At 70.1% G+C, this 115343-nt stretch carries 89 protein-coding genes and 2 pseudogenes (2 of these 91 only partly in view); 50 read left to right on the top strand and 41 right to left on the bottom strand.

The features are described 5' to 3' along the window. The 3 genes from CFK41_RS02235 to CFK41_RS02245 all read left to right on the top strand — a co-directional run. A protein-coding gene (locus tag CFK41_RS02235) for a TetR/AcrR family transcriptional regulator (protein ID WP_096798206.1) crosses the window boundary here: on the top strand, positions 1–511 show its 3' portion. Its footprint begins 326 nt before the window's first position; only the last 511 of its 837 coding nucleotides appear in the window; the start codon falls outside the window, past its left edge; the stop codon is at positions 509–511. A 97-nt stretch (positions 512–608) separates the two neighbouring features. Beyond that, a complete protein-coding gene (locus CFK41_RS17680; RefSeq protein WP_151904639.1) occupies positions 609–1256 on the top strand; it encodes a PRC-barrel domain-containing protein in 648 nt (215 codons plus the stop codon). Next, complete coding sequence (locus tag CFK41_RS02245; protein ID WP_096798207.1) at positions 1253–2536, top strand: glycosyltransferase family 4 protein; 1284 nt, start codon at positions 1253–1255, stop codon at positions 2534–2536. Before CFK41_RS17680 ends, CFK41_RS02245 begins: the two co-directional genes overlap by 4 nt. Positions 2537–2546: 10 nt before the next feature. On the opposite strand, the gene CFK41_RS02250 is transcribed toward CFK41_RS02245, so the two are convergent. Further along, complete coding sequence (locus tag CFK41_RS02250; protein WP_227873173.1) at positions 2547–4838, bottom strand: potassium transporter Kup; 2292 nt, start codon at positions 4836–4838, stop codon at positions 2547–2549. A 175-nt stretch (positions 4839–5013) separates the two neighbouring features. Between CFK41_RS02250 and CFK41_RS02255 the strand changes: the two genes are divergently transcribed. From CFK41_RS02255 to CFK41_RS02270, 4 genes are all read left to right on the top strand, one after another. Next, positions 5014–6306, top strand: a complete 1293-nt coding sequence (locus tag CFK41_RS02255) for an ROK family transcriptional regulator (protein ID WP_096798208.1) — start codon at positions 5014–5016, stop codon at positions 6304–6306. Between the two features lie 227 nt (positions 6307–6533). Further along, positions 6534–7952 carry a phosphoglucomutase/phosphomannomutase family protein gene (locus tag CFK41_RS02260; protein ID WP_096798209.1) on the top strand — a complete coding sequence of 473 codons (1419 nt, stop codon included), beginning with the start codon at positions 6534–6536 and terminating at the stop codon, positions 7950–7952. Then, the gene (locus CFK41_RS02265) at positions 7949–8800 is read left to right on the top strand and encodes a nucleotidyltransferase family protein (protein ID WP_227873174.1); all 852 of its coding nucleotides are present in this window, start codon (positions 7949–7951) and stop codon (positions 8798–8800) included. Before CFK41_RS02260 ends, CFK41_RS02265 begins: the two co-directional genes overlap by 4 nt. Beyond that, positions 8797–10113 (top strand): GHMP family kinase ATP-binding protein, encoded by a 1317-nt coding sequence (locus CFK41_RS02270; protein WP_096798211.1) that lies wholly within the window; start codon positions 8797–8799, stop codon positions 10111–10113. The genes CFK41_RS02265 and CFK41_RS02270 overlap by 4 nt, the downstream gene beginning before the upstream one ends. Before the next feature lie 123 nt (positions 10114–10236). Here the strand turns inward: CFK41_RS02270 and CFK41_RS02275 are convergent, their stop codons facing one another. Continuing rightward, positions 10237–11538, bottom strand: coding sequence for an adenosine deaminase family protein (locus CFK41_RS02275; RefSeq protein WP_096798212.1), 1302 nt, complete (start codon positions 11536–11538; stop codon positions 10237–10239). Between the two features lie 74 nt (positions 11539–11612). Next, positions 11613–12062: a hypothetical protein gene (locus tag CFK41_RS02280; RefSeq protein WP_096798213.1), complete on the bottom strand. Its 450-nt coding sequence runs from the start codon at positions 12060–12062 to the stop codon at positions 11613–11615. 247 nt (positions 12063–12309) lie between these two features. Here CFK41_RS02280 and CFK41_RS02285 point away from each other — a divergent pair, with 247 nt between their 5' ends. Then, entirely contained in the window at positions 12310–14475 is a 2166-nt protein-coding gene (locus CFK41_RS02285) for a sigma-70 family RNA polymerase sigma factor (RefSeq protein ID WP_169928770.1), read from the top strand. A gap of 42 nt (positions 14476–14517) precedes the next feature. Here CFK41_RS02285 and CFK41_RS02290 read toward each other — a convergent pair whose 3' ends face one another. After that, a complete protein-coding gene (locus tag CFK41_RS02290) occupies positions 14518–15054 on the bottom strand; it encodes a gamma carbonic anhydrase family protein (RefSeq protein WP_096798215.1) in 537 nt (178 codons plus the stop codon). 273 nt (positions 15055–15327) lie between these two features. Between CFK41_RS02290 and CFK41_RS18110 the strand changes: the two genes are divergently transcribed. The 3 genes from CFK41_RS18110 (at position 15328) to CFK41_RS02305 (ending at position 19754) form a co-directional block, all read left to right on the top strand. Next, on the top strand, positions 15328–17742 hold the full coding sequence (locus CFK41_RS18110) for a helix-turn-helix transcriptional regulator (protein WP_169928771.1): 2415 nt from the start codon (positions 15328–15330) through the stop codon (positions 17740–17742). Between the two features lie 196 nt (positions 17743–17938). Continuing rightward, positions 17939–18235 carry a hypothetical protein gene (locus CFK41_RS02300; protein ID WP_151904640.1) on the top strand — a complete coding sequence of 99 codons (297 nt, stop codon included), beginning with the start codon at positions 17939–17941 and terminating at the stop codon, positions 18233–18235. A gap of 160 nt (positions 18236–18395) precedes the next feature. Further along, positions 18396–19754 carry a M20/M25/M40 family metallo-hydrolase gene (locus CFK41_RS02305; protein WP_096798218.1) on the top strand — a complete coding sequence of 453 codons (1359 nt, stop codon included), beginning with the start codon at positions 18396–18398 and terminating at the stop codon, positions 19752–19754. Positions 19755–19833: 79 nt separating this feature from the next. Here CFK41_RS02305 and CFK41_RS02310 read toward each other — a convergent pair whose 3' ends face one another. Then, positions 19834–20289, bottom strand: a complete 456-nt coding sequence (locus CFK41_RS02310; RefSeq protein ID WP_096800896.1) for an Ltp family lipoprotein — start codon at positions 20287–20289, stop codon at positions 19834–19836. A gap of 27 nt (positions 20290–20316) precedes the next feature. On the opposite strand from CFK41_RS02310, the gene CFK41_RS17895 reads away from it, so the two are divergent. Beyond that, positions 20317–21111, top strand: coding sequence for a hypothetical protein (locus CFK41_RS17895; RefSeq protein WP_169928752.1), 795 nt, complete (start codon positions 20317–20319; stop codon positions 21109–21111). Positions 21112–21162: 51 nt separating this feature from the next. Here the strand turns inward: CFK41_RS17895 and CFK41_RS02320 are convergent, their stop codons facing one another. From CFK41_RS02320 to CFK41_RS02330, 3 genes are read right to left on the bottom strand one after another with little or no spacing between them, the layout of a single operon-like run. Then, positions 21163–21576: a ribonuclease HepT family protein gene (locus tag CFK41_RS02320; RefSeq protein WP_096798220.1), complete on the bottom strand. Its 414-nt coding sequence runs from the start codon at positions 21574–21576 to the stop codon at positions 21163–21165. Continuing rightward, positions 21573–22034 (bottom strand): XRE family transcriptional regulator, encoded by a 462-nt coding sequence (locus CFK41_RS02325; RefSeq protein ID WP_096798221.1) that lies wholly within the window; start codon positions 22032–22034, stop codon positions 21573–21575. Before CFK41_RS02325 ends, CFK41_RS02320 begins: the two co-directional genes overlap by 4 nt. Before the next feature lie 47 nt (positions 22035–22081). Further along, the gene (locus CFK41_RS02330; protein WP_096798222.1) at positions 22082–23512 is read right to left on the bottom strand and encodes an MBL fold metallo-hydrolase; all 1431 of its coding nucleotides are present in this window, start codon (positions 23510–23512) and stop codon (positions 22082–22084) included. 228 nt (positions 23513–23740) lie between these two features. Between CFK41_RS02330 and CFK41_RS02335 the strand changes: the two genes are divergently transcribed. The 3 genes from CFK41_RS02335 to CFK41_RS02345 all read left to right on the top strand — a co-directional run bounded on the left by CFK41_RS02335 (position 23741) and on the right by CFK41_RS02345 (position 25411). Then, a complete protein-coding gene (locus CFK41_RS02335) occupies positions 23741–23998 on the top strand; it encodes a metal-sensitive transcriptional regulator (protein WP_096798223.1) in 258 nt (85 codons plus the stop codon). Between the two features lie 121 nt (positions 23999–24119). Beyond that, complete coding sequence (locus tag CFK41_RS02340; protein ID WP_265415456.1) at positions 24120–24872, top strand: glycosyltransferase family 2 protein; 753 nt, start codon at positions 24120–24122, stop codon at positions 24870–24872. Next, positions 24869–25411 (top strand): hypothetical protein, encoded by a 543-nt coding sequence (locus CFK41_RS02345; protein ID WP_151904643.1) that lies wholly within the window; start codon positions 24869–24871, stop codon positions 25409–25411. The genes CFK41_RS02340 and CFK41_RS02345 overlap by 4 nt, the downstream gene beginning before the upstream one ends. Positions 25412–25586: 175 nt before the next feature. Here the strand turns inward: CFK41_RS02345 and CFK41_RS02350 are convergent, their stop codons facing one another. From CFK41_RS02350 to CFK41_RS02365, 4 genes are all read right to left on the bottom strand, one after another. Then, positions 25587–27218 (bottom strand): OmpA family protein, encoded by a 1632-nt coding sequence (locus CFK41_RS02350; RefSeq protein ID WP_096798224.1) that lies wholly within the window; start codon positions 27216–27218, stop codon positions 25587–25589. Positions 27219–27492: 274 nt separating this feature from the next. Beyond that, positions 27493–28206, bottom strand: a complete 714-nt coding sequence (locus CFK41_RS02355; RefSeq protein ID WP_169928772.1) for a GNAT family N-acetyltransferase — start codon at positions 28204–28206, stop codon at positions 27493–27495. Positions 28207–28290: 84 nt separating this feature from the next. Then, on the bottom strand, positions 28291–28722 hold the full coding sequence (locus CFK41_RS02360; protein WP_096798226.1) for an Hsp20/alpha crystallin family protein: 432 nt from the start codon (positions 28720–28722) through the stop codon (positions 28291–28293). 135 nt (positions 28723–28857) lie between these two features. Continuing rightward, entirely contained in the window at positions 28858–29871 is a 1014-nt protein-coding gene (locus CFK41_RS02365) for a LacI family DNA-binding transcriptional regulator (RefSeq protein WP_151904644.1), read from the bottom strand. 188 nt (positions 29872–30059) lie between these two features. On the opposite strand from CFK41_RS02365, the gene CFK41_RS02370 reads away from it, so the two are divergent. The 4 genes from CFK41_RS02370 (at position 30060) to CFK41_RS02385 (ending at position 34929) form a co-directional block, all read left to right on the top strand. Next, positions 30060–31706 (top strand): extracellular solute-binding protein, encoded by a 1647-nt coding sequence (locus tag CFK41_RS02370; RefSeq protein WP_096798228.1) that lies wholly within the window; start codon positions 30060–30062, stop codon positions 31704–31706. A 5-nt stretch (positions 31707–31711) separates the two neighbouring features. Then, a complete protein-coding gene (locus CFK41_RS02375) occupies positions 31712–32692 on the top strand; it encodes an ABC transporter permease (RefSeq protein WP_096800898.1) in 981 nt (326 codons plus the stop codon). Continuing rightward, complete coding sequence (locus CFK41_RS02380) at positions 32692–33729, top strand: carbohydrate ABC transporter permease (RefSeq protein ID WP_096798229.1); 1038 nt, start codon at positions 32692–32694, stop codon at positions 33727–33729. Before CFK41_RS02375 ends, CFK41_RS02380 begins: the two co-directional genes overlap by 1 nt. Before the next feature lie 228 nt (positions 33730–33957). Next, positions 33958–34929, top strand: a complete 972-nt coding sequence (locus tag CFK41_RS02385; RefSeq protein WP_227873176.1) for a hypothetical protein — start codon at positions 33958–33960, stop codon at positions 34927–34929. A 117-nt stretch (positions 34930–35046) separates the two neighbouring features. On the opposite strand, the gene CFK41_RS02390 is transcribed toward CFK41_RS02385, so the two are convergent. The 3 genes from CFK41_RS02390 to CFK41_RS02400 form a co-directional block, all read right to left on the bottom strand. Next, positions 35047–35766 carry a hypothetical protein gene (locus CFK41_RS02390; RefSeq protein ID WP_096798231.1) on the bottom strand — a complete coding sequence of 240 codons (720 nt, stop codon included), beginning with the start codon at positions 35764–35766 and terminating at the stop codon, positions 35047–35049. A 101-nt stretch (positions 35767–35867) separates the two neighbouring features. Further along, on the bottom strand, positions 35868–37496 hold the full coding sequence (locus tag CFK41_RS02395) for an amidohydrolase (protein WP_096798232.1): 1629 nt from the start codon (positions 37494–37496) through the stop codon (positions 35868–35870). Between the two features lie 76 nt (positions 37497–37572). Further along, positions 37573–38991, bottom strand: a complete 1419-nt coding sequence (locus tag CFK41_RS02400) for a sodium/glutamate symporter family protein (RefSeq protein WP_169928773.1) — start codon at positions 38989–38991, stop codon at positions 37573–37575. A 316-nt stretch (positions 38992–39307) separates the two neighbouring features. Between CFK41_RS02400 and CFK41_RS02405 the strand changes: the two genes are divergently transcribed. From CFK41_RS02405 to CFK41_RS02455, 11 genes are all read left to right on the top strand, one after another. Continuing rightward, complete coding sequence (locus CFK41_RS02405) at positions 39308–40222, top strand: ABC transporter permease (protein ID WP_227873177.1); 915 nt, start codon at positions 39308–39310, stop codon at positions 40220–40222. 4 nt (positions 40223–40226) lie between these two features. Next, positions 40227–41315 (top strand): taurine ABC transporter substrate-binding protein, encoded by a 1089-nt coding sequence (locus tag CFK41_RS02410; protein ID WP_227873178.1) that lies wholly within the window; start codon positions 40227–40229, stop codon positions 41313–41315. Then, positions 41312–42100: an ABC transporter ATP-binding protein gene (locus tag CFK41_RS02415; RefSeq protein WP_096798234.1), complete on the top strand. Its 789-nt coding sequence runs from the start codon at positions 41312–41314 to the stop codon at positions 42098–42100. The genes CFK41_RS02410 and CFK41_RS02415 overlap by 4 nt, the downstream gene beginning before the upstream one ends. Before the next feature lie 171 nt (positions 42101–42271). Further along, positions 42272–44074 carry a glycosyltransferase gene (locus CFK41_RS02420; protein WP_096798235.1) on the top strand — a complete coding sequence of 601 codons (1803 nt, stop codon included), beginning with the start codon at positions 42272–42274 and terminating at the stop codon, positions 44072–44074. Next, complete coding sequence (locus tag CFK41_RS02425) at positions 44064–44960, top strand: ABC transporter permease (RefSeq protein WP_096798236.1); 897 nt, start codon at positions 44064–44066, stop codon at positions 44958–44960. Before CFK41_RS02420 ends, CFK41_RS02425 begins: the two co-directional genes overlap by 11 nt. Beyond that, on the top strand, positions 44941–46044 hold the full coding sequence (locus CFK41_RS02430) for an ABC transporter ATP-binding protein (RefSeq protein ID WP_096798237.1): 1104 nt from the start codon (positions 44941–44943) through the stop codon (positions 46042–46044). Before CFK41_RS02425 ends, CFK41_RS02430 begins: the two co-directional genes overlap by 20 nt. Next, a complete protein-coding gene (gene wecB, locus CFK41_RS02435) occupies positions 46041–47213 on the top strand; it encodes a non-hydrolyzing UDP-N-acetylglucosamine 2-epimerase (RefSeq protein WP_096798238.1) in 1173 nt (390 codons plus the stop codon). Before CFK41_RS02430 ends, wecB begins: the two co-directional genes overlap by 4 nt. Before the next feature lie 87 nt (positions 47214–47300). Beyond that, complete coding sequence (locus tag CFK41_RS02440) at positions 47301–49133, top strand: tetratricopeptide repeat-containing glycosyltransferase family protein (protein ID WP_096798239.1); 1833 nt, start codon at positions 47301–47303, stop codon at positions 49131–49133. After that, complete coding sequence (locus CFK41_RS02445; protein ID WP_096798240.1) at positions 49134–49766, top strand: hypothetical protein; 633 nt, start codon at positions 49134–49136, stop codon at positions 49764–49766. It abuts the gene before it with no gap. Further along, on the top strand, positions 49763–51964 hold the full coding sequence (locus tag CFK41_RS02450; protein ID WP_096798241.1) for a CgeB family protein: 2202 nt from the start codon (positions 49763–49765) through the stop codon (positions 51962–51964). Before CFK41_RS02445 ends, CFK41_RS02450 begins: the two co-directional genes overlap by 4 nt. Then, positions 51961–54816 carry a polysaccharide pyruvyl transferase family protein gene (locus tag CFK41_RS02455; protein WP_096798242.1) on the top strand — a complete coding sequence of 952 codons (2856 nt, stop codon included), beginning with the start codon at positions 51961–51963 and terminating at the stop codon, positions 54814–54816. The genes CFK41_RS02450 and CFK41_RS02455 overlap by 4 nt, the downstream gene beginning before the upstream one ends. A gap of 308 nt (positions 54817–55124) precedes the next feature. On the opposite strand, the pseudogene CFK41_RS18115 reads toward CFK41_RS02455, so the two are convergent. From CFK41_RS18115 to CFK41_RS02505, 10 genes and pseudogenes are all read right to left on the bottom strand, one after another. Beyond that, positions 55125–55592, bottom strand: a pseudogene (locus tag CFK41_RS18115) (FAD-dependent oxidoreductase); the annotation flags it as partial. Positions 55593–55646: 54 nt separating this feature from the next. Next, entirely contained in the window at positions 55647–56771 is a 1125-nt protein-coding gene (locus CFK41_RS02465; RefSeq protein ID WP_096798244.1) for an FAD-dependent oxidoreductase, read from the bottom strand. Between the two features lie 124 nt (positions 56772–56895). Then, entirely contained in the window at positions 56896–59079 is a 2184-nt protein-coding gene (locus CFK41_RS02470) for a PQQ-binding-like beta-propeller repeat protein (RefSeq protein ID WP_096798245.1), read from the bottom strand. Positions 59080–59098: 19 nt separating this feature from the next. Next, positions 59099–60769, bottom strand: a complete 1671-nt coding sequence (locus CFK41_RS02475) for a DUF6270 domain-containing protein (protein WP_096798246.1) — start codon at positions 60767–60769, stop codon at positions 59099–59101. After that, positions 60766–62601 (bottom strand): asparagine synthetase B family protein, encoded by a 1836-nt coding sequence (locus CFK41_RS02480; protein WP_096798247.1) that lies wholly within the window; start codon positions 62599–62601, stop codon positions 60766–60768. The genes CFK41_RS02475 and CFK41_RS02480 overlap by 4 nt, the downstream gene beginning before the upstream one ends. A 44-nt stretch (positions 62602–62645) precedes the next feature. Continuing rightward, the gene (locus tag CFK41_RS02485) at positions 62646–64448 is read right to left on the bottom strand and encodes a heparinase II/III domain-containing protein (RefSeq protein ID WP_169928775.1); all 1803 of its coding nucleotides are present in this window, start codon (positions 64446–64448) and stop codon (positions 62646–62648) included. A gap of 12 nt (positions 64449–64460) precedes the next feature. After that, a complete protein-coding gene (locus tag CFK41_RS02490) occupies positions 64461–69101 on the bottom strand; it encodes a glycosyltransferase (protein ID WP_096798249.1) in 4641 nt (1546 codons plus the stop codon). A 98-nt stretch (positions 69102–69199) separates the two neighbouring features. Next, complete coding sequence (gene wecC, locus CFK41_RS02495) at positions 69200–70453, bottom strand: UDP-N-acetyl-D-mannosamine dehydrogenase (protein ID WP_096798250.1); 1254 nt, start codon at positions 70451–70453, stop codon at positions 69200–69202. 213 nt (positions 70454–70666) lie between these two features. Next, positions 70667–72361, bottom strand: a complete 1695-nt coding sequence (locus CFK41_RS02500) for a heparinase II/III domain-containing protein (RefSeq protein WP_096798251.1) — start codon at positions 72359–72361, stop codon at positions 70667–70669. After that, complete coding sequence (locus CFK41_RS02505; protein WP_169928776.1) at positions 72358–73950, bottom strand: glycosyltransferase; 1593 nt, start codon at positions 73948–73950, stop codon at positions 72358–72360. The genes CFK41_RS02500 and CFK41_RS02505 overlap by 4 nt, the downstream gene beginning before the upstream one ends. 115 nt (positions 73951–74065) lie before the next feature. Here CFK41_RS02505 and CFK41_RS02510 point away from each other — a divergent pair, with 115 nt between their 5' ends. Beyond that, entirely contained in the window at positions 74066–75115 is a 1050-nt protein-coding gene (locus CFK41_RS02510) for a hypothetical protein (RefSeq protein WP_151904646.1), read from the top strand. 320 nt (positions 75116–75435) lie between these two features. Then, complete coding sequence (locus CFK41_RS02515; RefSeq protein ID WP_096798254.1) at positions 75436–75813, top strand: response regulator transcription factor; 378 nt, start codon at positions 75436–75438, stop codon at positions 75811–75813. On the opposite strand, the gene CFK41_RS02520 is transcribed toward CFK41_RS02515, so the two are convergent. From CFK41_RS02520 to CFK41_RS02530, 3 genes are all read right to left on the bottom strand, one after another. Next, the gene (locus CFK41_RS02520) at positions 75794–77683 is read right to left on the bottom strand and encodes a glycosyltransferase (RefSeq protein WP_096798255.1); all 1890 of its coding nucleotides are present in this window, start codon (positions 77681–77683) and stop codon (positions 75794–75796) included. The genes CFK41_RS02515 and CFK41_RS02520 overlap by 20 nt on opposite strands. A 136-nt stretch (positions 77684–77819) precedes the next feature. Beyond that, positions 77820–79517 (bottom strand): PAS domain-containing sensor histidine kinase, encoded by a 1698-nt coding sequence (locus CFK41_RS02525; protein ID WP_151904647.1) that lies wholly within the window; start codon positions 79515–79517, stop codon positions 77820–77822. Between the two features lie 78 nt (positions 79518–79595). Next, positions 79596–80048: a hypothetical protein gene (locus CFK41_RS02530; protein ID WP_096798257.1), complete on the bottom strand. Its 453-nt coding sequence runs from the start codon at positions 80046–80048 to the stop codon at positions 79596–79598. A 122-nt stretch (positions 80049–80170) separates the two neighbouring features. Here CFK41_RS02530 and CFK41_RS02535 point away from each other — a divergent pair, with 122 nt between their 5' ends. The 5 genes from CFK41_RS02535 (at position 80171) to CFK41_RS02555 (ending at position 88170) form a co-directional block, all read left to right on the top strand. Next, positions 80171–80707 carry a SipW-dependent-type signal peptide-containing protein gene (locus CFK41_RS02535; protein ID WP_151904648.1) on the top strand — a complete coding sequence of 179 codons (537 nt, stop codon included), beginning with the start codon at positions 80171–80173 and terminating at the stop codon, positions 80705–80707. A gap of 146 nt (positions 80708–80853) precedes the next feature. Then, positions 80854–81039 carry a hypothetical protein gene (locus CFK41_RS02540; RefSeq protein WP_096798259.1) on the top strand — a complete coding sequence of 62 codons (186 nt, stop codon included), beginning with the start codon at positions 80854–80856 and terminating at the stop codon, positions 81037–81039. Positions 81040–81759: 720 nt separating this feature from the next. Continuing rightward, positions 81760–86202 carry a choice-of-anchor G family protein gene (locus CFK41_RS17690; protein WP_169928777.1) on the top strand — a complete coding sequence of 1481 codons (4443 nt, stop codon included), beginning with the start codon at positions 81760–81762 and terminating at the stop codon, positions 86200–86202. A 127-nt stretch (positions 86203–86329) separates the two neighbouring features. After that, positions 86330–87082, top strand: a complete 753-nt coding sequence (locus CFK41_RS02550) for a DUF5819 family protein (protein WP_096798260.1) — start codon at positions 86330–86332, stop codon at positions 87080–87082. After that, complete coding sequence (locus CFK41_RS02555) at positions 87079–88170, top strand: HTTM domain-containing protein (protein ID WP_096798261.1); 1092 nt, start codon at positions 87079–87081, stop codon at positions 88168–88170. Before CFK41_RS02550 ends, CFK41_RS02555 begins: the two co-directional genes overlap by 4 nt. Before the next feature lie 70 nt (positions 88171–88240). On the opposite strand, the gene CFK41_RS02560 is transcribed toward CFK41_RS02555, so the two are convergent. The 3 genes from CFK41_RS02560 to CFK41_RS02570 are packed head-to-tail and all read right to left on the bottom strand — an operon-like array spanning position 88241 to position 91248. Next, positions 88241–89668, bottom strand: coding sequence for a PepSY-associated TM helix domain-containing protein (locus CFK41_RS02560; protein WP_096798262.1), 1428 nt, complete (start codon positions 89666–89668; stop codon positions 88241–88243). A 7-nt stretch (positions 89669–89675) separates the two neighbouring features. Then, positions 89676–90473: a class F sortase gene (locus tag CFK41_RS02565; protein WP_096798263.1), complete on the bottom strand. Its 798-nt coding sequence runs from the start codon at positions 90471–90473 to the stop codon at positions 89676–89678. A 1-nt stretch (position 90474) separates the two neighbouring features. Beyond that, on the bottom strand, positions 90475–91248 hold the full coding sequence (locus CFK41_RS02570; protein ID WP_096798264.1) for a CHRD domain-containing protein: 774 nt from the start codon (positions 91246–91248) through the stop codon (positions 90475–90477). 403 nt (positions 91249–91651) lie between these two features. Here CFK41_RS02570 and CFK41_RS02575 point away from each other — a divergent pair, with 403 nt between their 5' ends. The 6 genes from CFK41_RS02575 (at position 91652) to CFK41_RS02600 (ending at position 98647) form a co-directional block, all read left to right on the top strand. Further along, positions 91652–92263 (top strand): SipW-dependent-type signal peptide-containing protein, encoded by a 612-nt coding sequence (locus tag CFK41_RS02575; protein WP_096798265.1) that lies wholly within the window; start codon positions 91652–91654, stop codon positions 92261–92263. 50 nt (positions 92264–92313) lie between these two features. Beyond that, a complete protein-coding gene (locus CFK41_RS02580) occupies positions 92314–92931 on the top strand; it encodes a SipW-dependent-type signal peptide-containing protein (RefSeq protein WP_096798266.1) in 618 nt (205 codons plus the stop codon). A gap of 5 nt (positions 92932–92936) precedes the next feature. Then, the gene (locus tag CFK41_RS18120) at positions 92937–94289 is read left to right on the top strand and encodes a signal peptidase I (RefSeq protein ID WP_227873179.1); all 1353 of its coding nucleotides are present in this window, start codon (positions 92937–92939) and stop codon (positions 94287–94289) included. Continuing rightward, the gene (locus tag CFK41_RS02590) at positions 94289–94816 is read left to right on the top strand and encodes a hypothetical protein (protein WP_096798267.1); all 528 of its coding nucleotides are present in this window, start codon (positions 94289–94291) and stop codon (positions 94814–94816) included. The genes CFK41_RS18120 and CFK41_RS02590 overlap by 1 nt, the downstream gene beginning before the upstream one ends. Before the next feature lie 148 nt (positions 94817–94964). Then, complete coding sequence (locus CFK41_RS02595; RefSeq protein ID WP_096798268.1) at positions 94965–96764, top strand: glycoside hydrolase family 2 protein; 1800 nt, start codon at positions 94965–94967, stop codon at positions 96762–96764. Next, a complete protein-coding gene (locus tag CFK41_RS02600; protein ID WP_096798269.1) occupies positions 96761–98647 on the top strand; it encodes a glycoside hydrolase family protein in 1887 nt (628 codons plus the stop codon). The genes CFK41_RS02595 and CFK41_RS02600 overlap by 4 nt, the downstream gene beginning before the upstream one ends. Before the next feature lie 211 nt (positions 98648–98858). Here CFK41_RS02600 and CFK41_RS02605 read toward each other — a convergent pair whose 3' ends face one another. Further along, complete coding sequence (locus CFK41_RS02605) at positions 98859–99473, bottom strand: TetR/AcrR family transcriptional regulator (protein WP_096798270.1); 615 nt, start codon at positions 99471–99473, stop codon at positions 98859–98861. Positions 99474–99532: 59 nt separating this feature from the next. Here CFK41_RS02605 and CFK41_RS02610 point away from each other — a divergent pair, with 59 nt between their 5' ends. After that, positions 99533–100441 carry an oxidoreductase gene (locus CFK41_RS02610; protein ID WP_096798271.1) on the top strand — a complete coding sequence of 303 codons (909 nt, stop codon included), beginning with the start codon at positions 99533–99535 and terminating at the stop codon, positions 100439–100441. Positions 100442–100576: 135 nt separating this feature from the next. Here the strand turns inward: CFK41_RS02610 and CFK41_RS02615 are convergent, their stop codons facing one another. The 4 genes from CFK41_RS02615 to CFK41_RS02635 all read right to left on the bottom strand — a co-directional run bounded on the left by CFK41_RS02615 (position 100577) and on the right by CFK41_RS02635 (position 104348). Beyond that, positions 100577–101596, bottom strand: coding sequence for a patatin-like phospholipase family protein (locus tag CFK41_RS02615; RefSeq protein WP_227873180.1), 1020 nt, complete (start codon positions 101594–101596; stop codon positions 100577–100579). A 204-nt stretch (positions 101597–101800) separates the two neighbouring features. Then, positions 101801–102400 (bottom strand): TetR/AcrR family transcriptional regulator, encoded by a 600-nt coding sequence (locus tag CFK41_RS02620; RefSeq protein WP_096798273.1) that lies wholly within the window; start codon positions 102398–102400, stop codon positions 101801–101803. Between the two features lie 1019 nt (positions 102401–103419). Further along, complete coding sequence (locus tag CFK41_RS02630; protein ID WP_096798275.1) at positions 103420–103800, bottom strand: nuclear transport factor 2 family protein; 381 nt, start codon at positions 103798–103800, stop codon at positions 103420–103422. Continuing rightward, positions 103797–104348, bottom strand: a complete 552-nt coding sequence (locus CFK41_RS02635) for a MarR family winged helix-turn-helix transcriptional regulator (RefSeq protein WP_096798276.1) — start codon at positions 104346–104348, stop codon at positions 103797–103799. Before CFK41_RS02635 ends, CFK41_RS02630 begins: the two co-directional genes overlap by 4 nt. A 116-nt stretch (positions 104349–104464) precedes the next feature. Here CFK41_RS02635 and CFK41_RS02640 point away from each other — a divergent pair, with 116 nt between their 5' ends. After that, positions 104465–104899: a hypothetical protein gene (locus tag CFK41_RS02640; protein ID WP_096798277.1), complete on the top strand. Its 435-nt coding sequence runs from the start codon at positions 104465–104467 to the stop codon at positions 104897–104899. A 187-nt stretch (positions 104900–105086) separates the two neighbouring features. On the opposite strand, the gene CFK41_RS02645 is transcribed toward CFK41_RS02640, so the two are convergent. The 3 genes from CFK41_RS02645 to CFK41_RS02655 form a co-directional block, all read right to left on the bottom strand. Beyond that, the gene (locus tag CFK41_RS02645; protein ID WP_096800901.1) at positions 105087–105293 is read right to left on the bottom strand and encodes a hypothetical protein; all 207 of its coding nucleotides are present in this window, start codon (positions 105291–105293) and stop codon (positions 105087–105089) included. A gap of 118 nt (positions 105294–105411) precedes the next feature. Continuing rightward, positions 105412–106335, bottom strand: coding sequence for an SDR family oxidoreductase (locus CFK41_RS02650; RefSeq protein ID WP_151904651.1), 924 nt, complete (start codon positions 106333–106335; stop codon positions 105412–105414). 19 nt (positions 106336–106354) lie between these two features. After that, positions 106355–107539 (bottom strand): alcohol dehydrogenase catalytic domain-containing protein, encoded by a 1185-nt coding sequence (locus CFK41_RS02655; RefSeq protein WP_096798279.1) that lies wholly within the window; start codon positions 107537–107539, stop codon positions 106355–106357. Positions 107540–108111: 572 nt separating this feature from the next. On the opposite strand from CFK41_RS02655, the pseudogene CFK41_RS18280 reads away from it, so the two are divergent. Next, positions 108112–108615, top strand: a pseudogene (locus tag CFK41_RS18280) (ATP-binding protein); the annotation flags it as partial. Continuing rightward, on the top strand, positions 108612–110612 hold the full coding sequence (locus tag CFK41_RS02665; protein WP_096798281.1) for a hypothetical protein: 2001 nt from the start codon (positions 108612–108614) through the stop codon (positions 110610–110612). The pseudogene CFK41_RS18280 and the gene CFK41_RS02665, both read left to right, overlap by 4 nt. A gap of 441 nt (positions 110613–111053) precedes the next feature. Here the strand turns inward: CFK41_RS02665 and CFK41_RS02670 are convergent, their stop codons facing one another. Beyond that, a complete protein-coding gene (locus tag CFK41_RS02670) occupies positions 111054–112199 on the bottom strand; it encodes a Gfo/Idh/MocA family protein (RefSeq protein WP_096798282.1) in 1146 nt (381 codons plus the stop codon). Beyond that, complete coding sequence (locus CFK41_RS02675) at positions 112196–113020, bottom strand: sugar phosphate isomerase/epimerase family protein (RefSeq protein ID WP_096798283.1); 825 nt, start codon at positions 113018–113020, stop codon at positions 112196–112198. Before CFK41_RS02675 ends, CFK41_RS02670 begins: the two co-directional genes overlap by 4 nt. A 129-nt stretch (positions 113021–113149) precedes the next feature. Between CFK41_RS02675 and CFK41_RS02680 the strand changes: the two genes are divergently transcribed. From CFK41_RS02680 to CFK41_RS02690, 3 genes are all read left to right on the top strand, one after another. Continuing rightward, complete coding sequence (locus tag CFK41_RS02680; protein WP_096798284.1) at positions 113150–113821, top strand: TetR/AcrR family transcriptional regulator; 672 nt, start codon at positions 113150–113152, stop codon at positions 113819–113821. A gap of 77 nt (positions 113822–113898) precedes the next feature. After that, positions 113899–114918, top strand: coding sequence for a formylglycine-generating enzyme family protein (locus CFK41_RS02685; protein WP_227873181.1), 1020 nt, complete (start codon positions 113899–113901; stop codon positions 114916–114918). 271 nt (positions 114919–115189) lie between these two features. After that, positions 115190–115343: the beginning of an MFS transporter gene (locus CFK41_RS02690; protein WP_227873274.1), read on the top strand. 1088 nt of this gene lie beyond the right edge of the window; the window shows 154 of its 1242 coding nt (coding positions 1–154); it begins with the start codon at positions 115190–115192; its stop codon lies off the right edge, out of view.

A 115343-nucleotide genomic window follows, 5' to 3' on the forward strand; every position in this document is an offset into this window, starting at 1 on the left:
CGGCTCCAGCCTGCGGGACATCTCCCGGCGGGTGGGCATCTCGCATCCGGGGATGCTGCATCACTTCTCCTCCAAGGGGGCGCTGCTGAACGCGGTCATCGACCGCCTCGAGGCGCATGCGCAGGGCCTGCTGGACTCCGTCGAGGTGCTGCAGACCTCGCCGCAGTCGCTGATCGCCGCGCTCACGGGGCCCTGGGACCCGCGCCAGCACTCCATGGCGCTGCTGGCCACGCTCTCCGCCGAGGTGGTGAACCCGGATCATCCGGGGCGGTTCCGCATCGCGCGGCTCCGGCTCGTGCACGAGTACGTGCTCGAGCAGGTGCTGACGGGACTGGCGGAGAACGATTGCCTGGTCCCGAAGGCGGATCCGAAGTTCCTGGCCAGGACCCTGTTCTCGCTGCTGATGAGCCTGACGGTGCGCGAGCGCACGGTGCGTGAGCTGCAGAAGACGGCCGACGGCGACCCTGCGGCCGACGTGCGGGCGTTCGTGGAGCAGCTCATCTCGGAGTGAGCCCGAAGTGAGCCCGGCGGGGGCCCTGGACTTCTTGTCCCCCGGGCGCGAACCGGTCGGTAGACTCGGGCGTTGTGATCGCCTGCGGAGAGCCCCGATGAGCCCCGGCGCGATGCCCGAGGTCGAGGGCGGCGCCGAGGGGTCTTCGCGATCCGTCGGCACCTCCGGGGCAGGTCCCCGCGATGCCGCGTTCGTGGAGCGCCGACGGCGCCTGCTGGCCCTGGCCGGGCTGACGGTCCACGGCAGCGACGGTCGGACCGTGGGCCGGGTGCGGGACATCTATCTCGAGGACGCCACCGGCGAGCTGGCGGCGATCACCGTGATGCCCCGGCAGCTCAGCGCCCGCAGCGTGCTGATCCCCGCCGCGGCGATCGCCTCGCTTCCCGAGGTGCCTCCCGTCGAACCGGCCGACGACTCCTCGGCGAGCGTGATCCCCTCGAGCGAAGCCCCCGTCGCCCCGGCCGAGGCCTCCGTCGTCCCGTCCGGCACCGAGGACTCCGGCCGCCCGGCGGCCCCCGCCGTCGTGCCCACCGGGCGGACGGCACCGGCTCCCACGGATGCCGCTCCGCGCTCCGCCGACGACCACGACGCCGACCACGACGACGACCACGCGGTCCACCTCCTCGTCGACACCCGCACGGCGAAGGCCGGCACCAGCCCGCCGCAGACCCTGCACGTCACGCCCCAGGACCTGCACGAGGCGTCGGCCGCACTCCACCTCACCGAGCGGTCCGATCGCGGATGAGACTGCTCCTCCTGACCCACTACTACGGCCCGGAGTTCGGGGCTCCCCAGCGGCGTTGGTCGGCGCTCATCGAGCGGTTCATCGCCGCCGGGCACCGGGTCACGGTCGCCGCACCGGTGCCGCACTATCCGGCCGGTCGCCCCACCGCCGAGCAGCGGCGGCATCACCGCATGGGAGCGGTCGAGAAGGGGCTCCACGGCGAGACCGTGCTGCGCACCGCCTATCTCCCGCATCAGGCGGACATCGCCTCCCGCACCGCGGACCATCTCGTCGCGGCGCTCGACGCGATGCGCCGCCTGCGCCGTCGCTTCGCCCGTCCGGGGACCCGTCCCGACGTCATCGTGGCCACCGCCCCGGCGATCCCCACCCTGATGGTGGGGCGCGCGCTGTCCGTGCTGTGGGGCGTCCCGCTGGTGGTGGAGATGCGCGATGCCTGGCCGGATCTGGTCACCCATGTCGGCCCGGCCGGCGCGCTGACGCCCGAGGCCGTGCTCGCGCGCCGCAGCGCACCGCGACGGGCCCTGTCCTGGGCGGTGGCGGTCGCGAAGGAGCGGGTGCACCAGCAGGTCACGACCTGGCAGAGCGGTGCCCGTGCCGTGGTCACCACCACCGGTCGCTTCGCGGACGTGCTGAGCGAGCGCGGGGTGCTGGACGTGCAGGTGGTGCGCAACGGCACCGACCTCGCGATGGTGACCCGTCAGCGCGATCACGCGTCGGGCGACCATCGCGAGCTGCGCTGCCTGTATCTGGGCAACATGGGGCGCTCCCAGGGCCTGGGCACCGTGGTCCGCGCCGCCGCCGCTCTGCGGCGCGAGGGCGTGAACGTGCACGTGAGGATGGTGGGGCACGGGATCGCGGCGTCCGCCCTGGCGGCGCTGGCCCAGGAGCTGGACGCCCCGGTGGAGGTGATCCCGCGGATCCCGCACCGCGAGGTCGGAGCCCAGTACGCCTGGGCGGACACGGTCATCGTCTCGCTGCGCGACTGGGAGCCGTTCTCCTGGACCGTGCCCTCGAAGCTCTACGAGATCCTCGCGACCGGCCGGCACATCACCGCGCTCCTCGCGGGGGAGGCGGCCGACGTGGTCCGGGACGCGCAGGCCGGGGACGTGCTCCCGCCCGAGGACGAGGAGGCGCTCATCGCGCTGTGGCGCGAGCTCGCCGCGGACCGCTCCCGGGCGGCGGTGCGCGCGAGCGGCCGCGACTGGGTGGCCGAGCACGCCGATGACGACGTCCTCGCCCGCCGCTACCTGGAGATCCTCCGCAGCGTCACGCAGGGCTGACGCCCCGCCCTCACAGCTCCGTCTCGGCTCCCATCACCAGGGTGCGGCTGGAGGGGAGGTTCAGCACCAGCGTGCGCTGGGCCGAGGCACGGCTCAGCTGACGGAACAGCGCCCGCTGCCAGCGCGGCATCCCGCCGGCCTGGGCGGCCGAGCCGCCGCCCGGCGCCGGCTCGAGACGCAGCGTGGAGAGCACGTAGATCGCGTCCTCGAGGTCCAGGTCGAGCTCGGGGATGTAGGACGGGCAGTCGGCGGAGCAGTCGCCCTCGTGCCGGCCGTGCCGCTCCACGGCGTCGCGCAGCGCGGCGGGGACGTCCTGCGAGTCGTGGAAGCCCACCTCGTAGGTGATCTGCACGAGGGAGCCCGGCCCGCTGCTCAGCACGTTCACGTGCACCCGGTCGTCGCGGTGCACATGCGGGACACCGCGGTGCTGGAGGGTCAGGATCACCACGTGCTCGTGGAGGACGTGGTGCATCTCCACCCCGGTGCGCAGGGCGATCGGCACGGTGTCCGGCTCGGGATGGGGATAGACGGCCAGGCCCGGCACGCGCGGGACGCTGCGCGCGGGGCCGGCCACGAAGTCGGCGAGCGGGCCCTCCATCGACCGACGTCGGTCGGCCATCAGCCGGGCTCCGCGCCGCCAGGTGAGCATGATGGTGGTCAGGACCGCGGCGATCAGCAGCGGCAGCCAGCCGCCGTCGGGGATCTTCACCAGGTTCGCGGCCAGCAGCAGCAGCTCGAGCCCGCCCACTATCACCGCGAGCGTCACCACCTGCCAGGTGGGCCGGCGCAGGATCCGGTGGGCGTAGAGCAGGAACAGCGCCAGGACCAGGATGATCGTCGCCGTGACCGCGAGGCCGTAGGCGGCGGCGAGGGCCGAGGAGCGCTGGAAGACCAGCACCAGGGTGACCACGCCCAGGAACAGCAGCAGGTTCACGCTGCCCACGTAGATCTGCCCGCCGTGCTCGGAGGAGGTCTGGGTGACCTTCAGCTTGGGCAGCAGGGTGAGGCGCGTGGCCTGGCGCGACACGGAGAACGCCCCGGAGATCACGGCCTGGGAGGCGATGACGGTGGCCATCGCCGCGAGCACCACCAGCGGGATCCGCAGCCCCTCGGGGACCATCGAGAAGAAGGGGTTCGCGACCGCGCGCGGGTCGGCGAGGATCAGCGCGCCCTGGCCGAAGTAGTTCAGCAGCAGCGAGGGCAGCACCAGGCAGACCCAGGCCAGGGCGATGGGGCGGTGTCCGAAGTGGCCCATGTCCGCATACAGCGCCTCGGCGCCGGTGATGGTCAGCACCACCGCGCCCATCGCGATGAAGGCGATCAGCGGCCGGTCGATCATGAAGGCGACGGCGTAGTGCGGGGACAGGGCGCGCAGGATCGTGGGATGCGCCAGCACGTGCGGCAGCCCCATCGCGGCGAGCGTCAGGAACCACACCGCCATCACCACGCCGAAGGAGCCGCCGATCCGGCCGGTGCCCCAGCGCTGCACCGCGAACAGAACGGTGAGCACCACCAGGGCGCCGGGCACGATCACGGCGTTGGGGACCGCGCCGGTGACCTCGATGCCCTCGAAGGCGGAGAGCACGGAGATCGCAGGGGTGATCAGCGAGTCGCCGAAGAACAGGGAGGCGCCGACCACGCCGAGCACGAGCGCGACCGCCGCCTCCCGCGGGCCCACCGCGGGGCCGAGCTTGCGCAGGACCAGGGCGGTGAGGGCGAGGATCCCGCCCTCGCCCTGGTTGTGGGCGCGCATGATCAGGCCGATGTAGCTGACGGTGACGATGGTGATCAGGCACCAGGTGACCATCGAGATCACGCCGAGCACATCGGACTCGGTGGGGGCGACGGCGTTGTGGTGGGAGCTGAAGACCGTCTGCAGCGAGTACAGGGGGCTGGTGCCGATGTCGCCGAACACCACGCCGAGCGCGCCGAGCATCAGCAGCGGCAGCGGCTTGCGGGCGCGCGGCACGCCATGGAGGTCCAGGTGGCGGTGCGGATGGGCGTGGTCGTGCGGCGGGTGCACGGTGCGGGCCGACGGAGCGGGCGCCGGTGACGCCGCAGAGGGCGCGACGGCGGCGGGGTCGGCCGACGAGGACGCGTCCAGCGGTGCCGCGTCGGCGGGGCCGTCGGCCGACGGGGGTGCGTCGGCCGGGCCCGTGGTCGGCGGGGGAGCCGACGTCGCGGACGGGGGGACCGCGGGGGAGGGGGTCGACGGCGAGGGGTCGTCGGCCGGGAGGGGCTGCTCGGAAAGGGGGATGTGAGGCTCGTCGGAGCGGGGCGAGCGCGAGATGTCCTCGGGCACGACCCAGATACTGCCACCGTTCCGCGCGGATGCAACGTCCGGCGAGGTGCTGGATTCGTGGCGTGCGCGACATCGGCGGGACGGCGGACCGTCGCCGTCGGCCGGAGCGGACCAGCGGCGGCGGCCGGAGCGGACCAGCGGCGGCGGCCGGAACGCCCCCGTCTACGATGTGCCCATGACGCAGTCGGGCAGTCCCTCGCGCGGGGCGGGGCGAGGGAGTCGCCGAGCGGTGCCGGTGGGGCACGCCGTGATGCGCTCGGCGAACCTCAGCCTGCTGCTGCGCCACCTGCACACCCGCGGCGGGCGCTCCCGCGCGACCCTGGCCCAGGAGACCGGGCTGTCCAAGGCGGCGGTCACCTCCCTCGTCGGCGACCTGGCCGAACGAGGGCTGGTGCAGGAGGGCGAGCTCGAACGGCGCGGCACCGTGGGTCGCCCCGGCACCGAGGTGCGCATCGCCCCGCACCACGTGGCCGGCATCGGGGTGGAGCTGAACGTCGACTACCTCGCCGTCTGCCTGCTGGATCTCTCCGGCGAGGTGCGGTTCTCCACCCAGGTCCCGACGCCCTACGAGCTCGACGACGGCGCGCCCGAGGGGCGTGCGTATCCGCCCGCCCTGCTGCTGGACGGCGTCGCGGAGCAGCTGCGGGTGAGCCTCGCGGCCGCGGAGCGCGAGGGGCTCTGGGTCTCCGGAATCACCGTCGCGCCACCGGGGCCGATCGATTACGAGGGCTCCAGCGTGCGCCTGGCCTCGAACCTCGGCTGGGCGGATGTGCCCCTCGGCGAGGAGCTCGCCGCCCGCCTCGGCCCCGACCATCCGGAGCTCGCCCTGGAGAACGACGCGAAGCTCTCGGCCCTGGCGGAGGCGCCGCGGCTCGCCCGGCGGGGCATCACCGATCTCGTCTATCTCACCGGCGACATCGGGGTGGGCGCGGGCATCATCGCCGGCGGCCGGCTGGTCCGCGGCTGGTCCGGCTTCTCCGGCGAGGTGGGGCACATCGGCCTGGATCCAGCAGGGGAGCGGTGCCGGTGCGGGCGCCGTGGCTGCTGGGAGACGATGGTCGGCTTCGGCACCGTGCTCGCCGTGCTGGACGAGGACGATCCCGCCCGGTCCGGGCGCCTGCCCATGGCCGAGCGCCTCGCGCGGATCCGCACGCTGCTGGACGCGGAGGACCCCCGGCTGCAGCAGCGGTTCACGAGCCTCGTGGACGATCTGGTGCGCGGCGTCGGCGTGCTGGTTGACGTGCTGAACCCCCAGGCCATCGTGCTGGGCGGCTACTTCGGTCACTTCGCGGATCTGCTGGTGGGGCCGGTGCAGTCCGCGCTGGATGCCAGGCTGCTCGCGGCCGACGGGCGGGTCGAGGTGAGCGGCTCCGTGCTCGGTCTCGACGCGGCGGCCGCGGGCGGTGCGGCCGTGGCGCTCGAGCGGGTGCTCGAGGACCCGCTGCTCGCCCCCGTGCTCCCCGCCTGAGCGCGACCGACCTTCTTTGTCGCCGCTCCGGACCCGTCGGCATCTCGCTCGGTCGGGCGCTTGCGGCGCCTCGCGCCGCCCGTCGGCCCCTTCTCCTCTTGACACCTCGCCGCCGTCGGCCCTAGTTTGTTCTGAACCTGAACGTTTTAGTCGACGGACCGCGCGAGAACCCTGCCCGATGCGGCAGGCCCTCCGACGGATCCGTCGCCCTCGGCGAAGGAGCGAGCATGATCCGGTTCGGCACGGGTGGCTGGAGAGCCATCATCGGGGACGAGTTCACCAGGGAGAACGTGCGCCTGCTCGCCCAGGCCCTCGCCGACCGCATGCACGCCGAGGGGGTGGTGGAGCGCGGCCTGGTGATCAGCTACGACCGCCGGTTCCTCTCCGACGTCTCGGCGTGGTGGGCGATCGAGGTGCTCGCCGGCAACGGCATCCCGGTGCGGGTGATCACCCGCCCCGTGCCCACGCCGATGTGCATGTGGACGGTACAGCAGACCGAAGCCGCCTACGGCATCGCCGTCACCGCCTCCCACAACCCGGCCCTGTACAACGGGCTGAAGATCTTCACCGAGGGCGGGCGCGACGCGGACCTCGGCGTCACCAACGAGCTCACCGCGCACGTCGCGACGCTCTCCGCCGAGGACGTCCGCTCCCTGGCCCCGCACGAGGTGCGCGACAGCGAGCTGGTCACCGAGCAGAGCTCGATCAACTGGTACCTCGATGCGATCATCGAGCAGCTCGACCTCGAGGCCATCCGCCATGCGCACCTGAACATCGTGCTGGACCCCATGTTCGGCGTGGCCCAGACCAGCCTGCAGACCATCCTGGTCAGCGCCCGCTGCCAGGTCGAGGTGATCAACGCCCGGCACGACCCGCTGTTCGGCGGGCGCATGCCATCGCCCGCCGAGGGCAGCATGACGCCGCTGCGCCAGGCCGTGCTCGAGCACGGCGCCGATCTCGGCATCGCCACCGACGGCGACGCGGACCGGCTCGGCATCATCGATGACCTGGGGAACTATCTCAGCCCCAACCAGGTGCTGGTGCTGCTGTACGAGTACCTGCTCACCGGGAAGGGCTGGCGCGGCCCGGTGGTGCGCAACATGTCCACCACCCACCTGCTGGACCGGGTCGCCGCGGCGCACGGAGAGACCTGCCATGAGGTGCCGGTCGGCTTCAAGTGGATCAGCGCGAAGATGGCCGAGACCGACGCCGTGATCGGCGGGGAGTCCTCCGGCGGCCTCACCGTGCGCGGCCACATCCCCGGCAAGGACGGCATCCAGGCCGCCGGGCTCCTGGTGGAGATGGTGGCCCGCTCCGGCAAGAAGCTCTCTCAGCTCTACGCCGAGCTCGTGGAGCGCCACGGCTCGCTGGTGATGGAGGAGGCGGCCTACGAGTACACCCCCGAGCGCCGCGGGGAGCTGCAGCGGCGCATCTTCGAGGAGCACGAGCTGCCCGGATTCGACCGCGAGATCACCAGGATCTCCTGGGAGGACGGCTGCAAGATCTGCTTCGCCGACGACTCCTGGCTGACCATCCGCTTCTCCGGCACCGAGCCGGTGATCCGCGTCTTCTCCGAGGCGGAGACCGCCGACGAGGCGCAGCTGCTCTCGCACACCGTCGCCACCCACTACCGTCTGGGAGCATGATGAGCACTCCGCCCTCCACCCCGCCCTCCGACTCGAGCGCGCCGTCGGCCGCGCCCACCATCACCACGGCCGTGGTGCTGGCCCGCGGGCTCGGGACCCGCATGCGCGCCGAGGGCGGGGCCGCGCTGACCGCCGAGCAGGCCGCCGCGGCGTCCTCGGGCCACAAGGCGCTGATGCCGATCGGCGGCCACCGCCTGATCGACTTCTCGCTCAGCGCCCTGGCCGACGCCGGGATCCGCCGCGCGGTGCTGGTCGTCGCCCCCGAGCACGAGGAGTTCACCCGGCACCTCGCCGATCTCGCCCCCTCCCGCCTCGAGGTGCTGCTCGCCGTGCAGGAGGAGCCCCGCGGCACGGCCGACGCCGTCGCCAGCGCGCGCGAGGCCGTGGGGGAGGTGCCCTTCGTCATGGTCAACGGCGACAACCTCTACCCCGGCGACGGGGTGCGGCGCCTGCTACAGGAGCCCGGCAGCGCCCTGCTCGGCTTCGAGCGCTCCGCGCTGCTGCGCGAGAGCAATATCCCCGCCGACCGCATCGCCGCCTTCGCGCTCATCGAGCAGGAGGACGGGCGGCTCGAGCGGATCGTGGAGAAGCCCGACGCCGAGACCCTCGAGGCCGCCGGTCCGGACGCCCTGGTGAGCATGAACTGCTTCGCCTTCACCCCGGAGATCTTCGAGGCCTGCGCCCGGATCCAGCCCTCGCCCCGCGGTGAGCTCGAGATCGTGGACGCCGTGCGCGAGCTGGGCGAGATGCGCGTGATCCCCTTCGCGGGCGGGGTCCTGGACCTCTCGCGCCGCGAGGACATCGACGAGGTCGAGCGCCGCCTCGCGGGCGTCGAGGTCGCCCTGTGACGGCGACCGAGGTCACCTGGGCGATGCCCGGGCGGATCGAGGTGCTGGGCAAGCACACCGACTACGGCGGCGGCCGGGTGCTGGTGTGCGCGGTGGACCGCGGGATCACCGTCCGCACGGAGGAGATCGCCGGCGCGCCCGGCACCCTCGAGGCGGGCAGCGACGCCTTCCCCGGCGCCCTCCACCTCGAGGCCGGCACGGCCCCCGACCTCCCGGCAGGGCACTGGGGTCGCTACGTCCACACCGTCCTCGCCCGGCTCACCGACAACTTCGGCCCGCTGCGCCCGGCCCGGCTCACCGTCACCTCGGACCTCCCGCCGGCCTCCGGCATGTCCAGCTCCTCGGCCATGATCACCGGCGTCGCGATGGCGCTCGCGGACCTGAACGACCTGCCCTCCACCGCGGCCTGGACCGAGCAGCTGGCGGACCGGGTGGCGCTGGCCGGCTATGCGGCCTCGATCGAGAACGGGAAGAGCTTCGGGAGCCTCGCCGGACGGCCCGGCGTGGGCACCAGCGGCGGCTCCCTGGACCACACCGGCATGCTCACCAGCGAGGAGGGGCAGATCTCCTACGCGGAGTTCGATCCGATGCGTCTGCTCGACCGGGTCGCGCTACCGCCGGAATGGTCTTTCGTGGTCGCCGTCAGCGGGGTGCTCGCCGAGAAGACCGGCGCCGCCCAGGTGCTCTACAACCGGGGGCCGGAGCTGCTGGGGGACCTCGTGGCGCGCTGGAACCGGGAGACCGGGCGAGCCGACGCCACCGTGCAGGCAGCGCTGCGCTCCTTGGTGGGGGAGGACCTGGAGGCCCCGCTGCTGGAGGGTGTCGACCTCACGCACGCGCCCGGCCCCGGCGGAGCGCCGACCGACTCGCCCCTGGCCCACGACGAGCGCCTCGCGCCGCTGCGACGGCTCGCCGCCGACGGGGCGGAGCGGGACCGGCTGGATCAGTTCCTGCTCGAATCCGCCGTGCTCGTGCCGCGCGCCCACACGGCGCTCCGCGACGGTGACCTCGACGCCTTCGCCGCGGCGACGGCCACCTCGCAGCGCCTCGCGGAGACGCACCTGCGCAACCAGGTCCCGCAGACCATCACGCTGGCGGACTCCGCCGTCCAGCTCGGCGCCCGCGCGGCCTCCGCGTTCGGGGCGGGCTTCGGCGGCAGCGTCTGGGCGCTGGTCCCCACGGCCGACGCCGACGGTTTCGCGGAGCAGTGGCGCGAGTGCTACCGGCGCACCGAGGGTGCGCCGGAGACGGCCAGCACCCTGGTCACGAGGCCGGGAGCTCCGGGCCGACGGGTGGGCGCGGCCCGGGTCTGAGCGTCGACCCGCGCCGGGCGCCGGACGGAGGACGCCGCGCGACGTGCGCCGGGCGACGTGCGCCGGGCGACGTGCGTCGAGCGCTGAACGCCGGGCGACACGTCGAGCCCGAGCCCAGCCCGGTCAGCCCTCCAGGGTCTCCTCGGCGTCGGAGGCGGGCGCCGGGTGCTCGGCCTGGGCCTGATCCGCGACACGGATGGCGTGGAACGCGGGCACCACCACCTCGTCCCGCAGCGCCTCGCGCTGGGCGGCCGGGGCGAAGCCCGCCTCGAGCCCGGTGAGCACCATCCGCTCGAGGTCCTCGAGGGTCCAGTCGAAGGCCTGCGCCGCCAGCAGCATCTCGCGGGTGGTGCCGGTGCGGCTCATCAGACGGTTGTCGCTGCTGATCGCGAGGGCGAAGCCGAGGCGGTGCAGCGGGCCCACGGGATGCGCGGCCACGACGTCGGCCACGCCGGTCTGCAGGTTCGAGCTGGGGCACACCTCGAGGCAGATCTGATCGCGGAGCACGCGGGCGGCGACCCGGCCGAGGCCCGCGGCGCCGTCGGACTCCGCTGCACCGACAGTCGTGCCCTCCGCAGTGCCCTCCGCCGTGCCCCCCACTGAAGAGCCCGCCGTCCTCGAGCCCTCCGCCGGCTCCGCGAGGGCGAGGTCGATGTCCTCCACCAGGCGGACGCCGTGCCCGATCCGCTCGGCGCCGCAGTCCAGGGCGTCGGCGATCGAGGCGGGACCGTCGGCCTCCCCGGCGTGGATCGTGACCCGCAGTCCGAGCTCACGAGCGCGCTCGAACTGGGCGCGGAACCAGGAGGCGGGGAAGCCGGCCTCAGGGCCGGCGAGATCCAGGCCGAGAACGCCGGAGTCCCGGCGTGCCAGTGCGATCTCCACCAGGTCGTCGGTGGGATCGAGGTGGCGCAGGTAGCACAGCAGCTGGCCGACCACGATCCGTCGGCCGGACTCCGCCGCCGCGGCGACGCCCTCGTCCATCCCGTCCTGGACGGCCTGGACGGCCTCGTCGAGGGTGAGCCCGCCGTCGGTGTGCTGGTGGGGTGCCCAGCGGGTCTCGGCGTAGACCACGCCGTCGGCCACCATGTCCTCCACGAACTCGCGGGCGATGCGGCGCAGGTGGGGGGCCGACTGCATCAGGGCGACCGTGTGCTCGAAGGTCGAGAGGTAGGCGGGCAGGGAGCCGGAGTCGGCGGTGGAGCGGAACCAGTCGGCGACCGCACGCGTCTCGTCGGCTCCGGCGGGGGCGGTCGAGGACTCGGCCGCGGCGTGGGTGGCGCCCTCGGCATCGGGCCCGAGGCCGGGGACATCGAGTCCCTGCTCGCGGCTGAGCTCGATGACGGTCGCGGCGCGCAGGCCGCCGTCGAGATGATCATGGAGCGCCACCTTGGGGAGGGCACCGAGGAGAGGAGGGGAGGGATCCATCGCGGCAGGATACGCCGTGGCCCGCCGCGAGCCGCGGACGCAGGGGCCGGAGGGGCGGCCCCGATCCCTGACGGCTACGCCTTCCGGTAGCCGAGGGACAGCAGGTGATCGGCCACGGCCCCGGCATCCTCGAGGGAGATCTGGCCGAGCGCACGGGCAAGCTCGCCGCGTTCGGTCGTGCCGGAGTGGTCGGCTGCGACGGCCTCCGCCGCAGCCTCCAGCGCGAGGTCCACCGCCTCGCGCAGGGGGACGGACTCCGCATGCCGGGCGAAGGCGGCCCAGGCCCGCTCGCGCGCGCCCAGGGGAACCTCCGCGACGGGCTGCTGCTCGGGGCGTCCGATCATCACGGCGGACCCGCCGTCAGCGTCCGACCCTGACAGGACCGTCCTGCGGAGCAGGTGGGCGGGGAAGGGGCCCACGGTGACCTCGTCCCGGCCGCTGGTGCACGTGATCCAGGCGCGGTTCCCGTTCCTGATGATCGTGAGGGCGTCCCCGTCGACGTCCGACATCTCGATGCTGTTCATGGTTCTCCGTACTGAGCTTCGGACCGCAGCCCCTGTGGCGCCGTCCACACAGTTCCACGCACCGGTTCCGCTTCTATGACGCGGCGAGCATGATGTGGTGACAACAGTCCGGAAAGTACGAGATCTGCCTCACTGTCGAGTCATGGTCCGACCGGTCGCACGTTGTTCTGAGTGGGGGGACGGGGACTGCCGCGCCCCTCGCGCAGCCCCGAGGGCCCGCAGCGCATCGAGGAGACAGGTGAGGTGCATGACCGATCGACGTGACCGCGAGGTCGGCGCGCGCCTCGACTCCCTGTCGGACGTGGAGCTGCTCTCGGCGGTGCGTTCGGGGGACACGGGCGCCTACTCCGGGCTCTACCACCGACACCTCGGGGCCGCGCTCGCCCAGGCACGGCGCCTCGGTGGCGGGCACGACCCGCAGGACGTGGCGCACGAGGCCTTCCTGAAGATCCTGAGGTCGATCCTCGACGGCGGCGGGCCGAAGGACGGCTTCGCCGGATACCTGATGCGGGCCGTTCGCAACGAGGCCATCGACCGCTCCCGGAAGACGCGGGAGATCGCCGTCGAGGACGTCGAAGCAGCGGATCCGATCGGGCTGCTGATCTCCGACGGTGTCAACGAGCGGATCGAGAAGACGATGATGCAGAGAGCCCTCAACAGCCTGCCGCCGGCCTGGCAGCAGATCCTCTGGCTGACCGAGGTGGAGGGGCTGCGCCCCCGTGAGGTCGCCCCTCGGCTCCAGCTCAGCCCGAATGCGGTGGCGCAGCTCTCGCGCAGGGCCCGGAACGGGCTCCGCACGGCGTGGCTGCAGGCGCATGTGGACGTCGCCTCCGCCGAGGGAGGATGCCGGGCGACAGCCGCGCTGCTCGGCGCGTACGAGAGCGATCAGCTCGGCGCCGCGCGGGCGGCCCAGGTCGAAGAGCATCTGGAGGGATGCCTTCGCTGCGCCGCCGCGCTGGAGGAGCTGCGTCAGCTCTCCACGGGAATGCGCGCCCTGCTGCTCCCGGCGGTCCTCGGCTCACCTCTGCTGCTGGGCAGGCTGTCCGACACGCTGGCAGGTGCAGGAGCGAGTCTCGCGCTCGCCACCGCTCAGGGCGTCACCGGGGGCGGTGGCACCGGGGGAGTCGTGGCCGGCGGCGGCGCCGCGGGGAAGGCGCTCTGGTGGAAGATGGCGACCTCGCTGTCGAGCTGGCCGGTGGTGATGGCGGGATCCGCCGTGGCGGTCGCGGGCATCGTGCTCCTGGCCCAGCTCCCGAGCACGCCGGGTGGCTCGGGCCGGAGTCCTGAGGCGTCCGCCGTCCGCGCGCCGGTGGAAGCGCCGTCCTCGTCGCGCCCTCTTCCCGAGGCCACGGCCCCGGGTGGCTCGGAGGCGGAGGACCCGTCGCAGCTCGACCGGTCGTCAGGTGCCGCGGACGGCGCTTCGACCGTCGCGCCGGGTGGGGCGACGCCGGCCGTCGGCACCGAGCCGCTCGAGGCCGAGGGTGAGCTGGAGGCCCTGGCAGACGGCTCGGCTCCGGTGCCTGCACCGACTCCGGAGGAGGGGCAGCCTGCCTCGGAACCGGCGGCGTCGCCGGCTCCGGTCGCCCCACCTGCGCTGTGGCCGCTTCCGCCGTCGATGCCCGACCCGTCGCCGGGGCAGATCGTCGAGCCTCCGCAGGAGCCGCTGGAGCCGGAGCCGACGGAGGACCCGGTGGAGCCGACGGAGGACCCGGTCGAGCCGGAGCCGACGGCTGAGACGATGGAGGAGCCGGAGCCGACGGACGAGCCGACCGTGCCGGAGCCGACGGACGAGCCGGTGCCGACGGACGAGCCGACGGCGCCGGTGCCGACGGAGGAGCCCTCGGAACCGGAACCCGCCCTCGGGGCGCCCACGATCGCCTTCCCTGCAGGGGGAGCCTATGCCGTCCCGCTCACGCTGTCGGGGGAGGGGACGCCCGGCGGCGTCGTACGCATCCGGGACGCGGAGGGTCGCGAGGTGGGGTCGAGCGCTGTCGGCGAGGACGGCACCTGGAGCATCTCGCCGACGCCCGGCGCCCCGGATGTCCCCACCCGGTACCGCGCCACGCAGGAGGCGGACGGCGCGTCCTCGCCGAGCAGCGCCTGGACCGAGGAGTACCTCTACCTCGCTCCCGAGCTCCTCGACCCGGCGGCCGGTTCCGCGATCCCGGCGAACACCTCGCACGGCGTCTGGTCCGGGGCCTGGATGGTGATGACCTTCGGGGTCGTGGAGGAGCAGGGGTACGCCGTGATCATCGACGGTCAGCGATGGGACCTTCCGGCGCAGGACTCGGCGGAGCCTGCGCGGTACCTCGCCCTGCTCGGGCGCGGGACGCACACGATCGAGCTCGTCTACGTCGATCCCGCCGACGGTCGGCTCGGAGCGAGCCGGACGGTGTCCCTGACGGTCACCTGACCGCGGTCACACGATGTGCGGTCGGTGACCCCGTGCGGCGGCTCAGCGCGGTTCGACGGCGGCAGCGGCGTTCGCCGCGCGGTGCTTCGCGGCCAGTCCGAGATACACCCGGGCGTTCTCCCGCAGTGCCGTCGAACCCTCCTCGTCCAGCGCCTTGCGCACCCTGGCCGGCACCCCGGCCACCAGCGAGCCGGGCGGGATCTGCATGCCCTCGGTGACGACGGCGCCGGCGGCGACCAGGCTGCCGGCCCCGACCACCGCGCCGTTGAGCACCACCGCTCCCATGCCGATCAGGGAGTCGTCCTCGATGGTGCAGCCGTGCAGCACTGCACGGTGGCCCACCGAGACACCGGAGCCCACCACGGTGGGGAAGCCGGCGTCGGTGTGGACCACGCAGCCGTCCTGGATGTTGCTGCGCGGGCCGATGGAGATCGAGTCCATGTCCCCGCGCAGCACGGCGCCGTAGAACACGCTGGCCTCCTCGGCCAGGGTCACGGCACCGATGAGGGTGGCGTTCGGCGCCACCCAGGCGGTCTCGGGCACCTCGGGCGCACTGCCCTCGAAGTCGATCGTGGTCACGGCAGGTTCTCCTTCGTCGCTGAGCGGTTCCTCCTGGGGACGACGGTACGTGCTCGGCGCTGCGATGGTGGACCGGGCACCGGGGTGCTGCAGTGGGACGAGCTCGGCGGTGAGCGGAACATGGATATCTGCCACCTCTCGGCTGGTGGATGTGATGAAGTGTGAACCCAAGGGGAGAGCATCTCGTGGCAGCGCCGGATTCGGTCGGAGGGACCTCGGCGCCGCGCACGGCCGGATGCGGACGAAAGGACCGGGATGCTGCACCGTCGGGCAGTGGACGCTCTGGATGCATCGGCACCGCTGCTGTTCTTCGAGGCGGTCCATGGCAGCGGGAAATGGACCGTGCTGCGGCAGTGGGAGAGCGGCGCCGGGAGCCGTCGCAGCGAGCTCCGCCTCCTGTACCGCTCGGAGGGTCTTCCTGCGACCTCGGCAGGCCTGACACGGCTGCTCTGGTCCTCGCTGCAGCATCAGCTGGGCCATGACCTGACGGACCTGCCCGAGGACGACGCCCTGCTCGATGATGCCGTGGCACGTGGTCTGCGCCAGATCCGGCGGCCGGTCGCGGTGGCGGTCCATGGCGTCGAGCGTCTCGACGACGGGGCGTTCGACGCGCTCATGCACCTGCTCGGGTCCGGGATCCGTCTGATCCTCGCCGGGATCGACGTCTCGCCCCTGGCCCTGCGCGCGCAGCGGCGCGGGGTGTACTACTCCATGCTGAGGGATCGCGAGACGCTGCTGACGCTCTCGGAGACCCGTGCTCTGGTCGAGGAGCGGGGTGCGGCGCTCACCGAGATGGCCTCGAAGGTCCTCCACGAGGCCACCACGGGACATCCCGGCCTGATCGTGACCTGTCTGGAGTCCCTGCCGGTGGAGACCACCGCCGGCCTGGTCACCCGTGACCGCGCCCTCATGGAGTTCCTCCTGGGGGAGCCGCTGGACGAGGAGGGCTCCGACTTCGTGGACTTCTTGCGGACGGCGGCGCGCGTGCCGCGCCTGACCACCGCCGAGGCGGCGGTCCTGACCGAGCAGGAGCTCGCCCCTCGCTACCTGAGCAGGCTGCTGGAGCTGTCCCTGGGGCGGATGGTCTGGCATCCCCTGCTCCAGGAGCGGGTCTTCCGCTGGGATGAGAGCCTGCGCCTGGTCCTCATGCAGTCGGCGCCGCCGCCGCGCGAGCGCAAGGACGATCTCGTCGATCGCTTCGTCGCCGCGGCCCGGGTCGCGGGCGATGACGAGCTCCTGATCTCCTCGCTGGTGCACACCGGGCGTCTGGACGAGGCGGAGGCCCTGCTGCGAGAGCAGATCTGGGACCTGCTGCCCAATGCGATGGATCCGCTGTGGTCATCTCTCGCGCGGCTCAGCCCCCTGCAGCTGGTGGACCGGCCCGCGCTGCTCAGCGCGCGTCTGCGGCTCAGCCAGTCGGGCCCGCCGTCGCCGGCCTCGCTGCGCGCGGTGTCCGGCGCCGCGAAGGTCCTCGTCGACTGCGTGGATGCCGGTGCGCCGTGGAAGCGGATGGGCAGTCTGATCTACTCGATCGAGTTCGCGCTCCATGCCAGGGAGCGGGAACGGGTGATCGAACTGTTCCGGCGGGCGCGGGGCCTGCTGGGCGACCTCGTGGACGCCGACGCCGCGGAGGCGGCGGGCGGCCGGGAGATGTCCGAGCTGCTGCTCCTGGCCGAGACCGTCTTCCGCAGCGGGAACACGATTCCGGCGGCGGAGATCGCGCAGCTCGCCGCGCAGCTCATCGAGGCGGATCCCGTGGGCCGCGACCCTCGCGGCGAGCGCCTGGCCTTCGCGCGCCGGCTGATGCTCCACGACCACCGGGCGCGGGGTCTCGAGGACGGCTTCTCCCCGGAGGAGCTGCTGAGCGGCCCCGAGCTCCTGTGGCGCGACGCGGATCTCGTGGTGACGGCGATGACGCTCATGTGGAACGACCTCGACGACGGGGACTTCGCCGCGGCGGACGCACAGCTGCACGCCGCCGCGGTCCGGGTCCATGATCCCGAGGCGTGGCCGATCCTCATGCTCATGCGGGCGCACATCGCCGTGTACCGGCAGTCGCCCGGTGAGCTCGAGGCCTTCATCGCCGCCTTCGAGCGGGGAACGCTCTCCGTCCCGGGCCCGTTCGCCCAGCAGTCCCTGAGCCAGATGCAGCGCGTGACCGACCATCTGAGCCGCAAGGTGGGGCGGGCCGTCCCCAGTCCCGGATACCTCCCCGCATTCCCGGACGGAGGGCGCCCGTTCTACCCGCGCACCCAGTTCACCGTGCATCTCATGGAGGCGCTGTACGCCCTGCGCGCCGGTCGACGGGAAGCCCTCGCGACCGCGCTCTCCCAGGCGGTCGCGCTCACCCCGCGCCGTGAGCTGGGCCTGTACACGCTCTCGAGCGCGAGCGGTGAGGAGGTGCAGAGCCTGCGCGAGATCGCCGAGGACGTCCCGGGAGGGACGCGGCTGGGCCTCGAGAGGGCTCTGCGCTTCGCCGGCAACACGCTGAACCCGGGCGTCGACCTCTCCGAACGGGAGCAGGAGGTGCTGCGGCATCTGCGGGCAGGGGCCACGAATCCGGAGATGGCGCGGGCGCTGTTCGTCTCGGTCAACACCGTGAAGTTCCATCGGGCGAATCTCATGCGCAAGCTCGACGTCACCAGCCGTGATCGGCTCCTCCAGAAGGCCGACCAGTTCGGCCTGTGACCTGCATCGCCTACCCCTCTGGGTAGGTGCTGCGAGCCGTTCCCTGCACAGGCGTGCAGTCTTCCCTCGGCGGTCGACCACGGAGGCCGGACGTCCGGCACAGTGGGGAGAGGGCATCGACGACTGGATGGTCTGTCGATGCGTCGGCCGCACTCATCCCTGCCATGCCGCGCATGCAGACCTGGAGGGGACAACGATGAGTACACGACACGAGGGCAGCGGGAGCAGCGCCGCAGGGCTGCCCGGAGCGTCCGAGGAGAGCAGCCGCAGCTCGGCGAGATTCGCGCTGATGGCGATGGCCGGGCAGGAGATGCCGGTCCATGCCGTCGAGGCGACCGATCCCGACGGCGATGCGCTCACCGTCACGATGGACGCCCAGGGTCTGTGGGTGACGTGCACGTCCGGAGCGGACGAGGTGACGCTTGGCCCGTTCCCGGCCGAGGCGATGGCCGAGGCGCTGAGCGACCTGATGGCGGCTTCTCGCACGGTGTGAGGCGGGCGGCCCCCGGAGATGCGGCGGCAGGTCCCACATGCTCCGTCACACTGGGAGCTCCAGCTCCGGCCATGATCTACGGTGAGGAGCGCCCTCGTCGCCGGGACGGTTCCATGCCCCGTCGGCCGGGGACCCGGAACCCCCTGGAAGGACCTGCCCGGTGACCATCGCCGACCCCACCCCCGAACAGCTCGCCCTCGTGCAGGACGAGGCCGTGCGCATCACCCGCGACCTGATCCGCATCGACTCCTCGAACTACGGCGGCCATGACCCGGCGACCTGGGGTCCGGGCGAACGCGAGGCCGCGGAATACGTCGTCGCGCAGCTCGAGGAGGTGGGGCTCGAGCCGGAGATCCTCGAGTCCGCGCCGGGTCGATCGAGCGTGGTGGTGCGCCTGCCGGGGGAGGACCGCGAGCGCGGCGGGCTGGTGATCCACGGCCATCTCGACGTGGTGCCGGCGAACGCCGAGGACTGGACGGTGGACCCCTTCGCCGCCGAGGTCATCGACGGCGTGCTCTACGGCCGCGGCGCGGTGGACATGAAGGACATGGACGGCATGATCCTCGCGATCGTGCGCCACCTCGCCCGCACGGGCCAGAAGCCTCCCCGCGACCTGGTGATCGTCCTGTTCGCGGACGAGGAGGCCGGAGGCACCTACGGATCCCGCTGGATGATCGAGCACCGCCCGGACGTCTTCGAGGGCTGCACCGAGGCCATCAGCGAGGTGGGCGGCTACTCCATCACCCTGCCCCGCCAGGGCGGCGGAGAGGACGTCCGCGCCTACCTGCTGCAGACCGCGGAGAAGGGCTACGCCTGGCTGCGGCTGAAGGCGACCGGCCGGGCAGGACACGGCTCGGTGCCCAATGACGAGAACGCCATCGTGCGTCTCTCCCAGGCGATCGCGGCGATCGACGCCCACGACTTCCCCCGCGAGTACGTGGCCAGCGTGCGCACCCTGCTGGACTCGGTCTCCGAGATCACGGGCACCCGGTGGCAGGAGGACCAGGTCGAGGAGTTCCTGCCCCTGCTGGGCGGGGCGAAGCAGTTCGTCGCCGGCACCCTCGCCGACTCCGCGAACGTCACCACCTTCCACGCCGGGTACAAGGGCAACGTCATCCCCCAGACCGCCGAGGCGGAGCTCGACTGCCGCTTCCTGCCGTGCCATCAGGATGATCTGCTCGCCCTGGTCGACGAGCTCTCCGGCCCCCACGTGGAGGTGGTCGTGGACAAGATCGGCATCTCCCTGGATGCCCCGCACGACACCGACTTCGTGCGCTCCATGCACCGCGCGATCCTCGCCGAGGACCCGGGTGCCGAGCTGATCCCGTACTGCCTCAGCGCCGGGACGGACAACAAACAGCTCGCCCAGATAGGCATCGACGGCTACGGCTTCGCACCGCTCCAGCTCCCCGCCGATCTCGACTTCGCCCCGCTGTTCCACGGCATCGACGAGCGCGTCCCGGTGGACGCGATCCGCTTCGGCGCCCGCGTGCTGCTGCGGCTGGTGCAGGACTGCTGAGGGTCGTGATGCGTGAAGGGCCCGCCGGGACAGTTCCCGGCGGGCCCTTCTGCGGTCCGATCGGCCGCCGACGAGGAACTCAGCCCTCGAGGTTCGCGATCGCGTAGTCGGCCTGCTCCGCGGTGAACTGGTCTCCGTAGTCGGAGGTCAGCTGGTCATGGATGGCGTCGGGGGACATGGCCAGCTCGTCCTGGTAGACCTTCGCCGACTCCAGCGCGTTCTCGTTCCAGTCCGCCTCCATGGTGTCGATCGCGTACTGGGCCTCCTCCGGCGTGAACTGGTCGGCATGCTCGGAGATGAGCTGGTCGTAGATGCCCTGCTTCGACATGTGCAGGGTGTCGGAGTAGGACTCGGCCTGGGTCAGCGCGGACCTGTGGTCGGCCGGGACGTCGGCGTCCTCCGCCGGTGCCTCGGCAGCTGCTTCCTCGCCGTCGACGGCCTCATCGCCCTCTGCCGGAGCGTCCTCCGGGGCTGCGGCCCTCCGGGTGAACGCTCCGGGGCAACTCGACGACGATCCGGGGTCGGCCCGCCGGATCGGGGGAGAGCCGCCGACACTGGAGGCGTGAGCAGACTGATCGTCGCGATCCTCGTCGGGGCCGGGGCGTCGGCCGTCCTCTTCGCCGTCGCGACCAGCGACGCCTCCCGGATCTGGGGCGTGCTCGGCATCGCCGTGGCCGTCGGGATCCTGGCCGCCCTGCTGCGCCGGGTGCGGGGGTCGGCGGCTCGAGCATCGTCCTCGCCGGGTGCGGGAGGCGCCGTTGCTCCGCGGCCGACGGGCGGTGGGCGCCGGATCGCGCGCCGTGCGCTCCTCCTCACCGCCGGTCTCGGTGGCGCGGCCGTGGTGGCCTGGCCGATCCGCGACGAGGTCGCGGCGCAGGCCCGTGTGCTCCCGTTCCGCCACGACCTGAGCGACTACGTGCGCGGCCCCGGCCGGGCGGAGACGGCGATCGAGGCCTTCATCGTGGCGCGCGGCGACCCGACCGTCACCGACGTCGTGGTCTATCCGCGATATGTGCTGTTCACGGCGCCGACCTCACCTGGAGCCAGCACCTACGACAGCTTCCAGGTGCGCGGCGGCCGGCTCACCCGCACCGGGCCGTCGTCGATCCAGCCCGACGCTGTCGCGGAGTTCTCCGTGGAGGACATCGCCTGGGGCGCGATTCCTGCTCTGCACGAGCAGCTCGGCGAGGCGATGCAGGCCGACGGCGGGGAGCTGGGCGGAGCTCGCCGCCAGGCCGGCGTGCAGCGATCCTCGAGAGACGGCGGCCCGACCCGGATCTCGGTGCTCCTGTATGACGCGTACCGCGACGGGACGCTGATCGCCGATCAGGACGGGACGGTCCTCGAGATCAGCTGAGGCGGTTCGGAGGCAGGACCGGTCCGCTGCGCCGGAAGCAGCGGCGGGCCCTCAGAGGTTCGCTGCGCGGATCCGCTCGATGACCCCGGGCAGCCGCTCGGTCACCGTCCGCCAGAAGATGTCGATGTCCATCGAGCTGTACCCGCTATGGGCGGCGATGTTCCGGGTGGTGATGATCCCGCGGCGCTCCGCGGTGGTGACGACGCCGAGCACTGCGCGGAAGCGGTCCTCCTCGAACAACGACGCGAGGCGGAGAACCGCGACCGTCGCGCGATCGTAGGAGTCCGACCCCTCGGAGAACTCGTGTCTGCCCTGTGCGATGACCGCTTCGAGGCGGCGTTCGATGCGTGAGAGCTCTTCGTGGAGGACCGCTGAGGGCGCCGGCGCTCCATCGCTCGGGGCATCGGTGCGACGGCGCGGCGTCCAACGATCGCTGCTGTCGGGGAGGTGATCGGAGGTGGTCACAGGCGCACCGCTGTGCTCGCGATATGCGGGTGGACGTTCTCGCTGTCGACGACCACGTCCACCGGGAAGCCGAGGAGATCGGTCGCCTCGGCGACGAAGAGGGGGAAGGCCAGGGGGTCGGCAGCTCGATCGAAGCGGACGAGCAGATCGATGTCCGAGGAATGGTGGTCGGCACCCCGGGCGACCGAACCGAACACGCGGATCTCGCTCACGCCGTGACGGAGACCGAGGTCGATCAGAGCATCCCGCTGTTCGGCGAGCGCGAGCGACGGGCGGTAGTCGGTCGCGGTGAGCAGACGATCCAGCAGATCGGCGGAGACGGGACGGCGACCGGATTCGATCCCGGCGATGTGCGGCTGCCGGGCACCGACGGCGTCAGCCAGGGCGCGCTGGGTCATTCCGGCGTCCTCGCGCGCGGCGCGCAGGAGCCGGGGCGCGTCGACCTCCGGTGCTGCCATGCCCTGATGATACCGGCGCTGATATGTCTGCCGCCAGGTCGGCGATCTCAGGACGCCGTGACCACCGCGGGGCTCTCCGCCTGCTCGGCCTTCCACCGCGCCCAGGCGGCGTAGCTGCCCTCGAGCTCGATGACGTCGTGGCCGGCGCGACGCAGGGCGGAGGCGGCCACGGTGTTGCGCAGTCCCGACTGGCAGAAGGCCACGAGGGGCCCGGCCTCCTGCGAGGGCAGCTGGTCCTGGTGGAACAGCACCTTCCCGGCGGAGAGCTGCCGGGCGCCGGGGATGGTGCCCGCGGCGTGCTCGGTGCGGGTGCGCACATCCAGCAGCGTCACCGCCTCGCCGAGGTCGTCGAGCTCGGCGGCGGTGATGACGGACGGCACGGTGGTGGGCAGGCCCTCGAGCGAGGGGACGAAGCCCACGAGCGCGTCGATGCCCACGCGCACGAAGTGATCGGCGTACTCCGCGGCGCGGGCGGCGTCCGGGGCGAGGACCACGAGCTGGGCGTCGTCGGTGTCCGGGTCGAAGGCCCAGGCGATGTGCCCGGCGGCCTTGGACAGCATCGGGATGTTCAGGGCGCCGGGCACGGTGCCGGCGTGGACCTCGGCCGCGGGGCGGGTGTCCACCAGGGCGAGGGTGCGACCCTCGAGGCCGCGCGCCAGCTCCTCGGCGGAGACCTCGCGCGGGGCGGTGCGCTCGCCGAGCAGGGCAGGCCCCTCCTGGTTCTGGCGCTTCATCCGCGCGAAGTAGGCGTGGGCGTCGGGCTGGCCGTTCAGCAGCTCGTCGATGAAGCCCTGCTCGTCGTCGTTCTGCAGGAACGGGCCCCACCAGGCGAAGTGCCGCTCATAGCCCACGGAGGTGGAGGGCAGGGAGCCGATCGCCTTCCCGCAGGCGGAGCCGGAGCCGTGGCCGGGGAACACCTGCACGTGGTCGGGCAGTGCCAGGAACACCGACTTCAGGGACGCGAACAGCTGCTTGGCGCCGGTGAAGCGGGTGTCCTGCAGGCCCACGGCCTCGTCGAGCAGGTCCGGCCGGCCCAGGTCCCCGGAGAACACGAAGTCGCCGGAGAGCAGGTAGCCGGGCTCGTCCGCGAAGGCGCCGTCGGCGAGGAGGTAGCTGAGGTGCTCGGGGGTGTGGCCCGGGGTGTGACGGGCGGTCACCGTGATCCGGCCCAGCTGGATCGTGTCGTGGTCCATCAGGCGCTCGGCCTCGAAGCCGTACTGCCAGTCCTCACCGCCGGTGCCGGGCACGTACGGGGTCGCCCCGGTGACCGCGGCGATCTCGCGCACGCCGGAGAGGAAGTCCGCGTGGAGATGGGTCTCGGTGACCGCGGTGATGGTGAGCCCGTGCTGCGCGGCCAGGTCGAGATACACCTGGATGTCGCGCCGCGGATCCACCACCAGCGCCTCGCCGCTCTCCTGACAGGCGATCAGGTAGCTGGTCTGGGACAGGTCCTCGTCGTAGATGCGTTCGAGAAGCACGATTCCTCCTGGTCGGGGCGTCGAGGGGGCACCGACGCCCGATGGCATCATATACCCCATGGGGTATGACGGGGATGTTCTGTGTGACTGGACCCCGTGTCCTGCAAGTCATTGTCGCGTTCGATCGAGCGCTCTCGCCAGTCCTGGCGGCGCGCGCACAGAACACCCCCGGGGGTATAGGCTCCATGACTTGTGCACCGCGCATTCCGAAGCCACCAGGAGAGCACCATGGAACTCGACGCCGCGAGCATGACCCCGGTCGTCAACCGGCTCAAGCGTGCCCAGGGGCAGCTTGCCGCCGTCACCCGGATGCTCGAGGAGGGTAGGGAGTGCAAGGACGTTGTCACGCAGCTCTCCGCTGTCTCCAAGGCCCTGGACCGAGCCGGCTTCGCGATCATCGCCAGCGGGATGGAGCAGTGCATGAGCAGCCCCGATCAGGACCTGGACCGCAAGGAGCTGGAGAAGCTCTTCCTGAGCCTCGCCTGACCTGTTGCCCAGCGGATGCCGTTCAGGAAGGCACGTCGCCTCCCAGTCAGGACACGTACCGTAGCGCTCCATGCGAGAGTCCTCCCCGGCAGATCGGTTGAGCTGCTCCGTCGTCGTCCCTGTGAGGGACGATGCAGAGCACCTGCGCCGCCTTCTCGCGGATCTCTCCGAGCAGACGACAGCTCCTGATGAGGTGATCGTGGTGGACAACGGGTCGAGGGACGAGAGCGCGCTGCTCGCGCGCCGTGCCGGCTGCGTCGTCGTCCACGAGACCGCTCCGGGCATCCCGGCGGCGGCTGCGGCAGGCTACGACGCCGCACGTGGCGACCTCATCCTGCGCTGCGATGCCGACAGCAGACTCCCCGCGAGGTGGATCTCCGCGCATCTCCGCTCCCACAGCCTCGCCCCGGACTCCGTCGTGCTGGTGACAGGGCCGGCCAGCTTCGTCATGCCGCGCCCCTGGGGGGCGCTCGCCGCGATCGTCTATCTCGGCGCCTACATGGCGTGCGCAGGAGCTGCCCTGGGCCATCTCCCCGCCTTCGGCACCACCATGTCGATGCGGAGGGTCTGGTGGGAACGAGTGCGGGGGGAGGTGTCCCTCAGCGCGGAGGTCCACGACGACATGGATCTGTCGTTCCGAGTGGCCCCCGATGAGCGTGTGCGCTGGGCCTGGGGGGTCAGAGTGGGGATGTCCCCGAGAGCGCTGCGTCCGGGACGTCTCGCCACGCTGCGCGGGAGGCGCGCGGTGAGCACCCTGCGACGCAACTGGGTGATGCAGCGACCGTGGGAGCGATGGGGGGCGAGGCTGGGCCTCTGCCGGGCGGATCGCTGCGTCGACGACCGGTCGGCGGCACCGCGAGGAAGACGGAGGTGAGCTCCGAGGGGCGCACGGAGGCGTGGCCGCGGTTCCGGGCCCTGGCCCTGGTCCCCGTGCGCTGGTCCGGCCTCGCCCTCGCCGTCGCGTTCGCAGCCTGCGGAATGTGGACGGAGTTCGCGGTGGCGATGCTCGTCGCACTCGCCCAGGTCATCGCCTGGCGTTCTGCTCTGCCTCGGGAATGGGAGTGCGCCGTCTCCGCCGCCAGTCTGTTCGCCGCAGTGAGCTCCTACCTCCTGCTCTTCGAGCGCTTTCCCTGGTGGGACATTCCCACGCACTTCGTGCTGAACGGGCTGGTCGCCGTGCTGGTCGCACGTGTCCTGCGCTCCGGGGATCCGACGCCCGCTGTGATCGTGGCGAGCGGCGCCGCGGTAGCCGTGGTGTGGGAGCTGCTGGAGGTGGCCGGTGCGAGGTGGGTGGACTCCTCGATACACACCGCCCCGGCGGACACCGTCGGCGACATCATCGCGGGCATCCTGGGTGCCGTCGTGGCCGCGCTGCTGTGGCGGCGCGGTCGCGGACAGGAAGCGGAAGAATAGCTCTGGCCGAGCGCCGCCTTCTCCTCGTTTCCGCCGCGGCGTCTCGGGATCCGCGCGCGCTGAGCGAGGTCATGGCCCTGTCGGCACTCTCGTCGACCCGGGCGGTCGGGGGCCGGCTGGCGTAGAGCCCCCGCTGATCTCTCCGAGGCGGACCCCGTTCTGCGCAGCGCCGAGATCAGGCGTCCTCGACCACCACGTCGTTCAGCCTGAACGGCACGGTGCCGAGCACCGAGGGCTGTTCGACGATGAGTGAGGCCACCCCGGGCTGGTCCCGGTAGAGGGCTGTGAACTGCAAGATATCGCCGTCGGCGGCGCGGTCCGAGGTGGCGGTGTCGGTGGCGTTGCGCCATTCCGTGGACCCTTCGATCGCCGAATCGCCCAGCAGGTAGTCCAGGGGATAGATGGCGGTCGACCCCAGCAGCAGCCGAGGGGCGAAGCCGGCGAAGGTCGAGGAGTACCCCGTGTTCTCCCCGCGGTAGCTGTACACGCCCGCCCCCAGGTCGACGGGCTGGGTCTGCGCGGCGTCGGCGGGTCCGCCGCTCCGCTGCGCTGTGACGGTCAGGACCAGCAACCCGTCGACCCGCAGCATCGACGGGGCGGTGATCCGGTACGAGACGCCTCCGTCCTCTCGCTCGAAGCCCTCGCGGGCGTCGGCCTCGGTGCCATCGCCCAAGATCCCGTCGTCGAAGGGAGGCACATCTCCGGAAGCGTCGACCTCGGTCTGCTGGATCTTCTGCGAGGTCAGCGTGAGGGTCACACGACGGTTCAGCTGTCGGTTCGCGTCCGAGGTGTTGGGTGCCACGGGGCTGCTCTCACCGAGACCGTGCTTCTTCAACGCGTAAAGGGACGGATCGATACGGGTCGAGAGTGCTCGCGCGACAGACTCGGCCCGGGCTTGCGACAGGGAGAGGTTCTCCGCGGAGGGCCCGACATCGTCAGTGTGCCCCACGATATCCACGGCGCCCTCCTCATATCCCGCGATGTTCGCGGCAGCTGCGTCCAGGATCTCTCCCGCTTCCGGTCTGAGCTCCGCGGAGCTGCTGTCGAAGAGCACGTCGCCGGCGAGCTGGATCTCCACCTTCTCGACGGACTCGATCACGCCCACCCCGCCGTCGAGCTGCCGCGTATATCCCTCCAGCGGCAGGACCGGGATCACCTCGGCCATCCCGAGCATCTCCGCCGCCTCGAGGGGCTCTGCATCCGGGGGCGGTGGCACCTGGGGGACCTCACCGTCGATGACAGGGATGCCGGGCACGTACCACCCCGGGAGGAGGAGCCCCAGCTGCTCGATACCCGTCTCGGGGGCGGCGTAGACGAGCTGCAGTCTCGCCCCCGTCTCAGGGACCTCCTGGAACGCCACGGAGGCCCGGGAAGCGAGGGAGCCGTTCTGTGCGGACGCGGGAAGCCGTATGCGTGCCCCCTCCGGGTCCACGAGACGCACCGCAGCCCAGTCCTCCATGACCACGGGCCGACCCGCCAGCGTCGCATCGCCCGAGAACCGCCGTGCCGGCACCGCGTCCCCTCCCTCCGGCAGCGACGTCGCGACGAGGTCGAGTGTCAGGACGCACCGGTTGTCCGCCCGGACGACGGGAAGGATGGCGACCTCGATGCTGCCGCCTTCGGTGACCACGGTGCGTGAGGCCACGACCCCCTCGGGGTCCCCCGGCGATGACGCGTCCTCGCTCTCCTCGGGCGTGGAGGACTGCCCGGGACCGGAATCGCCGTCAGGCTGACATGCGGCGAGCATCGGAAGCGCGGCCCCGAGCCCCAGCATGGCGAGGGTCTGTCGGCGTGACACGGCATCCATGGAGCTCCTCGGAGGTGCGGCGGAATGTCCGAAAGCGATGATCGGGTGCTTCACCTGCAGGAATGCACTCTTTCGAGTCGATCGCCCAGGGTGTCACAGTACACCGCGGGCAGGGTCGGAACGGGGCCCGGGTGCCCATCCTGGCCGGGCTCCCGGACGCCGCCGGCGTTGGCGGCGTGGGAGCAGATGGGCGGCTTCATCACTTCCCGTCGTACCGGTCGGGACTCGTTGCTTCGCCCGTGCTCCGCAATCGCACCGCTATGCCCTGCAACAGCTAGCCGAGCTCCTCGTCGATCTGTGCGTGCGAGGGTCGACGCCGGTTGCGAGCCCCCGCGGCACCGAGGACGCGCACGTCCGCAAGGGGCGTCCACCCCAGGTTTTCGTAGAGGTCGACCCCCCGTCCTGTCGCCATCAGCAGCCCCGTTTCGACGTCCTGCTCATGGGCGATGGCCAGGAGAGCACGGGTGACATAGGTGCCCAGGCCCTGTCGGCGGTGGGAGCTGGCGGTGTAGATGCGGTCCAGTACGGCGCAGCTGTCGACGATCGCCATGCGTCCCCGAGCGACGACTCGACCTTCCTGGATGACGGACAGGAGCGTCCAGCGGTCGAAGCTCTCTCGGGCGACCGTGCAGGAGTCCGGCGTGATCGGGTTCTCCACATCTTGCAGTGCCATGTCCGTGACCATGAGTCTCTCCTGGTCGCTGATCAGGTCGAGATCGCCACAGGATTCGAGGTCCGGAGGCGTCTCGTCGACAGCGGAGATGAGAGTCAGCAGGTGGTGCGGTGCGTCGGTGACGGAGGCTGATGCCCGGCGGAGCTCGTCCTCGCTCCAGCGGTACAGGATCGTCTCCGAGCCTGCGTCCCCGTCGCGCGGGCCGACGGTGTGCATGCCGCCCTCGTGGACGGCTTCATGGCCTCGGGTGCGGGCCCAGCCGTCCACCCAGAGTCGTACCAGGGTCTCGCTCAGCTGGTCATGCACTGCGATCACGTCCTCTCTGACGGTGCGACGGGTCGACCTCCCCCGGGCCCTCGGCGTCATGGGGTGCCGAGGGCCCGGGCGGCAGGCAGCGGATCAGGTTGCGGCGGACTCGATCTGCGCCGGCGCGTTGTCCACGGTGACGTCGATCCTGCGGGGCTTGGCCCTCTCACTGAGCGGGATCGTGACGCTGAGCACGCCGTTGCTGTAGCTCGCGGAGATCCGCTCGGTGTCCAGTCCCTGACCGAGGCTGAGCTGGCGCAGGAATGTCCCGCCGGTGCGCTCGCGGGTGATCCACTGTGCACCCTCGTCGGCCGGAAGGGTGCGCTCCGCGCGGATCGTCAGGAGCTGACCGTCGACGTCGACGTCGACCGATCCGGGATCGATGCCCGGAAGGTCGGCCGACAGGACGTAGTGGTCGCCGGCACGGTAGAGGTCCATCGGCATCTGCCGTGGTCCTCGACGTCCAGCATCGAGAAAAGTATGTGCGAAGCGTTCCATCTCCCGGAACGGATCGGTGGTGGCCATGGCGTCTCCTCTCTGATGTGACCCCGGGATTCCGGTGGTCGCCGACCTTGAGCCCCCTCGACTCAAGTGGCGGCAGATTAGCACTCTGCACGAGAGAGTGCCAGAGTCTGGCGCGGTGGTGCCGACTGCTGCGCGTCATCGGAGCGGGGCGGTGCTCCGTCGAGGTACCAGCGTCATGGGCAGGCGTGCCGGCGAGTCGACTCCCGCGCCCGTCTCGTCATCGATCAGGCTGATCAGCAGCTCGACCGCGGTGGCGGCCTTCAGGCGAACGTCCTGGGCGACAGTGGTCAGCTGCGGGCGCACCCAGCGGCTGACGGCCATGTCGTCGAATCCCACGAGGGATATCTGGCCGGGCACGTCGATGCCACGGTCCAGGAGCTCCCCCAGCAGCTCTGCCGCCAAGGTGTCACTCGCGGCGACCACTGCCGTAGGGCGGTCAGGTCCCAGCATGATCTGCTCGACGACGCGAGCCGCAGCTCGGGGTGCGTGATCCGCGTGTAGGGCGCGCACGGTGTCGATGCCCGCTCCTGCGGCAGCCGCGCGGAGCCCTGTGAGTCGTCGGGCCACGACGCCGTCGCCGGGAGTCATGGGGCCGACGAAGGCCAGGCGGCGATGCCCGAGCGCGATGAGGTGCTCTCCGGCTTCCACCCCACCCTGGTGATCGGCGACTCCGACCGTCCTCACGTGCTCGTCGCGAGAGTAGTTGTCGAGGAACACCAGGGGGCGCGCCTGAGTGCGCTCGAGCTCGTTGATCTCATCGGACACCGATCCGTAGACGATCAGGCCGTCTGCGCGCCAGGATCCGAGCGTCCGGGCCGTAGAGACCACGTCCGCGCTGGATGCGGTGATGAACGCGAAGCCGGCAGCGGAGACGGCCTGCTCGACGGCTCCGACCAGGATCGCGTCGTGGGGGTTCTCGAGGAGTTCGCGGCGTTCGTCCGGGTGGTGCACGACCAGGCCCAGCATTCGGGATCTGTTCGCGGCGAGGGAGCGGGCCTGAGCATCCGGGACGTACTCGAGCTCGGCGATGACCTTCCGGACGCGGGCGATGGTCGCCGACGACACCTTGTGCTCGCGGCCGTTGATGACGTTCGAGACCGTCATGCGGCTCACGCCGGCGGCTGCAGCGACGTCCCGAAGACTGCTCACTACGGCTCCTCAGCTGCTTGTCGACCGACCTACCGGTCGATGCTTGACCACCTGTACGGCGAAGCCTACTGTGACCGAGGTGGACCGGTAAACCATCACAGACCGGACCACATGAGGATGTCCCGCTCGGACGCCTCCCACGGGGGCGGGCAACGCCGCCTGCCTCCGCTGCTGATGAAGGAGCCCCGATGACCGATCGAACCGCACCCTCCCGCAGCTATGCCTCTCGCCGTGCACTGCTCGGCGGTGTCGGTCTAGCGGCGTTGTTCCCGACTCTCGCGGCGTGCGGGGGAGAAGCCCCGAGCGAGAAGGCCGCGGGCGACGTCGCCGCGAATTCCGAGGTGGACCTGCCGACGTATGTCGAGGAGACGGCGGTGACCCCGGACATCCCCGGGAGGAACGGATCCACCCCCGGATACACGACGTACCCCGAGGAGCTCCCTCGGACCGTGGACGCGCCCCCCGGTGCGGGTAGCACCTTCGAGCTGATGGTCCCCACCTGGAGCGCGGTCGCCTCGAATCTCGACAACGAGTACACGCGAGCACTCGACGAGGCGCTGGGCGCGACCCTGAGCTACCAGATGACGACCGGCAATGACTACGGCGACAAGCAGGCGGCAGTCTTCGCCTCGCCCGATGACGTGGCCGATTGGGTCTCGGTCTTCGGATGGAACCCGCCTCCGCGCTTCTCGCAGGCCGTCGAGTCCGTGTTCCAGGACCTGACTCCCTACCTCGCGGGCGACGGCATCTCGAAGTGGCCGAATCTGGCGAACCTTCCCACCGCGGCATGGAAGTTCGGTGTGTTCGGCGGCAAGATCTACGGCATCCCCGTCCAAGGTGAGATCGTCACGGATGCGATCTTCTATCGGGCAGATCTCTTCGACTCCCTGGGGCTCCAGCCGCCGGCGTCCGCCGACGAGTTCCTGGCGGTGTGCGAGGAGCTGACCGACCCCGGCGCCAACCGGTGGGCGACCAACGATCTGAACGTCGGCGCGCCGAACCTTTTGTTCGGGGCACCTCCGAGCTGGCGGATCGATGGTGATGCGCTGGTCTACCGCTGGGAGACGAAGGAGTACCGCGACGCGCTCGGCTTCCAGGTCACGCTGTTCGAGAAGGGTCTGGTGCATCCGGACGTGGTGGCCGACTCCGGGGATGCCAAGCAGCGCTTCGAATCCGGCCAGGTGGCGATCCATTACGACGGGATCGGCGCCTGGGGGGAAGCGATGACGCGAGTTCAGGCCTCGAACCCTGACTATCGTCAAGTGCCGATGAGCGGCCTCTCGGCCGACGGATCGACCCCGCTCCGGTATGCCGGCAATGCCGCCAACTTCTTCAGCTTCCTCAAGAAGTCCGATGACTCGGCCCGTATCGAGGAGCTGCTCGGCATCGCGAACTATCTTGCGGCGCCCTTCGGGACCAAGGAGTGGGAGTTGGTGAACTTCGGGGTCGAGGGCGCTCATTTCCAGCGCGGCCAGGGGGGCGTTCCGGAGGCGACGGAGAAGCTCGCGGAGCAGCACCCCGGAGTGCTCTCCACGCTCGTGACGGGGCCGGTCGCGAAGTTCGACTTCGAGAACCCGGAGCACGTCCGTGAGTACTGCGAGTGGATGGCCGGCGAGACCGAGCACATGGTCGAGGACCCGTTCTACGGTCATCAGATCCCGCGACCGCCGGAGTACGCCTCCCTCGACCAGCCGATGTACGACCTGGAGAAGGATGTCGTGCGCGGTCGCAAGACGATGGACGACTTCGATGCGGCAGTGGAGACCTGGCGTTCATCGGGCGGTGACCGGATGCGCGAGTACTACCAGGGCGTGCTCGACGAGATCGGACAGTGAACGTTCTGCGTCGGGGCCGTGACAGATCCCTCGGCTCCGCGGACCGGGCCCTCCCCTCCGCCCCTCGGCGGCGCGTCCCACTTTCCAAGCGCCTGCGCCGGGATTGGCCGTTCCTGGCCATGGTGGTGCCGGCAGTCGGGCTGATGATCCTGTTCATGTACGTCCCGATGTTCGGCAACGTCATCGCATGGCAGCACTATTCGCCGTACGTAGCCCTCTTCGAGAACCCGTGGGCCGGCTGGGAGAACTTCGTGCGGGTGTTCCGCACGCCCTCGTTCTGGGACGCGGTGGTCAATACGCTGGCGATCACCACGTTCCAGCTGATCTTCTACTTCCCGGTGCCGATCGCGCTCGCACTCCTGCTGAACTCGATCCTCACGCCCTGGTTGCGCACCACCATCCAATCGATCATCTACCTCCCCCATTTCTTCTCCTGGGTGCTGGTGGTGACGATCTTCCAGCAGATCCTCGGCGGTGCCGGGCTGCTGAATCGCGTGCTCCGCGACGCCGGCATGCAGCCGGTGGAGATCATGACCAACCCGGACACCTTCCTGCTCCTGGTCACCGCACAGGCGGTATGGAAGGACGCCGGGTGGGGCATGATCATCTTCCTCGCGGCGCTCAGCACGATCGATCCCGCACAGTACGAAGCGGCCGCGGTGGACGGTGCGGGGAAGTGGCGGCGGATGTGGTCGATCACGCTCCCGGCGATCCGACCCACGATCATCCTGCTGCTCATCCTGCGCCTCGGGGACGCCCTCACCGTCGGTTTCGAGCAGTTGATCCTGCAGCGGGGAGCGGTGGGACAGGGTGCTGCGGAGGTGCTCGACACCTACGTCTACTACCAGGGTGTGATCGGCGGGGACTGGTCGTTCGCCGCCGCCGCCGGACTGATCAAGGGGATCGTCTCGCTGCTGCTGGTGCTGGGCGCGAACAAGCTCGCGCACGTCTTCGGTGAAGCCGGTGTGTACAGGAAGGAGTCGTGATGGGCCTGGAGTCACCTGGGTCGGGCGTTACGGAGCGGTCCGTGCCCCTCGCCCGAAGAGCGCGCGGAACCAGGCGCCCGCCGGGTGCGGGGGGATGGCTGGGACGCTTCGGCCGGATCGGTGCCGGCTCCTCGACATCGACTCGACGTCCCGCCTGGGCGGAACCGCCCAGCGCGGGAGAGCGGATCGGCAAGGCCCTCGCTCTGGCCGGGATCGTGCTGGTGGTGCTGCTGCCGCTGTATACCGTGGTGCTGACGTCGCTCTCGACCGACGCCACCATCACGGCGGCCGGCGGGATGGTGCTGATCCCGGGCGAGATCACCAGCTCGGCCTACTCCGCGATCCTCAGCGGAGGAGTGGTGACTCGTTCGATCCTGGTCAGCATCGGTGTAACAGCCGTGGGAACAGCGTTGTCGACGGTCGTCTCGGTGCTGGCCGCCTACGGCTTGAGTCGCACCAGCACGGTGTTGCACCGGCCCATCCTGTTCCTGTTCATCATCACGATGTTCTTCTCCGCCGGGATGATCCCGACCTACCTGGTGGTCTCCGGGCTGGGCCTGATCGACTCCTACCTCGCTCTGATCCTTCCCGGCGCCGTCTCGGCGTTCAACATCCTGATCCTGCGCGCCTTCTTCATGGGGGTGGACACCAGCATCCTCGAAGCGGCACGGATCGACGGGGCGGGAGAGTTCCGGATCCTGGCGAGGATCATCCTGCCGATGTCGACCGCCGTGATCGCGGTCATCGCCCTCTTCTACGGCGTCGGGTACTGGAACGCCTTCTTCAACGCCATGCTCTACCTGCAGGACAGCGCGAAGTGGCCGCTTCAGATGGTGCTGCGCTCCTACGTGCTCGAAGGCGTGGAGCTGCCCGGCTCCGCGCTCACCCCGGCGGGCGTGGGGTCCTCGCAGCCCCCTGCGAGCCTGGCCGTGAAGATGGCGATCGTCGTGTTCGCGCTGGTGCCGATCCTCCTCGTCTACCCCTTCGTGCAGCGACATTTCACCAAGGGAGTGATCTTCGGCGCGATCAAGGGGTGATCCGCTCCGTGAGCCGGGGCGCTGTTCCCGGCCACGTGGGAACTCCTGGTCGCGACCGCATGGTCGGTCAGCGTCCGTGGCCTGTCCTCAGATCGGAACGGCTGGCAGGGTGTCTCTATGAGTGAAGGACAACCCCCCGGCGCTTCGCGCCCGTCCGTCGGAGTGCGGGTGCTGCTGGTCGCGGATCCGGGCCTGCCCAGCACCAGGGCTGCCACGGTCAAGGACGCGATGGAGCGGGAGCTGAACAGCATGTACGGTCCACCCATCGAGCTCGAGATGAAGACGGCGACGCTCCGGCTGCAGCCGGACGACACCCTGGACCTCACCCAGGCACTGGAACAGTCACGAGCCTTCGGCGACCCCGATGCGGTGCTGCTGCTCACCGAGATCCCACGAGTGCACGAGGGCAGGCCGCTGATCGCCGAGATCTTCCCCGAGCACAACATCGCCGTCATCTCCTGTCCCACCCTGGGAGTGTTCACCACGCGGCGACGAATCCTGGATACGCTGCTGGCCTGCACCGTACGGATGCGACCCACCCAGGAGCGGCGCGACAGCTCGCGCTATGAGCGCGGCTGGGCGCGGTGGAACGAAGCGCTCGACACCGAGGACCATCAACTGCTGACCGGGACCCGGGTCGTCGGGGGAATGCGCACCGTGGCGGGCATGGTGCGCGGCAATGAGCCTCTGCGCACCGTGCCGAAGCTCTCGGGCGCTTTGGCGGCGGCCTCCGCGACCGGAGCATTCGGTGTGTTCTACAACTCGATCTGGTCGATGTCGATGTATCTCACCCCCCAGCGACTGGTGAGCATCGGTGTCCTCGCCGTTCTCGCGATCACCGCCTGGCTGATCATCGGCAACCGCCTGTGGGACGTGCCCAAGAGCCAGAGCCTGGCGCGGGTGGTGCTGCTCTACAACCTCTCCACGGTGCTGACGCTGCTCATGGTGGGCGGCCTTCTGTATCTCGCCCTGGTGATGGGCATCTTCCTCACAGCGGTCATCGTCATCGATCCGGACTATCTGGCGGCGACCATCGAGCGGGAGGCGAGCGTTGCGCGTTACGTGGACATCGCGTGGTTGAGCGCGGCGATGGGAGTGGTTGCCGGCGCCCTCGGTTCGAGCTTCGACAAGGACGCAGACCTGCGCACCCTTACGCACGGCCAGCGCGAGAGGCAGCGTCGGTACGCCGAGGGGGAGTAGTGCAGACTCCCGACCTTTCTGCCCGCCGCACGGGACCGATCGGCCACGCCTGCGGGGCGGTGTGGACCCGTTCCCCCTCGCAGAGTTCCCGAGAGCCAGGTTGCGCTGTCTGAGGTCTCACCGCAGCAGGAGCAGCTGGCGCAGCCAGGGCACGTGCCCGCCCATCAGGGCGTAGACCCCGTCGCCGAGCACGGCGACGCCGCCGAGCGCGAGCAGCACGGCCAGCGCCGTCTGCAGCGCGCTGCGGCGCGGGCCCACGACCTCCATCACCCGCGCCGCCAGCTGTTCGTGCTTGCCGAACAGCGCCGCGGTGATCACCGCGACCAGCGGCGCCTGGTAGAGGAGGTTCCACCCCACCAGCAGCGCCACGTGCAGTGCGAGGTTCTTCTCCTGGGACGCCATGCCCACGGCGAGCGGGAACGCCGGATCGGCCAGCGCGGTCCCGGCGAACCCCATCCCGGCCAGCACGAGCGGGGCGATGGCCAGCCGTTTCGGGGTGGCGCGCTGCTCGAGCCGCCCGTGCGGTGTGGGCGGCCGGGACGCGGCCCGGAACTGGTGCAGGCTCACGGCGAGCAGGGCGAGGCCCACCACGATCTCCACCACCCCGATCGCATCGTTCGAATCGAGCACGGGCCGCAGCCAGCGGTGCAGCAGCGCCATCAGCGGATGCAGGATCAGCGTGGCCGCCACGATCACCACGGAGTAGCCGCCGGCGAAGGCCAGCAGATGGCGCACCGTGCCCCCGCGCAGCATCACCCCGATGGCGATGACGCCGCCGAGCACGTCCACTGCCACCACGGCGAGCCCGAAGAAGGCGAGGATCCCGGCGAACGTCATGGTGAGAAGCGTAGAAGACGCCGCCGAGGGCGCACGACGGGGTAGGCGCCCGGACGGGGTGGGGGTTTTCCGCAGGGTGGGGCGGGGCTGCCCGGCGCGGCTCAGGCTCGGAACACGGTCTCGCCGTCCTTGATCGTCTCGAGCACGGCGAGTTCCCGCAGGTCGCGCGGCGGGGTGGCCAGCGGATCGCCGGAGAGGATCACCAGGTCCGCCCGCATGCCCTCGCGGAGCTGTCCCTTGGAGTCCTCCTCGCCGTACTGGTAGGCGGCCTCGCAGGTGACGGCGCGCAGCGCCTCCCAGGTCGTGATCCGCTGCTCGGGCCCCACCTCCTGCCCGGTGCGGCTGATGCGGTTCACGGCCGCCCAGATCGTCAGCAGCATGTCCGGGGGAGTGACCGGGGTGTCCTGGTGCAGGGTGACCCGTACACCGCGGTCCAGGGCGGAGCGGGCGGGGGAGATGCGTCGGCCCCGCTCGGGGCCGAAGTTCCGCAGATGCACGTCGCCCCAGAACCAGGTGTGGCAGGAGAAGATCGAGGCGATCATCCCCAGCGGCGCCATCCGCTCCAGCTGGTCGTCCCGCACGGTCTGCGCGTGGATCATCACCGGGCGCGCCTCGAGCAGGGCCGGGAGCTCGGCACCGATGCGCTCGGCGGTGTCCACCCAGAGCTGCGCGGCGGCGTCGCCGTTGCAGTGCACGATGAGCTGCCTGCCCTGCTCGGCGACGGCGCGGACGAACGCCTCCACCTCGGCCGGGGTGTGGATCGGGTAGGCGCAGCCGGGATGCTCGTCCCCCTCGATCGGGGCGTAGGGCTCGCTCATCCAGGCCGAGCGGGCCTGCGGGGAGCCGTCGAGGATCATCTTGTACCCGCCGAGGCGCAGGCCGTCCGCATAGTCGCCGGCGAACTCGGGGTGCGCATCGAACGCGGAGGTGCCGGACTGCACCACGGGGTACACCACGACGTCGAGCCCGAGCGTCCCGGCCCGGGCCGCGCCGACCAGGCCTTCGATGGTCGCCGGATCCGCGGCGCCCTCCTGCGCGGTGGTGATGCCGTGGCGCAGGTAGTCGGCCACGGCCAGCTCGGCGGCGAGCAGCGGGTCCGCGACCCCGGCGGGCAGCAGGCCGCCGCTGTCGCCGGGGGAGAGGACCTCGGCGAAGGCGGCCATCGCCGGATGCTCCTCGACGTAGCCGTCGGGCGTGCCGTCGGCGAAGCGGCCGAAGCGCCCGCCGTCGGGGTCCGGGGTATGGGCGGTGAGGCCGGCCCCGTCGACGAGGACCGAGTTGCCCACGGCGACGTGCATGCTGCGGTGCAGGGCGAAGACGGGCAGGTCCGTGCTGACGGCGTCGAGGTCGGTGCACGTGGGGTGGCGGCCCTCCTCCAGCATCTGGGGGTCGTACTTCGCGCCGACCAGCGGGCTGCGGTCGCCCTCCTCCCGCTGCGCGAGCCGGTCGCGGAAGGCGGTGACGATGTCGGCGATGCTGCGGGCGTGCTCGAGGTCCACGAGCGAGGCGAGCATGCCGTGCTGGAGCAGGTGGCCGTGCGGGTCGATGAACGAGGGCATCAGGGTGCGCCCGTCGAGATCCACCTCCGTCGCGGCGTCGGCGGCGCGGACGCGCAGCTGGTCCAGGGGGCCGACGGCGGCGATGCGGCCGTCGCGCACCAACACCGCCTCCGGGGCGTCCTCCTCCTCGACCATCGTGAGGATGCGGCCGGAGTGGTAGAGGGTCTCCACGGTGAGAGGTCCTTCCGTCGGTGCGGGTGGTGCGGGTGTTCCGGGTGGTGCGGGCGATGCAGGTGGTGCGGGCGGGTCAGGCGGGGACCGAGGGCTCGGGGTCGGCGGCGGCGCTCTCCCCGTCGGTCGCCCCGCGGAGCGTCCAGGTGCGCTTTCCGAAGCTTTGCGTGATCAGCATGATCACGAAGTACCCCGCGGTGAGGGCGGCCATCACGCCGACGGCGGCCCAGAGGCCGAGCTCTCCGGCGAAGGCCGCGGAGATGGTGAGCATCGCCGGGATGTAGAGCATCTCGGGCAGGTTCATCAGCCCCATCTCGGCCATCGTGGTGGTGCGCATGCGGGGATCCAGGATCCGCACCAGCGCCAGGCCGGTCGGGGTGGTGCCGGTGAGCGTGCCGTACATGCCCATGGTGCGCTCGAAGTCGTGGTCGCTGCCGTAGCGCTGACCGATCGCGACGCAGAGCAGCACCGTGATCGCGGTGATGATCACGCAGGTGATCAGGATCGGCACGAGCCAGGCGACCACCACGGCGGCCTGGACGGCCATGAAGGAGGCGACCACGACGTAGTCGGTGGTGAAGCCGGTGAGCTTGGCCTGCATCTGCCGGTTCAGCAGGTGCTCCACCTGGAGACGGCGCAGCACCCAGCGCACGAAGTACGCGGCCAGGAGGCCGTTCATGAACATCATGCCGCTGATGGTCTGGCCCACGAATCCGGGGATGTGCCCGAAGATCCAGGCCAGGCCGTGCGCGAGGAGGTAGGCGATGCCCATCATCGTCATGTGGAAGCCGAGGGTGTCGACGCTGCCCGAGAACGTGGTCTCGGTGCCCATCGACTCCGTCTCCTCGTCCTTGCGGAAGTAGCCCTTGGCCACGGAGTCGGAGATGCCCATCGAGTGGGTGGCGAGGCCCTTGCTCATGCCCCACTTCGCCAGCGGCACGCCCACCAGGAACGCGGCGGCGAAGCCGGCGGAGGCGAAGGCGAGGCCCACGTTCACGGCGTCGTCCCAGCCCTGCTGCTCGAAGATCCCGGCGAAGGTGACGGCCTGGCCGGGTCCCTGGGCGAAGGCGAAGGGCACCATGAAGCCGTACATGGCGTCCATCCCGCCGAAGCGGCCGGTGGCGGCGACCACGCCCACGCCGATCAGCGCCTGGACCGCGAAGACGAAGGTCCAGGTGAGCCCCATGGCCCAGGCGCCGCGCAGCAGGACCTTCTGGGTCCGGCCGCCGTCGCCGGCCGCGCTCGGAGGCGGCGGGGTGAGGCCGATCGAGATGAAGGAGAGCGTGAACAGCTGCGCCGTGAGCATGGTGAACAGCTCGTGGTCCACGCCGTCGAGCACCCCGGAGAGGCCGATGTTCATCGCGATCGCGCCGAGGAACCCCGCGATCACGAAGGCGGGGACGAGATTGGTGCGGAAGCTCGGGATCCAGCGGCGCAGCACCATGCCGATCGCGCAGAAGATCCCGATCAGGGAGAGGCCGAACAGTGCGGACACGGGAATGCTCCTCGTGGCACCCGGGGAGTGCTCGCCGTGCGGTGGCGGGCGGGTGCGCGATGGTCGTCGTGGGAGAGGACGGTACCGGGTGGGACGGTCCGGGTGACGGGACCGTTCACTGCGCTGAGGTGAACAGCGGGCGAGGACGTCGTGCACCGATGCCCGTTCTCTGGCGGTTCGACCGGTTCGAGGAGATCGATCTCCCGTACGGGGCAGGCGCTTGCTCGCCGGGAGCGGTACCGTCCTCCCAGCAACTGGGCGAGACCGGACGGAGCTGACGCGACCCATGGACGACGGCGCGAGAACGACGGGAGCTGTGCCCTCCCGTGCCCCGGACCTGGACCCGACGGCACCACCGGAGGCCCCGGAGAAGGTACCGGAGGCGTCCGAGCACGTGGCCCGAGCCGCCCGCCGCGGTCGGTCCCGGCGCCTGCGACGGAACCGCCTGCTGCAGGGCGGGGTGCTCCTGGCGATCCTGCTGCTGTGGTGGCTCATCACCCTGCTGAAGCTGGTCGATCCGCTGTACCTCCCCAGCCCGCTGGCCGTGCTGCGGGCCTTCATCGACGCGAACCGCTGCCTGGTCATCGACGAAGCCACCGGGCGGACCGTCTGCGGCGTCCAGAACTACTACCTCTGGGAGCACCTGATCGCCTCGCTCCAGCGGATCGGCGTGGGTGTCGCGCTCGCCGCCGTGCTGGGCGTCGCCCTCGGCGCGCTCATGAGCATGTGGGAGCCGGCGAACACCGCCTTCGCGCCCCTGCTGAACTTCCTGCGCGCGCTGCCGCCGCTGGGCTACATCGGCCTGATCATCGTGTGGGTGGGCATCGGCGACACCTCGAAGTACCTGCTCCTGTTCCTCGCCGCCTTCCCGCCGATCGTCATCGCGACCATCGACGGCGTGCGCGGCGTGAAGGAGGACTACCTCTCCGCCGCCCGCAGCATGGGCGCCGACTCCTCGCAGATGGCGCGCTTCGTGGTCCTGCCCGCGGCGACCGCCTCGATCTTCTCCGGGGTGCGCCTCGCCGTCGGCTTCGCCTGGACCACGGTGGTCGCGGCCGAGCTCAACAACGGCATCCCCGGCATCGGCGGGCTCGCCTACATCTCCGGCACCCAGCTCAACACCGCGCTCACCATCGCCTGCATCATCGTGATCGGCCTCGTCGCGCTCGCGCTCGACGGAGTGATCCGGTGGGTGGGCGACCGGCTGGTGCCCTGGCACGGAAAGGTCTGACCCCGTGAACCCGAGAACCGTCCCCTCCCGCCGCGGCGCCGCGCTGCGCCTCGCCGCCGCCTCCCTGGGCGTGGTGCTGGCGCTCAGCGGCTGCGTGCAGTCCGGCCGCACCAGCCATCCCGACAACTACGCGGGCGAGGTCGCCTGCCCCGTCGACCCCGACCCGTCGATCACCACCTCGGCGCGGATCGCCTGGCAGGCGATCCCCAACGGCGACCTCGTGGTCAAGGACCTCCAGCTGCTCGAGGCCTGCATGCCGGAGGCGGACATCTCCTGGCTGAAGATGAACTCCGGCGGCGACGTCATCCAGGCCTTCGGCTCGGACTCGCTGGACATCTCCCAGGTGGGCTCGAGCCCCGTGGTCAAGGCCGCCTCCCCGCCGCTGTCCAAGGACCTGAAGGTGGTCTGGATCAGCGACGTGATCGGCGATGCCGAGTCGCTCGTGGTCAAGGACCCCGACATCGAGTCGCTGAAGGACATGTCCGGCAAGACCATCGGCGTGCCCTTCGGCTCCACCGCGCACTACTCGCTGCTCACGGCGCTCGGTGAGGAGGGCATGATCGACGACGTGCGGGTCATCAACCTCGCGACCGACGCGATCCTCGCCGCCTGGCAGCGGGACGAGATCGACGCCGCCTGGGTCTGGGAGCCCACGCTCAGCGAGCTCCTCGCCGCCGAGGGGCACACCATCCTCTCCAGCGAGGACAGCGCGGGCCTCGGCTCGCCCACCTTCGACCTGGTGGCCGCGACCGACAAGTTCGTCACCGAGAATCCCGAGTTCATGCGGATGTGGACGATCGTGCAGGCCGAGGGGACCCGCCTGCTGAACGAGGAGCCGGAGCTCGCCGCGACCTCCCTCGCCGTCCAGCTCGGCGTGGAGCCCGCGGAGGCGAAGAAGCTCATGCCCGGCTACATCTACCCGAGCCTCGAGGAGCAGGCCGGCCCCGACTACTTCGGCGGGGACGGGCTCGGGAAGGCACTCACCGGCACCGGCGAGTTCCTCGACAAGCAGGGGGAGATCGACTCCCCGGCGAAGGACGGCGTGTACTCGGACATGCCCTACGGCGACGCGATCGAGGAGGTCTCGAAGTGAGCGATGCACCGGCCACGTCCCCCGTGGTGACCCTCGACCAGGTGTCCCAGCGCTTCGTCACCGACTCCGGCGACGTGGTCCACGCCCTGGCGGAGACGGACCTGACCATCCCTCAGGGGCAGTTCGTCTGCGTGGTGGGACCCTCCGGCTGCGGCAAGACGACGCTGCTGAAGATCATCGCCGGCTTCCTCGCCCCGACCGGCGGCTCCGCGCACTACCGGGAGCAGCGGATCACCAAGCCCGGCGCCGAGCGCGGCGTGGTCTTCCAGCAGCCGAACCTCTACCCCTGGTTCTCCGTGCGGGACAACGTGGCCCTCGGCATGCGGATGCGAAAGGTGGGCAAGAAGGAGCGCACCGAGAAGGCCCAGGAGCACCTCGAGCTGGTGGGCCTCGGCGACTTCGGCGACGCGAAGCCCTACGAGCTCTCCGGCGGCATGCAGCAGCGCGCCCAGATCGCCCGTGTGCTCGCCAACGAGACCGACGTGATCCTCATGGACGAGCCCTTCGGTGCGCTGGACGCGATCACGCGCGCCCAGGTCCAGGTGGACCTGCTGAGGATCCAGCGGGCCGAGCAGCGCACCGTCTTCTTCATCACCCACGACGTGGACGAGGCCGTGTTCCTCGGCGACCGGGTGCTCGTGATGAGCGCACGGCCCGGCCGCGTGGTGCTGGACCAGGAGGTGACGCTCTCCGCCCAGGCCGGTCGCGTGCTGGGGGAGGACATGCGGCGCCTGCCGGAGTTCGTGGAGCTGAGGGAGAAGATCGCCGGGGCGATCGAGCACTGATCCCGCCGCCGGGTGAACGGAGGGCCACGGGCGGAGGACGGGCGTATGACGGGATGACTCGTCCGGGTGGTGATGCTCTCTCGGGAGCTGGCCCCAGGGGTGCTCTGACGGGGTGATCGGTAAGCTACGCACCGTCTTGGACCTCGCGCCCCGGCGCTCGAAAGGAGGATCGTGCCTGAAGCCCACCGCGTGCTGCGGAACGCACGGCTCCTCACGCAGGCGGTCGTCCAGCATCTGCTCGATGACCCCGCTCTGCTCCCGATCCAGGTCAGCCGACGCCTGCCCCTGCGTGCGCGCCGACGCATCGGGAACGGCCTGAGGGCTGCGTTCGGCTCGCTGCCCGGAGGGCAGGGCCTGGCGGCGCTCGGCGCCTCCATGGCGGGGGATGAGGACAGGGCGCTCCACCTGCTCCGCGCGGAGGGCGTGCAGCGGTCACGCGCCGCCGGCGAGGTGGCCGTGCTCCTGGACCGGGCGGATCTCCTGCCCGCCGACGCCGCTCCCGCGGTCCGTGCGCGGGGGCAGTGGCAGCTCGGCGAGCTCGGCGGGGCCGTGCGCACCCTCGAGGCCGCAGGCCGTGGTGAGCGGTCCCAGGCCCGGCAGTACCGCAGCGAGCTCCGACTCCTGGGCGAGGACCACAGGCTGCGGGTCCGCAGCGAACGGTCGCAGAGCGGACCGTCGGCCGACGGCCCCCTGCGGGTCCTCCACCTGCTCACCAACTCCCTGCCGCACACGCAGTCCGGGTACGCGCTGCGCACGCACAACATCCTCACGTCACTCGCAGCGCAGGGGATCGAGTCCCTGGCACTAACGCGCACCGGATATCCCGTGATGCTCGGCAAGCCGTTCTGCGAGGACGAGGACGTCATCGACGGGATCCGATACCGGCGGACGCTCCCGTCACGGCTCGGGGCGAGTCCGGAGGAACGCCTGGAGCAGGAGGTGGACGAGGCGCTCCGCCTGGTGGGGGAGTTCCGCCCGCATGTCCTGCACACGACCAGCGACTACCGCAATGCTCTCGTCGCGCAGGCGGTGAGCGCCGCGACCGGCCTGCCCTGGGCCTACGAGGTGCGCGGCCTGATGGAGCAGACCTGGATCGCCTCGCACCGCAGTGCGACCACCCGTGCCGCCGCGGCACAGTCCGAGAAGGTCGAGAGGATCATCGCGGCGGAGGCATCGCTGGCCCGGGAGGCGAGCGCCGTGGTCACGCTCAGCCGCACCATGGCCGAGGTGCTCGAAGCACGAGGCGTGCCCGGGGAGCGCATCTCGCTCGTCCCCAACGGGGTCGACGAGACCCTGCTCGCCGAGACCCTCGACCCGGCCCTCGCAAGGGACCAGATCGGGTTGGACCTCCCCGCAGGGGCGTTCGTCGTCGGCGCGGTCAGCGCCCTCGTCGACTACGAAGGGTTCGACGTGCTGCTCCGCGCCGTCGCCCTGCTCCTGGAGGATCCGGGCGTGTCCCAGGAGGACCGCGACCGGCTCCACGTCCTGCTGGTCGGGGACGGGGTCGCCGCCCCGGCGCTCCAGGAGCTCGCCGGCGCCCTCGGGATCCGCGAGCGGCTGCACATGCCGGGCAGGGTGCCGGCGCCCTCGGCTCGCACCTGGGTCCAGGCGCTCGACGTCGTCGTGGTGCCCCGCAAGGATCTCGAGGTCACCCGCACGGTCACCCCGCAGAAGCCGGCGGAGGCCCTCGCCCTGGGACGCCCGGTGGTGGTCAGCGATCTTCCCGCGCTGCGGGAGACGGTCCTCGACCAGGCCGGGCACCTCGTGGGGGAGCCCGTGCGGGCCGACGATCCGTCCGCTCTGGCGGGCGCTCTGAGCCGGCTGATGTCCGACCGGACCTGTCGTGAAGATCTCGCGCGACGGGGCAGGCGGGCCGCTGCGGCGAGGAGCTGGGCGGCGTCGATGAGAACATACGAGCACATGTACAGATCGGTCATGGCGTCTGGAGTCGAGGAGCGGGTCAGTGGCGAGTGAGGTGAAGAGCACCACCGATGTGAAGCGCGCCCTCGAGGCCAAGGGCCTCGATCCGAGCGCGCTCACGCGGATCGGGGTGCGCCCGCCGCTGGGCGAGTACATCCAGCAGCTGTGGCAGCGGCGGCATTTCATCTGGTACGACTCCAGGCATCGCGCATCGACCCAGAACTCAGGGATGCTCCTGGGCAACGTGTGGCTCTTCCTCCGCCCCCTGGTCGACGTGGCGTTCTACTTCGTCATCTTCGGCCTGGTGCTGGACTCCGGACGCGGCATGGAGAACTTCGCAGCTTTCCTCACCATCGGGATCCTGCTCTACCGCTCGACCGCGACCTCGATCTCCTCCGGCACGGGTCTGCTCCGGAGCAACAAGGCGATGATCAAGGCCTTCACCTTCCCCAGGGCGTCGATCCCGATCTCGGCGGTGCTCCAGGCCACGATGACGGCGGTCTTCACGACTTTCGTCATGTGCATCGCCATCATGGTGATCCCGCCGTTCGTCGTCCCGAAGGCCACGTGGGTGCTGGTGGTCCCGATCTTCCTGATCCAGGCGGTGCTGAACCTGGGCGTCATGCTCATCACGGCGCGGATCGGGTTCCATCTTCCCGACCTGGCGAATGTGCTGGGCGTGGTGAGCAGGTTCCTGATGTACGCCTCGGGTGTCATGTTCCCCATCGAGAGGTTCGTCCACAACGAGACCGCTCTGAGCATCGTGACCCTCAACCCGCTGTATCAGATCATCGACATGATGCGCACTGCTCTGATGGACGGGCAGGTCCCCGATCTGCGGGCATGGACGATCTCCATGCTGTGGGCCGTGGGCATCCTGGTCGTGGGGTTCATCTACTTCTGGCGGGCGGAGGAGAGCTATGGCCGAGAGCTCGGATGACCTCGCCCTGCCGGAGGACGATGACCAGCAGGAGACCCTGTGGGTCGCGCCCGAGGAGTCGCCCCTCACGGTCGTGGCCCATCGCGTGCGGATGCGCTACAAGGTGCCGCGCACCGATCGGGCGCCCCGGACCGGCCTCCTCGGAAAGCTCGCGCCGCGTCGCTCCATGGTCTCCGTCTCCGCCGTGCGCGGCGTGGACCTGCTGGTGCGCGAAGGCGAGTTCGTGGGCATCATCGGCCGGAACGGGTCGGGCAAGTCCACTCTGCTGAGGATGCTCGCGGGCGTGGAGCCGCCGACGTCCGGATCGGTGTACACCAGTGCGAGGCCTCAGCTCCTGGGAGTGAGCGCGGCGCTGATGAGCGAGCTCACCGGGGCCGAGAACATCAAGCTCGGGTTCCTGGCTCTGGGGATGACCCCGGAGAAGGCCGAGGAGCTGATGCCGCAGGCCGCCGAGCTCTCCGCTCTCGGAGGAGCGGTCGATCTGCCCATGCGGACGTACTCCTCCGGAATGTCCTCCCGCCTCAAGTTCGCGATCTCGGTGATGGCCCAGCCCAAGATCCTGATGGTCGATGAAGCGCTCTCGACGGGCGACGCGACCTTCTCCAAGAGGTCCAAGGCGAAGATGGACGAGCTGCTGGAGAACGCAGGGACGGTCTTCATGGTGAACCACGCGCCGCGCGCGATCGAGAACGTGTGCTCACGCGTCATCTGGATGGAGAAGGGCCGCATCGTGATGGACGGCGACACCAAAGAGGTCTCCGCCATGTACCGCTCCTTCACGTACCGCATGGCGCGCGATCGTCAGGATGAGGCCGACGCGATCCTGCGCGAGGCGGTCGCCCACGGGGAGGCTCAACGATCAGCGTCCGCGCTCACCCTCCCGGACGACTCCGCGACGTCACCGGTCGATGCGGCTGACGATGTCCCGGAGCTCGAGCCCGATCCGTTCGTGTCCATCTTCGAGCGCCAGATGAGACCTCAGAGCTTCCCCGGGGCGAGTCTGCCCAGAGACCACGACACCGACAGCAGCAGTGCTGCTGTCTCCGAGAACAATTCCCCCGAACGACGAGGACGGCACGCATGACTCTCCGCATCATGACCATCTACGGCACCCGACCCGAGGCGATCAAGGTCGCCCCGATCATCAAGGCGATCGAGGCGGAGGACGGGCTCGACAGCATCACCGTGGTGACGGGTCAGCACCGCGAGATGCTCGACCAGGTGAACACCATGTTCGGCATCGTCCCCGACCACGACATGAACATCATGAGCGCCGGTCAGTCGCTCAACACCATCGTCGCCAAGGTGATCTCCGGCGTGGATGAGATCCTCGAGCAGGAGACTCCTGACGCGGTGATCGTCCAGGGCGACACCTCGACGGTGATGGGCGCGGCCGTCGCCTCGTTCAACCGTCAGATCCCGGTCATCCACCTCGAGGCGGGACTCCGCTCGGGTGACATCAACTCGCCCTTCCCGGAGGAGGCGAACCGGAAGCTGACGAGCCAGATCGCGGCTCTCCACCTGGCCCCCACCTCGACCAGCCGTGACAACCTCACCCGAGAGGACGTCAGCGAGAACGACATCGTCGTCACCGGCAACAGCGTGATCGACACGCTCATGTTCGCCACCGAGAACCTGCGCGTGCCCTTCGAGGACCCGCGCCTCGAGGACCTCCGCGCCGCGAAGGAGGCCGGCACCGCCGGCCGCGTTCTGCTGGTCACCGCGCATCGTCGCGAGAACCTGGGCACGGCGATGGAGGACATCGGCCAGGCTGTGGCCGAGCTCGCCCGCAAGTACCCGGACCTCGCCGTGGTCTTCCCGATCCACAAGAACCCGAAGGTCCGCTCCGCGATCCGTCCGGCCGTCGAGGGGCTCGAGAACGTCTACCTCATCGAGCCGCTCGCCTATGCCGAGTTCACCCAGGTGCTCAGCCTCGCCGATGTGGTGCTCACCGATTCCGGCGGCGTCCAGGAGGAGGCCCCGAGCCTCGGGAAGCCTGTCCTGGTCATGCGGGAGAACACCGAGCGCCCCGAGGCCGTGGTCGCAGGTACCGTGAAGCTCATCGGAACCCACAAGCAGCGACTGGTCGACGAGGTCTCGCTCCTTCTGGACTCCGGTGAGGCGTACGCGGGTATGGCGAACGCCGTGAACCCCTACGGTGATGGCAAGGCCGCCGTGCGGACCATCGAGGCCATTCGATGGAAGTTCAACGGGGCCGAGCGCCCCCGGGACTTCGGCAGCGCCCCCCGCTGATCCGTCGGGCCCGGGTCGCGAGGCGACGCGGGTCGATCGGGTGGCGTTCGACGTTTCGGTATCACTGGGAGGAGGCTCGCTCTGGAGATGAACGACCACGACACCTCGTCGCGGGAGGGCCTGCGCGGCGACCTCCCGGTGCTCGTGAGCTTCTACGGCGGGGACGAGTACTACCACCGCAGTGCGGAGCGGCTCCGGGCGGACTGCGATGCTCTCGGCATGCGCCACCACATCGAGGAGCGCGACGTCACCGGTCTGGCATGGCCGGAGATCTGCCGGGAGAAGATCAGCTTCTACGGCCGGATGCGTGAGCAGTACGGCGCCTTCCTCTGGACGGACGTCGACAACCGGCTGCTCGCGGTTCCGGAGGTCCTGTCCGGGAGCAGAGCGGACTTCGGCGGCTTCATCGGGCGGCGGAAGTACCTGCGGGACTACGACCCCTACGAGGTGGCGCGCTTCTGGATCCCCGCGGTGCTGTACTTCGGCTCGTCCGAGATCACGGGGCGGTTCATCGACGCGCTCGGGGAGCGGGAAGCCTCCACCGAGGAGGACGTGACCGATGACTGGGTGCTCCAGGAGACGTGGAGGACGTTCCCCGAGGAGATGAGCCTCCTCGTCCTGCCCCCGAGCCTGCTCGAACGCGAGGGTGACGAGGAGGTCGGCGCTGCGGTCTTCCACATCGGGGACAGCGGTCATGTGCGGGACTTCCGCGGGAAGGTCGCACAGCACGCCTCGAAGGGTGCGGATCTCCAGCTCCGCGGCAAGATGCTCGCAGCGGAGAGCCGAGACGCGATGAAGGAGGGGGCCCGGGAGGACGCCCTGGTCCTCGCCGAGCATGCGCACCGCCGGCTGCCCGACGACAGCGAGGCCGTGCTGCGCCTGTCCAACTACCTCCTCTCCTCCGGTGACCTCGATCGTTCGGATGCGGTGCTGAAGGAGTTCGTGGCCGGTCATCCCGGGAATCTCGCCGTGCGCGATGCCCTGGTGCGGCGCCTCTCCCGCCGAGGTGAGCACGACGCGGTCGGCGACCAGCTGACGGAGATGCTCGGCGCCGAGGAGCCACGAGTGATCGCCCGCGCCCAGGCGCTCGCCTACGAGACCGAGCTCGACCGGCGCGCTCAGGAGAGCGGGGAGAGCGACCGGTCGCGTCCGTCGGTGTGGTGGGCGCGCATCCCGGCTCCGGGCCACTTCGCCGAGGTCCTCAAGCCGTGGGTCGTCGATCAGGTCGTGCAGGGAACCCCACGGTTCGGCCGACGCCAGCGTGCACTCCTGACGGGTGAGGGCTCGCTGGCGACCGCCACCGAGTCGAGCGTCGTCTGGGGCAGCGGGCTGCGCGACGCCGAGGAGGTCCCGCAGAGCGGGGCGACCTACCTCGCGGTACGAGGCCCTCGAACGCGCCGAGCGCTGCTCGCGGCGGGTGGCTCCTGCCCCGAGACGTTCGGCGACCCCGCGCAGCTGCTCCCGGAGCTCCTGCCCATGGCGAAGCCCGCCAGGCGCCGCCACTATCTCGGGTTCTTCCGCGGAGCAGGGGACCTCTCGACATCGGTCGTCCTGGACGGTGTGCACGAGATCGACCCCGTGGGCACGCCCCCGGGAGTCATCGAGCGGGTCGTCGAGGAGTTCTTGCACTGCCGAGGCATCCTCACGACGAGCCTGGCCGGACTGGTGGCGGCGCACGCCTACGGCATCCCCGCGAGGTGGTGCACCCTGGGCAGCGGACCGGCGGAGACGGACGGAGAGGATTTCCGCGACTACTTCGATGCCGTCGGGCTCGCTCCGCAGGAGCCACTCGACCTCTCCACCCTTCCGGCCATCACCAGGGATCTGCTGCGCGAAGTTCCGTCGCTGAAGGCGGCCCCTCCCGTCGATCCGACCTTCTCCCGCGCGTTGAGCCAGCACTACGTCATGGAGGTGGGGTGAATGTCGTCCGCACCGCTCGAGCCCTCACGCGGCACCACCGATCAGCTGCGGGAGCTCGTCGCCGACCTCCCGGCGGCGTTCCGCTACGGACGCCGACTGGACGAGAGGAAGGCCCGCGTCCTCTCGATCCTCGACATCTACCAGCACCGGGCGCTCAGCGCTCGAGCGGAGCTCGTCGAGGTGGGGATCCTGGACGGGGCGATGGCCGTGCGTCGCCTCCGCCCGGACGTCGTCCTCGTGCAGACCACCGGGGCGACCGAGCACACCGCATGGGCTGGGAAGATCGCCACCGGGAGCAGGGTCAACGACCACCTGGCGCAGCTCGTCGACGCCGCGAAGGAGTCGGGCGTGCGCGTCGTCGTGCTCTGCACCGCCGTCCCGGACGCCCTCGCTGACCACTCCGGCCTGCTGGCCCTCGCCGACCTGGTCATCTCGCCGCGGAGCGACACCTCCGCGGTGCTGCGCTCTCGGGAGGATCTCGGAGGCCGACTGCTGACGGGGTCGGATGCCGTGGAACGGTTCGGCCCCCGCTCGACCACCCGCGATGACGATCCGGTGCTGCGGGTCCTCGTGGAGACCTTTTGCGCAGCGGCGCTGAACGGTGCCGCCGCACCGGCGGGAGGACCTCGATGAGGATCGTGCTCTTCGACGCCATCATGGAGACCCACGTCGTCTCCTCGCTCGCACGCGCCCTGGGGGAGCGTGGGCATGCGGTCGCCACCACCGGGCAGCTGTCGTGGGGGCACGTCCCCATCTCCGATCCCGTCGACCTCCGGCGCGTGGATGCGGCGATCGACGATGCGCTGGCCTTCGGCCCCGATGTCGTCCTGGTGTTCCGCCCGACCAGCCTCCCGCACGCCCAGCTGCGCCGACTGCGGCGTTCAGGGGCACAGCTCATGGCGTGGTTCTCAGACGACCCCGTGCTCTGGGGGCTCTCCTACGGTGCGGCGGTCGACCTCTACGATGTGATCCTCCACTGCGGGAACGCCGATGTCCTGGCCTTCTACGAGACGACCCACGGCCGCGCCACCGGGGTGAACATCCCGTTCTGGACGGACGAGGTCGAGTTCCCGCGCGTGGGAGCCACGCTTCCCGCGGAGACGGAGGTCCTCTTCCTCGGCAACGTCGGGGATCGCATCCGCCGCGGGCGGTACTTCGACCTCGGGCTCCTCGATCTCGACCTCCGGGTCCATGGCAGGACGGGCGACGACTACTTCGACCTGTCGGGCGGTTACCTCGATACCCGGGAGGAGGTGCTCGATGCTGCCGCACGATCGCGACTGGCCGTGAACATCCCCCAGCTCTTCACCGATCACCACGGGGCCCCGACATGGTTCGACGGACTCGGCGATCTCGGCGTCTTCGACACTCCGAGCAGGATCGTGCAGTACGCCGCGATGGGGCTTCCCGTCGTCTCCCTGCAGCCTGCAGGTGCCGGTCCCCTCGGATTCGCGGACATCCCGATCGCGCGGGACCCGGCGGAGCTGAGGGGAATCGTCCACGAGCTCCTCACCTCCGAGGAGCTCCCCGCGCTCGCCGAGTCCCTCCACGGGACCTTCCAGCAGCACTTCAGCGCCGCCTCCAGGGCGCTCGCCCTCGAGAGCCTGGCGACCGACGATTCGTGGCGCCGACTGGATCCGGTCGGGCGCGCGGAGTGGTTCCTCGGATTCCCCGCCCAGCGCGAGGCACGAAGCGGGCATGCCCCGGAGAGGGCGACCGCGACCATCGGCCCGCACGCGGGTCGCGAGGTCGAGGCGCTGCCGTCGACCTCCCGGCAACGAGTGGCCGTGATCGGCATCGGACATGGCGAGTACTTCTCGCCGTACCGCACAGCCACCCGAGCTCTCGCCAGCGCCGGCCACGACGTCGTCGAGGTGTCCGCAGCATTGCTCGGGGAGCATTCGACCACGGACCCGACCGGCAGGTTCTCCCGCGTCGTGGACCTCGAGTCCCTCGACGGAGCAGTGGGCGGAGCGGACACCTTCCTGTTCGTCGGAGATCGGTACCTGCCCTCGCCGACGTCACGCCGGAAGATGCTCGAACACGGAACGGCTCGCGTCGCCGTCCATGCGCTCGGTGCGACCGGCCACTCGGAGCGGCTCGCCGCACTCGTCACGACGGCGGACGCCGCATCGTTCCTCCACCAGTCCGCGCTCGAGGCCTTCCGCGGCCGAGAGATCAGCGCCGCGATCCACCTCCCGCATCTAGTCGATGCCGTCTACCGCGAGACCACCGAGAGGCTCGCCGCACAGGGTGAGCGCCATGCTCGTGCGGCAGTCGTCGCGGAGTCGGCGAGCGACCTCCTGGCGCACGAGGACCTCCTCGGCGCGCTGGGGCCGTTGTCGAAGCAGATCTACATCCTCGAGGAGGAGAAGGGGCGTCCTCACGGTCTCGCGAATCTCGCACGCATCGCGCGCAGCGAGATCGTCGTCGCCGTCGGCGCCGCCTCCCGCGGCGCCGGGCACCAGCTCCTGCCCCACCTGCTCACCGGCGCGGGCGTCGTGGTGCTGCCGCGATCGGAGCAGCCGAAAGGCGTCGCAGAGGGAGAGCAGGCGTGGGTCCTCGCCGCCTCGGGGCGCGAGCTCAACCAGAAGCTCCACCGTCTCGCATCCCACCCGGCGGCGGTCACCTCCCTGCGCCGCGCTGCATCGGCACGCACACAGGGGGAGTTCTGCGCTGAGACGGGTCTCGATCGGCTCCTCTCGCTCGCGCACTCGCCCGTCTCCGCGAAGCCTCCTCCCCTCTCAGACGGAGACCGGCCTCCGCTTCCACCCGGCATCTCCCCGCAGAACCCCATCCCCACCCCCACGAACACGGCAGGACAGGAATGAACCAGAACATCGAGCGGCTCCGGCGAGAGCTCCAGGACAAGATCTTCGATCAGGGCTTCCACTGGAAGATCCTCTTCATCGGCACATCGGTCAACGGCACCACCGATATCGTCTCGTCCCTCTCCCGCTCCCTGCGCAACCTCGGCCACCACGTGCTGGACCTCGACACGTCGCGCCATCGCGTGCTCGAGAACCCGCTGCGCCGCCAGGGCGGGATGGGACCGGTGTACGTCAGCTACGACAAGATCAAGCAGACGGTCGACGCCTTCGAGCCCCAGGTGATCGTGTGCTGCGCCGGCGGCCTGACCTTCACGGAGGAGGACGCGCAGAAGCTCAAGGACCGGGGGATCGTCCTGGTGGGCATCACGCTCTCGGACCCGGACGTCTTCCCCTCGATCCGGGACCACCAGCACGTCTTCGACGTCCACACGACCAACGCGACCGCCGCGATGCCCATGTACCGCGAGGCGGGCATGCACAACACGGTCTACTTCCCCTTCGGCATCGACCGCGGGTTCGTCACGCAGGAGATCCCGGAGGATCCCGCCTTCGAGGCCGATGTCATCTGCCTCGGGCACGCGACCAATCGTCCGGATCGCAACGAGATGATGGTGGCCCTCGACAGGAAGTTCGACGTCAAGACCTACGGTCGTGGCTGGGAGATCCCGGATTCGATCACCGTGGGCGGCCAGGAGATGGTCCAGGCGCTCAAGGGTGGGAAGATCCACGTGAACTTCCCCCTGACGCGTGCGGGGTTCATCAACATCAAGTGCGGCGTCTTCGAGTCCGCCGGCCAGGGCCGGATGGTGGCCACCGGGCGCTTCGAGGAGATGGAGCAGTTCTTCACCTACGGTGAGGAGATCATCGGCTACGAGGACGAAGAGGATCTCTCGCGCCAGATCGAGTACTACCTCGCCAACCCCGAGGAGTACGAGCGCGTCGCCGAGAACGGCTTCCGGAGGATCATCAACGATCATCTCTACGAGCACCGGTGGATGTACCTGCTCGACATCCTGCGAGACCTCGGGGACGGCCCGGATGTCGAGGTCGGCCCCGAGCGCCTCGCCCAGATCAAGGAGACCCTGTCCGTCTCGTACCCGCGAGCGAAGAAGGTCATTCTCTCGGGCTTCTACGGCGCGAGGAACCTCGGCGACGAGATGATCCTCCGCAGCATCAGCTCCCGGCTCCGCGAGGCCGACCCCGCGATCCAGGTCAGCGTCGCGGCGGAGAGCCCCACCAGGGTGGAGGCGGCGCACGGTCTGCAGGCGTTCGACCGCAAGTCCCACACGATCGCCGGTTACCAGGTGAAGTCGGCGTCCGCCGTGCTCCTCGGCGGTGGCGGGCTCTGGCACGACTACACCTTCGAGCGCGGCGGCGGCCTCCCCGCACTGTTCACCGGAGGAACCATCTCCATGGCAGGGTTCGGCATCCTCCCGATGATGGGGAAGGTGCTGGACATCCCCTTCCACGTCGTCGGACTGGGTGTGGGCCCGCTGACGGATCCCTACGCGCGCAGGACCGTGAAGTTCCTCGCCTCGCAGGCGGACTCGATCTACGTGCGCGACCCCGAGTCCGCGGACCTGCTCCGGTCGCTGCCCGTCGACGAGGAACGGCTCACGGTGGGCCCTGACTCGGTGTACGCCATCGATCTGGACGAGGTCGAGCCCCAGGTGCCGGACGAGGTGCGACGTCTGCGCGAGGAGGGGTACACGGTCGTCGGCCTGAACCTTCGCCCGTGGGCGCAGGAGGACATGCTGGCGGTCGCGCTCCGTGTGCGGGACGCGCTCGTCGACCTGGCCGCACAGCTCGCCGAGCGGGGCGAGAAGCTCGCCGTGGTGGCGCTGCCGATGCAGGCCGGCGACCGGATGGACCGCGGGGCGATCGGACAGGTCACCCGGCGCCTGCCGAAGTCGATCCCTTCGGTCTTCGTGGATCGACAGGGCGAGCTCTCCCTCGCCGAGTACCTGGGTGCCCTCGAGGGCTGCCATGCAGTGCTGGCGATGCGGCTCCACGCGGGGCTCATCGCCCATCGGGTCGGGGTGCCGGTGGTCGGTCTGTGCTACGACCCGAAGGTGTACCGCCACTTCGCCGAGGTGGACCGCGTGGACGACGGGCTGGATCTCACGGCGGCCTCGTCGCAGATCTCCGAGCGCCTCCGGCTGGCGGTCACCGACGGCCTGAGCGAGCGGTCGCAGGAGCTCGTCCGTGACCACGCTCGGGACGCGCGGGCGGCCCTGGACATCTCCGTGCAGGCAGTCGCCGCGACTCCGGCGGTCCCCGCGGTCTATGAGGTCCCGGCCGAGAACGAGGCCCCTGTCCGCCGTCGTGCGGTTCCGCGGACGGATGTGGGCGCCTACTTCCAGGGGTTCACCGCGTCGCAGCAGGGTCTCGACGACATGAAGCTGCCCGGGAACCCGCATCTCCGGGCAGGTCTCCAGCGGATCGACCTCGCGCTCGAGTCCGAGATGCCCAAGGCCGGGATGACGATCTCGCAGTCCGGTCGGATGGAGCTCGTCGACCGCCGTGCGACCTCCGTGGATCTCGTGATCCACTCGAGGTGGCACAACCCGCGCGCGATCGGGCGGGTCTACCTCGAGGTGAGGATCGGATCCAAGATCCTCCGTCAGGATCTCGCGGTGTCCGGCGAGCCCATCGAGCTCAACTTCAGGACGTCCGGTGACGGGTCGATCCCCGTCGAGGTCAAGGTCTCCGTCGAGGCCGACACGTTCAAGGCGCGTTCCTGGACGCCGGCGACGACCGTCGGGCTCGAGATCACCGGATCCAGGAGGCTCGCCTCGGCGAAGGAGGAGCTGCTCATCGCCAGCCGGGGCGACGTCCGCTCCGCGGGCTGAGGGTCCTCCAGCACGTCCGGGCCGGCGGGGACGCCATCGATGATCGAGGGCGACCCCGCCGGCAGCCGGACGGGAGCGGGAGCCTGCGAGAGGGGGGCCAGCGTCTCCAGCAGGGCGGCAGCGGCGACGACGGCTGCTCCGCGGTCGACGGCGACGTACTGCTCCAGCGTCGGCTCGAGGACGACCTCGGTGGGGACGAGACGTCGCGCCACCGCGAGCGCGACCAGTGGGTAGTCCTCGTGGTCGCGCGGGATGCCCTCGATACGCACCGGAGAGATCAGGGCCCCACCGGTGGCGAGCTCGTGCTGAACGGAGGCGACGGGGACGTCGCGGGGTGACATGCCCCCGCGCACAGCGAGGGCGGCGAGCACCCCTGCTGCTTCGCCGATCGAGGTGACGGTCGGATGCACCCGGGTCGCGCTCGATGCGAGCCGCGAGGCCGAAATGTTCTTCTCCGCTGCGAGCAGACCCTCCATCGAGGCGGGGATGAGGCATCCCAACGGAATCGGGAACGGGCCGAACGTGAGGCGATTCGGCTTGTCCTCCAGGGTCTCGCCGAGATCTGTTTCGAAGTCCTCGACGTCGCGGGCGCCGTGGAGATCCGGGTGGTAGGTGCCGGTCGCGACGGAGTCCTCGTTCCACGGGGCGCAGTCGCGCATCCGCCCACGGGTGATCATCGCCCCGGTCAGGGTCTGCGTCCCGATGAGCCGTCGGCTCTCCCGGATGTACGGGATCAGGGGGAAGTGGCGTTCGAGTGCGCGGTACTCGGCGGGCAGATACGGGTTGCCTCGCTCGTCGGGCCCGTCGGCGAAGCCCTCATCCGTGGTGACCTACCAGTCCAGTCCCAGCACGTTCTGCAGGTGGTGGAGGACGCAGAGGGTCCGCAGCATCGCTCGCGCCTCATCGCGGAGCCTGGTGTCGGGATCGGTCAGATACCGCGAGGTGACGACCGTGTCGTTGAAGTGGTTGAGGCTCGTCCGGGTGACCAGCTGCCACTGCGCACCGTTGTGGGCGGTGCGCTTGGACAGATCCGGCGCTGCGCGATACCCGGCGAATCCCAGAGGTCCGTTCTTGGAGGACGGCTGGGCGTCCTTCGCCCCGGCGGGCGGGAAGGCTCGGAGAAGCTTCGCGGCGCTCTCGGACCATCCCTCGGGAGGGGTGCGGATCATGAGGTCGTCCGGGACGCCGTCGGGGTAGTGACGGATCACCGCGGCGCAGGTGATGCTCTGGATCTTCGACTCCACGGCGTCAGCGGCGCCGGGTGTGGAGGTGTCGACCCGGAGGCTCCCGATCCGGTGCGGCGCGGCGGCGAGCGCGAGGACCTGCCCGTCCTCAGTCGCGTCGATGACGATCGACCCGCGCACCTCTCCCGCCGAGGTGCGCAGACCGGTCAGACGGTCCGAGCTGCCGAGGGTGCTCTCGATCCGTGTGCTCCGGAGGACCGTGACCGCGGCCTCCTCCAGCATCTCCGATAGGACGCGCTCGACGATCACGACGTTCGGCGTGAGGGAGGCGTTGCGATAGTGGCCGACGTTGACCGGCCTCTCGAGCTCGTCGTGGTAGATGGCGAGGGTCCGTTCGACGATCTCTCCCCAGATCCCGTGGTCGTTGAGCGTCTCGTCGTAGAGGAAGGTGATGTCGAAGGCGGAGACTCCGGCCGCGGTCGCCTGGCCCCCGATCATGTGGGTCGGCTCGACGACCGCCACGCTCAAGCCCCGGCGGGCGGCTGCGACGGCAGCGGCAACTCCGGAGAGCCCTCCGCCGGCGATGATCACGTCGACCGAGCGCGCCTCGACGGGAGGGACGATGGACCAGCGAGCACGCTGGTCAGGAGGAACAGGAGTACGGCGAGGGGGTACGTGCCCGTCGGGGAACTCGCGGAATCTCGGAGGCGTCCATGCAGCATCGCTACGCAAGTCAGAAATATAAGGGCGAAGTCGGCAGGAAATGGACATAGTTAGTCAAACGTGACCATTCCCGAAATGCCGGCGCGCGCGGCGACTTCGGCGGGATCCGGCAGCGTGCCGGGTTGCCACGGCTCGGGCGTCGCGAGGCCCCGGGAGGGGCCCGGCGCACGTCCTAGAGTCCGACCTCAGCGATGTTCGTGCCCCGTGCCGGGACGAACAGCCGTCCGGCCGGGGAGGCGGTCACACGTGACCCGAAGACGTCGGCGCTCGACCCGTCCTGCACCTCGGAGAGCTCGCCGGTGAGGAAGTCCGCGACGGTCACGAACCCGCCGGCGGCATGGGCGATGAAGCGACCGCCGTCGACGACGGCGAGGTCCGCGGAAGCCCATCCCGGTCGCTGCGAGGAGTTGGCGACAGGGCCGAGCTCGTGCCGCGCCACCAGCTCCCCGTTGCGGGGATCGACGATCGCGAGTCCTTCGAGATCCGCGATCACCAGCCAGCCGGCCACCAGATGCGGTGAGTACAGCGCTCCGGTGTCCGGAACGGGTGACGTGCGCCAGAGGACCCGTCGAGTCGCGATGTCCAGCTTGAAGACGCAGGCAGGTCCCTCGGTGTCTCGTGCACCGGACCCGTTTCTCACCGAGGTCGTCCCGTAGACGAACTTCTCGCTGGCGACCAGTCCGATGATCGAATGCCCGGCGATGAACCCGTCGCCCTCGCCGTGCATCACCCAGGAGGTGGCGTTCGAGGCCCGGTCGATCCTGGCCAGCACTCCACCGGACCTCCCGTAGTCCGGCACCGTGCCGACGAAGAGGCTCGTGGAGTTCGACGCGAGCCCGTAGGGACGGGATTGGTCGTACTCATCGCTGTATCTCGCGATGCGCGTATAGCTGGAGCCGCTGTCGCGATCGCTCAGATCGCAGGAGATGATGTCGGCCCAGCTGTACGTCCCCAGGTAGAGGCGATCCGGCTCGATTCCGATCATGCTCTCGACCTGGTCGATGACGTCGACGGTGCCGGGGGACTGCCAGCGATCTCCGGTGTCGGGGTCGATGCCGACGATCCCGGACCCCATGAAGCCGCCGGCATACAGAGTCCCGTCGGCGGGGGCGAGGATGCTCTGCACCCTGAAACGTCCGGGTTCGAGGTGCACCGTGCGAGTCCGCCGGGAGTCGGAGGGGGAGCGAGGGATCAGTGCCAGAGCGGCGCCGTCGTCGGCTCCCTGGGAGATCAGGCGCTCGGAGCCTCGGAGGTGGACGGCGCGGGGCGTGGAGTCGGAGATGCTCGTGACGTGCTGGCGACCGGAAGCCCCGTGCGCGAACAGCTCTCCGTCCTGTGCCATGTAGTAGGTGTCGTCCTCGAGCAGCTCCGACGGCGGAGTCCTCACCCAGCCATGTTCGCGGAAGCTCCGGTCCCAGGTGCGGGCCTGCGAATCGAGCTCGAACACGTCCGGATGCCCATCGGTCGTCACGCGGACCTTCGTCGTGCCGGCGCGGATCGCCGTGATGAATCCGCTGTCGAGTGGTTCCGGGATCGGGATCTCGACCCGGGACTCCGGAGTGGTCCGGTGGAAGGTGAAGATCCTCGGGTTGAGAGCTCCGGTGCCGATCCACATCCGACCGCGGGCATCCATGGAGAGGCGGCGTACGTAGTCGGAGTCCGAGGCGAACTGCGTGAAAGCACGAGCTTCACGGGATGCCGGCGAGTATCGGAAGACCGTCCCCGTGGGGAAGGTACCACCCCAGACGGCGCCGTCCGGGTCGACCAGGAGCTCGTACAGGCTCGTCGCCCCGGGCACGTCCGCGACGTGCTCGATGTTGTTCGGGGCCGCCAGCCTCCAGTGGAAGAGCTTCCCGCCTGCGGAGAGATACAGGACCTCGCGGTCCTGGTCCCACGCCATGCTGAGGATCTCTGCCGGGGGATCGAGAGGGACGTCCAGGACGATCCGCGGCGACGACTCGTCGGCCGCCACGATCTGGAGCTGGTGGGACGTTCCGATGATGGTGGCCGCCACCCAGGAGCTCACCCCGTCACCCGTCCCGGCCAGCGGCAGGATCTCGCGCACCTTGAGGGAGGGGAACACGTCGTGGTGGGTGCGCGTCACCTGACGGACGGCGCCGGAGGGTTTCAAGGACTCCAGGAGCCGAGGGTCCCGTTCCGTCCAGGTGACCGAGGGACGCGCAGGCCGAGTCGCCGGCGGGGCGGTCGCCTCGACCGGCTCGTCGTCGTGGTCAGCGCTTCTCCGGGTGCCGACGACCACTGCGCCGGCGACGGACGCTCCTCCCAGGACGGCTCCGGCGATCAGCAGATTGCGTCGTGACGGGGTGGGCGTCGGATTCTGGTCCTGACGGTTCACCGATGGTCCTTGCGTGCGCTCATCGGCTGGTCCGCTGAGCGACCAGTTCTCTTGTGGCGGGAGCCGCCTGCCAGGACTCGGCGAGCTGTGCCCAGTCGCCGTCGACCGCGGCGACCGCTTCGAGCATCGTGCGGAGCACCGGGGCGGGGGGCGGCACATGTCCCGATCCCCAGTCGCCGAAATGGATCATGGCACCCTCGGGCCAGCCCACCTCCTCGAACCAGGGGATCAGCTGTGTCGAGACATGGGCATCCGCGGAGTTCTGCACATAGATCACCGTGTTCGAGAACCCCTCCGCGTAGAGCCGCCGTTGGTCTGCCCGGGGGTGCGACTCGAGCACCGCACGAGCCTGCTCCGCGCTGTCCGCACCGAAGCAGGCTCGTGCCATAGCGTCCCAGTGCACCTCGGCGTAGTCGAGGATCCGCGTCTGCGGGTTCACGGGCACCGCCAGGGACCCGGGGAACTCGTGGGAGAGGTTCAGGGCGGCGAACCCGCCCCCGGACATCCCGAAGAAGACCAGATGCTGGCCGCCCATCCGCTCCTGCAGGCCGCTGATCGCGTCGGTGAGCAGGGAGGTGGCGTTCAGAGTGTTCGTGCCGAGGTACCAGGCGAGTCCGAGGTCGGCGCTCGCGAGCAGCCCGGGATCGGACACGAAGATGCGGTTCATCCCGCTGCTCTGGCTGATCGCCCGTCCGGTGAAGATCGGGGGCTGCAGACCGGATCCGCCGAGGGCGGCGTGGAAGCTGACCAGCGTCGTCGCGGCGCCCAGGTTCTCCACGTACAGATCGAGCGGGTATCCGTGGCGCCGGATCGTCAGATAGGTCGATTCCCCGAGCGTCTCGGGAAGCGCGGCGACCGAATCCATCTCGAGGAAGTTCCCGTCTCCCCAGGGAGTGGTGTCGCGGCGCTCCAGCGCCGCCGGCCGAGGTTCCTCTGCGACCTCCGCGGCCAGATCGACGATCGCCTGTGCGAAGTACTCGTAGGCGGCGGCCTGGTAATGGAAGGGACTCGCTCCCCATTGATGGTTCCGTGAGGACTTCGCCAGCTCGGAGGGGAGCTCCGTGACACGGAGGCCGCAGTCCCGGAGAAAGCTCACGTAGCGCCCGTAGGCGGCGTTCGCGGCCTCGGGCCGCATCATCCAGTCGGGGATCTCGAGGTCCTCGCCCGTGTCGTAGGCAGACGCCCAAGGGGCATGGAGGACGAGGGTCCGGGGGAGCAGCTCCGCCTCTCGCAGCGCTCCGACGAATCGCCGGGCCCCCTCGGACCAGAGCGAGAAGTGCTCGTCGGTGCCGAACGGCACATGCTCTCCGTCACGCGAGGCCTCGCGGCCACCGGCGCCCCAGAACTCGCTGAGCTTGGTGGCGTAGTCCTGATCGAAGCGGATCACGCCGCCGCGCTCGTCGACGAGGTCGATGAGCACCACGTCGGTCGTCGTCGCCTGGGCGGCCAGCGCGGTGAGGAGGTCGCCGGCGAGGTCGCCGCGGACCATCCGCTGCTGGAAGGTGGAGGCGAGCTCGGTGAGCTGGGGCCGGATCGCGGTGGCATCCGTTCCCGCGCTGATCAGGGACTGCCGGGCGACGTACCGGGACAGCGTGAACTGCTCGGGCAGGTAGCCGAAGGTGTCGCGGCTGACGCAGCTGCCCCAGATGAAGGTGCTGATCGGGCCCTCGGCCGCTGGGCCTCCGCTCATGCCGGGATCTCGATCTCGATCGTCGCCGCGCTCGGGGCGGAGGCCTCGAGCCAGCGCCCGTCGGCCATGAACTGGGAGGAGAACAGAGCCCACGCGGCAGGCGCACGGTATCTCTTGCCGTCGAACATCTCGGCTACGGCGGTGCGGTCGATGAGGTCGAACAGGAGGGACTTCTCCTGGGAGAGCACGAACTCCTTGAAGTAGGAGGCCAGGGGCTTGTTGTAGGCGGATCGCCAGTTGTAGCCGGCGCGCGGCTGGTCGTGCGCCGAGTACGGGGCACGATCGTCCCAGCTCTCCGGCTTGTACATCGGATCGGGCCCCTTCTTCTCGAACGCCCATCTGTCGCGGAAGAAGGGAAGGTCCACCACCTCTGGAGCGAGCGTCGCCATCACCTCGTGGGCGATCCGCTCGCCCAGCAGCATCCGGGAGGGAAGGGTGCGCAGCAGACGCACCATCTGGTTGTTAATAAGCAGCGTGGTGTGGGAGCTGGTGACGGACTCCCCATGCCGCATCGTGGCCAGCCAGCGGCCCGTGCGGTTGGTGACGTAGGCCAGGAACGTGGCGCGTACGGGGTCCCGGTCGGCGAAGTCCAGGTATCCCTGGATGTCTGCGCGGACGGCCTCGGCCGCGAGCGGGGTGAGCAGGTCCTTGTTGTTGAACCATCGGGAGGTCAGCGCGGAGACGGCGTCCGACGAGCTCGGGGTCTCGCCGAGCTCCCTGGCGAAGCCGCCGCGGATGATCTCTCCGCCCTGCCCGCCGAAGTTCGTCTTCCTGGTGGTCGAGAGGTGCGGCCGCGACGGGTCCGGGAGCATGGTGAAGGCATTGCCCATCCCGCCGGTCGAGCGCAGTGTCGTCCATGCCTGGAGCTCGGGCTTCGCCTCGATGATGGCGGCGCCGCCGGCGGAGCGTCGCACGGGTGGGGTGACGAGCTTGTGCTCCACTCCGAGCGCACCGGTCACCGTGGTGCCCACGGCGGCCTCGCCGCTCTCGGGCAGGCCGTTGGTGTAGGTGGAGAAGTCGATCCCGGCGGCGTGCAGCGTGGAGACCACCAGGCGGCTGTCCTTGCCGCCGGTGATCGCGGCGGCCACCTCTCCGGAGCCGGAGGCGAGCACCTTCGCGTAGTCGACGAGGCCCTGCGCGATGGTCTCCGCGGTCGCCGAGACATCCGCGGCGGAGTCGTCCTGTTCCACCTCGTCGTACGTGATGCGCAGGTCCGTGCGCTCGTCGGAGCTGAGCTTCGCGGCGGCGTCCAGGGTGCGCACGCCCTCGAAGGGAGTCGCGTCGGCGAAGGGCAGCCCGTGCATGAGGAACGCGGCCGTCCCGACGCGGCTGTATTCGGGGGTGCCGTTGCCGCGCATCGTCGCGAGCAGGGCGGCAGAGTTGCTCACCACCACCGCGGTCGGCGTGGAGATCCAGTACACCGATTCGGAGCGGTGCTGGTTCGTATAGGCCACGAGGGCGTCCGGAGTCGCGCCGAGCAGGGCGAAGCTGCCGATGCCGGACCAGATCGCCTCGTCGTCCGCGGTGGCTGCGGTGGACGATCGGAGACGAGCGTGCAGGTCCCCGCCCATGATGCCGGTCCACGACCAGCATCGTGCCTTGTTCCCGATCCAGCCGTCGCGCTCGCGGATGGGCGGCTCCTCATTGGAGCGGAAGATGGTGGCGACCCGGCCCTCGGAGGGGACCCAGCGGAGGTCCTGGGTGGTGTTCTCCTCCGGCCACGGCTGGACGGCGCCCAGCGCCGCGTAGGCGGCGCGCACAGCATCGCGGAGCGGGCCGCGCTCGGACCGCGGGACGTCGTTCTTGACGCGGATTCCGACGAAGAGCCTCATCGGTGTACCTCAGTTCTCCCCACTTCGCCGCGGGGTGACGGTGATTATCGCAGGACGTGGGAGAGGTCCGCGGCGGTCTGCTCGCCGCGGACCAGCACGGCGTCGGTGTCGGTCACGAGCGCGCTGAAGGCGTCGGTGTCGGCGCGAGCGATCTGCAGGTGCAGTCCCTGGTCCGTCTCCTCCATGGAGACGGAGACGGGGCGTGGCTCCTTCGCCGCGGTGAAGCTCAGCGCGGTGACCACCCGCCCCTGGATGCCGATGCTGCTGGTCTCGACCACCCGGGTCGGCTCGATCACCCGCCAGGTCGGGGAGAACCAGCCCTGGAACGGGGCGCGGGAGCCGCGGACGATTTTCGGCGTGACGGTTCCCTCCGGCCAGCTGAGCCGGAGCTCATTGGCTGCGGTGCGCACCACCACGGTGTCCGTCTCCTTGCGGTGGCTCGCCGTCGGGGCCAGGTGCCACGACTGGTTCACGGTGATCTCCTGGTCCGCGACGAACTCGTCGATCACCAGTGCGACCCCCCACTGCAGGGAGATGAGGAGGTGCCGGGTCAGGACGGTCCCGGCGTACCCGCGGTCCTCGAAGCGGTAGTGCTCGAAGTCGTCGTGCTGCCCGGAGGCGGTGAGCTCGACGGAGATGGTCCTGTCGTGCTCGACTCCGGCCACCGAGAGGGAGTTGTGCGATGCGCGCGAGAGGAGGTGCGCCCTGTACGGGTCCTTCGCGTCGTACGCGAACTTCCCCGAGTCGACGAGAAGCGACTCCCGTCCGGCCCAGAGGGTCAGCGACATCCCGTCGGCGTGCCCGTGGATCCGATTCTGCGGACCGAACCGGAGGCTGTAGAAGCTCGCATCGGCGAACTTCTGCCGCCGGTCGCCCCAGGTGGAGCGTCCGTAGATGTAGCCGGCATCGAACACGGCGATGCGATCGCGCGGGGCGATCCCCTTCGTCCCGCTGCTGCTGACGTAGTCGATCGCGGCATGTCCCAGGCCGCGCGGCGTGAACTCCTCGGTGTCACCGATCAGCTCGTACCGTCCGTCCGGCCGCGTGGAGTGCGCCATGGCCAGAGGGGCCTTCTCGATCCGGTCGAAGGCGTCCGGAGCGCTTCCTGTGGCGAGGAGGATCCTGCGGCGCAGCGTCCTCCACCAGAGGAAGTTGATCTGGTGGTACTGCACCGCGCCCTCTTCGTTGACCCCCTGGTCGTCGTAGGACTCCCGGAGCATCGTCTCCGAGCGGGAGACGGCGAGCTCGATCCACTCGGGACGGCGGAGGACGGCCCCGATCACGAGCAGCCCCTGATGCTGCTGCAGGGCGTGGTTCCCGGTGCGGATATGGCTCGGTTCAGCGAGCCACTCCCCGTGCTGTTCGATCGAGTGCAGCAGCGGAGGCAGCTTCTCGGGCCGGAGATCCTCGATCACAGGAAGCGCGAAGGTGAAGGTCATCGCGCGAGCGGCCTCGATCATGTCCGCCCAGGAGTAGTTCGCCCGGCCCTTCCCCGGAGGGTTCTTCTCGATCCAGCTCTCGGCGATGGAGAGCCAGAGGTCGATGAGCTCGTGGCGACCCTTCTGCGCCTGGCGGCGCAGCGGGTCCAGCCATCGGAGCATGTGGAACTGCGCGACCCAGTTCGGCTCCTTGAACGGGTTCTCGTACCAGGTGATCTCCGCCGGCATGGACCAGGTCGGATTGGGGGGCAGCGCCAACGAGCCCGTCAGGAGCTCCTGGACCTTCTTGGAGTCCTGGGGTGTGGGGTCGAAGGGAGTGCCGAAGGCGAGCCGCTCCGCCATGTCGCGCGAGTAGGCCGAGCTCGTCGACGTCGGGGTGGGCGGAGTCCGAGGATCGGGGGAAGTCATCATTGCAGCGGGTCAGGCGCCGGTCGGCGCGATGATCTCGAGCAGGGCGGGCATCGAGGTGGAGAGGGCGAACTGCTCCAGCACGACGGACCGCTCGTCCCGCTCCAGGCCCTCTCTCGCCCCGACGGATTCCACGATCCCGTCGACGGTGGCGGCGAGCCACTCGCGGGGGTAGATGAGATCGCTGCCGGGCCAGGCCAGCGACACGGGGAGAGCTCGGGACGCAGCACCGTCGGCGATCGTGAGGTGGAAGGATTCGAAGTCCGAGGTGGAGAGCGCGATCCCGATCTTCCGGTACCACTCCGGCATGTCGTCGCCCTGAGGGTCGAAGACGACCGCCCCGGGGTGGGCGGCGTTGATCGCCTCGATGCGTGCGTACTGCGCGTCGTACCACTCCATCTCGTCCGGCCGCTGCGCCATCCACGGGTAGTCCTCGGGCCGCTTGCCCTTGATGAAGAGCCGATAGTCGGGATCCCGCTCGAGCAGACGGGCAAGGACGTCCACGGCCAGATCGAGACGCTTGGCACGGGGGACGATCCCGACGAAGCCGAGGTGCTTCTCCGAGCCCTCGAGCTTCTCCAGGTCGAGATGCTCGGCGTCGACGAAGTTGGGGATCAGATGGGTCTTCTCCGCCGGGACGCCGTGGCTCTCCACAGCAGCTCGGCGGATCAGCTCGCCGACGAACACGTAGCCGTCGACCGATTCGTGGTTCACCCGGCTCAGATACGGCCGGAAGAGCTCCTGCGAGTGGCAGCGGATCACAAGACGCTGGTTCCGGCGCACGTGCTGGGAGTACCAGACGGCGTTGCCGAGTCCCCACTCGCACAGGACGATGTCCGCCTGCGCGAGCAGCTCGAGAGACCGCTCCTCGTCGTGCTGGGTGTGGTTGTCCCACTGGTCGATCAGCACGGTGTGCCCGGCCTCCTCGAGGGAGGCGAGGATCGAGCCGGCGAACTTCAGATCGTGGCCGGCCACGAGCACGGTCCGCGGACCCAGGGGCGGTGCCGCGGTCCTCCCGAGGGGCCGGGATCCGATGGCTTCGGTGCTCGGGGGCGAGGCGACCAGGAGCGTGACCCCGGCCTCGGACGGGGAGCGCAGCGCCTCCTCGACGGTGCTCGCCGCGCGGGCGATCCGGGTCGAGACCAGGCCGGAGGCCGAACCTGGTTCGACGCCCGGCGCCGCCAGCGTGCGGCCGATGGACGTCCCATCGGCGTACTCTGCCGCGATCCGGTCCCAGTCCCCGAAGCGAGGGGCGAGGAGGAGGTCCTCGAACCAGGTGCGCGGCAGGGGATCGGCCACCAGTCCGATCCACTCCTCGGCGACCTCGTGGACCGACTGGGAGTCGCGCACGTCGATTCCCGACCCGGTGAGCGCCGCGGTCGCCTCCGACGGCCCGGCGGGGACGAAGACGGTGCGCGGACGGAGGGACTGCGCCAGGACGGCATCGACGAGAGCGCTCGAGGCCTCGGTGAGGACCACGGCGTACGACGGCGAACCCGTCGCGCGCACCGGGATTCCGGCAGTGCGCAACAGCAGGGTCATGGCGCTCAGCACGGTGTGGGACCGGTGCACCGCTCGCATCTGGCGCCAGGCCTCTCGGACCCGTGCCTCGGGATCGGTGGACCAGGAGTGGAGCAGAGCCCTCCAGTAGGCCGAGTCCTTCGAGGCGGGGATCATCCCGCCGAAGGTCTCCTCGACACCACGGCCGGGTCCCGACAGAGCGATCCCGCCGCATGCCGCGATCTCCACCACGCGCCGGGAGAACATCGTCGGCGAGTCCATGACCGAGTTGCCGTTGAGATGAGCGAGGTGGGACTTGTAGGAGTCGATCACCTCGTCATACGGGAGGGCGCCCTCGCTGTACCGCTGGAACTCCGGCGGGAAGCGGTAGGGAGAATCCGGGAAGGCGGCCTGGCGGTCGTAGATGGTCAGCCCGTAGCTGGCGGCGGCGTCGAGCATCCGGTACAGCTCCCGCGAGCGCTCCTCGTACCTCTTGCCGTAATAGGTGCCGGCGTACGCGATCGTGTGCTGGTACGGGCGCCGGGAGGGCAGAGGATTGTGGATCGCGGGCTGGGCATAGAAGGGCATCGAGGAGACGGTGCGGGCGGAGGAGCCCGGGGTCTCCAGGTACTTCCCGATGATCCCGCCGTCGGTCGTGAAGACGTGGTCCACCAGCGCTGCGGTCGACCGGAACCGCTGGAAGTGGATCGGGTCCTCCTTGTTCCAGAAGGCAGTGGGGATCCCGTTCTGCCGGCAGTAGGCCAGGAGGCTCACGATGTCCTGATGGTCGTCGGGCCCGTAATCGCCGACGCCCCGGTGCCACTGCCCGCCGTTGCCCTCCCACGCGGACTCGACGAGGAGAAGGTCCATGGGATCCTGCTCGAGCTGGGCCAGCCACCGGGAGCGGTCGATCGGCACGGTACGGATCGAGGACGAGATGGACTTGGTGGTGAACTCGTCCGCGATGAGGCCGATCGTGACGTCCGCGAGGGAGATCTCAGCGGGCGCGACGCTCGCGTCGTGCGCAGCGACTGCGGCGCCGTGGGCGGACCTCATCGTCTCGGCGATGTGGGTCCAGGTGCGCTCGTCGAGCGTCCACAGTCGCGCGGTACGTCCCAGATCCCGGCGCAGATCCGCATCCGCGAGCAGCCTGGCGAGGGAATCGGCGAGCGAGGAGGCAGATCCGGCGTCGAACAGGCGGGCGCGCTCCTGTTGATGGCCGGCGAGATCTCGATGGGGCGCCACATCGGAGAGCAGCACGGCCTTCATCGAGGAGAAGGCCTCGAGCGGCTTGAGCGGCGAGACCATCTCGGTGACAGGTTGCGAGAGGCGAGGGATCGGCACGATGTCGAAGGTGCTCAGGAGCTGAGGCATCTCCTGGATCGGACGGCGACCGAGGAGCACCACGCTGTGGGCCCCGAGGTCGCTGCGGAGCGAACGGAGTTCGTCGTCCGCCGTGCCGGATCCGGCGATGACCACCTGGTGCTCGATCCCGTGCTCGTCCAGCAGCACCGAGGCTTCGATGAGCGTGCTCAGTCCCTCGTAGTCGACCATGCTCCCGGCAAAGCCGATGACGGGCACATCCGTGCGGATCTTGCGAGCCTTCGCGTAGGCGGTGTCCTTGGGGAGGGGCGCGAACTCGTCGGTGTCCACGGCGTTCGCGGCGATCGAGATCTTCTCGGACGGGATGCCGCGGGAGAGCAGCTCGTCCTTCACCTGGCGGGTGATCGCCAGGACGTGGTCCGCCTCGCGGGCGAGCAGGGTCTCGAGGCCCGAAATGGTCTCGTACTGCTCGCTGCCATCCCAGCTCGGCTTCGCGGCAGCCTGGGACATCTCCCAGAAGCCGCGGATCTCGTAGATGAAGGGCACGCCGAGCCGGCGCGCGGCGACGAGAGCGGGGAGGGCGGTGCGGTAGTTCGAGGCGGACTGTATGACGGAGGGCCGCTGCAGCAGGGCCTCGCGCGTGAAGGCGTCCGCCGACTCGATGAGGTAGCGGTCCATCGGCACGGTGCCGAGGCCGGAACCGGGCAGATGAACGTACTGGACCCCGTCCAGCTCCCGCATCGTGCGCTCGACAGAAGGCTTGGCGGCGTCGGCGCGGGAGTCCCACGGGTATCCGGCTCGGCCCACCACGCGCACGTCCGTGCCCGATCGGTGGAGCCCTTTGGCGACACCGCGGGTACGTGTCGAGTATCCGTTGGAATTGAAGACCGGCGTCGAGTGCACGCAGTACATGAGCCGACCCGGCTCGGGGAGATAGGCGACCCCTTCCGCACGCGGCGGGATCGTCGGGCCCTCGTGGCGCAGCCGGTGGTCTCCGAGGATGCGCTCGACCATCGACCTCCTGCGCTCCTCGAACTGCTCGACCAGATCTGGGTTCTCCCCGATCAGCCGTGCGGGCTCGTCGATGAGTCCGAGCCCGTACCATGCGCGATTCAGCACATGGGCAAAGGTCTCCGGGTCGGGGTGGGCTTCGAACTCATGGCGCAGGGTTGCGTAGCTGCGCTCTCCGACGGGGAGCGATGACTCCCCGGGGGTCTCGTCGACAGGGGCGGAGTTCGCAGTCTGCGGCTCAGGGGCAGCGCTCTGCGGAGGGGGCGCGGGCGTGGCGCCCGAGCCGTTCGGTGCGGAGCTCTCGTCGGACTGGACGTCTGCCGGCGTCGCCTTCTCGACAGGAGCTGCCTCCAGCTCGGCGGGCTTCCCGGGCTGGACGGGCCGCGTGCCGCCACGGAAGATCTTGGTGGGTCCGAGAACCGCCTTGCCGACCTTGAACGTCCTCGAGCCGCGTACACGCTCCAGGTCCTCACGGAGCCGTCGGGCCTCGCGCACGCTCTTGACGTGCTTGCCCTGCACGTCGGCGAGCTTGCCCTGCGCCGTGGAGAGCTTCGATTGCAGGGCCTCGGACTTCTTGCGCAGGGCCTTCTCGGCCTTCTTCCCCCGAGCCCTCTCCTGCTTCAGGGACTCCTCGAGCGAGGACTTCTCCTTCTCGGCGGCCTTCGCTCTCCGCTTGAGCTCCTGGATCCGCACCTTCTGCGTTCGATCGCGCGCCGCGAGTCCCTCGTACCGCTGGAGGAAGCTGTCGGGATCGGACATCGCCTCCCGCGCGTGCAGCAGGCGGATCTCTTCGTCGGAGCGTGTCTCGTCGTAGTGCATGTCTCGTTCCGTGGGGTGCGAAGGATGGACGGAGCGGTGAGGAGGTGAGCTGTGCGGGTCGAGGCACCGACACAGGTCAGAGGGTCACATGGTGGGCGTCAGCGCCACAAGCCCTTGGTATCGATGAGGACCTTCTCCCGGAGCTTCTCCCGATCGAACTCCTTGAAGGGGTCGTGGTCCACCATGAGCAGCACGATGTCGGCGCGCTCCACGGCGTCGTCGAGCTCGGCGAGCTGGACGTTGTCCTTGCCTGCGAACTCCTTGGGGAGCTCCTCGATGTTCGGCTCCACCACGAGCACCGTGCCATGGTCCAGACGGTCGGTGAGAGCGAGGGCGATGTCCTTGGAGGGGGACTCGCGCAGGTCGTCGATGTTGGCCTTGAAGGCGATGCCGAGAGCGGCCACCAAGGGGTTCTTCAGCTTGTCGGCCTTCTTCATCACCTTGTCGAGCACCAGCTCGGGCTTGGAGTCGTTGACCTCGCGAGCGGTGCGGATCAGGTTCGAGTACTCACGATCCGCAGAGACGATGAACCACGGGTCCACGGCGATGCAGTGCCCGCCCACACCGGGGCCCGGCTGGAGGATGTTGACGCGCGGGTGATGGTTGGCGAGCGCGATCAGCTCCCACACGTCGATGCCCTGGCGCTCGGAGATGATCGAGAGCTCGTTGGCGAAGGCGATGTTCACATCACGGAACGCGTTCTCGGTGAGCTTGGCCATCTCGGCCGTGCGTGCGTCGGTGACCAGGAGCTCGCCGTGGCAGAAGCTCGCGTAGAGCTCACGGTTGAGCTCGCCGGCCTCTTTGCCGAGTCCACCGATGATCCGGTCGTTCTCGACCATCTCGATCATGATGCGTCCCGGCAGCACTCGCTCCGGGGCGTGGGAGAAGTAGAGGGAGTTCGGGAGGTTCGGCTCGGTGGTGAACTCGGGCCGGGCTTCGAGGATGACCTGTGCCATGTGCTCGGTGGCGCCGGGGGGAGAGGTGGACTCGAGGACGACGAGCTCGCCGCCCGAGAGCTTCGGGGCGATACCGGCCGCGGCGGCCTCGATGTAGGAGAGATCTGCGTCGTGATCGCCCTTGAACGGCGTGGGGACCGAGACGATGTAGGCGTCCGCCACGGGAGTCTCGGTCTGGGCGGAGAGCTTGCCCTGGGCGACGGTGCCCGCGACGACGGTCTCGAGCCCCTCCTCGACGAACGGCACCTTGCCGGCGTTGATCGCGTCGACGTTCGACTGCTTGATGTCGACGCCGATCACGGTCTTGCCCGCCTGCGCGAGAACAGCGGCCGTGGGAAGGCCGATGTAGCCGAGACCGATCACTGCCACGGTATCGAGAGGGACGTTCGGGCTCATCGAGGAATCTCCTTGGGTGGGGAGGGGAGGGGAGGGAGAGGGGCGGTCGAGGGTTACCGTAGCCCCTCAGGACCGATACCAGGACAGGGTGCAGGTCACGCAGCGGCGAAGTTACCCATCGTTCTTGTCACATGTACGGAATCCGATGCGGCGCGGGCTGGTCGAGCACGGTCCGCCGAATGCCGCTGATGCTGCCGGATCCTCGGTATGCGGTCAGATCGCAGGGAACGAGACGGCGGTCGGCGACAAGAGGATCCGCTCGGTGGTGCCGTTGATCGTCACATCCAGCACGATCCGGCCCGGCACCGCTACCGGCACCTGCTGGACGGTCGGTGGCGTCATCGACCCCGCGCTGAGCACGGTGACGAAGGTCAGCGCCGTGCCCCGCCGTTCGGCGAGGACGGCGGTGGCTGGAGCCATCTGCTTCCAGCCCGTCGAGATGTATCCGTCGAACGGGTCATCCTGTGCGGTGATCGTCGAGATCTCCGTGGGCCCGTCATCGAACCACAGCACGCCCGAACGATCACCTGAGGTGAGGGCGACCGTGTTCCCCTGGATCTCAGCGTCGACCGAGGTCCCCAGCTGCCATCGCTGCACGCCGGTGATCTGGCGCTTCGAGGCGGCGTGGTCGAGGACGACCAGGTACTCGCCGCGTGTCGAGAAGATGACTCGGCGAGTGATCTCGATGCCGTCGTAGCTCAGATCCTCGACCACGAACTCGTGGGCCCGCGAGGTGATCGAGCGGTGGGTCAGCTCCGTGTAGGGCTCTTTGAACGCTGTCCTGCCATCGATCGACAGCAGCGAGTGCGCGGCGCGGGAGACGAAATGGTCTCGAGCAGTGCCGCGCCCGTACTGGTATTTGCCGGGATCGACCACCCAGTGGACTCCGCCTGCGGAGTACGTGAGTGAGGAGCCGTCAGGGTGTCCATGCACTCGCCGCGAGGGGCCGAATCGGAGAGAGTAGAAGGTCTGCTCGGCGAACGGCCGCTGACGCGTACCCCAGCCGGAGCGCCCGAAGACGTAGCCCGCGTCGTAGACCTTCACCAGGTCCTTGGGGGCTGTGCCCTCGCGTCCGTTCGTCGTCACGTAGGCGACGAACGGACTCTGGACCTGCTTCGGGTTCTGCACATCGGTGTCCCCGATGGGGACGAGCGTCCCATCGGGCCGGGTGGCATGCGCGATCTCCTCCGGCGCCTGGAGGTGCCGGTCGGTGCCGTCAGGGCGGGGCAAGTTCTCCAGATCGAAGCGGCGCAGGGCCCGTTCCCACCACAGGAAGTTGTTGTAATGGTAGGCCGTGGCGCCCTCGGCGTTCACCCCCTGCTCGTCGTACTGCTCCATGAGCAGCGTGCTCATCCGGCGAGAAGCGAGCTGCCAGAGCCGCTCGTCCTTGAGCACACGACCGCACATGAAGAGGGACTCCTGCTGGTGGAGCGCGTGGTTGGCGTTGCCCATGTTCGCGGGATCCGCCAGGTGCTCTGCATGGACGCGGATCGTCCGCTCGAGCCACTCGAGCTGCTCGGGGTCGCGCTCGGCGAGCAGTGTCGATGCGGAGCACAGCTGCTGGGCACGGATGCCGTCCGACATGTCGGTCCATGCCCAGGAGGTCGTGGGCGCGCTGGGAGGGTTCTTCTCCACCCAGTCATGGATCCACCGCGACCACATCGCGTAGGCCCGATCGTCGCCGTGCGCCGCCGCTCGGCGCAGCGGATCGAGCCAGCGCAGCATGTGGTACTGGAACCGCCAGTTGCGATCCTCGAAAGGGTCCTCCAGCCAGGTGGGTTCCTCCGGCAGAGTCCACCGGGGGTGGGGAGACATGTGTAGCACGCCGGAGAGCAGCTTCTTGATCTCGTCCGGGTTCACGGACGTGACGAGCGTCTGCCGCCGAGCGGCCTCGAGGTCGAGCGTCACTCCACGATCTCCGCATACACCTCGGCGACGGTCGCCGCGAGCTGACGCCAGTCCCGTTCGGCCACCACCCAGTCGCGTGCCTGGCCGCCCAGCCGGGCAGCGAGTTCGTGGTCATCCAGCAGCAGCTCCAGCTGCCCGGTGAGCGAGTCGGCGCTGCCCTTGGCGTGCAGCAGGCCGTTCCTGCCCGGGGTCACGATCTCCGCGAGCGCGGCGACGTCCGAGGCGATGACCGCCTTGCCCATCGCCATCGCCTCGAAGGGCTTCAGCGGGGAGACCATCTCGCACACCGGCAGCGGCAGGCGCGGGAACGGCGTCACGTCGATGATCGAGTAGTACCGTTCCACCTCCTCGTGCGGGACGCGGCCGGTGAAGGTGACCACGTCATCCAGACCCTGAGAGGTCGCGCTCGACTGCAGCTCCTCGAGCTTGGCGCCGTCGCCGATGATCAGCACGTGGAAGTCCTCGCGACTGCGCTTCAGCGTGGCCGCGGATTCGAGCAGCAGGTCCAGCCCCTCGTAGTCCACGATCGTTCCCACGTACCCGATGACGGTCTTCCCGGCCACGCCCAGCTGTGCGGCGAGCTCCTCGTCACGGGGGAGCGGCGTGAAGCGCTCGGTGTCCACGCCGTTGGGAACGAGCACGATCTTGGCCTCGTCCACGCCGCGCTCCACCAACTCGGTCTTCAGCGCCTGCGTGATGGCGAGGACCTTCGTGGCGCCGCGGGCGGCGTCGGCCTCCATGCGGGCGATGTACCGGTACTGGTCGCTGCGGCCCCACTCGGGGTCGCGAGACCCGCGGGTGACCTCCCAGAGACCGCGCACCTCGTACACCGACGGGATGCCGAGCAGGCGGCCGGTCTGCACGGCGGCCAGGCCGTTCCAGTGGTTCGAGGCGCCGTGCAGGATCGCAGGACGCTCCGCGCGGGCCAGCGGCAGCAGCGCGTCGGTGTACCGCGCCACGTAGTCGTGCATCGGGTTCTTCTTCTCGATCTGCCGCCCGGTGAGCAGGTGGTGGTAGTCCACCTCGCCCACCACCTCGCTGGCCGGGAGCTCGGGGACGTCCGCCATCTTCGGCATGTCATAGGGATAGCCCAGCCGGGTCACGCCGTCCACGTCCCAGCCGATGCGACCCAGCTCCGTGAGCAGGCCGTGGGTGCGGGTGGCGTAGCCGCCCGAGTGGTTGGGGAGGGCGTTGTGCAGCAGGTAGAGAACGTGGTCCGGGCGAGGTTCGTACTCGGGCTCGCTGCGCATCTCAGGAAGGGGGAAGCCGTTCCGTGCCAGATCGGAGTTGCGCACTGCAACGGACCCCGTGGCCGATGCGCCAGGAGTGTTCGAGAGCGCGGACGGCTTCGCCCGTCGCGATTCCTGGCGACTCCACCACAGGCGGAATTCGGCGATGCCGCCGTGGCGGAGGTGCCACAGCCCCTTCCTCAGGGTCGCGAAGTCTCCGGCGTTCGCGAGCGCCGACGGCTTCGCGCGGCGGGACTCCTGGCGGCTCCACCACTGCCGGAATTCGGCGATGCCGCCGTGGCGGAGGTGCCACAGCCCCTTCCTCAGGGTGTCGAGGCGGGACGTCTGCGGGTCGGGCACGGGGAACCTCCGGGCTGGGGGCGAGATCGCGCTCAGTCTAGAGCGGCGACCGACCGGTACGGTGGTGGACGGCGTGTGGTGATGACCCTGCGCACAGGACTTTCGAAGGACTGCGATGACCGACGTCGACACCCCGGCTCCGCACCGCCGCCCCTGGCTCCTCACCGGCGCGATCCTGCTCCTGGTGCTCGTCGTCCTTCTGGGCATCCTTGCCCTCCGTGGACAGGGCGGCGCCGACCGCCATGCCGCTCCCGCCTCGTCGGCCGCAGCGACCACCACGGCGCCGCCGTACCCCTCGGCCCCCTACTCCCGCGTGGATGACACCACCCTCACCGTCCCCGAGAAGACCCGCTTCGCCCCCGGCACCTTCTGGGCGACGGCGGGCACCGAGTACCTGGTCTCCATGGATCTCCAGAGCGTGAAGCCCGAGGGCAGCGGCGGTCGCTCCATGTACCTGGGCGTGACGCTGAGCTGCTCCCCGCAGGCCGGCGGCCCCGGCATCTCCGTCGGCGGAACCCAGAACATGCTCACCGGTGAGACGACGACCTACAGCAATCAGGGCCTCATCTCGGTGCCCGAGGACGGCGCGATCGACTGCAGCATCAAGGCGTCGGCCCCGTATGACGACGTCGCCTCGAACGGCACCTCGTTCGACATCGACGCCACCTGGAACGCGACGCCCGTCGACGGCGAGGCGCAGGCCTCCGACGAGAAGGGACTGCCCCGCACGATCGCCGCCGGCGCCGAGGAGACGGTCATGAGCACCGACCTCCCGCCGGACCAGGGCGGCGGGGACGACCTGCACGCGCTGACCAGCCTCCACCTGACCACCTGCACCATCGTGAACGGCTCCCGCGAGGACGGCCGCGCCTGGTGCTCACCGAACGCCCTCGACAAGAACGGCAGCACCGTGACCACCACGCTGAGAGCCGACCTCGTGGACGACAGCGGCACCGTCTGCCAGAACCTCGGGACGCTGTCCGGAGAAGCGGACCACATCGACCTCTACCGTCACCATCGGGTGCTGTCGCTCGAGCTTGACGAGACCGTGCCGAGGCAGCCATGCGGCGAGACAGTGCGTGTCTCGACGAGCGTGCACAACGAAGGTCCTGCGCCGTTGGTGGTGCATCGTTCGAACTCATCGCTCGTGGTGGTGGGGGAGTAGCGCGAGGTCGCACCGATCTCTCAGCTGGACAGCCGTAACCTCTTCTCGCTGTCGCCGACTCTGGAGGTCGCTTGGTCGGGCGCGTCGTCCCGGCCTGCCTCGTGCGCCATATCGGGGATGCCGAGCTGGAGGTCGGTCACCGGGGAGTTCCACTGGGGCGTGGTGTAGTCCACGGCGCCCCGCCCGGGAGGTGCGGCGGGCCGAGTTCGCAGGAGATCGGTGCGGAACAGAGGTCTGCGCGGGGATCGCGCGTCGTACCCGACTCGATACGCTGACACCTGACAGGAACCACCGCGTACACGGGAAGAAGGGGAACCGGGATGGCCACGGCACTGGTGATCGAGGACGACGACGACATCCGTCGGCTGCTGGAGGTGGTGCTCGGCCAGGCCGGGTACCGCGTCTCCGCCGCGGCCAACGGTGCCGACGGGCTGGAGGCGCTCGAGGCGCAGTCCCCGGACCTCCTGCTGGTGGACGTGGGCCTGTCCGACATCGAGGGCTACGAGGTGGTGCGCCGTGCGCGCCCCCAGGTGGGCGGGCACATCGTGATGCTCAGCGCCCGGCCCGAGGAGTCCGATGCCCGGCTCGGTCTCGAGGCGGGTGCCGACGAATACCTGACCAAGCCGTTCCGCCCCCGCCGGTTGCGCGAGCAGCTCGCCGAGATCATCGAGCGACCCGTCACGAGCGGGGAACGGTGACCATCCGGGACTCGGTCACGGCCGGCTCCGCCTGACGCGGGGTGTCCAGCAGGGCGCGGCGCACCGACACCTCCTTGCGCAGCATGTCCACCGTCTCCCGACCGATCGCGAGGACCACCGGCAGCCGGTCGCGGCACTCCTCCAGAGCATCCCGCGCCACGGCCTGTTCCAGACCGATGGAGGCCTGCTCGAGGCGCGCCGCTCCCACCATCGCCGAGGACACCCGGAGGCTGCCGATCGCGTCGCGGATCGCCGACGGATCCTCAGCGGCGACCGCCCGCTCGAGCCGTGAGGCCCGGGTGGGCCACATGATGGCCCAGCCGGCCACGAAGTCGATCCCCAGATCGGAACGTCCCTCGAGCTCGGCGGAGAGCTCCTCGAGCTCCTCCAGGCGCATCAGCGGCAGCGCCTCCAGCGCCGCGTCGAGAATGACCGGAGCCGACGAGCGGCCGTCGGCGTTGCGTCGCGTCTTCGCCCAGCCGGTGCTGCCTGACAGCGCCCGCCAGGCGGCTCGCAGGTAGTACACGTAGGTCAGGTACACGTACACGAGGTTGCACAGCCCCAGCCCCACCGCGAGCGGCCAGGACACCTCCCCATCGGTCACCCGGTGATATACCAGCCCCCACACGGCGTAGGGCAGCACCAGGAAGAACAGTCCGGTGGCGACGATCGTCGCCAGGGAGCTCGCGGACCAGAACCCGCCGGGATCCTCCGTCAGGCCCAGGATCAGCAGCAGCGGTATCAGCACGAGGTTCAGCATCATGATCAGCGGCTGCAGCATGAAGTAGTGGATCTCCAGCAGCCCGGCCGCGCTCAGATGACCGCTGCGTCGCAGCCCGGGCAGGGCGGAGGCGCACTCCATGTTCCCCTGCGCCCAGCGGGTCCGCTGGGTGATCAACCGACGAGTGAAGGGCAGCGCCTCCTGGGACACATGGGCCTCGCGCACGTAGTGGTTGCGCATCCCCTGGTGCAGGATGTTCAGCCCCAGCTCGTAGTCCTCGGAGAGCTTCTTCCCCCACGGCTTGCCGTGCTCCTCGGTGAGGGTGTCCAGCACCGAGAGCCGGGTGAACTGACCGTTCCCGCCCATGCCCACGGTGCCTGTACGCACACGCAGCACCTGCATCGCCGAGTTGGTGGTGCGGAACTCCAGATCCTGCATCCGCACCAGCGCTCGACCGACCGCATTGCGAAGCCGTCCGTCGTCCGGACGCGGCCGGCGGTCCCCGCGATTCTTCATCCACACCTCGAGCTGCACCGCACCGATCGACTCGTCCCCGAAGGACTCGGGCCCGGCCAGCATCGGCAGCGCATTGTCGGAGAGGAAGCCGTCCGCGTCCAGCACCCCGACAATCGCGCGATGACGCGTGGCCTCATCCCCGTCCACATGCTCCGAGACGATCCGGTAGGCGGCGTTGAGAGCATCGCCCTTCCCGGTCCGGGCCTCCGGCGCGATGCGCGAGATCAGGTGCACGCGGTCGTCGAACACCATCAGGTCCCGCACGACCGCCGCAGTCGCGTCCTCGCTCGCGTCGTCGATCACCCAGACGTGCATCGCGGGGAACGAGGAGCGGGCTGCGGAGACGGTCTCGGCGATCACGTTCTCCTCGTCGCGGCAGGGCACCAGCACGTGCCACTCGAGCTCAGCAGGATCACCGGGGGAATTGCGCGGGCGGCGCACCTCGCGCAGGAAGGTCAGCAGCAGCAGCGACACGTAGGTGAGCGCGCAGGCGGCGACCGCGGTCAGCAGCGCCACCGCGACATCGCGCCACAGGGACTCGCCGAGGGTGCCGAACACCCCGGAGACCCCGAAGGCCACCACGGCCAGGAGGGCGTAGAACACGGCCAGGACGACCGTCACTGCAGTTCTCATGGTCGTGCTCACTTCCTCATGGTCGTCTCCGGACGATCGTAGCGATCCGAGAATGCTGCACATACGGCCCGGAGGCACGTGGATCCGCGGTGTGCGGCACAGTTCCCGCGCCTGCGGCCTTCGTGCCCCGTGGTGTCTATGTCGTCGGGGAGTCCCTCTGCCCGGGATCGTCGGCCCCCTCCGCATGGGATTCCAGCGGGAAGCGGATGGTGAAGGTGGAGCCCTCGCCGAGGATCGAGCGCACCGAGATCTGCCCGTTGTGCGCCACCACGATCCTGCGGGTGAGGGACAGCCCGATGCCGTGGCCGGCGATCGCGCTCTCCCGTGCGGTCGGAGTGCGGTAGTACTCGGTGAACAGCTCGGTCTGCTCCTTGGCGGACATCCCGACTCCGGAGTCGACGACGGTGAGCTCGACATGGTTGCTGCGCACTCCGGTGTGCACCGAGACACGGCCCTCGCGCGGGGTGTACTTCAGGGCGTTGGAGAGCAGGTTGGCGACCGCCTGGCGCATCCGGTGCGCGTCCAGCGGAAGCTCCGGCGTCTCCCGAAGGTCCTGCTCGATCTCGATCCCTGCGTCCTGAGCCTGCGGGGCGACGCTCTCCGCACAATCTCGCGCGATCTCGGAGAGCCGGTCGGGGCGCAGCGTCAGCTGCTGGGTACCCGAGCGCGAAACCTGGTCGGAGAGCAGGTCCTGCACGATCAGCAGCAGCTGCTCCGCATTGCGGCTCGCCACCTCCAGATGCGAGGTTGCTTCCACCGAGAGGTCACGATCGTCCCGGGCCAGCTCGAGATACCCGATCACCGAGGTCAGCGGGGTCCGCAGCTCATGGGACACCGCAGCGACGAACCGCTCCTGCGAACGGACGGTCTCGATGTAGGAGCTGACGTCCGAGAACACCACCACCGCTCCCGAGCGGACTCCGCGATGGTCGAGGATCTGACGCGCCGAGGCGGAGAAAGAGGCTCCGCGCCCGGGGGGTCCGGCGGTGACGATGTAGTTGGAGAAGGTCTCCCCCAGCACCGCCCGTCGCACGGGCCGCTGCTCCGTCGGGATCGCGGTTGAGGTTCCGGGATACCGCAGCAGCAGGAGACCCTCGTCCGGATCCGCGACGCCCTCCGGGGTGCAGAGCTCGTGGATCCGACGCTGGGTCCGGTTCATCAGCACGTCGTGACCATCACGGTCCACCACCACGATCCCGACGTCCACACTGTCGATGATGCTGGTCAGCAGCTGCTCCGAGGTGTCGGCGGCTTCGAGCAGCGCGGCCTTCTCCCTGAGCCCCTGAGCCAGTTGGTCGTTCCGGCCGTCCAGCAGCGCCAGCCCGCCCGTGATCAGCAGTCCGATCTGCAGCACGGTGAACGGCAGCAGCAGCGAGTTCGCGATCGTCAGCGAATCGATGAGCTCCGTGCGAACCAGCGCCGGGACGGTGACCAGCAGGGTGACGCTGGCGGTGCCGATGAGCACACCGGCGGAGCGCAACCGGGCCGCCAGCCAGACGACCGGGATAAGAGTCAACAAGGAGACTGCGACGGCGTAGTCGCGCATGAGGTCCCGGGTGACGGCAACGGCCACGATGTCCATCACCGGGACCACCGCTCCCCAGGAGGCGGGGAGCGCCTCCCAGCGGATCGTCATCGCAAGTACGGTCGCGAGCACCAGGATGCCCAGGGCGAACAGGTACGGCGCCGCGATCACCAGCTCGATGTGGGAGAGCGCGATCAGCGCCGTGAAGGAGAGCATGAACCCCGCGAAGTACAGCTGCTTCGACGCAGTCCCGCCGACAGGGGAGCGGACGCGGTCGAGTCGTGCGGACAGTGAGCCGGGGACCTGCACGGGGGAGCTCCTCAGGATCGGGTAGGACGTGACTCCGTGATCTGAACACTACGAGAACATCGTCGATCGAAAAACCGATCACCTCCGGCGCGCGTCCCCCTCCACCGCATCCTCGCCCTGCTCCGCGATGAACGCGGCGACGATCTCCGAGCGCAGCGCGCCGATCCTCTTCTTCAGCGCCCTGCGCTCCTTGCCGGGGGCGCCGGGTGCCTTCAGCAGCAGCGCGGCCTGCTCGCAGCGGGCGAGCTGGCGCTCCCAGTCCCGCGCCTGCTTCACCTCTGCCTCATCGTCCGCGGAGGCGGTCAGGTAGTCGACGTTGCCTCGCAGCACCGTGATCGTCTCGAGCACGCCCTCCGGGGTGCCGGTGCGGGCCTTCGTCAGCTGGGTGATCTGCTGCTTGGCCTTCTCGAGGATCTCGGGGTTCGCCGAGACCCATCGGCCCGCCGCGACCAGCAGCGGCAGCGCCCACTTCGCGGTGTCCAGTGCGCCCTTGCCCTTCGGGCCGAGCGTGGTGAGCTTCTTGGCGGCCATCGTTCGCCTCCTCGTCGGCGTGCGGGGTGCACGGCGAGCATAGCGATCGCCCTTGCGCCGGCTCGCGGTTCGTGGTGATCTGAGCCCGTTCGCAACGGGCCGTCGACGAGGGGGTGCTGCCGATGCGTGACACCCTTCGTCGTCGAGCTCCGCAGCGGCGGTGGTCCGTGCGGCTGCGCGTGCTGCTCGCCGCCGGGCTCGTGCTCGGGGCAGGAGCCACCTCGAGCCTCGCGGACTGGTGGGACACCGAGCAGGCCTCGGCGACCTTCCGGGCCGGAGAGGTCCCCGCTCCCGCCCTCACCCGAGCGTGCGAGTACAGCCCCGGGGTGATCGGCCTCGGGGCGCGGGTGCGCATCTTCTGGGCCCTGCCCCCGGGGTACTCCCTCGCGGACGTCCGGGTGCTGGCCTCGACCAGCGGGCTCGGTTCCGTGCTCGCCCCGCTGACGGGATTCTCCGTGCAGGGGAACACCCAGCAGCTGGCCGACGGCACCTACCGCACCGAAGTCCCCACCAACCTCCTGGGCGGTCTGCTCGGGCTGGGCTCGGAGCTCGAGATCGCGATCACCGTCGTGAACGGCCAGTGGGTGTCGAGGTCGGCCTCCGTCGCCAGCAACGCGGGCCTGCTCGCCGGCATCGGAGGCACCTGCCGCAACCTCTAGGACCCTCCGGGGCGGCGGCCGTCTCCATCGGCCGTCGGAGGCCGAATGCGGACAAAGCGGACCGTTTTCCGAAGAACGTCAGTACCTGCTACGGAACGCTATAACCTGCGAGGGAACAGTCTCATAGGTGTCGATACGGAGTGGTCATGTCAGGGTCCGGCGCAGTGTCCTCCCGCGGCCGACGGATCAGCGCGCTCCTCGCCGGCGGGCTTGCTCCCGGAGCCGGCGCCGCGGTCACCCTTGCCGCCTTCGCCGATCCCGCGGTCGAGGCCGGCGCCGCGAACCCGACCCACGTCGTCTCCCGGGCCACGGCCGTCGAGGACTGCTTCTAGGCGCTCTCCGGGACGGAGCTGGCCCCGGCCGGTCCGGGAGGAGGCGCTCCGGCGGCGGGCCGGTGGCCACCGGCGCCATGGCGGCCCTCCCTCCAGCGGCCGCGGCCATCGTGCTGACCGCGCTCGGGGGAGCGCTGCGCCGTTCGAATCGGCGACGGTCGTCGGGACCGGTCGCCCCGAGCGTCGAATGACGTATTCGTCGTCGAGCGAAGACCTCTGGTGGCGCACAAATCCGAAGTGCCGCGGTGTTTCCGCGCCGTCCCGCGCGACACAATGTCCGATTAGCCCTTTTTGGTCCATGAGGGTGCATTGTCCAGATTTAGGTGCTTTAGTCACCAGGGCGTCGAGGTGGGCTGGTCCGACGCCCGATGATCCTGGTGCAACCTGCACCGATGCATGCGGCGCACCGTCGTGCAAGATCAGAGGGTTCGCGATTCTGCAAGTTACCCCCGAGTATTCCCACGAAGGCGCGAGAACGGGTCGGGCGGGGGTTTTCGGGCGTAACTTTCTTGCAACGAACTGCTTGTTCCGGCGGAGTAACTGCCCCTTATTGTTCATCTCCTGAAAAACTGGTGGAGGTCACCTCTGTGACTCCCGTCCACTGCGCCGCCCTTCCCCTCGGGCGTTCGTGAGCGGGGCCCCTCCCCCCCACTTGACGAAGGAGCGAATGTGGTACACCAGCAGAACCCACCGCCCGCGACGAGACGGCGGCGATCACCCTTGCTCAAGGGTGTCGTCGCGTCGTTCGCCACGGCGAGCCTCACCCTTCTCGGCCTGCCTGCAGTGCACGCCGCGGAGAGCGACCAGTCCGAAGGCCTCGGGCGCGTCATCAACGCCGATGTGCTCAGCCTCGATCTCGCGGACGCCGGCACCAGCCAGTCGGGCTTCCCGAGCGATGCGGGGCCGAACGCCAACCCGCTGAACGTCGGCGTCATCAACGATTCCGTGGCGCTGGATCTCGGCACGACCACGCTGCCGCTGATCGGCGACGAGAACAACGTCGGCCTGCTGCATCTCGGTCAGGTCGGCGCAGTCTCGAGCTTCGCCTCCTCGCCGGATGCCCTGAACTCCACCGCGAGCGCCGGAGCAGTGGGCGAGGGCGGGGCCCTCGACCTCGACGGCATCGCCAACGGAACCTACGGCAGCGCCCGCGTCGACCTCACCACGCTGCTCGAGCAGGCCGGCGTGGACGGGCTCACGGACCAGATCGTCGATGAGCTCTCGCTCGAGCTCGGCGCCCTCGGCTCCACGGCCACGGAAGAGGCCGGCACGGTCTCCTCCGAGTACGTGGTCGCCGACGGCAAGCTCGTGATCAGCTCGCCGCTGGTCGCCGAACTCTCCACCGAGCTGGATTCCGCGGTGACGGGAGTGGGCACCACCCTGAACTCGGCGGTGGGGGCGGATGGGGTCCTCGGAACCGTCGCACAGAACGCCTCGCTCGATCTGAACGTCGGCCTCGTCCGGGTGCAGGGCGGTGGCGGAACCATCGGCGTCACCGGTCTCGATGCCGCGCTCGCCGAGGCGAGCGACTCTCTCCTCGTGGAGCCGCTGACCGATGCCAACGGCCTGGTGTCCATCAACCTGGCGGATGGCACCATCGAGGTCGACCTGCAGCAGCTGGGAGGAGCGGATGGTCTGAACGGGCTGCCCGCCAACACCGAGCTGCTGGACGCGACCACGATCGGACTCATCACCGGCGCGGTGACCGAGGCGCTCGGCACCGTGTCCGACCGCGCCGGTCAGGTGCTGATCGACGACGTCTTCAACAACGTCGGCCTCACCATCGAGCTGCCTGCGCGGGTGTCGACCCTCGGTCTCCCCGCGGCCACTGTGGACATCGTCGTCGAGACGACCATCGGTCAGCTCGCCGGCACCGCCGACGGCCAGCCGACCGTCAGCATCGACGGCAACCTGCTCGGGATCATCCCGATCGGCACCCTGCTCAGCGCTGTCGAGCCGGTCATCCAGACCGTGCTGATCGCGCCGCTCCAGGGCGTCGTGGGCGGGCTCGTGGACACCACGACCACCGGCCTGACCGAGACCCTCGACGGTCTCATCAACCCGGTGCTCACCACCCTCGACCCGGTTCTGGATGGCGTGCTCTCCGAGGTCGTCTCCGTGACGATCAACGAGCAGCCGTCGCCCGGCTACCTCGGCGCGGAGTCGTTCACCGTGAACGCGCTCAGCCTCGAGCTGCTGCCGAACCTCGCGGCCGTGAACGTCGACCTCGCCTCCTCCACGGTGCGCGCGGCCGACGAGGTCGTCGATCCGACGATCGCCGTGGATCCCGGCACCGTCACCGATGGTGACACCACCACCGTCACCGGTGAGGCCTACCCGGCGAACACCGAGGTCTCGGTGCAGCTGACCGACGCTGACGGCAACCCCGTCGGCGATCCCGTCTCCGTCACCACGGACGACACCGGCGCGTTCACCACCGACCTCACGGTGCCCGAGGGCACCGAGGCCGGCGAGTTCTCGGTCGTCGGCGCCGCGACCGGCGGTGAGACCGCTTCGGCCCCGCTGCAGGTGGTCAATGCACCGGCCATCACCGCGGATCCCGATCGCGTGCCCGCTGGCGACAGCACCACGGTGACCGGCACCGACTTCCCGGCCGACTCCGAGGTGACCGTGCAGCTCCAGGATGCCGATGGCAACCCCATCGGTGACCCGGTCACGGTCACGACCGACTCTGATGGCAACTTCACCACGGAGCTCCCCGTGCCCGCCGGTACCCCGGAGGGCGAGGACTACGTGATCGAGGCTGTGGCCGAGAGCGGTGAGTCGGCGACCACGCCTCTCGCCGTCATCGGTGACAACCAGGCCGACAATACGGCTGACAACACGGACGTGAACACCGAGGTCAACACCGCTGAGAACACGGACGTCAACACGGATGTGAACACGGCGGACAACGCTGCTGAGAACACCGACGTCAACACCGATGTGAACACGGCAGATAACGCTGCTGAGAACACGGATGTCAACACGGATGTCAACACGGCGGACAACGCTGCCGAGAACACTGACGTGAACACCGAGGTGAACACTGCTGACAACACTGAGGTGAACGCGGCGGACAACACCGAGGTCAACACGGACGTGAACACGGCAGATAACGCTGCCGAGAACACTGACGTGAACACCGAGGTGAACACTGCTGACAACACTGAGGTGAACGCGGCGGACAACACCGAGGTCAACACGGACGTGAACACGGCGGACAATGCTGCCGAGAACACCGACGTGAACACCGAGGTGAACACTGCTGACAACACTGAGGTGAACGCGGCGGACAACACCGAGGTCAACACGGACGTGAACACGGCGGACAACGCTGCCGAGAACACGGATGTCAACACCGAGGTGAACACTGCTGACAACACTGAGGTGAACGCGGCGGACAACACCGAGGTCAACACCGACGTGAACACGGCAGACAACGCTGCCGAGAACACCGACGTGAACACCGAGGTGAACACTGCTGACAACACTGAGGTGAACGCGGCGGACAACACCGAGGTCAACACCGACGTGAACACGGCAGACAATGCTGCCGAGAACACCGACGTGAACACCGAGGTGAACACTGCTGACAACACTGAGGTGAACGCGGCGGACAACACCGAGGTCAACACCGACGTGAACACGGCAGACAATGCTGCCGAGAACACCGACGTGAACACCGAGGTGAACACTGCTGACAACACTGAGGTGAACGCGGCGGACAACACCGAGGTCAACACCGACGTGAACACGGCAGACAATGCTGCCGAGAACACCGACGTGAACACCGAGGTGAACACTGCTGACAACACTGAGGTGAACGCGGCGGACAACACCGAGGTCAACACCGACGTGAACACGGCAGACAATGCTGCCGAGAACACCGACGTCAACACCGAGGTCAACACCGCTGAGAACACAGGTGACAACACCGCGGACAACACGGCGGTCGCAGAGATCACCGTGACGCCCAAGCGTGCTGTTCAGGGCGAGGACACCGTCCTCGTCTCCGGCACCGGCTACACCCCGAGCGGGACGGCCGAGGCGTACCTCCGACCGATCGATGGCCCGGTTCTCGCGAACGTCGAGCCGCTCGCCACTCTCCTCCGGGCGATCACCGTGCCGGGTGAGCCGATCGGAACCGTCGACGTCGATGAGAACGGCGAGGCGACCTTCCGGATCGACACTGCTGATCTCGAGATCGGCGACTATGTGGTCACCTTGATCGACAACGAGGACCCGAAGCTCGCCGACTCGGAGACGTTCACCGTGGTCGTCGCGGGTTCTTCGGACAACACCGCAGAGAACACGGCGGACAACACCGGCGCGAACACCGAGGTGAACACGGCGGAGAACACCGACGCGAACACCGAGGTCAACACTGACGTGAACACGGCGGAGAACACCGACGTGAACACCGAGGTCAACACTGACGTGAACACGGCGGAGAACACCGACGTGAACACTGAGGCCAATGCTGAGGTGAACACCGCGGAGAACACCGACGTGAACACCTCGGAGAACACCGCTGACAACGCCGGCGACAACGCCACCGCTGAGGACCCGGCTGTCTCGGTCGACCCGTCGACCGTCGAGCCCGGTGACTCCACCACGGTGACCGGCGAGGGCTTCCCGCCGAACACCGAGGTCGAGGTTCAGCTGATCGATCCGTCGGGCAACCCCGTCGGCGATCCGGTGAGCGTCACCACCGATGAGGACGGCGCATTCACCGTCGACCTCGTCGTGCCCGAGGGTTCCGTCGTGGGCGATTACACGGTCGAGGCCACCGCTGAGACCGGGGAGTCCGCCACCGCGGATCTCACCGTGATCGCCGGTTCCGATGACAACACGGCAGATAACACCGGTGACAACACCGGCGCGAACACCGGTGCCAACGCCGGCGACAACACCTCGGACAACTCGTCCGACAACGTCTCGGCCAACCCCGGGGGCAACGGCTCCGGCTCGACCGGTAACGGTTCCGCCGGTACCGGCTCCGGCTCCGGTTCGTCCGGCTCCGGTTCGGGCAGCTCCTCCGGTTCGGGCTTCCTCGCCCAGACCGGTGCTGCCGGCACCGCTGCGATGGTGGGGCTCGCCGCCCTGCTGCTCGTCGGCGGCGCCGCAGGGATCTTCCTGTCCCGCCGTTCCGCGTCCTGAGTGACCCGGAACAACAGATGATGGCCGTCGGGCCGGCACCTCGGTGCCGTGCCCGGCGGCCATCGCCCCTCTCTCCTCCGCCCCTCTCCTCCGCACCCACTCGAAGCCCCCAGAACGGATCTGCACCATGGCCTCGACCCGAATTCGCCGACTGCCCGCCGTGGTCCTGGCGACCGTCGGCCTCCTCGCTGCCGGCCACATCGGCGCCACCCTCGCCTACACGGGCCCCGACACCCCTCTTCGCGCCGCACTGCAGCCGGCGCTGAACCGCTACTTCCTCGGGCCGCTCGACCAGGGCTGGAACCTCTTCGCCCCGGGGCCCTACTCGCAGGACGAATACATGCTCGTGCGTGCCTGCATCAGCGAGTTCGACGTCTGCGCGGGCGGCGCCGATGCCGGCGCCGAGTTCACGCCGTGGCGCAACATCACCGCGGACGAGGCGGAAGCGGTGCAGTACAACATCTTCGCGAACCGTGAATCGCGCCAGTCGAAGGTCGTCCACGGGAGGCTCTGGCCCGCCGCGAACAAGCTCACCGACGAGCAGCGGAAACAGGCCGCCGCGAACCACATCGACGGCGATCCCGTCTTCGGCGTGGACCTCTACTCCCCGGAAGCAGGGGAGGGCATCGCCTCCGATCAGCTCAACAACCTGCGCACCTACCAGCGGCTCGAGGACGCGGCCGTGGGCCTCGCGACCCTGACCCTGCAGGAGGAGTACGGCGACAGCGTCACCCTGGTCGAGGTGCGGATGCTGCGCGAGGCCGTGCCCGCCTTCGACGAACGGCACGATCCGCCGGAGGAGCCGGCGCAGCAGTGGACCACGATCGGCTGGCGCCCGGCCATGGAGTTCGACGACGACGTGAAGGCGGCCTGGTCATGAGCGCCTCCACCCCGATCCGCAGCTGGGTCACGGCCCAGCGCCACCTGCCCTCGCAGCTGCTGGGCCGCATCGTCACCTGGTTCATCGCGGACCGCCACGCCGACTACGGTCTGGCCGTCATGCGCATCGCCTCCGGCAGCTTCCTGCTGGGCTGGCTGCTGCTGAACCTCCCGATCGCCTCCCGCATCTGGGGTCCGGGTTCCGCCTACTGGCAGCCGTACCGCGAGATCCTCGGCTACAACGCCCCGTTCAACGCCCTGCAGAACGCCGGCCCCGGCCTGTTCTGGCTCTGGTACCTGGTCACGATCGCACTGGTCGTCGCGTTCCTGCTCGGATGGCGCACCCGGTTCGTCACCCCGCTGCTGTTCATCGCCTACACGACGCTGAACGGGCAGAACACGCCGGTCTCCGACGGCGGCAACTACTTCATCCGGATCATGCTCCTGTACCTGATCCTGATCGACGTCTCGCGGCGCTGGTCCCTGGACTCCCGCCGCCGCGCCCGCTCCGGTCGCGAGGAGACCCAGACCGGCTCCGTGCTGCACAACATCGGGCTGTGCCTGGTGGTCGCGCAGATCTGCACGGTGTACCTGGAGGCCGGGCTCTACAAGGTCCAGGGGACCCTGTGGCAGAACGGCACGGCCGTGTACTACCCGCTGCAGTCCGTGGCCTACGGGGCCTTCCCCCCGCTGGCAGATCTGCTGACCCACTGGGCGTTCCCCGTGGTCATCGCGACCTACGTGACCGTGCTCGCGCAGATCGCCTTCCCGTTCCTGCTGTTCCACAAGGTCACCCGTCGCATCGCGCTGGTGGTCCTGCTCGGAATGCACCTCAGCATCGCCGTGATCATGGGTCTGCCGTTCTTCTCGGGCATCATGGCCTCGGCCGACGCCGTGCTGGTCTCCGGCGCGACCTGGATCGCGATCGTGGCCTGGCTGCGCACCGCCCTCACCGAGAACCGGCTCTCGCGCACCCTCGTCGAGAAGCTGCCCCGTCGGGCGGGCCGCGGCCGCCGCGCCTCCACCTCTCCGAAGCCGGCTCCGGCACCGGATCCGCAGGGCGCCGAGGAGGAGCCCAGCAGGGTCTGATCAGGAGTCACCACCGGGAGATGGGCGGTCCCGTCGGGCAGGGAGCCCGCCGGGACCGCCACGGAGGGTCTCAGCGTCCCGCCCGCACTCTCCCCACCACGGCATCGAGCACCACGAACACCACCAGGCTGGCCCCCACCAGGGGCAGCAGCAGGCCCGCTGCCCCCGCGGTCAGCAGCACCAGCGCCACGCCCCACCAGGGCGCTCGGCGCAGCGCTCCGCGGTGGGGTGGGCGACCCACCCCCGCCCCACCTCGCGTGGGGCGGCGCTGCCACCACATCATGTAGCCCCACACGATCATCGCCACCAGGGCCGAGGCGATCGCGAACAGCACCAGCTGGTTCACCACCCCGAAGAGGACCCCCATGTGCAGGTCGATGCCCCAGCGGGTCAGCTTCGAGGCGATGTCGGCCTCGGCGAAGACGTAGCGGTCCACCACCTCGAGGCTCTCCCCGTCCACCGCCACCGCGTCCACCTTCGTGGGGTAGGAGCGCTGGATCTCCTCGATGACCCAGGCGGAGCCGGCATCGGCCGGGGGTCGGATCTCGATCCGGCCGGTGTCGATGACATCGGCGCGGCCGGCGGCCAGCACGTCGTCGATCGCCTCGATCCCTCCGGACGGTCCCTTCTGCTCCGCTGCGGGAGCGGCAGCTCCATGGCCGCCGTGCTCGCCGTGCTCGCCGTGCCCCGCCTCCTCGCTGGCGGGCTCCTCGCCCTCGACAGCCTGCTCGCTCTCGGGAAGCTCGGTGCTCACCGAGGCGGTGGTGAACCCCAGCGCCTCCCGCACCACGCCCACGTTCCCGCCTCCGTACCTGGACCAGGTGATGCCCGTCGCGCCCAGGAACAGCGCCCCGAGCAGAACCCACACGCCCACGGAACTGTGCAGCGACAGGGTGCGGCGGTAGCCGCGGGCGTGCAGATCCGGTCGCAACAGGTCGCGCTTCCGCCGGGACCGGCGCGCCCGGCGCACCCACAGGCCCAGCCCGGCCACCGCGATCACCCCGAGCCAGGAGGCGGAGAGCTCGCTGTACAGCCGTCCCGCCTCGCCCAGATGCAGGTTCCGGTGCAGCTGATCGATCCACGAACGCAGCGGCAGAGACCCGCTGGTGCCGTACACGGTGAGATCGCCCTGGATCTCCGCGGTCGCCGGATCCACCATGATCGCCCGCGACTCGCTCTCCCCGAGAGACGGGTCCGCGTACATCACCCGCGTGGTGTCCCCGGGCTCGGGAGCGGGACGGACCGCGGAGACCTGCGCACCCTCGCCCACAAGCTCCTGTGCGGCGGCGACCTGCTGCGCGAGCGGCAGCGCGGGCCCCTCCGTGCGGGCCTCGAGCTCGTCGGCGTAGACGAGCTGCTCCACCTGCGGGCTCACCGCGTACAGCGCCCCGCTCGCCGCGGAGACCAGCAGGAACGGACCCACCAGGAGCGCCGCATAGAAGTGCAGGCGCAGCAGCAGCGGGCCCAGCCAGTGCCGCGGGGCGGGGGACTCGGGCATCGGATCCTCAGTTCTCGATCAGGCGCAGGAAGACGACGGTGTTGTCGAGGTGATGGCCCTGGTCATCGAGCTCGCCGCCACAGGTGATCAGCCGCAGCTCCGGACCGTCGGTGCGACCGTAGACGGCGACGGTGGGGAAGGCGTCCTTCGCGAAGCGGGCCGTGTCGTAGACCTCGAAGGTCGCCGTGGTGCCGTCCTCACGATCCACCTCGACGCGGTCCCCGCTGCGCAGGGCGCCGAGTTCGAAGAAGATCGACGGGTCGCCGCCCCAGGTGACGTGCCCCTCGATCACCGACGGGCCGACCTCGCCGGGCGTCGGGGAACCGTCGAACCAGGCTGGATCGTGAGCCCGTTCGCCGCTCGGGGCCAGCAGCGCGCCGTCCGGGCCGAGGCCCAGGGGGAACACCTCGGCCTCGAGGGACAGCGAGTCGATCCGCAGGGTGGTCGGCTCGGAGCGGGTCAGTGCCGGTGCGAGGGGCTCCTCGGGCTCGGCAGGCTCAGCTGGCTCAGCTGGCTCAGCTGGCTCAGCAGGCTCCGTGGGCTCCGCCGGTTCGTCGGCCGCCGTGGGGGTGGCGGCGCCCTCGGCGGACGGGCCGGGGACGGTGCCGCCGTCGTCGGAAGCCTGCGCGTCGCCACCGCCGTCGGAAGCCTGCGCGGCGGTGCGGAGCTCCGGCTGGGGAGGCTCCCCGACCTGCGAGGTCAGCGTGTAGCCCACCAGCAGGGCCCCGAGGACGGCCAGGGCGCCGAGGGCGGCGATCGTCAGCCGACGACCGCCGCCCCGGCGGTTCTCTCCCGGAGAGGTCATCTCACCGCTGGGTACGGCGACGGAGCGCGAAGGCTCCGGCGGCCGCGGCGGTCAGCAGGCCTCCGCCGGCGGCCAGGGCTCCGACGTTCTCGATGCCTGCGGTCGAGCCGCCACCGGTGGCGGCGCCACCGTCAGGCCACTCCTGCATCTGAGCGACCTCGAGCTCGCCGCAGGCGGCGGGATCGGTGGCCTCGGAGGGCAGGCTCGGATCGAGATCCGACTTCACGTCGCCGTCGTAGGCGCCGCTGCCGTTGTGGTCCACACCGTGCACCACGATCACGCCCTTGCCGGCGGCGATGTCGGCGGCGACCTGGTCGCTGACCTCGAAGGTGCGCTCGTAGGGCGCGTCACCGACGGGGAAGCGTTCCACGGCCAGTCCGCTGTCCGGGCTGGTGTCGCCCTCGGTGGTCAGCGAGGCGACGATGTCGCCGTAGGCGTGGTGGGCGTCGGAGACCTGCAGGGCACCGTTCTCGCCGTTGCCCTTGGCATCCGGGTCAGGGCAGGAGTTCGTGCCGCCCACGTGGATGTGCTGGGCATGGGGGGAATCGGCCAGCAGGCCCGTGTTCTCCATCTTCACCGTCACCTCGTTGCCCTCGAGCGTGACCCAGGCGGTGCCGGAGGCGCCGGACTGGTTCAGCTCGGTGAGGTGGGCTTCGAGCGTGGTCGATCCGTGGTCTCCGCCATGGCCCTCGGCGAGGGCGGCGGGGGCGCTGAGCATGCCCACTGCGGCGGTCGCCGCGAGCAGAGGGAGCAGTCGCTTCGTCATCGTGCGCATCGTGACTCCTTCGACGAGGTGACGGGCGGCGGTGAGCCGTCGAGGACGACACCTCTCGATCACTGTTCGGAGCCCGCGGGCGAACGGATGGGGACGAATGTTCGCACTCTTCCGTCGGGCGGGATCGGCGGTCATCGCCAGGCAGGGAGCAGAGCCGGGCGGCCCCGTGGTGCGGGGGAGGAATCCTCGTCACGAGGTCACGATGACCAGGGGGTCTCGCCGGTCCGCTCCTGCAGTGCTTCGCTCGTCGGTTTTCTGCACTTTTCTGATCTGCATCGCCCGACACGGACAATGCGGACGGAAGTTCATGACGACCGTGTAGTTTCCGGGAATCCTCGATAGCCTCGTCGAAGTCACTGAATATCGAGCTCTGACAGCTCGCGACATCGATCGGGGGATCATCATGTCCACGTCCACCACCTCTCCTCAGCGCGGCCGGAAGATTCGCGCCCTCCTCGCCGGCGGTCTCGTGCTCGGCGTCGGCGCCGCCGTCACCCTTGCCGCGTGGACCGATGAGGAATGGGCGATCGGCAACTTCGGCGCCGGCTCCTTCAACATCGAGGGAAGCACCGACGGCACCGACTTCGCCGACCACAACTCCGAAGCCGGCGCGGCGGTCCTCCCCTTCGAGATCGACGCCGAGAACCTCAGCCCCGGCGACTCGGTCGCCGCGCCCTTCGTGGTGCGCACCGATGCGGCCACCACCTATGGCGCGACCGTCGAGCTGACCTCAGCTGCGGGGGAGGGCACCATCGCCCCGGACCTCACCTACGGGATCTCCCAGGTGGGCGCGACGGGCGAGTGCACCGAGGGCGCCACCGGCACCCCGATCGTCCCCGCCGGCACCAGCGTCGATGCGATCACCGGCGCGGCCCCCTTCACCCTCGAGGCCGGGGCGGCGGGCGCCGCCGGAGCCCCGGTCGTCCTCTGCTTCGAGGTCACCGCCGGAGAGACCCTCCAGCAGGGTGACACAGGCTCCGCGACCTGGGAGTTCACGGCCACCTCCGTCGAGTGACCCGCCGATCGCGCACGAGCGCGCCGCCGACGACCCCTCCGCATGATCCGATGCGGCGGCGCCGTCGGTGGCGCCAGTTCCGGGCCCTGCTCGCCGGAGGCGTCGCCTTCGGCCTCGGGGCCTCGGTCACCATGGCCGCCTGGAACGACACCGAGACCGGTACCGCCGAGTTCCGCGCCGGCGAGTTCCAGCTCGAGGCCAACATCGACGGCACCTGGAACGCCACCCGGCAGATGACCTTCACCTCCGGGGCCATGTTCCCCGGTGCGGTCACCTACGCCCCGGTGCGGCTTCGCACCACCCCGACCACCACCGTGCCCGGGGACATGACCGTCACCGGCACCGGCCGCACCAGCGGCAGCGGCGCCATCGCGGACTCCCTCGAGTACCGGGCGGTGATCCAGCCGGTCACCGGCACCACCCCGCCCGCCTGCGGTGCGGGCGCGTTCACCTCCTCGGCGACCTACGCCTTCGGCAGCGCCACCAGCTGGCAGGCGATGAGCTCCGGCGTCACCTCGCCGACCGTCCGCCGGCTGGAAGCGGCCCAGCGCAGCACTCTGCAGTACTGCTTCGAGGTGCGCCTGCGCGCCAACACCCCCAACTCCGCCCAGGGCACCCGGGCCGGCTACACCTGGACCTGGGACGCCACGTCCGTCGCCCCGGGATGAGGACCATGGAGACCGCCACGCGCACCGCCCACCGTCGACGCCCTCTGGCCGTCGTGGGGGATCACCTGCTCACGGTGCTCGCCGTCGCGGGGGCGCTGTGCATCGCGCTGGTGATCCTCAGCTGGGTCTTCAACATCTCGATCATGATGTTCCGCACCGGTTCCATGAGCCCCACGATCACGGCCGGCTCCATCGCCTTCGTGCGCGAGATCCCGGCGACCGAGATGGAGGAGGGGGACGTCGTCACCGTCTCCCGTGGCGCGAACGTGCTGCCGGTGACCCACCGGGTCGTGGACATCGACGAGGTGGACCACACCACGGGCGAGGTCACCTTCGCGATGCGCGGAGACGCCAACGACGTCGACGATCCCGAGCCCTACACCGCCACCGAGGTGCGAGAGGTGATCGTCTCCGTCCCCGGTGCCGCGCGCGTGGTCCAGTGGTTCGGAGACCCGTACGTCCTCGGCGGGCTCACCCTCGGTGCCACGGTGCTCGTGATCTGGGCCTTCTGGCCGCGTGAGCAGGAGGAGTCCGACGAACCGGAGGGCACCTCCGTGGCCCACGCCGCAGGGGTGCCCCTGCTCGCGGCCCTGGTCCTCGCCGCCCCCGGCATGGAGCATCCCGAGTCCACGCTGATCGCCGGTGAGCACCTGCGCATGCAGACCACCGGCGATCCCGTGCAGATGCAGAACCTCCACCCCGGACAGGCGGTGACCTGGGAGGTAGGCGTCTGGGCCGAGGCGCCCGAGCCCGGGGAGATCCGCCTGGGGATCACCGGGCGGGGGGAGCTGGCCCGGATCGACGACGCCCTGCGCGTTTCGGTGACCAGCTGCTCCGAGCCGTGGATCGCGGAGAACTGCTCGAGCGGGGCCGTCGAGCTGCTGCCCGCGACGAGCCTGGACCGCATCGCCGAGGTCGAACCCACCCGGCTGCTCACCACCATGGACACCGACGAGCAGCGGTGGCTCCGCATCGAGGTGGTCCTCGACGACTCCGGAGGGGCGGTGCCCGCCGACGCCGAAGGGGACGTGCTCGTGCACGCCTCCGGCGCCGGCGAGGAGATCTCCACGGGCCCCGACGCGCCGGGCGGCGATGCACCCGGCGGCGATGCGCCGGGCGGCGATGCACCCGGCGGCGATGCGCCGGGCGGCGATGCGCCGGGCCCCGACGCGCCGGGCGGCGACGGCGAGGGAAACGGCGGAGGGCATCAGGGCGATGATCGGCACAACGGCGACCTGTGGGGCGAAGGCCTCGCCCGCACCGGTGCCTCCGGGGTGGTGACCCTGCTCAGCGCGGGGCTGCTGGCCGTCGTGCTCGGCCTCGCGCTGCGGCGCGCCCGGGGTCGGGGGGAGCGGTGATGACCACATCGCAGGTGCGGCGGCTCCGCCACCACCCGTCGGCCGACGACGACCGCCCCGCCACCCGCTGGAGGCACGGGGCGCGGCCCGTGGCCGGGGTGCTCGCGCTCCTGCTGCTCGCCGCGACGCTCCTGGGTGGCACCGGAGCCCTGGGCCGCGCCACCGAGGGGATGTGGACCGACGCGATGTGGACGGCCCCCAAGCCGGCGGACGGCAGCTTCACCGGACTGCAGGTCGGGCCCGTGCAGGCGTACAGCTGCACGGCCGCGCTGTGGACCTCGGCGACGGTGACCTGGCAGCGCCCGGCCGGGACCCCGAGCGGGGTGGTCAGCTATCGGGTCACGCTGCAGCGCGGGTCCACCACCCAGACCACCACCCAGACGGCGACGACCTTCGAGTACAGCCGCCCGGCCGGCAACTTCGACGCTGTCACGCTCACGGTCCAGCCGTTCATCGGGGAGTGGAACGGCACCTCGCAGTCGATGCGCCTGGAGGCGGTGCCGCTCGTCGGCATGCGATGCCCGTGAACGCGGGGCGGCGGGGCCGGCGCGGTCATCGCGCAACCCTCGCGAGGACCTACCGCCGCGGCGCCTGACGTGGCAGGCTTGACCCGAGCATTCCCACGTTGAAATTCCGGGCCCGAGGGCCCGCACCACACCATCGGAGCTGTAAGAGATGACCCTGAGCGCCACCCGGCACGGCGGCACCCACCCCCGCCCCACCCTCCAGCGCGAGGACTGGGAGAGCCTCGACGGACCCTGGTCCTTCGCGCACGACGACGCGGACCGCGGCCTCGCCGAGCGCTGGTACGCGCCGGGTGCCGCGGCGGGCGAGGTCTTCGACCGCACGATCTCCGTGCCCTTCGTGCCCGAGTCCGAGGCCTCCGGCATCCATGAGACGGGCTTCCATCCCGTGGTCTGGTACCGCCGTGAGATCACCGCGACCGTCCGGCCTGGCCGACGCGTGCTGCTGCACCTCGGCGCCGTGGACCACGAGGCCCACGTGTGGGTCGACGGCCGCCTCGCCGGCCACCACGTGGGCGGGCAGACGGCCTTCACCTGCGATCTCACCGACCTGCTGGAGCCGGGGGAGGAGCACGTCGTGGTGGTGCGTGCCTTCGATGACCCGCACGACCCCGAGCTGCCCCGCGGCAAGCAGGACTGGCGCGAGGAGCCCCACGGCATCTGGTACCACCGCTCCACCGGGATCTGGCGCAGCGTCTGGCTCGAGCAGGTCCCCGACCAGCACTTCACCGGCTTCCACTGGGAGTTCGACATGCCGCGCGCACGGGTCGAGGTGTCCCTGCGACTGGCCCGTCGGCCTCTGCCCGGGACCACCGTGCGCGCCACCCTCACCGCCGGCGAGGAGCGCCTGGGCGCGGTGGAGATCGCCGCGCACGACACCCGCGTGCAGGGCGTCGTGGACGTCCCCGCGGTGCGCAACACCCAGGACCGCGACCGCCTCCTGTGGAGCCCCGAGCACCCCCACCTGATCGACGTCGCCCTCGAGGTGCTCGTGGACGGCGAGGTGGTCGATGAGGCCGCGAGCTACCTGGGCCTGCGCACCACCGGCATCGACCGCGGCCACTTCCTGCTCAACGGCGAGCCGTACTTCGTGCGCTCCGTGCTCGAGCAGGGCTACTGGCCCTCCTCCCACCTCACCGCCCCCACCCTCGAGGCGTACCGGCAGGAGGTCGAGCTGATCAAGGAGCTCGGCTTCACCGCCGCCCGCATACACCAGAAGGTCGAGGATCCCCGCTTCCTGTTCTGGGCGGACTCCCTGGGCCTGCTGATCTGGGGCGAGACCGCGAACGCCTACGCCTACAGCCCGCGCGCCGCCGCCGCCCTCACCTCGGAGTGGACCGAGATCGTCGAGCAGTGCCGGCCCCACCCCAGCGTGGTCACCTGGGTGCCGGTCAACGAGTCCTGGGGCGTGCGCGACCTCGCCGACTCCGCCCCGCAGAAGGACCTCACCATCGCCCTCACCGCCCTGACCCGGGCGCTGGACCCCACCCGCCCCGTCATCTCCAACGACGGCTACGAGCTCACCGGCGGGGACGTCATCGCCCTGCACGACTACACCACCGACGCCGCCGCGCTCGCGGCGAACTACGCGAGCGAGGACGCCGCCGAGGCCACCATCGCCGGGCGCGGCCCGCAGCGCCGGCGCCCCGTCGACGATGCGGCCCAGCACCTGAACCCGGACGCCCCCGTCATGATCACCGAGTTCGGCGGCATCGCCTACGCCGCCGAGGGCACCTGGGGCTACGCCACCGTCTCCTCCCCGGAGGAGTTCGAGCAGAAGGTGGGCGGACTGTTCGCGGCCCTGAACGACTCGCCGGTGCTGGCCGGCCACTGCTACACCCAGCTCACCGACACCCTCCAGGAGGCCAACGGCCTGGCCACCGCGGATCGTCGGCCGAAGCTCGACGCCGCGGTGATCCGCGCCCTGGTCACCGGGCGGGACCAGGCATGACCGGCAGGCTGCGCCGCCCCGCCGCGCAGCTGCCGCTCGGGCAGATCCGCCCGCGCGGCTGGCTCGAGCGCCAGCTGCGCCTCCAGGCTGCGGGGATCACCGGTCGCCTCCCCGAGGTGTGGGCCGACGTGGGCCCGGACAGCGGCTGGCTGGGCGGGAGCGGCGAGAGCTGGGAGCGCGGACCCTACTACCTCGACGGCCTGGTGCCGCTCGCCCACGTGCTCGGCGATGAGGCGCTGATCGCCCAGGCCGAGCCCTGGATCGAAGGGATGCTCGCCTCGCAGCGCGAGGACGGCTCCTTCGGTCCCGCGGCCGACGAGGACTGGTGGCCGCGCATGGTCGCCGCGAAGGTGCTCATCCAGCACGCCGAGGCGACCGAGGACTCCCGCGTGGCCCCTTTCCTGCTGCGCTGGTGCGAGCACTTGCGCGAGGAGCTGCCGGGCCGGCCGCTGTCCGGCTGGGGCGAGGTGCGCGGCGCCGATCTCGCGCTCGCCGTCGCCTGGGTGCACGAACGCATCGACCAGGCATGGCTCGTGGACCTCCTGGACCTCGTGCTCGAGCAGACCTTCGACTGGAACGCCTACCTCACCGGCGATCTGGTCACCGGACCGGCCCGCGTCTTCGAGCACCGCACCCACGGCGTGAACGTCGCGATGGGCCTGAAGACGGCCGCCGCCGCGTCCCTGCGCGGCGACCTGGACGGTCACCGCGAGCGCACCGAGGCCGCCTTCGCCGCCCTCGAGCGCTGGCACGGGCAGGCCCACGGATGGTTCGCGGCCGACGAGTGGCTGGGCGGCCGTGAGGCCGTCGCCGGGATCGAGACCTGTCTGGTGGTCGAGATGATGCACACCCAGGAGGTGCTCTCGCGGCTGTTCGGCGACGGGGTGCAGGGCGACCGCCTGGAGTCCCTCGCGATGAACCTGCTGCCCGCCTCCTCGGACCCGCGGATGCTCGCCCACCAGTACCACCAGCAGGGCACGCAGCTCGAGGCGTCGGTCGCCCGGCGGGACTGGTCCTGCTCCAGCGACGGCGCGAACGTGTTCGGCCTCGAACCCCACTTCGGATGCTGCACCGCGAACCTCCACCAGGGCTGGCCCAAGTTTGCCGCCTCGCTGTGGGCGCGCGACGAGGACGGCGGGCTGCGCGCCGTCGCGTACGCCCCCGCCGTGGTCGAGACCGCCCTCGTGCCGGGCGGCGGTGCGGCGGACCCGTCGGCCGATGGGGCCGTGCCGGTGCGGATCGAGGTCGAGACCGACTACCCCTTCGAGGAGTCCGTGCGCCTCACCGTCAGCCTCGACGGGCCCGCCCTCTTCCCGTTGCGGCTGCGCCTGCCGCAGTGGTGCGACGAGCCCGCCCTCACCCTCGACGGCGAGAGGGTCGAGATCCTCGACCGCGGGGACGGGCACGTCGAGATCGAGCGCGACTGGTCCGGCACCACCGCGCTCCTCCTCACCCTGCCGATGCGCCCGCGGATCGTGCGCCGCGAGCGCCAGGCCGCAGCCGTGCACCTGGGGCCGCTGGTCATGGTCGCGAGTCCGGGGGAGACCTGGCGGAGTGTGCCGGACGCCCCGGGCCTCGGCGAATGGGAGATCCACCCCCGCACCAGCTGGAACTGGGCGCTCGCGGAGCTTGAGAACGCCGGGACCTGGCCCGTGGAGCGCGGCCCCGTGCCCGAGGCGCCGTTCGCGCTGTCGCGGGCCACGGTGCTGCGGGCCACCGGCTGCGACGTCCCGCATTGGCTCCGCGACGGCGCCTCGGCCGCGCCCCCGCCGCCGAGCCCGGTCATGGACCACGGGCCGGTGCACGACCTCGAGCTCGTCCCCTACGGCACGGCGCGGCTGCGGGTCATGGAGTTCCCGGTCGCCATCGGCCGCCGGGACTGAGGGGCGCGGCGAGGCGACGGGTCGGGGTCTCGGGCGCGAGGGTCGCGAACATGGGGGATCAGGCCGCCCATTCGCCCGTCTTCGTGACTCCGGCGGAGGCGGGGCCGGGCTCGTGGGGGAGTGCCCGCGTGCCGGGGTGCGAGCGCCACAAAAGTGGTGGAACAGGTCGCCTATTCGCCCCTGTTCGTGACTCCGGCCGGACGGGCCGGACTCAGCCGAGCGGGCGCTGGCCCCGCAGGAACTGCTCGGTGGCCTGGTCCGTCAGGTCCTCGAGCCGGGACAGATCGACCATGTCGCCGTTGATCAGGGTGGCGATGCCCTGGAGCGTCGCGAACAGCACGATGCTCACCTGCTCGGTGTCGCCCGCGGCCACCTCCCCGGAGCGCTGCCCCTGGACGATCAGGGCATCGAGCCGGACGAACGCGGGAGCGGCCGCCTCGCGCACCGCCTCCGCCCCATCGCGATGCTTGGTGGTGAACATCAGCTCCAGCAGCGCCGCGCTGTCGGTCGCGAAGCGCACGTACGCGCCCGCCGTGGCGCGCAGCCGGGACGGGAAGTCCTCGCCCGTCTCCTCGAGAGCGGCGCGGAGGGCGTCGTCCAGACGGCCGAATCCCGTGATCGCCAGGGCGTCCAGCAGGGCCTGGCGGTCGGCGAAGTGTCGGCGCGGCGCTCCGTGGCTCACGCCGATCTGCCGTGCGAGCTCGCGGAGGGAGAGCTGCTCCTGGCCCCGCTCACGCAGCGTCGCCTCCGCAGCGGCGAGCAGCTCATCACGGAGGTTCCCGTGGTGGTAGGGTCGCTCGGGCGTCGCGGTGCGGGTCTCGGTCATGACCTCAGACTACTCATGTAGTCGTTGACAACACAGTAGGCACTGCCTACATTGGGTGCATGAGCACCTTCACCCTGCAGAGCATCCCCGATCTCTCCGGCACCACGGCGATCGTCACCGGAGCCAACACCGGCCTCGGCCGAGTCACCGCCAGTGCTCTGGCCGAGCGCGGCGCACGTGTCCTGCTCGCCGTGCGCAGCACCGACAAGGGTCGCCAGGCCGCCCTCACCATGCCCGGGGATGTGGAGGTGCGGCGGCTCGACCTCGCCGACCTCTCCTCGGTGCGGGCCTTCGCCGACGAGGTCCAGGAGCCCATCGACCTGCTGATCAACAACGCCGGGCTGATGACCCCGCCGCGGGGACGCACCGCCGACGGCTTCGAGCTGCAGTTCGGCACCAACCACCTCGGCCACTTCGCCCTGACCAACCTGCTGCTCCCGAGGGTGCGGGGGAGGGTCGTGACCGTCTCGTCGATGGGGCACCGCGTCGGCCGCATCGACCTCGAGGACCCGAACTGGGAGCGTCGGGCCTACCGTCCCATGCTCGCCTACGGGCAGTCCAAGCTCGCCAACCTGCTCTTCGCCGCCGAGCTCCAGCGGAGGCTGGCGGCGGCCGGCTCCGCGGTGCTCGCGATGTCCTCGCACCCCGGGGTGGCCATGACCGACCTGATGCGTCCCCAGGAGGTGCGCGGTCGCGAGATGCTCCGGGAGAGGGCCCTGCGCCCGTTCCTCCAGGACACCGTGGGCGGCGCGCTGCCCACCGTGCAGGCGGCCGTGGGCGACCTGCCCGGTGACAGCTTCGTCGGCCCGCGCGGGGCCCTGCGCACGCGCCGCGACTCCGGGCCGGTGGGGCGCTCCCGCCGTGCCCGGGACGCCCAGATGGCGCGCCGGCTCTGGACGCTCTCCGAGGAGCTGACCGGGGTCACCTTCCCGCTCACGGCGGAGGCGCCCGCCCCGTCGGGCTCCTGACCGCGCCGCCCGGCCCGTCGGGCGATCCACCGCCCCCTCACCGCCCCTCGCCGGGGCACGGAAGTCACGAACAGGGGTGAATGGAGGTCTCATTCACCCCTGTTCGTGACTCTGCCGGGCCGAGGTCGGGCGAGATCAGCGCTGCGGGAGCGTTTCCGTCCCCGAGCCGGTGCGGAACCGCCGCGTGTACGCCTCGAAGTCCCAGGGCTCCTGCTCGTGGTCGCCGTCGAGGAAGTCCGTCGCGGCCTTGCGGCCCTTGCGGTAGAGCAGCTCCCGCTCCTCCTCCGAGAGGTCGAACTGGGTGGGACGCACCGCCTCGGTGTCGATGAAGATCGTGCGCGCCACCGAGTGCGCGGCGTCGATGTGCATCCGGTCGTAGAACCCGGTGACGGTGTCCGCCACGGCCTTGCCGAAGCTCAGCGGCCCGCGGATCCGGTTCCGCACCCCGAAATCCGCCTCCGGCTTGGCGGAGAGCTTCAGGCCGAAGGTGGGCCAGCGCGGCGGCTCGCCGTCCGGGCGGTCGAACACCGAGACCGGGAAGTTGGAGAGCAGGCCCCCGTCCACCAGCACCGACGGCAGGCCGTGCGCGTTCTTCCAGCGCACCGGGCGGAAGAACAGCGGGATCGAGGTCGAGGCCCGCACTGCGTCCGCCACCCGCAGCGCATCCGGGGAGGTGCCCAGCGCGTCGGCATCCAGCGGCAGATAGCGCAGCAGCCCGGCGGAGAGGTCCGAGACCGTCACCACCAGACGGTGGGCGTGCGCACCGGTGAGCTCGATCCCGGGATCCGGGTCCTCGTATCGCAGATCGGCAAAGGTGCCCGTGCCGCCCGGCGCCCCGTGCTCCGCCAGCTGCTCCGCGACCCAGTCGCGCAGGTGACGGCCGCGATGGATGCCGTTGTGCAGGAGGATGCTGAGCCCCTTGCCGGGCAGGGTGCGGGTCCACCAGGGGCCGTCCTCGAAGAGCCGGTAGTCCGTCTCCCGCAGGATCTGCACCATCTGCGAGGCCGGGATCCCGGCGGTGAGCAGCGCCCCCGCGATCGCCCCGGCCGACGACCCCGCCACCCGGTTGACCGTGTACCCCCGCTCCTCGAGCACCTCGAGCGCGCCGGCCAGGGCGATGCCCTTGACTCCACCGCCTTCGAGGACCAGGTCCACGCGGTGGGGTCTGATGGTCGCCGGGCGGGCGTCGCCACTGGTCCTGCCGGGGCCCGAACTGCGGAGCCCGTCACTGGCGGGCTCCCTGCCGGCGTCGAGGGTGGTCCGAGACCGATCGAAGGGCGCCATGGGTTCAGCGTAGGGGAGCAGGTGACGGTGCGCGTCCCGGCGCCCGTCACAGATCATCACTGCCGATCCGGCGGTTCACGGCCCCGAGCGGGCGCCGCCGGAAGGGTGGACGTACATGTCGATGAGCAGTCGGAGATCATCGAGCGGGTCATGATCATGATCGCGTTGCTGCTCCCCGACGGTGTGCTCGCGAATGGACGATGCGAGGAGGAATCCGCACAGGGTGCGGCCCGCGAGGTCGACGTCTGTCCCCTCCCGGAGGTGGCCGTGATGAGCGAGATTCACGAAGGCGGTGGTCCAGACATGCTCGTGAACGAGGCGCAGACGGGCGAGTGAGAGTCGATGGGGGACCTGGTGGTCCACAGCCTCGGCGTCGAGGCGGGCAAGCAGCTCGAGGTCGAAGCGGTGGGAGATCCAGTAGTTCCGGAGGTCCTGGACGAACCCCTCCGGGTGGGTTCCGACGTGCTCCACGTTCTGCAGCAGGCAACGGGTCTGGCGCTCGAGGTGCTCCACGATCCCGTCGATCAGGGACTGCTTGGTGGGGAAGTGGTGCAGCATTCCCGGATGCGACATGCCGACGTGGCGGGCGATGGCACGCAGGCTAGCCCCGTGATACCCGTGCCGGGAGACGACCTCCGCGGCACCGTGAAGGATCCTCTCTCGCCGCGTCAGCATCGACCATGTCGAGGGCGGCTCGGCGGCGGCAGTGGTGGTCGAGGGGGAGGGGCGCGAGCAGACCCCCTGCTGCTCGTGCTCCCGCCGACCCGTGGACGGTGTCTGGGCACCGGTCGAGAGAGGCCGGGGATCTTCCGGAAGGAGAGTGGTCACGCTTCAGAATCACGCACCGGAGGGACGGCCGTGCGTGCATCCCGTTCCGGTCCGAGCCAGTGGGACAATGACGGCCTGCCGTCGGGATCGTGAGCCCTCACCAGGTCTCCCGGGTGGGCGACTCCCTGATCCATGCGACGTGACGGAAGTGAGGCGTGCGCGTGGTTCGAGGATCTCGTCAAGGTGACCGACCGGTTGCTCGATCGCTGCAGTGCGCGGAGTGCGTCTAGTCTCGAGAGCACCCGATGGACCCGAGGTACTCCAGAGGTCAGGAGGCAGTTCATGCTGAACGGGAGTCGACTCGAATCCGATCCTTTCCCTGCGCAGTGCGAGGTCAGGGGGTGTACGCGGCCGCCAGGGGAGTGGTTCTCCATCGACAGTCTCTCGTTCGACGTATGCCGCGACCACGATCTCGAGCTTCGAGCAGGCGAGCCGTACGCCACGGAGGGCGAGGAGATACTCGTGGGGCGCGATTGCACCGGGGATGTCCTCGGTGTGCGTCTGACGGGATCGAGCACGTCCGAGACCGCTGTCATTCGGCTCGGTCGCCGAGGTGTGACCCATCAGGAGGTGCGCCTGGACTCGTGCACCGACCTCCCAGCAGCGTTGAGCGCACTCCGTGCGCTGGACGCGACGTGGGGAGGAGAGGTGGAACCGGACGGCGCGTGACCGGTGGGTCGGAGGCCGCGGCACAGAGCGTCGCACGTGATGTCCCCGTCCTCATGCGCGACGCTCCTTCCTTGCTCTCCGCCCGGCACTACGGGCACCCGCCGGGGGGGGGGGAGGCGGCCAAGGCGCCGCCAGGCGAGCGGCCGCGACGTGCCGGCGGCCTCCCGCAGGTACACATGTCGTCGCGCCCCGGCGCGTCACCCGGGGGCTGCCGGAAGCTCGTCCCCGGCGGAGATCTCCTGGACCGGCGCATGGAAGAGGTACTCCCAGGTGCGCCGCACGCGACCGTCCTCGAGCTGGAACACCTCGAGGGAGACGCCGCCGTCCTGATCGACCAGCTCGGTAGCCGTCAGGTCGTCACCGCCTCGGATGACGTGACGGACCTTGAGAGTGGTGCCGCCGCTCTCGCTGTACGCGCCCTCGAGGCGTTCCAAGTAGGCGGCGATGCCGACGGACCGTCCGCGTTGGCTGGGGACCACCGTCCACTCGACGTCCGGGTGCAGCAGGGCGGCGAGATCGCTCCAATCGCGGCGGTTCTCCGCGTCGAACAGCCTGACCAGTACCGGAGGCAGACTCATGTCGCCTCCTCCTCCTGCGCGGCGCCGCAGCGTCGTTGCGCCGCGGGACGTGCTGAGAGGGGCTCTTCCGAAGAGTGCGGCTCGTCCAGCGAATGGTTGAGGTCGCGGAAGAAGGTCGTGACGACGGCTCGGTCCTCGGGGGTCATCGCCTCGGCGACGGCCAACATCCGCGCATGCATGGAGTGCAGGGTCTCCCGGACCTCGTGGTGGCCTCGAGGGGTGGGGACGACAGCGATCGAGCGCCGGTCCGACGGATGGGGAGTGCGCAGGACGAACCCGTCGTTCACCAGGCGATCCACCAGGGCGCTGGCCGATGCCGCACTGATCCCCAGCTGGTAGGCCAGGTCGCGCTGTCGAACACTGCGATCCTCGGCGTCGGCCGCCAGGAGCAGTCGGAGGGCGAGAAGGTCCTTCTCTCCCATGCCCATGTCATCGCGGACCCGTGAGCGCATGCGCGTATTGGACTCGCGGTATCGCCTGAGCTCGTTGAGCAGCTCTACGGACGAGGCCGTCGTGGATCTCTGCTCGCGGTACCAGTAGTTGCTCATGCATGAAACCTCCCCGTCGCGCTGTTGACGTCGGTCCCGTAAATACGTAGCCTGGCTAACCGTTAGTCTAGCTACCGAAATGCCCGGCGTCGAGCCAGGCCGAACCAGGAGATGCCATGACCGCCACCGCGGATGCCGCACCCCCGCTGGCCAGTTCTTCAGCGCTCGCCACCGTCGGGTCCTCGCACGTGGTGAAGGGGCGATCGCCCGTCACGGATGAGGTCGCCGCGGGTCAGGTCACCTGGACTCGGCTCGCGGCGCGTACTGCCCAGCGCGCCAGGAGGCGGGCGCGCGCGCTGCCCGGAGTCACCAAGGCGCGGTTCCAGGTCGACCTATCTCCCGAGGGGCCCTCCCTCTCAGCCCGAGTGAGCTTGCTGGTCGGGTCGGAGATGACCGAAGCGGTGGACGCGGTCATGGAGATCATCGTGCCGGAGATGGAGCAGGCCCTCGGCCGCCGTTTCGCGACGAACGAGATCGAGTTCTCGATCGCCCAGGCACTGCCGTTGCTGGGTCGCCACGAGTCTCCGCCGTCGGTGCTCAGCATCGTCTGATCGAGGATCGCCGAGTCCCCTGCGTCGGGGAGAGGAGCGCAACGATGTTGCGCTGCACCGAGGTGGGCGACGGCGAACCCAAGATGGCCGGCGACAGCGTGACAATGCCTCTGCAAAGGTCTCGGCACACGGCTGGTCGGCCCGGCGTGCGCCGGACCGACCAGAGGAGTGGAGGAGGCGGAGAGCCTCAGTGGGCGTAGCCTCCGGCGTCTTCCCCGGCGGCCTTCTGCGCCTCGCGGGGGTCGTCGTGCTGAGCCGCCTCTTCCTCGGACAGGCGCTTGGTCTCCTCGTCGACCAGGTCGTCGGGCCCCTGGGCGGTGCTGTGGGACTCGCCCTGGTCCTCCGCAACGGGTCGGGTTTCGTCATCGGGGTGGTACATCGGCGTGCTGGTCATCATGATTCCTCCAGTGATTGATGGCTTCGCAGGCAGCGGAGCCCGTGGCATCGGTTCATTCGTTCCTCGGTGGCGGTGCCCGGCCGTATGGCGAAGAGCGGCGCAACGGATTGTCAGATCAGGGGCTCGGGGTTCCTCCGTTCACGTTGAGGGTCTCGCCGATGACGTAGCTCGACTCAGCCGAGGTGAGGAACACGTAGGCCGGTGCGAGTTCGGTCGGCTGACCCGCACGGCCCAGCGGGGTGCTCTTGCCGAAATCCGGAAGGGCATCCTTCGGCTGGCCGTCGGAAACCTGCAGCGGCGTCCAGATCGGACCGGGCGCGACCGCGTTCACGCGGATGCCCCGCGGAGCGAGCTGCTGTCCGAGCCCTTTGGTGAAGTTGTTGATCGCGGCTTTCGTCGAGGCGTAGTCCACCAGATGCGGCGACGGGTCGTATGCCTGGATCGAGGTCGAGTTGACGATGGTCGACCCCGGCTCCAGATGGCGGAGGGCGGCTTTCGAGATCCGGTAGATCGCGCGGATGTTCACGTCGAAGGTCGAGGACCACTGGTCGTCGTCGAGATCCTCGATGTGCTCGATCGCGATCTGCCGACCGGCGTTGTTGACCAGGGCATCGAGACCACCGAGAGCCTCAGCGGCCCGGTCGGGGAGGCTCGCGCAGTACTGGGAATCGGCGAGGTCGCCGGGCAGCAGCACAGCCTTGCGACCGGTCTCCTCGACGACACGACCGATGTATCGCGCGTCCTCCTCTTCCGCTGGAAGATAGGAGAGGGCGACATCTGCGCCTTCGCGGGCGAAGGCGATCGCGACCGCTGCCCCGATCCCGGAGTCAGCGCCGGTGATGAGGGCGCGTCGTCCCGCGAGGCGACCTGTGCCTCGGTAGGAATGCTCGCCTCGGTCAGTCTGCGGGGCGAGGTCCGCATCGAGTCCGGGCTCGGGTTGGTCCTGCTTCGGAGGGGAGATCGACGGGAAGCGGTCGACGGGGTTCTGGAAGGTCAGCTGGTCGGTCGTCATATGTTTTTCCTCTCGAGGGGCGTCCATGGGCGGGCGGGGTCGGTCCTCAGCGACGGGCGGGATCGAGGACGACCTTGATGCAGCCGTCGTGCTTCTTCTGGAACATCGCGTAGGCAGAGGCCGCCTCCTCGAGCGGCAGACGATGGGTGATCAGGTCGGTCACACCCAACGGGTCAGCAGGGTCCTCGACCAGGGGGAGCAGATCGTCGATCCAGGCGCGGACGTTGCACTGGCCCATGCGCAGCTGGATCTGCTTGTCGAACATCGACAGCAGCGGCATCGGGCTTGCGACGCCTCCGTAGACCCCGCTCAGCGAGACCGTCCCGCCGCGGCGGACCAGATCCAGGCTGGTGTGCAGCGCGGCGAGGCGGTCCACGCCGACGGTCTCCATCGCTCGCTGTCCTACGGGCTTGGGGAGGTGGCCGACCACCTGATGCGCGGCGCGGGCGACCGGGCTGCCATGGGCTTCCATGCCGACCGCGTCGACGACCGCATCGGGCCCTCGGCCGTCGGTAGCCTCTCGAATGGTCTTCACGCCGTCGGGGCCCTGGTCGAAGACTTCCACCCCGTGCCGGGCCGCCATCGCCCGGCGCTCGGGGACGGGGTCGATCGCGAACACGCGGCTGCCGAGGTGCACCCCGATGCGCGCCGCGAACTGACCGACGGGTCCTAGCCCGATGACGGCCAGCGTCCCCCCGTCGGGCACATCGGCGTATTTCACCCCCTGCCAGGCCGTGGGCAGGATGTCGCTGAGGAAGAGGTACCTCTCGTCGGGCAGATCGCTGCCCACAGCGATCAGCCCGTATTCTGCATGGGGGACCCGCAGCAGCTCGGCCTGTCCGCCGGGGACCTGCCCGTACAGCTTCGAGAACCCGAACAGCGATGCGCCCGACCCGTGCTCGGTGACCTGGGTGGTCTCGCACTGCGACTGGAGACCCTGCGTGCACATCCAGCAGTGTCCGCAGGAGATGTTGAAGGGAACGACGACGCGATCACCACGCCGTACGCGGGTGACCCCGGAGCCCACTTGTTCGATGACTCCCATCGCTTCGTGCCCGAGCACGTCTCCCGGCTCCATGTAGGGGCCGAGCACCTCGTAGAGATGCAGATCGGAGCCGCAGATCGCCGTCGAGGTGATTCTGACGATCGCATCCCCGGCGTCGAGGATCTGGGGATCGGGGACGTCCTGGACGCTCACCTGATGAGTGCTCTGCCATGTCACTGCTTTCACGGATGGTCCTCCTGGTATCGAGGCGCCGTCGTTCGCGCGGTGCTTCACCGAGTGTTCTCGGTCTCCTGACAACGTAGCGTCGGTACTCCGTGGTGGCCAGGAGAGCACCGATCGGTAGGTCGTCTCGGGCCTCCGGTGCGGGTCGGGGCGGTCGGAGACCTCTCGGATGAGGACGTCGAGCACCGAACAGTGTTCTTCCGCGACGCCGAGCAGCTGTTGTCCATCGTGGAGGACCTCTTGGCGACGCAGCCCGTACAGGACAGGGGTGTCTGCGTGAACCGGTCCCCCGGGACCCGTCGGCGCAAACGCGCCGCGCGGACGAGTCGATCTTGCAGGAAGCAACCGAGAAGCACCTCGATGCGGCCGTGCTCCTCGACGACACTCCAGAGGTGGCGATGGATGCCGCGCAGATGCCCTGGTCGATCACGGCTCTGCTGTCCGCCGCCGTGAGGCACGCTCCAGTGCACGGGGGCGTCACAGTCGGTGCCCGCGGGAGCCACCACCGGGTCGAAGTGAGCGTCTCCGACACAGGTATCGGCATGAGCGCGGCGTAACAGACGAATCTCTTCACCCAGTTCTCCCGCACCGACACGACCAGGAGGCAGCCCAGTCCCGGTCAGGGGCTGGGACTGTCCATGGTGAAGCTCGTCGTTCTCGCTCACGAGGGCCAGATGAGCATGCGATCCACCCAGGGGTGGGGATCGACGCTCACGAGCCGCACCCCTCGGCACCCACGACGTTCGACGTCCTGGGCCAGGGGTGAGAAGACCTGTCGACCTCCCTGCACTGCTCGTGGAGAGAGGCAGGCGCCATCGGCAGGAACTCACCTGGCGATGCTGGGTCGGCAGACGGTGCTCATCGCGAGCGATGTGGAGGCAGTACGAGAACTCGATGAGGTTGTCGGTGGCTCCCGCGGTGAGCCTCGATGCTCGTCACGCCCTGGGTGGATAGTCTTCCGGGCACCGGTCGCTTCCTGCCGCGAGCGGTGCGTCAGAAGGTCGGCCCGCCCCGGGGGTCCCTCGAGCTCGCACTCACCGACCTCCCGCGATCACCCGAGCCAGGAGGGCACGTCGTGACACGAGATGCGTCCCGCCCTGTCAGGCAGCGTGTCCGCATCGCTCTGCGCGACCTCGCCTACAGCCCGCCGGTGCGCGGGCTGGCCCGGCAGGTCGAGGACCGGCCCGCCGCAGCGGGCGCGATCGAGAAGCGCGGCCGCGGCGAGCTGCTGCGGCGCATCGCCTCGGAGTCCCTCCCCGCCGGGCAGTTCTACGCGCGCCTGACGATCCTGAACTGGAAGAAGCACCGCGGCGCCGATGTCCGGCTGCTCGAGCGGGGCGAGGTGGTCTACGGCAACCGGATCCAGGCCCCGCCGGAGGGGGCGCCGCTGGAGTACCGCAACATCGTGGTCACCTCGTCGGATCCGGCGGACTTCACCCTCGACCCGCCCGCGCGGTACCGCCTCGACATCAGTCGCGGAGCCTTCTCCACGCCGGAGCAGGACTCCTACGACCAGCGGTACGGGGTGCGCCGGCAGGACGGCCTGTACTCCTCCGTGCGCGGCAACACCACCAGCCCCACGCGCCTGCTGGTCACCTTCCCCGGCTTCCCGCCCGCGAACTCCCGCGTCTCCTACGCCGTCAGCTACCTCAAGGCCCTCGGTGACGAGGACCTCGCCGACACCCTGATGGTCTGCTTCCAGGACCGCTACGGCGTGGCCGGCACCTACATGGTCCACGACAACGCCGGCCAGCCCCTGACCGGCCGCATCACCGCCGCGATCACCGCACTCATGCAGCGCCACGGCATCGCCGAGGAGGACGTGCTGCTGTTCGGCGCCTCCAAGGGCGCCTCGATCGCCGCCATGACCGCCCGCTGCCTGCCCGGCGCCCGCCAGGTGCTGGTGGTGCCGCAGATGAGCCTGCCCTACTACCTCGCCAAGCCCGTGTTGCGTGGCGGGCTCTTCCGTGACCGCGCGCTGTGGGAGGTGGAGCAGCCCGGGATCCTGATGCGCCGCCACCTCGCCGAGGGCCGCCGCATCGACTGGTTCTACTCCGACTCCGACGAGTCCAGCAACGCCTCCGTCGTCGAGTACGCCCGCGACGCGGAGGGCCTGACCAAGCACCGCATCGGCGGCGCCCACGCCTCGGTCGCCAAGCGCTCGATGCCCACGGTGCTGTCCCTGCTGCGCAGCTTCGCCCACGGCGCCGACGGCGGCGATACCGGATCTGCTGAGCCGGCTGGGATGCCGCTGGAGATCGTCGAGCTGACCTCGAGCGTCCGCGGGGACCAGGTCTCCCATCGGGTGCAGTTCGCCGACGACTCCGTGCCTGCGGCCGCGAACGTCTACCTCGAGGGGATGCTGGGCCGCACCCGCTTCCGCCAGCTCCTCTCGCCCGGTCGCGACCGCGCCGCCCGCTGGACAGCACCCGCCCAGCGCACCGACCCGACCCTGCACCCGGCGCGGTTCACGCGCGTCGTCGCCTTCGACGGCACCCCGCAGGTGAGGGCCGCGGCGGTCCCGCCGGTCGACGCCGGGGCGGAGCCGCCGGTCGACCCCGCTGGTGCCGCTGGTGCCGCTGGTGCCGCTGGTGCCGGTGATGTCGGTGGCGCCGGTCCCGTCGGCCGCCACCCCGACTCCACGCCCACCCCGCTGACCTGCGACGCGACCGAGCCTCGCGACTACGCGCTGCTCGCCGCGGCGGGCGCCCCCTCGGCGCGGGTGCGCTACCTGTCCTCGATGGTCGATCCCACCGGGGAGACGGTCGAGCTGGTCCTGGTCCCGTCGCTCGAGGAGGCGGGGTCTGCGGTGGGTGGCGACTGGGGCCTCGGCGCGGCGGGCAGCGGCGCAGGCCTCGGCGCGGCGGGCCCCGGGGGGTCGGTCGCGCGTTTCGTCATGGAAGCCCTCTCGCCGTGGCATGACCTGCCGCAGCTGATGCGTCGCCTCGCGATCGCCTGCGAGGTGGAGCAGGTGCGGGTGATCGTCACCGACTCTGACATCACTCCCGACCAGATCCGTGACCTCGAGGCCTCCGGCTGGCCCGCCGTGACCGTCCACGACACCCGCTCCGCCTGACCCTGCCGTCCCGCGGGCTTCGCCGGGTGAGGGTGACATACCTGGGGGAATAGCGACCGGTTAAGCCCCTGTTCGTCACTCTGGCCCGGCTCGGCTCGGGCCGCCCGCGGGCTATGCCGGGTGAGGGTGACATACCTGGGGGAATGGGGCCCGGTTAAGCCCTTGTTCGTCACTCTGGCCCGGCTCGGCTCGGGCCGCCCACGGGCTTCGCCGGGTGAGGGTGACTTTCCTGGGGGAATAGCGACCGGATAAGCCCTTGTTCGTCACTCTGGTCCGGTCCGGTTCGGGTCGCCCGCGGGCTATGCCGCGTGAGCGTGACATACCGGGGGAATGGGGCTCGGATAAGCCCTTGTTCGTCACTCCGGCGCCGCTCGGCCCCACCGCCCCGGGCACGCGGAAGGGGCTGGACCGGGAACTCCCGGTCCAGCCCCTTCGTGCGGGTCAGAGCGTGCTGGCCAGCGGGTCGAAGTCCGCGGCGACGGCCGGGATCTCGGAGACGGACGAGTTCACGGTGACGAACTCGCCGCTCGCCGCCGACTCCTCGGCCGAGAGCATCACGTCGAGCACGTGGTAGCCCACCTCGCCGGTGGCGATGTGCGGGCGACCGGTGTGGATCGCGCGGACCATGTCCAGCAGGCCCAGACCGCGACCGGTGGTCGGGCCCTCCTGCGTGACCTCGATCCACTCCTGCTCCGGCGGGCGCTCGCCGAAGGACTCGAAGGGGCGCACGTAGGCGATGCGGCCCTCGAACATGTTCGGGTCGGGGACCACGAGCGAGCCCTCGGTGCCGTGGATCTCGACGATGCCCTGGCGGGCCAGGGGAGAGTCGAAGCTCAGCAGCGAGGTGCCGGTCTGGCCACCCTCGAACTGGGTGAGCACGGAGATCGTGGAGGGGACCTCGACGGGGAACGTGGTCCCGGCCTTGTCGCCCACCTGGATCGTCCGCTCCTCGAGGGCCTTCAGGCCCACGGCCGCGACCTTCTCGACGGTGCCGAACAGGCTCACCAGGGTGGTGAAGTAGTACGGGCCCATGTCGAGCAGCGGGCCGGCGCCCTTGGCGAACAGGAAGCCGGGGTTCGGGTGGAACACCTCGGGACCCTGCCACTGCATGGAGGTCTGCGCGAACAGCGGGCGGCCGATGAGGCCGTCGAGGATCGCGCGCTTGGCGGTCTGCACGCCGGCACCGAGCACGGTGTCGGGGGCGCAGCCCACGCGGAGCCCGGCCTCGTCGGCCTGCTTGAGCAGCGCGGCGGTGGACTCGCGGTCCAGGCCCAGCGGCTTCTCGGTCCACACGTGCTTGCCCGCGGCGATCGCGGCGGAGGAGATCTCCGCGTGGGTCGCCGGGAGGGTCAGGTTCACGACGACCTGCACGTCCGGGTGGTCCAGGACGTCCTGGGCGGAGCCGTGGGCGGGCACGCCGTGCTTCTCCGCCTGGGCGGCGGCGCGCTCGGCGTCGATGTCGCCCAGGATCAGCACCTCGACGTCCGGGAAGGAGTTCAGGTTCTCCAGGTAGGTGTCGGAGATGACGCCCACGCCGATGAAGCCGACGCCGACGGGCCCGGAGAAGGGCTTGGGGGCGATGCTCATGCGGCGAGGCCTCCGTCGATCAGGAAGCGGTAGCTGTTCTCGACGTCCTCGAAGACGTCGCCGGGGGCGTTGTCGTACTCGATGACGGCGTACTGGACGTTGGTGGCGGCCTTCATCGCGTCGATGGTGGGGACCTCGCCCTCACCGGCGTGACGCTGGTCCAGGCTCTTGGAGCTGAACTTGGGGGCGTCGGGCGCGAAGGGGTTGGTCTCGGGCTTGATGCCGTCCTTGACGTGGATCGCGACGAGGCGGTCGCCGAGCTCCTGGACGAGCGCCACGACGTCCTGGCCGCCGACGAGCGCCCAGTACAGGTCCAGCTCGATCGCGACCGACGGGTCCACGAGGGAGAGGAAGCGCTGGTAGGCGGTCTGGCCGTCGAAGTCCGCGAGGAACTCCTGGGCGTGGTTGTGGTAGCCGACCTTGAGGCCGAACTCCTTGGCCTTCTCGGAGGCGGTGTTGAGGCGCTCGGCGATGTCCTTCACGCCGTCCTCGGTGATCCAGCGCTCGGTGGGCACCATCGGGTCGATGACCGTGGTCATGCCGATCTCGGCCGCGGCCTCGAAGACGACCTCGTTGGCCGGGGTGGGGATGGAGCCGTCCGGGGTCCACAGCTCGTCGGAGAGCAGCGGGGCGTGGCCGGTGGGGGAGGCGAGGCCGGAGGCGTCCAGCGCGGCGCGGATCTCGGCGGGGCGGCGCACGAAGTCGAAGGCCTCGACGTTCTTCAGGCCGATCTTCGCGAGCTTGTCGAGGGAGCCGTTCATATCGGCGGAGAACTCCGCGGCCAGCGTGTACAGCTGGACGGAGGCGAGAGGCAGTGCCACGTCGAACCTGCTTTCGTACGTCGTTGTCTGGGCAGCGTCCTGGCGGACGCGTGGCGTCACACTATCACCAAACCCACCAGTTGGAGGTTTTTGGTGCGGAAGAGTTCCCGAGGTGGGTACATTGGCGTCATGAGCACCGAGGATCCAGCGCCAGCCGTCCCCGGCGGGACCCCGGAGGCCACCCCGTCGGCCGACGGGACGGCGCGCCCCGCCGCCCGCCGCATCGGCCGCGCGGGCTCCTACTCCAAGGGCATCGCCCGGAGGCAGGAGATCCTGGACCGCGCCATCGAGGTGTTCCGCGAGCGCGGCGCCGACGGCACCTCGCTGCGCCGCATCGCCGAGTCGATCGGGGTCTCCCACGGGGCGCTGCTGCACTACTTCTCCTCCCGGGAGGAGCTGCTGGTCGCGGTCTACGAGCACGCCGAGAGCCCCAAGGGTGACGAGTCGGAGGACCGGGAGCCGGAGCGCTCGGTGCACGTGATGACCAATGCGGCGATCGCGAACCTCGAGGTGCCGGGCCTCGTGCAGCTCTACTCGACGTTGGTGGCGACGGCTCTCGAGGGCGAGACCGGGCCGGCCAAGGAGTACTTCACCGCGCGCTTCGAGCGGGTGCGCTGCAGCCTCGAGGCGAAGCTGCGCGAGGACCAGGAGTCCGGGCTGGTGCGCCGCGATGTGGACCCCGCGCGCACCGCCGCGCTCATCGTCGCCGCGAGCGACGGCCTGCAGATCCAGTGGCTGCTCGAGCCCTCGATCGAGCTGAAGGAGACCCTCGAGACCTTCGCGGTGCTGCTCGCGCCGTGAGGTGACGGGTACGGTTCCCGTGGGCCCGAGGACGCCGCCTCCCGCTCGACCCCGAGACAACCCTGAGGAGATCGTCCGTGACCACCGAGGACCCATCGGGATGCGGGTGCGGCTGCGGCACGCCCCAGCGCGAGCAGCTGATCGAGATCGGTGCCCGGGCTCCCCGCGCCGGCGCTGTCCCTGAAGGCTCCTCGGCACCCGGCCCGCGTCACCTCGTCGAGCAGCTCGCGATCCCGGCCGGCTCCTTCACGATGGGCGACTCCTCCGGTGACCGCAACCGGGCCGACGGCGAGACACCGCGTCACCAGGTCGCCCTGAGCGCTTTCGAGATCGATGCGACCACGGTGACCAACGACGACTTCGCGCGCTTCGTCGAGGCGACCGGCTGCATCACCGAGGCGGAGTCCTTCGGGTTCTCCGCCGTCTTCCACCTCGCGATCGACGCCCCGCCCGAGGACGTCATGGGGCCCGCTACCGGGACCCCGTGGTGGTCCGGAGTGAAGGGGGCGGACTGGCGCCACCCCGGGGGTCGCTTCACGGACCTCGAGGGCCGCGGCGATCACCCCGTCGTGCATGTCAGCTGGAACGACGCCCAGGCCTACTGCGAGTGGGCCGGCCGCCGCCTGCCCACCGAGGCCGAGTGGGAGTATGCCGCCCGCGGCGGGATCGACGGGGCGAAGTACCCCTGGGGCGATCAGGAGGTCGACGAGGGCGGCTGGCGCGCGAACATCTTCCAGGGTGAGTTCCCCCGACGGAACACCGGCGAGGACGGCTTCCCCACCACCGCGCCGGTACGCACCTTCGCGCCCAACGGCTACGGACTGTGGCAGAGCGTCGGCAACGTCTGGGAGTGGTGCGAGGACCGGTTCCACCCCGCCACCTACCGTCGCGGGACCACCGCCGAGAAGCGCACCACGGTCACCGACCCCGTCGGCCCCGCCGACGGGCAGGCCCGCGTCATGCGCGGCGGCAGCTATCTCTGCCACGACTCCTACTGCAACCGCTACCGCAACTCGGCCCGCTCCCAGAACACTCCCGACTCCTCGATGGGCAACGCCGGCTTCCGCACGGTGTCCCGGCGCGGGGCGGAGCGGTGAGATGAGCTGTCACCGAGCTGGCTGACGCCGCCCGCGAGCGCGCGGTGTCACGGGCGGGCGTATAGCGGCACGAGGTGGTCATATCGCCAGCTCGCGTCGCCATACGCCGGCAGAAGCACCCGGCTCCGCCCGCCCGGTCTCTCCTGCCGGGCCGTGCTGTCCCCGCGCCACGGACCGGCCATAGGCTGACATCCTCACCGCCCCTCTGACCTGCGCGACTCGAGCCCGGGTCGTCCTGCCCCGCTCCCGAAGAAGGTCGAGTCCCACGAACCTGCAGGCCCCGCGTCGCTTCGGCCCGCTCCGCGACAAGCACTCCCGTCCCTACCTGATGACCGCAGGGCTCTCGATGATGGGCGACAACATCGAGCACGTCATCACCTACTGGGTGCTGTGGGAGCTGTTCGCCTCGCCGTGGCTGGTGGGCT

This window comes from Brachybacterium ginsengisoli (genome assembly GCF_002407065.1).
Lineage (GTDB): Bacteria > Actinomycetota > Actinomycetes > Actinomycetales > Dermabacteraceae > Brachybacterium > Brachybacterium ginsengisoli.

Coding starts and splice junctions, on each gene's coding strand:
- CFK41_RS02480 (WP_096798247.1), bottom strand. CDS start 62,601: ATGAGGCTCTTCGTCGGAATCCGCGTCAAGAACGACGTCCCGCGGTCC.
- CFK41_RS02590 (WP_096798267.1), top strand. CDS start 94,289: ATGACCACATCGCAGGTGCGGCGGCTCCGCCACCACCCGTCGGCCGAC.
- CFK41_RS02645 (WP_096800901.1), bottom strand. CDS start 105,293: ATGACCAGCACGCCGATGTACCACCCCGATGACGAAACCCGACCCGTT.
- CFK41_RS02560 (WP_096798262.1), bottom strand. CDS start 89,668: ATGCCCGAGTCCCCCGCCCCGCGGCACTGGCTGGGCCCGCTGCTGCTG.
- CFK41_RS02550 (WP_096798260.1), top strand. CDS start 86,330: ATGGCCTCGACCCGAATTCGCCGACTGCCCGCCGTGGTCCTGGCGACC.
- CFK41_RS02485 (WP_169928775.1), bottom strand. CDS start 64,448: ATGACTTCCCCCGATCCTCGGACTCCGCCCACCCCGACGTCGACGAGC.
- CFK41_RS02440 (WP_096798239.1), top strand. CDS start 47,301: ATGAACGACCACGACACCTCGTCGCGGGAGGGCCTGCGCGGCGACCTC.
- CFK41_RS02245 (WP_096798207.1), top strand. CDS start 1,253: ATGAGACTGCTCCTCCTGACCCACTACTACGGCCCGGAGTTCGGGGCT.
- CFK41_RS02325 (WP_096798221.1), bottom strand. CDS start 22,034: ATGGCAGCACCGGAGGTCGACGCGCCCCGGCTCCTGCGCGCCGCGCGC.
- CFK41_RS02450 (WP_096798241.1), top strand. CDS start 49,763: ATGAGGATCGTGCTCTTCGACGCCATCATGGAGACCCACGTCGTCTCC.
- CFK41_RS02360 (WP_096798226.1), bottom strand. CDS start 28,722: ATGGCCACCACCGATCCGTTCCGGGAGATGGAACGCTTCGCACATACT.
- CFK41_RS02445 (WP_096798240.1), top strand. CDS start 49,134: ATGTCGTCCGCACCGCTCGAGCCCTCACGCGGCACCACCGATCAGCTG.
- CFK41_RS02280 (WP_096798213.1), bottom strand. CDS start 12,062: ATGAACAGCATCGAGATGTCGGACGTCGACGGGGACGCCCTCACGATC.
- CFK41_RS02265 (WP_227873174.1), top strand. CDS start 7,949: ATGATGAGCACTCCGCCCTCCACCCCGCCCTCCGACTCGAGCGCGCCG.
- CFK41_RS02580 (WP_096798266.1), top strand. CDS start 92,314: ATGCGGCGGCGCCGTCGGTGGCGCCAGTTCCGGGCCCTGCTCGCCGGA.
- CFK41_RS02475 (WP_096798246.1), bottom strand. CDS start 60,769: ATGAGCGGAGGCCCAGCGGCCGAGGGCCCGATCAGCACCTTCATCTGG.
- CFK41_RS02300 (WP_151904640.1), top strand. CDS start 17,939: ATGAGTACACGACACGAGGGCAGCGGGAGCAGCGCCGCAGGGCTGCCC.
- CFK41_RS18120 (WP_227873179.1), top strand. CDS start 92,937: ATGGAGACCGCCACGCGCACCGCCCACCGTCGACGCCCTCTGGCCGTC.
- CFK41_RS02535 (WP_151904648.1), top strand. CDS start 80,171: ATGCGTGACACCCTTCGTCGTCGAGCTCCGCAGCGGCGGTGGTCCGTG.
- CFK41_RS02390 (WP_096798231.1), bottom strand. CDS start 35,766: ATGACGTTCGCCGGGATCCTCGCCTTCTTCGGGCTCGCCGTGGTGGCA.
- CFK41_RS02465 (WP_096798244.1), bottom strand. CDS start 56,771: ATGTCCATTTCCTGCCGACTTCGCCCTTATATTTCTGACTTGCGTAGC.
- CFK41_RS02515 (WP_096798254.1), top strand. CDS start 75,436: ATGGCCACGGCACTGGTGATCGAGGACGACGACGACATCCGTCGGCTG.
- CFK41_RS02350 (WP_096798224.1), bottom strand. CDS start 27,218: ATGGATGCCGTGTCACGCCGACAGACCCTCGCCATGCTGGGGCTCGGG.
- CFK41_RS02430 (WP_096798237.1), top strand. CDS start 44,941: ATGGCCGAGAGCTCGGATGACCTCGCCCTGCCGGAGGACGATGACCAG.
- CFK41_RS02255 (WP_096798208.1), top strand. CDS start 5,014: ATGACGCAGTCGGGCAGTCCCTCGCGCGGGGCGGGGCGAGGGAGTCGC.
- CFK41_RS02640 (WP_096798277.1), top strand. CDS start 104,465: ATGACCGCCACCGCGGATGCCGCACCCCCGCTGGCCAGTTCTTCAGCG.
- CFK41_RS17680 (WP_151904639.1), top strand. CDS start 609: ATGAGCCCCGGCGCGATGCCCGAGGTCGAGGGCGGCGCCGAGGGGTCT.
- CFK41_RS02370 (WP_096798228.1), top strand. CDS start 30,060: ATGACCGATCGAACCGCACCCTCCCGCAGCTATGCCTCTCGCCGTGCA.
- wecB (WP_096798238.1), top strand. CDS start 46,041: ATGACTCTCCGCATCATGACCATCTACGGCACCCGACCCGAGGCGATC.
- CFK41_RS02595 (WP_096798268.1), top strand. CDS start 94,965: ATGACCCTGAGCGCCACCCGGCACGGCGGCACCCACCCCCGCCCCACC.
- CFK41_RS02565 (WP_096798263.1), bottom strand. CDS start 90,473: ATGACCTCTCCGGGAGAGAACCGCCGGGGCGGCGGTCGTCGGCTGACG.
- CFK41_RS02455 (WP_096798242.1), top strand. CDS start 51,961: ATGAACCAGAACATCGAGCGGCTCCGGCGAGAGCTCCAGGACAAGATC.
- CFK41_RS02570 (WP_096798264.1), bottom strand. CDS start 91,248: ATGCGCACGATGACGAAGCGACTGCTCCCTCTGCTCGCGGCGACCGCC.
- CFK41_RS02380 (WP_096798229.1), top strand. CDS start 32,692: ATGGGCCTGGAGTCACCTGGGTCGGGCGTTACGGAGCGGTCCGTGCCC.
- CFK41_RS02610 (WP_096798271.1), top strand. CDS start 99,533: ATGAGCACCTTCACCCTGCAGAGCATCCCCGATCTCTCCGGCACCACG.
- CFK41_RS02575 (WP_096798265.1), top strand. CDS start 91,652: ATGTCCACGTCCACCACCTCTCCTCAGCGCGGCCGGAAGATTCGCGCC.
- CFK41_RS02275 (WP_096798212.1), bottom strand. CDS start 11,538: ATGGATCCCTCCCCTCCTCTCCTCGGTGCCCTCCCCAAGGTGGCGCTC.
- wecC (WP_096798250.1), bottom strand. CDS start 70,453: ATGAGCCCGAACGTCCCTCTCGATACCGTGGCAGTGATCGGTCTCGGC.
- CFK41_RS02260 (WP_096798209.1), top strand. CDS start 6,534: ATGATCCGGTTCGGCACGGGTGGCTGGAGAGCCATCATCGGGGACGAG.
- CFK41_RS02385 (WP_227873176.1), top strand. CDS start 33,958: ATGGAGCGGGAGCTGAACAGCATGTACGGTCCACCCATCGAGCTCGAG.
- CFK41_RS02630 (WP_096798275.1), bottom strand. CDS start 103,800: ATGAGTCTGCCTCCGGTACTGGTCAGGCTGTTCGACGCGGAGAACCGC.
- CFK41_RS02670 (WP_096798282.1), bottom strand. CDS start 112,199: ATGAGCATCGCCCCCAAGCCCTTCTCCGGGCCCGTCGGCGTCGGCTTC.
- CFK41_RS02490 (WP_096798249.1), bottom strand. CDS start 69,101: ATGCACTACGACGAGACACGCTCCGACGAAGAGATCCGCCTGCTGCAC.
- CFK41_RS02600 (WP_096798269.1), top strand. CDS start 96,761: ATGACCGGCAGGCTGCGCCGCCCCGCCGCGCAGCTGCCGCTCGGGCAG.
- CFK41_RS02620 (WP_096798273.1), bottom strand. CDS start 102,400: ATGCTGACGCGGCGAGAGAGGATCCTTCACGGTGCCGCGGAGGTCGTC.
- CFK41_RS02540 (WP_096798259.1), top strand. CDS start 80,854: ATGTCAGGGTCCGGCGCAGTGTCCTCCCGCGGCCGACGGATCAGCGCG.
- CFK41_RS02530 (WP_096798257.1), bottom strand. CDS start 80,048: ATGGCCGCCAAGAAGCTCACCACGCTCGGCCCGAAGGGCAAGGGCGCA.
- CFK41_RS02510 (WP_151904646.1), top strand. CDS start 74,066: ATGACCGACGTCGACACCCCGGCTCCGCACCGCCGCCCCTGGCTCCTC.
- CFK41_RS02605 (WP_096798270.1), bottom strand. CDS start 99,473: ATGACCGAGACCCGCACCGCGACGCCCGAGCGACCCTACCACCACGGG.
- CFK41_RS02555 (WP_096798261.1), top strand. CDS start 87,079: ATGAGCGCCTCCACCCCGATCCGCAGCTGGGTCACGGCCCAGCGCCAC.
- CFK41_RS02680 (WP_096798284.1), top strand. CDS start 113,150: ATGAGCACCGAGGATCCAGCGCCAGCCGTCCCCGGCGGGACCCCGGAG.
- CFK41_RS02650 (WP_151904651.1), bottom strand. CDS start 106,335: ATGGACGCCCCTCGAGAGGAAAAACATATGACGACCGACCAGCTGACC.
- CFK41_RS02635 (WP_096798276.1), bottom strand. CDS start 104,348: ATGAGCAACTACTGGTACCGCGAGCAGAGATCCACGACGGCCTCGTCC.
- CFK41_RS02285 (WP_169928770.1), top strand. CDS start 12,310: ATGACCGATCGACGTGACCGCGAGGTCGGCGCGCGCCTCGACTCCCTG.
- CFK41_RS02335 (WP_096798223.1), top strand. CDS start 23,741: ATGGAACTCGACGCCGCGAGCATGACCCCGGTCGTCAACCGGCTCAAG.
- CFK41_RS02520 (WP_096798255.1), bottom strand. CDS start 77,683: ATGAGAACTGCAGTGACGGTCGTCCTGGCCGTGTTCTACGCCCTCCTG.